Source organism: Vogesella sp. EB, assembly GCF_001037925.1.
Taxonomy (GTDB): Bacteria; Pseudomonadota; Gammaproteobacteria; order Burkholderiales; family Chromobacteriaceae; genus Vogesella; species Vogesella indigofera.
In genome coordinates this window covers 110779-224756 of the sequence record NZ_LFDT01000002.1, presented here as the reverse complement: position 1 = coordinate 224756, position 113978 = coordinate 110779, and the positions used below count along the sequence as shown (strand labels likewise).

The window sequence follows — 113978 nt, the reverse complement described above, 5'->3', positions numbered from 1 at the left end:
CGCAAATCCATCTTCATACCTCCAGGGTATAAAAAACATACTAAATCAGTGTTGGTCGCGGAAATTTTAGCCGTGTATTGTTGGTTTTGAAATTTCCAACACGAATTCTATACCGAAAAAACATGATCCGCTCAATAGAAACCATACTCGCAGACGTGCCCACCATACGCCCTCACAAGCTGTCGGTGGCCACGATGAGCACCCAAACGCTGGTCCTGATCCGCGTCCTTTGCGATGACGGCATCGAGGGTTGGGGGGAGGCGACCACCATCGGTGGCCTGAGCTACGGCGAGGAAAGCCCGGAAAGCATCAAGGCCAATATCGACACCCATATCGCACCGCAGATTGTCGGCATGGACGCGACCAGGGTGGCGCTGGTGATGGCCCGCATTCGCAAGACGATCCAGGGCAACCGCTTCGCCAAATGCGCGATCGAAACCGCGCTGCTGGATGCGCAGGCCAAGCGGCTGGGCATGCCGCTGAGCGAGTTGCTCGGCGGCCGGGTGCGCGACGCCTTGCCGGTGGCGTGGACGCTGGCCAGCGGCGATACCGCCCGCGACATTGCCGAGGCCGAGCAGATGCTGGCGCAGCGCCGGCACCGCATTTTCAAGCTGAAGATCGGCCTGCGCAGCGTGCAGGACGATGTGGCGCACGTGCTGGCGATCAAGAAGACACTGGGGGATGACGTCAGCGTGCGCGTCGACGTCAACCAGGCGTGGAGCGAGCTGGACGCGGTGTCCGGTATCGCGGCACTGGAGGACGGCGGCATCGACCTGATCGAGCAGCCGGTGCGCGCCGAACAGCGTGCGTCGCTGGCGCGGCTGGCCAGCCGTTTCAGCGTGCCGCTGATGGCCGACGAGGCCCTGCACGGCCCGCAGAGCGCCTTTGAGCTGGCCGCGTCGGCCGGCGCCGATGTGTTCGCGGTCAAGATCGCGCAGTCCGGCGGCCTGCTGCCGGCGCGGCTGGTCGGCGAGCTGGCGCAGCTGGCGGGCATAGGCCTGTACGGCGGCACCATGCTGGAAGGTGCCGTCGGCACCGCCGCCTCGGCGCACCTGTTTTCCACCTTTGCCTCGCTCAGCCACGGCACCGAGCTGTTCGGGCCGCTGCTGCTGACCGAGGAAATCCTGTGCGAACCGCTGCAGTACAAGGATTTCATGCTGCAGGTGCCGACCGGGCCGGGGCTGGGCATCCAGATCGACCGCGACAGGCTGGCCCGCCTGCGCCGCCAGTAACGCCGTCGTTGACCTTATCCCGAATCAGAAGAGGAGCAAACCATGCTGTTTCACGTACGAATGGACGTCAAGTTGCCTCACGACATGGCCGACAGCGTTGCGGCCAACCTGAAGCAAGTGGAGAAGGACAAGGCGCAGGCGCTGCAGCGCAGCGGCACCTGGCGCCATCTGTGGCGCATCGCCGGCCAGTACTCGAACGTCAGCATTTTTGACGTGGCGGATGTCGAGGAGCTGCACCAGCTGCTGTCCACGCTGCCACTGTTTCCGTACATGACCATCCAGGTCATGCCGCTGTGTCGTCATCCGTCTTCGGTGCATGACGACGACCGTTGAATGAACAAGGCCCGCAGAAGGCCTGAGCCGTAAACCCGCGTCAACCCGCAACCCCGAGTCACAACACAACAGCACTACAGAGGAGTACAAACATGAATCACGCAGAAATCGATGCCCTGGTAAAAAGCTTCATCGTCGATACCGCTACCGGCGACGTGAATCCACGGGTCCAGCAAGTGGTCGTGCGCCTGACCAGCGACCTGTTCAAGGCGATCGAGGATCTGGATCTCACCCCGAGCGAGATCTGGAAAGGTCTGGAGTACTTTGCCGAAGCCGGTGCCACCCACGAGCTGGGCCTCTTGGCGCCAGGTATCGGCCTGGAGCGTTTCATCGACATTCGCCAGGATGAGGCGGAGGCCCGCGCCGGCCTGAACGGCGGCACGCCGCGCACCATCGAAGGCCCGCTGTATGTGGCCGGCGCGCCGAAGAGCACCGGTTTTGCCCGTCTGGACGATGGCACCGAAGTCGAGCTGGGCGAAGTGCTGTTCATGCAGGGCACCGTTTACGGTGCCGACGGCAAGCCGCTGCCGGGCGCGCAGGTGGAGGTGTGGCACGCCAACCTGATGGGCAACTACTCCTTCTTCGACAAGAGCCAGTCCCATTTCAACCTGCGCCGCACCATCATCACCGACGAGCAGGGTCGCTACCAGTTCCGCAGCATCGTGCCGATGGGCTACGGCTGTCCGCCGGAAGGTACCACCCAGCGCCTGTTGAACCAGCTCGGCCGTCACGGCCGTCGCCCGGCGCACATCCACTTCTTCGTGTCGGCGGCGGAGCATCGCAAGCTGACCACCCAGATCAATATCGAGGGTGACGAATACTGCTGGGATGACTTCGCCTTCGCCAGTCGCGAAGGCCTGGTGCCGTCGGTGACCCGCATCAGCGATCCTGCCGAGCTGGACCAGAAACAGCTGAACAAGCCGTTCGCCGCCATCGATTTCGATTTCCACCTCTACGGTGAGACTGCCGTCGTACCGAGCAGCATCGTCGAGCGCCAGCGCGCCAGCGCCTGATCGATACCGGGCATCAAGCCACAGGGACGGATCACGCCAGGCGTGATCCATCTGACCAGACCGAGGAGTACGGAAATGATCCCCATCCATCCCGATGCCACGCCGAAGCTGCGGCAGCTGGACGACTACCTGATCGAGAACCCGCAGACCGGTGACTACCGCCTGCACCGCAGCGTCTTCACCGACGAGGCGCTGTTCGAACTCGAGATGAAGCACATCTTCGAAGGCAACTGGATCTATCTCGCGCACGAGAGCCAGATCCCGAACAACAACGATTACTACACCACCAATATGGGGCGCCAGCCGATCTTCATCGCGCGCAACCGCCAGGGTGAGCTGAACGCCTTCGTCAACGCCTGTACCCACCGCGGCGCGACGCTGTGCCGCCACAAGCGCGGCAACAAGGCGACCTATACCTGTCCGTTCCACGGCTGGACCTTCAACAACAGCGGCAAGCTGCTGAAGGTGAAAGATCCGGAAGACGCCGGCTACCCGGACTGCTTCAACAAGGAAGGCTCGCACGACCTGAAGAAGGTGGCGCGCTTCGAGAACTACCGCGGCTTCCTGTTCGGCAGCCTCAATGCGGACGTCAAGCCGCTGCAGGACTACCTCGGCGAGGCCACCAAGATCATCGACATGATCGTCGAGCAGTCGCCGGATGGGCTGGAAGTGCTGCGCGGCTCGTCCACCTACACCTTTGACGGCAACTGGAAGCTGACCGCCGAAAATGGCGCCGATGGTTACCACGTCTCGGCCGTGCACTGGAACTACGCCGCCACCACCAGCCACCGCAAGGAACAGAACGCGCGCGAAGACAACACCCGCGCGATGGATGCCGGCAAGTGGGGCAAGCAGGGCGGCGGCTTCTACGCCTTCGAGCACGGTCACATGCTGCTGTGGACACAGTGGGCGAACCCGGAAGACCGCCCGAACTTCGCGCGCCGCGACGAATACGCCGACAAGCTCGGCCCGGAGATGGCCGACTGGATGGTGCGCAACTCGCGCAACCTGTGCCTGTACCCGAACGTGTACCTGATGGACCAGTTCGGCTCGCAGATCCGCGTGGTGCGGCCGCTGTCGGTGGGCAAGTCCGAAGTGACCATCTACTGCATCGCACCCAAGGGCGAGCCGGCCGACGCCCGTGCACGCCGCATCCGCCAGTACGAGGACTTCTTCAACGCCAGCGGCATGGCCACGCCGGATGATCTGGAAGAGTTCCGCGCCTGCCAGCAAGGCTACGCCGGCCGTGCGGTGGAGTGGAACGACATGTGCCGGGGTTCGACGCACTGGGTGGAAGGGGCCGACGAAGCCGCGCGCAAGATCGGCCTGAAGCCGGTGCTCAGCGGGGTCAAGACCGAGGACGAGGGCCTGTACACGGTGCAGCACCGCTACTGGCTGGACGTGATGAAGAAAGCCGTTGCCGCGGAAGGGGGTCAGGCATGAGTACCGTGAACATGGAGCAGATCCGCACCTTTCTCTACCGCGAAAGCCGCCTGCTCGACGACGAGCAGTGGGATGACTGGCTGGCGTGCTACCACCCCGACGCCGAGTTCTGGATGCCCTCGTGGGACGACGACGACACCCTGGTCTCCGATCCGCAGCGCGAGATCTCGCTGATCTACTACCCGAATCGCCAGGGGCTGGAAGACCGCGTGTTCCGCATCAAGACCGAGCGCTCCAGCGCCACCATGCCGGACACCCGTACCAGCCACAACATCAGCAATATCGAGCTGGAGGCGCAGGACGGCGCACAGGTCACGGTGCGCTTCAACTGGCACACGCTGAGCCACCGTTACAAGACCGATTACAGCCACTTCGGCATGGCGCGCTACGTGATCGATTTTGCCGGGGACAGTCCGAAAATCCGCAACAAGTATGTGGTGCTGAAGAACGATTACATCCACCAGGTAATCGACATCTACCACATCTGATCCGCCAGGCAGGAATACACCATGAGTTACCAGATTGCACTTCAGTTTGAGGATGGCGTCACCCGTTTCATCAGCTGCAACGACAACGAGACGCTATCCGATGCCGCCTATCGCCAGAAGATCAACATCCCGCTGGATTGCCGTGATGGCGCCTGCGGCACCTGTCGCGGCCTGTGCGAGTCCGGCAGCTACGAGTTGCCGCCGTCCAGCTACATCGACGACGCGCTGACCGCAGAAGAGGCCGGCCAGGGCTATATCCTCGCCTGCCAGACGCGGCCGAAATCCGATTGCGTGATCCGGATCCCGGCCTCGTCACAGGCCTGCAAGACCGGCGTGACCACCTTTGACGGCACGCTGGCGGCGGTGGAGACCCTGTCCGATTCCACCATCGGCTTCGCCATCGAACTGGATGCTGCGGCCAACCTTGGTTTCCTGCCCGGCCAGTATGTGAAGGTCAACATCCCCGGCAGCGAGCTGTCGCGTGCCTACTCCTTCAGCTCGCCGCCTGGCGCCGCGCAGGCGGCCTTCGTGGTGCGCAATGTGCCGGGCGGCCGCATGAGCCAGTTCCTGAGCCACGACGCCCGCCCCGGCCAGCGCATCAGTTTCAGCGGCCCGTACGGCAGCTTCTATCTGCGCGAGGTGGTGCGTCCGGTGCTGTTCCTCGCCGGCGGCACCGGCATCGCGCCCTTCCTGTCGATGCTGGCGGTGCTGGCCGAATCCGGCAGCCCGCAGCCGCTGCGCATGGTGTTCGGCGTCACCAACGATGTCGATCTGGTGGCGCTGGAGCAGCTGGAGGCCGCCCATGTCCGCCTGCCGCAGTTCGAGTACCGCAGCTGCGTGGCGGCTGCCGACAGCGAACATCCACGCAAGGGTTACGTCACTGGGCACATCGACCCGGCGTGGCTCAATGGCGGCGATGTCGACATCTACCTGTGCGGCCCGGTGGCGATGGTCGATGCGGTGCGCCAGTGGCTGGCCGACTCGGGCATTACCCCGGCCAACTTCTACTACGAGAAATTCTCGGCCAGCAGCGAGGCGTGACGCGATGCGACAGCAACAACGTTTTGACGAAAAAGTAGTCATGGTGACCGGCGCGGCGCAGGGCATCGGCCGCGGCGTCGCCATCGGTGCGGCACAGGAGGGCGCCGCGCTGGTGCTGGTCGACCGCTCCGACTACGTGCACGAGGTGGCCGGCGAGATCAAGGCCGATGGCGGCCGCGCCATCGTGATCTCCGCCGATCTGGAAACCTACGCCGGCGCGCAGCAGGCGGTGACGGCGGCGCTGGACGAGTTCGGCCGCATCGACGTGCTGGTCAACAACGTCGGCGGCACCATCTGGGCCAAGCCGTACCAGGAGTACGACGAATCCCAGATCGAGGCCGAGATCCGTCGCTCGCTGTTCCCGACGCTGTGGTGCTGCCGTGCGGTGCTGCCGCCGATGATCGCGCGCCGGCAGGGGGTGATCGTGAACGTGTCGTCCATCGCCACCCGCGGCATCTACCGCATTCCGTACTCGGCGGCCAAGGGCGGCGTCAACGCGCTGACCGCCAGCCTCGCCTTCGAGCACGCCGGGGACGGCATCCGCGTCAATGCGGTGGCCACCGGCGGCACCGAGGCGCCGCCGCGCAAGGTGCCGCGCAACGCGGCGCCGATGAGCGCGCAGGAGGCCGGCTGGTATCAGGGCATCGTCGACCAGACCATCGCCTCCAGCCTGATGCACCGTTACGGCACGATCGCGGAGCAGGTGGCGGCGATCCTGTTCCTGGCGTCGGAGGAGTCCTCCTACATCACCGGCACGGTGTTGCCGGTCGGTGGTGGCGATCAGGGCTAGTTGTTTTTTTCGAGTTCCCCTTTCCTTGCTGCGCGTCTTTGGCCGTTCCCACGGCGAAGGGCGCGCCTTTTTTTGCCGGCAAGGTTGGCCGCAAGCGCGGGCGGGACAATGACAGAACGCAGCACTGCCGCGTGCGGCGGCGCAAGGCGTGAATATGGGAGGAGCGAAGATGTGGTTTAAGCAATGCACGACCCGCGGCTGCGGCGCGCTGACACGCCTGCGGCGGGACTGGTCGCTGTCAGCGGTCAGTGCCGGTTTTCTGGCGGTGCTGGTGTCCTACGCCGGGCCGCTGGTGATCTTTTTTCATGCGGCGGAAGTCGGGCATGTCGGCCGCGACATGGTGGCGTCGTGGGTGTGGGCGATTTCGATCGGCGCCGCGCTGTCCGGCATCTTGCTGAGCTGGACAACCAAGGTGCCGGTGATCACCGCCTGGTCTGCACCCGGCACCGCGCTGCTGGTGACGCTGTTCCCGGCGCTGCCACTGCCGCAGGTGGTGGGCGCCTACATCACCGCGGCGCTGATCCTCTTCCTGATCGGCTGGTCCGGCTACTTCGACCGCATCATGCAGCGGATTCCCCGCGGCATTGCGGCGGGGATGATGGCGGGCATCCTGTTCCAGTTCGGGGTGCAGGCGTTCAGCTCGGCGACGGCGGCGCCACTGCTGGGCATCAGCATGGTGCTGGCCTATCTGCTGTTCCGCCGCCTGTTGCCGCGCTACTGCATCGTGCTGGTGTTGCTGGTCGGCGTGCTGCTGTCGCTGGCGACCGGCACGCTGCATGGCGGCGGGGCGAGCTTCAGCCTGACGCGGCCGCAGTTCATCGCGCCGCAGTGGAGCATCGCGGCGACGCTGAGCCTGGCCATCCCGCTGGTCATCGTCAGCCTCACCGGACAGTTCCTGCCGGGGATGGCCATTCTGCGCGGTGCCGGCTATGCCATTGCGGCGCGGCCTATCCTGCTGGTCACCAGCGTGGCCTCGCTGCTGGTCGCCTGTTTGGGCGGGGTGACCATCGTGGTGGCCGCGATCACCGCGGCGCTGTGTACCGGCAAGGACGCGCACGAAGACCCGGACAAGCGCTATGTGGCGGGGATTGCCAATGGTGTGTTCTATCTGCTGGGCGGGCTGTTTTCGGGGGCGATCGTGCTGCTGTTCGCGGCGCTGTCCAAGGCGCTGGTCGCCATTCTGGCCGGGGTGGCGCTGATCGGCGCGATCACGGCCAACCTGCTGGCGGTGCTGCAGGACGAGGAGCAGCGCGAGGCGGCCATGATCACCTTCCTGGCGACCGCCTCCGGCATGAGCTACGCCGGACTGGGCGCCGCGTTCTGGGGCGTGCTGATCGGCAGCATCGCCAGCTATGTGCTGCGCAAGCCAAAGGCCGGCGGCCGCGTCAAGACGGGCACGGCTTGAGATTGAGATGGTAGACCAGGGCCGCGCCCGGGGCGGCATCGGTGGTGTCCAGCGACGCCATGGCCGCGCCGCGCCGCAGCTCGCCATCGAGGCTTAGGGTGATGCTGACATCAAGCCTCGCCGCCGCGCCGCAGCCGACCCGTTTCATTTGTCCGGCGCCGATGTTTTCCGTAAACAGGTAGTCGTTTTCATGCGGGCCTTTGATCTTGCGTTTGAAGGCGCGGCCGTGTGCGTTGTCGCGTGGCCCCAGGAAGTATTGCACGTCGAGTGCGGTTTCCTGTTTCGCCGCCAGTTTGGCAAAGCCGCGGTAGTCGACCCTGTAGACACCGATGGAATAACCGGCCGGTAAATTGAGCGGGGACGTGATGCGGCAGACTTTGCGTTGCGCGCCGCTCACGGCATTCGCGTTGTTGGCGACGGTGAACTGGTCAAACAAGATGCTCAGGGTGGTGCCATCAGGCGAGCTGATGACGGAGTAGCTGCCCGCGGGGCAACCGTTGCTTTCCTGGGCCTGTGCCGGCAGGCACAGCAGCCCGGCACAGGCGAGAAGACTACGCAGCAGCCAGGTCATGGTCGTTTCCTTTCATGAACCGGGCGGCGCCTGCTGCCAGGCACCGCCCGCGATGGGCTCAGCGGCAATTGCGCCACTGCAGGTGGTAGATGATCGAGGCATTGACGTCTTCGGAATCGATCGACGCCATGGCTTCCCTGTTGGAAACCGTGTTCACGCGCATGCTCGAGTTGGTGCGCAGGTTGACGTCCTCGCCACAACGCGACCAGATGATCGACTCGGCAGTCAGCGTGTTGCTGATCAGATAGTCTTCATCAATGGGACCGCGAAATCGCCGCTGGAAGGTCGGGCCACGGGTGCCGGCGAAGAAGTACTCGACGTTGAACTGCGAGGTCGCCGACTGCGGCAGGTGATTAAAGCCGCGGAAGTCGATTTTCAGGATCGACACGCTCAGTCCTTGCGGCACGTGCACGGGGATGGCGATGTTGCAGCTCTTGCGGTCAAAGCTTTTGCCGCTGCTTCCACCGACGCTGACCTGGTATTCGTCGAATAACAGACTCAAGGATTTGGCATCCGGACTCAGGGTGACATCGACCGTGCCGGCCGGACAGCCGGTCCCGCCGTAGCCTGGCTCGCCCAGCGCAATATCGTCGGCGTAAGCCGCCGTGCCGAGCAGCAGGGCGGTCATTAACAGAATGATTTTTTTCATGTTGCATCTCCTCGTATGACGAGTCCTGCTTGCGCAAGACGGCATGACCGGTGCGGCTTGGCGCGGAACGCGGTGCGTCACGCCTGATTGCCGTCGCTGGCCTTATCGCCGTTTGCCGCGTTGCCCCCGCGCGTACTGCCCTGGTCGGCGTTGGCGCCTGGGTTCATGCTGGCTTGGCTAGTTGCAGCTTGCGGCGCCGTGCTGTTGGCGTCTGTCTGCTGACGCACATAATCATCGACCGCCGTCGCCGCCGTGCCGCGCACGCAGGGGATGGGGTGCTGTAGCAGACGCCAGTAATGGATACGCGGGTGCCGTGCTGCGCACGCAGGGGATGGCCTGGGCAGCGGGCGCTGCCGGTGGGGCGGTTTGTGGCAGGGATTGTGGCCGGGGGCGCGCTGTGTGACAGCGGCGCCCCGTTTTTGTGGCGTGGGTGGCGGGTCGGGTTGGGAGGCGCCCGGCGCTTACACCGCGGGCGGCGCCACCGCGGCGGCTTGCAGGTGCTGCAGGATCACCTGCCCGCCGCACAGGATGTCATCGCTGATGGCGAGGGCGGCAGCCGGGCCGTCATGGGCGCGGATGGCGGCCAGCACCGGGTAGTGGAAGTCGAGCATGTCGTCGCCGCCGTCACCGTAGACGTCGGCAATCAGCGGCCCCATCTGCAGCCAGATGCGGTACAGGATGCCCTGCAGGAAGGGCATGCCGGCGATGTCGACCAGCGCGAAGTGAAAGCGCTGGTTCAGGTCGCAACCGCGGGCGGTATCGCCGTCGGCAATCGCCTGCTCGTTCTGCCGCACCAGCTCTTCCAGCTGCGCGATTTGCTCGGCGCTGGCATTTTGCGCCGCCATTTCTGCGGCCAACCCTTCCAGCTTGATGCGGATGGCGCGGATCTCCAGATAGCGCGCCACCGTCATGTGCGGCACGCGGATGTCGCGCGCCGATTTCATCGCCAGCGCCTGTTCCTGTACCAGCCGTAGGATGGCATCGCGCACCGGGGTAACGCTGGTGCCCAGCCGCGCCGCCAGCTCGCGGATCTTCAGGCGCTCGCCCGGCTTCAGCTTGCCCTGGATCAGGGCATTGCACAGCAGGTGGTAGACGGTGCTACCGAGGTTGTCGTGTTCCAGCGTGTCCAGCGCGTCGGTCATGGTGGGGCGTGCCGCAAGATTGAATGGCCCGATTCTAGCATCGGCATTAGCAAATATGATGCATCAAATAAACACAAGGTACGTGGCGCGCGGTGCGGCAAGGTTGGCCGCATGTCTAGTGCAGATGGATTTAGTGGGGGATGACTATCGCCTGGTCAATCCAATTGTCATGATATGATCTGCATCATCTTGCGGAGGATTCGACATGAAGAAGATGGTACTGGTGGCTAGCTTTATGGCGTTGGTGAGTGGGCTTGTTCAGGCAAATGAAGGGAAAGTGGAGTTCGGCTTCTTTGACACGGTGGTGAGTCAGGCGAAGAAATTCGAAGACGCTTTCCGGCAGAACGACCGTATTACCGGGGTCAACATTGATGGGCGATCGTTTGCACTTGGTGGTGAGTGGACTGTTCTGAATTCTTGGTCGTCAGTCCAAGACTACAAATCAGGCGACAAGAATGGATCATATGGGGTCTTGGTACTTGGCAGGATCAATAACAAAAAGTTAGAGGACACGCTCTATCTTAGTATCAGATTGCAGCCGCCGGTGATTGGCGAGTTCAAGACTGACATCAGCACCGTATGCGGCAGCAAGAACAACCCCGTGTTCGTTGAGGTTTCTCGGGCAGAAGACAAGTATCAGTCTTGCATGAAAATAATAATGGATTCGTATGTGGACAAGGGGTCTGATGCCGACCGGGTTGAACGTGCCGTCAAGGGGTATGCTGCCGCTTATGGACTCACGATTCAGCCAAATGGCGCAAAGATGTATAGCGTTGATATGTATGAATCCAAGAACGCGACCTCAATCTACGTTGACCGCTACGTGGCTAGCGACGGCTCCGACCTTGAGGAGCTGAAGCGATTCGCTCAGGACCTGCGCCACTCGATTCGCCGGTCATTCTTCGGAGAGTGAAGACCGGCCATCACTAGCAACAACCCGCTTCGGCGGGTTTTTTCATGCCGAGAGTCAAAAAATCGATGTGCTTGCAATTAAAAAATGCAACAAATATGATGCATCATAAATTGGGTGCCGCGATGTCACGGCACGCCAGCCAGCGCCGCACGGTCGGCATGGCCACCGGTCCGCCGCAACGGCCGCCACCACTGCAACCAGGAGTCTGCCATGCCGGATCAAAAGCGTTACATGCTGTTGACGGGGGCCAGCCGCGGCATCGGCCACGCCACCGTCAAGCTGTTTCAGGAGCACAACTGGCACATCTTTACCGTGTCGCGGCAGCCGTTCTCCGAGGACTGCCGCTGGCCGTCGGCGCGCGCCAGCCATGTGCAGGCCGATCTGGCCGACCTGTCCTGCCTCGATGCGCTGGTGGCCGAGGTGCGCAGCCGGCTGCCGGATGGCGAGCTGCACGCGCTGGTGAACAATGCCGGCATCTCGCCCAAGGGGCCCAACGGCGCGCGGTTGGGCATCCTGGACAGCGATATGGACACCTGGGGCCGGGTGCTGAACGTCAATCTGGTGTCCACCGCGCTGCTGGCGCGGGCGCTGTTTCCGGAGCTGAAAAAAGGGCAGGGCAGCATCGTCAACGTCACCTCCATCGCCGGTTCGCGCGTGCACCCGTTTGCCGGCGTCGCCTACGCCGCGTCCAAGGCTGGGCTGGCGGCGCTGACCCGCGAGCTGGCGCACGAGTTCGCGCCGCATGGCATCCGCGCCAATGCCATCGCCCCCGGCGAGATCGACACCGCCATCCTGTCGCCGGACACCGCCAAAATCGTCGAGCACGATGTGCCGATGCAGCGGCTGGGCACGCCGCACGAGGTGGCGGAGGCGATCTACTTCCTGTGTTCCAACCGTTCCTCGTATATCAACGGCTCGGAAATCCACATCAACGGAGGCCAGCATGTCTGACAGCATCGACCAGCTGTTTTCCACCATGGGCAGCGCCACCACGCCCGAGGCCGCCAGCCTGCTGCTGTGGCAGCACTACGGCCTGCGCGGCAACGCCAGCCCGCTCAACAGCGAGCGCGACCAGAACTTCCACATCCACGGCGACGACGGCCAGCAGTACGTGCTGAAGCTGACGCACCCGGCCGAGGCGCGCGGCGTCACCGATTTCCAGACCCGTGCGCTGCTGCATGCCGCCAGCCGCGACCCGGCACTACCGATCCCGCGGGTGATCCCGCGGCTGGATGGCGAGCCGTATGCGGCGATAACGCTGGCGGACGGCACGCAGCGGGTGCTGCGCCTGTTCAGCTACCTTGGCGGCCAACCTTTGCACCAGATCACGCGCAGTGCCGCCCAGCGCCGCGACCTGGGACAGACGCTGGCGCGGCTGGATCTGGCGCTCAGCGATTTTGAACACCCGTCCGCCGACCACGCGCTGCTGTGGGACATCCAGCACAGCGAGCGGCTGCAGCCGCTGCTGGCCGAACTGCCGCCGGGGCCGCAGACCGACACGCTGGCGGCGTTCGTCGCGCATTTCCGGCGCGAGATCCAGCCGGCGTTGGCCGGCCTGCGCCGGCAGGTGATCCACAACGACCTCAACCCCTACAACGTGCTGGTGGATGCGCAGGATCAGGTCACCACCAGTGGACTGATCGACTTTGGCGACATGGTGCAGGCGCCGCTGGTGTGTGAGCTGGCGGTGGCCTGTTCCTACCAGCTGTCCGGCAATGCCAACCCGCTGGATAGCGCCGCCGAGCTGATCGCCGGCTACCATGCGCTGTACCCGCTGCGGCGCGAGGAGGTCGAGCTACTGTACGAGCTGATCCTCACCCGGCTGTGCATGACGGTGACCATCACCGGCTGGCGCGCCAGCCGATATCCGGAAAACAAGACCTACATCCTGCGCAACAACGGCCTGAGCTGGGACGGCCTGCAACGGCTGCAAGCCGTCGGCCGCGAGCAGGCGCAGGTATTTTTGCTGCAGGTGTGCGGCATGAAAGGACAAGCATGAGCAGCAAGGACCAACGCATGGCCAATGCCTTCGACCCGGCCACCGCAGGCAGCCTGCCGGCGCGTGAGCAGGCGCTGATCCAGCGCCGGCAGCAGGTGCTGGGCCAGGCCTACCGGCTGTTCTATGAACAGCCGCTGCACGTGGTGCGCGGCGAGGGGGTGTGGCTGTACGATCCGGACGGCAACGCCTATCTGGACGTGTACAACAACGTCGCCTCGGTCGGGCACAGTCACCCGCGGGTGGTGGACGCCATCGCCCGCCAGGCGGCGACGCTGAACACCCACACCCGTTACCTCAACGACGTCATTCTCGACTACGCCGAGCGGCTGCTGGCGACGCTGCCGGGGGCCGTGAGCCAGGCGATGTTCACCTGCACCGGCAGCGAGGCCAACGATCTGGCGCTGCGGCTGGCGGCCAACTACAGCGGCGGTGCCGGCGTGATCGTCACTAGTCATGCCTATCACGGCGTTACCAGCAGCGTGGCGGAATGCTCGCCGGCCTTCGGCCACAACGTGCCGCTGGGCGTGCACGTGCGCACCGTGCCGGCGCCCGACGCTTACCGCTATCCGGACGAGGACGTGGGCGCACGCTTTACCCGCCACGTGGAGCAGGCCATCGCCGACCTGCAGCGGCACGGCATCCAGCCGGCGGCGTTGCTGGTGGATACGCTGTTTACCAGCGACGGCGTGTTTGCCGAGCCGGCAGGCTTTCTCGCCGGCGCGGTGGCGGCCATCCGCGCCGCCGGTGGGCTGTTCATCGCCGACGAAGTGCAGGCCGGCTTTGCCCGCAGCGGCAGCCACTTCTGGGGCTTCCAGCGCCACGGCATCACCCCGGACATCGTCACCATGGGCAAGCCGATGGGCAACGGCCACCCGATTGCCGGGCTGGCGGCACGGCCGGAGATCATCGACGCCTTCGGCCGCCAGGTGCGCTATTTCAATACCTTCGGCGGCAATCCGGTGTCCTGCGCCGCCGGCCTGGCGGTGCTGGACATCATCCGCGACGAGGGCCTGCAGCAGAATGCGCGCGACACCGGCGCCTACCTGAAGGCCGGCTTCGAAACGTTGGCCGCAAAGCATGAACTGATCGGCGATGTGCGCGCCGCCGGTTTTTTCCTGGGGGTGGAGCTGGTGAGCGACCGGCAGCGCAAGACCGCAGCCACGGCGGAAACCGCCCGCATCGTCAACGCGCTGCGCGAGCGCCGCATCCTGATCAGCGCCACCGGCCCTGCCGGCAACATTCTCAAGCTGCGGCCGCAGCTGCCGTTCTCGCGCGCCAACGCCGACCAGCTGCTGGGCACGCTGGACGAGGTGCTGGCCGGGCTGTAGCGCGGCTGACGCGGCGCCAGGGTGGTTCGGGGTTGCCGGCGGATGCCGCCGGGCTGTCCCGTCCGGCGGTGACAACGGTTTCAGCGCTGTAAAGCCAGCCGCCTCTGCGGTTGGTGGCGACTACGCTGGCGCTTGTCGTCATCGCCGCGCTGTTGTCGCTAACCTCGCTTGGCACCCGTTTCGGCTTCGTGTCCCCGCCAGTCCGCTTCGGTTTCGCTCCCGGTGCCAGGCGCAAAGCCGACAACGCCGCCGTTGATGGCTGGTTTGGCCAGTCCTTCGGGGGGATCGCGGTGTCCAGCGCCCCGGCCGATCGATTGGCCGTCGATGGTGCGCTCGCATCGATCAGCGGCGAGGCCACGGTGCCGCCCCGTTGCCGGTTCCGGCAAGGTGCATTCCATTAAAACGCCCCAGCGGGGGACAAACGTATTTGCTCACAGAATTTCGCGGACAGGAACTGGGCCAGCCGGTCAAGCAGTCGCGCCTGTGCTTTCACCACATCGCTCACCTGGCCACCGGTAACGGCCTCCCTGGCGTGGAACACCCCGGTCAGCAACGGCCGGTCCCGTCCCTTGGCAAGCAGGCGCCAGCCAGCCTCCAGCTCGGCCTCCTTGCCGGGGGCCAGCCGGAACACCCTCACATCAAGCAGGAGCGAAAAATCGGTCTGCGCCAAGCCGGGCTGCGGCCAAGCGTACACGGTGCCCAGGCCTGACTGGCGCGACAAATCCAGGGCCACCGCCTGCGCGAGCAGTCGCGGCAGGCTGGCGACCCAGCGCTGCTCCTCGGCCAACAGCAAACGGCCATCCGGCTGTTCCAGCACCAGCTGGGGATGGTCTACGCCAGCCGGCAAGGTCACCGGCCCCACCAGCAGACTGGCGCCGGAAGTCAGCTCGCCCGGAGCCGGTGCGATGGCGGCGAGGTCATGGAAGGTGGCTGGCACGGAGGCACAGCCCACCAGCATCAGTACCGCAAGGAGTGCGAAGCGGCATTTCATTGGGCGTCTCCTTGCTTGCCGCGAATCAGTGCTTCGGGATGACGGTCGAGATAGTCGACCAGGGCACGGACGCTGCGCGCGGTTTCGCTGACCTCAAGCGCGGCGTTGCGCATGTCCTGCTGTAGCGGCGAGTTGGCCTGCAGCACTTGCTGGGTGTCGTCCAGCGTCTTTTGCAGCTTGTCCAGTGTTTGCGTGGCCCGCGGCAGCATCTTGTCGTCGATGTTGCCCATCAGTTGGCGGGTGGCGGCCAGCATGGCGCGCAACTCGTGAACGGACTGGTCCAGTCCTGCGCTGATGGATTCCAGCGGCATCTTGTCCAGCTTGCGGGCGATGCGTTGCATCATGGCCTGCAGCTCTTCCAGATCGCCCGGGATGGTCGGCATCACGTCAATGTCCTGCTCGTGTCCCAGTTGTGCCGGCTTGGCGTCGCGGAAGAAGTCCAGCGCCACGAACAGCTGGCCGGTGATCAGGCTGCCGGAGCGCAATTGGGCGCGCAGGCCGTTTGTCACCATTTGCTTGAGCGACAGTTGCTGGCGAAGGCTGCGGTCCTTGTCGAGGTTGCTCGACATGGCCAGCAAGCGGCTGGGAAAGATGCGCACATCCACCAGCATGTTGAAATCCTTGCGCGCCTTGTCCTGTTCCAGGCCGATGGCCGTCACCTCGCCAATGACAATGCCACGGAAGTCCACCGGCGCACCCACGGAGAGGCCACGCACCGACTGCTGGAATTTGAGCCGTATCGGATACACCTCGTGATCCGCCGTGCGCATGGCCACATCGCGGGTTTCTGCCAGGCCGAATACCGCGTTTGCGGCGGCTGGCTGCGCGTTCTCGCCAGAGGAGGGCGACTCGAAGGCGATGCCTCCCAGCGCGATGGCCGTCAGAGACTGTGTGTTTACCTTCAGCCCGTTGGCGGAAATGGAAAGGTCTACACCGCTGGCGTGCCAGAAGCGGGTATCCGGCACCACGAAGCGGTCGTAGGGGGCGTTGATGAAGACGGTGAGGTCCAGCCCCTGCCCACTCTTGTCGAGGGCGTAGGCGACCACTTGTCCTACCGGAACCCGGCGGAAGTACACCGGCGCGCCGATGTCCAGCGAACCGAGATCGGCGGATTTCAGCACGAACTGCCTGCCCGGCAGGTCGCCGGTGATGATGGGAGGCACGTCCAGACCGGTGAAACGCTGGCTGCTGGTCTTGCTCCGCCCCGCATCCATGCCGATATAGGCGCCGGACAGCAGGGTGCCGAGACCGGACACGCTGCCGCCGGCGATGCGCGGCCGGACAATCCAGAAGCGACTGTCACTGGTGAGATAGGGCTCGGCTTCCTTGCTTATCTGCGCGGTGGCAATGATGCTCTTGCGGTCCTCGCTCACTTTTACCGAGGTCACCTCGCCGATGTCCACATCCCGGTACTTGATGCGCGTCTTGCCGGCCTCCAGGCCTTCGGCGTTGTGAAAAGCGATGGTAATGGTGGGGCCGCGCGACAGGATGGCTTGCACGGTCAGGTAGCCGCCTATCAGCGCGGCCACCACCGGGATCAGCCACACCAGCGAGGGTGACCAGCGCCGTCGTTCCTCCAGCCTGGCCTGCGGCAATTCCTGTTGCACCGGCTCGTCCGGCGCGTCGTCACGCTTGTCGATCATCATTTACCTCGATGGGATCCCAGATGAGCCTGGGGTCGAAACACATGGCGGACAGCATGGTGAGCACCACTACCGCGCCGAAGGCCATGGCGCCAGGGCCGGCCTTGATGCTGGCCAGCGACTGCAGCTGCACCAGCGACACCAGCAGCGCCACGACATAAATATCCAGCATCGACCACGGGCCGATGGCTTCCAGTAAGCGGTACAGTCGCGTGCGTTGTCGCGGCGCCCAGCGCGAGCGGCACTGTACGGTGACCAGCAACAGCAGCATGGCCAGAATCTTGAGCAGCGGCACCAGCACGCTGGCAATGAAGACCACCAGTGCCAGCGGCCAGGAGCCGCTTTGCCAGAGGAACACCACGCCGCTCATGATGGTGTCGCTCTGCGTACCGGACAGCATGACGGTTTCCATGATGGGCAGCAGATTGGCGGGCAGATAACAGATGATGGCCGCCAGCAGGAAGGCCCAGGCGTATTCCACGCTGCGCTTCTTGCGCGCCCTCACCTCGGCCCCGCAGCGTGGACAGACGGCCGCCGTGCCGAGACGCTCATTCACGCCCCGGCACAACAGGCCGCAAGCGTGACAATGCCACCAGCCGCGCGCGGCGGCGGAATTCAGCGGATAGCGCGGCATGCTTCGTATCGCTCCCACAGCAGGGCCGCGTCGAAGCGGCTGGCACTGGTGGCCAGCAGCACGATCAGCACGAAAAACGACCACAGCCCGATGCCGGGGTGCACCTGGGCCAGATGGGCCAACTTGACCAGCGACACCAGTACGCCGAGCAAGAATACTTCCACCATCCCCCAGGGGTGCAGCATCTGGATCGCGCGCATCACGCTGGGGAAGCCGCGCGGCACACGGCCCAGCGTCAATGGCAGCAATAGGTAGAGCAAGGCCAGCAACTCGATGCCCGGCAGCAGCACACCGGTGAACAGCACCAGCATGGCCACCGGCAGCATGTCCTGACGCATCAGCTGAGAGACGGTGCCCAGCAGCGTGGTGGCGGTGCGCACCCCGCCCACCTCCAGCCCCACCACGGGAAACACATTGGCCAGCGCGAAGACGAACAGGGTGGCCAACACCAGCGCCAGCGAGGTCTGCGGCTGATCACCCGGCGCGCGATGCAGCAGTGCGCCGCAGCGGCAGCAGACCACGTTTTGCGTGACGGCAACCGGCAGTACCTGCAGCAAGTCACATTCGTGGCAGGCGGTCTTGGCGTGATGATGCGTGCTGTTTTTACGATTCGACATCATTGGATGTTGGGCATTTTTTGAAAAGCAGGCACCAGATAAAAATCATTCAAATGAATGTCGCGGGTTGCTTATTTGACGAGAGTTCTTGTTGGTCTTTGTTCATGGAGTCAATCAGTAAATCCAGCGCCGCGCTCGAGACCTTGAAAATGCCATGGTAGGGTTGGGTTAATTCCAGTATCAGGAAATTTGTACTGGCAACGGCCAAGGACCCCATGGACAGCAGAAAAGCAGAAAACAAGCTGGCCTCACCTGTACAGCCATATAGAAAAAACAACAGGCATGCCCAGCCAAAAATGATGAATAGCAACAGTGACGGAACCTGGTTCGACAGGTTTCTGATGATATTGGATTGAGTGGTTACAAAATTACTGGAAAGTTGCCGGATGGCATTAATGTCATCTTGCGTTACGCCGGGCATGCTTTCCGCGATCTTGTTGATCTCGATCATGCCATCGATGTCGTCAGAAAGATTGGCATAGCCGACCTTTTTCCAGTGCGTGCCATTTTTTTCAGGCCAGTAGCGACAATGCAGGGCGATGACAATTTCCCTCAGGATGTGACGAGAGGCATTGTCCTTGGCTTGGAATCTCTTTAGCAGCAGATCGATATTGGCCAGGACGGTTACTAGTGAATTCAAGTCGGCCTGATGACCGTTAAAGGCATTGTAGGATGACGACACCAGCAAACCCAGAACGATAGCGAACAGCGTGCCAACCAGGCCCGATATGGAACGGGCCATGTCCATTGGAAAACTCATCTGGAACGGGATGAATTCATGAATGGACATGCCAAGAATCGCAAAACAAAGCACCATAAGGGCAACCAGGGCACAGCGGCTCAGCGTACTCATAGACACCCCATCTTATTTATCGTTACAGCCTGGCGGCTTCCTGGTGTGAAGTCCGGTAACCGGGGCATGGCCACCTTGTTGAACGAGTCGTTACGGTTTGCCCATTGTCCGTTCTTGTCCTCGTTACGCGTGCTTCGATCTCCGTTCCATACCAGACGATGGCAGGGGCGGACATTTCGCACCAAAGAGGGACGGCAAAGTCGGCACGCAGCGTGTCCGCTTGCCCCGTTACCCGTTAAATAACTATACCGTCTGGTAAAATTATGTTGGCAGAGCGGAACCACTGTCAAGGTCTAATGAAGCCAGGACGGGTGCAAGACTATGGCGTGGCAAGGCGGCGGGTTTGTGCCGCCTGTTGCCGGCAACGGCTGCGGCTTGCGACCGTCAGCAGATTCGTTCGGCGGCGACAACGGCTTCAGCCGCCGAGCAGCGCGATCACTTCCTCGTCTTCCACCTGCGGGAAGTGGCGGTAGAACTGGCCGACGGCTTGGAAGTAGGGCGGCGCGTGCAGGCAGACCACCTCGTCGGCCAGCGGGCGCACCAGCTCCAGCGCATCGGGCGAGGCCACCGGCACGGCACAGACCAGCCGCGCCGGCTTTTTGTGGCGCAGCGCGTGCAGTGCCGCCAGCATGGTGGCGCCGGTCGCCAGGCCGTCGTCGACCACGATCACCAGCCGGCCGGCGGGATCAAGCGGCGGCCGGATCGGGGTGTAGCTTTCCCGTCGCGCGTGGATGGTCGCCAGCTGCGTCTGTTTCTCGCGCTCGATGTAGTCCTGATCCGCGCCCATCGCCGCCGCGTAGGGCGCCAGGTAGGTCCAGCCGCTTTCGTCAATGGCACCGATGGCGGTTTCCGCATGGCGCGGCGCGCGCAGCTTGCGCACCAGCACGACATCGAAATCCCCGTCCAGCACGTCGGCGAGCAACCTGGCCATCGGCACCGCACCGCGCGGGATGGCCAGCAGCAGCGGGTGCTGGCCCCTGTAGGGCTGCAGCCGTGCGGCCAACTGGCGCGCGGCATCATCGCGGTCTGCAAACATGGCGTTTTCCGTCCGGGTCAGTGGGGCGATCGGGCTGCAAAAGCTCGATCTTGAAGTCGCTTTCAAACGGCGGCACATGGCACTCGATGATGTCCGGGGGCGCAATCTCCAGCCGGGTGCCGACCACGTCGGCGGCCAGCGGCAGACAGCGGCCGGCCCGCTCCACCAGCACGGCGACCCGGATGGCGGCGGGTTGCTTCTGCACCAGATAAGTCACCACCTTCAGGATGGAGTGCCCGCTGTAGAGCACGTCGTCGACCACCAGCAGGGTGTAGCCGGAGAGATCCAGCGCCGCGTGTTGCGCCTGCTCGGTAAGTTGTGTTTCCGGGTGCAGCAGGGTGAGGTCGTCGGCGTAGCGCTTGACCAGCAGGTCCAGCCGCAACGGCGGCGCCATGCCATGCACCGCCACCAGCCGCTCGGTGAGCAGGTCGGCCAGTGGCGCGCCACGGCGGCGGATGCCGATCACCGCCACGCGTTGCCGGCCGCGCAGCAAGCCGGCGCTCCGCGCGGCCATGGCATCGAGCAGATCCTTCAGTTGCGCCGCGTCAAACAGGCAGGTTCGTGAACCGGGTGTCATGGCGGGAGTCACCTCGCTGCAAGTTGGTGCCAGCGGCCGCATCGAAAGGTTGGCCGCAAGCGGGCGCGCGCGGCGTTTCCTGCTGCCTTTATCACAAGGCGGGCGTCATGCGCGCATGGCATCGCCCTTGTTGTTGCGGGCTGTCCTGTGTATAGCAAGCGGCCTGGCAGCGGGCAAGCCGGGGGCGGCGTGTCACGGAAGCCCCGGGTCAGATGCCCAGGACGGCATTGACCGGGATCGAGATGCGCGACTCGCTGCCGGCATGGGCTTCGGTGCCATGTTCCAGCCAGTTGGGGAACACCAGTAGCTGGCCGGCTTCCGGGGCAATGGAAATTTCGCTGCCGGCGTTGGGGCGCAAGCTGCCCTGCCACGGTGACAACAGCGCGCCGGGTCGCGGGTCACGCAGCACGATGGGCCCGCTGCCGGCGGGTACCTTCAGGTAGTAACAGGCGCTGAGCAGCGCACCGGCGTGATTGTGAAAAGTATTGTAGCCGCCAGCGTCGTGCACATTGGCCCAGGCTTTCAGCTGGTAGCGATGCAGTGGCGGGCCCATTTCGTTGAGGATGAAATCAAAAACGGTGCGCACCGCCTGTGCCAGCGGCAGAAAATGCGGGTCGTCAAACAGTGTCTGCGTACTGTTCCAGCCCATGCGGTTGGAGCGTCCCTCCGCAACCGGATTCTGCTGCCGCCACGATTCGATCTGTGCTGTCCATTGCGGCACGTGCTCGTTCAGGGTTGACAGGCTGACCGACCAGACCCGGGTCGGAAACAGCTCCATGTGGGCAAGATTGAGTTGCGGCATCGAGGTATTTTTCAAAGTTTGTTTATAAAGTGCGCTGCATACCGGCAGTGTTGCTGTGGTGGTCATGTGCAGGCAGTTTGTGCCCTTGGCGACGCAACGCCTGTATTGGCGGGCTGTCATCCCTGTTTTCGAGTATGGAAAACCACAGTAGGGATAATAAATTGCTCGATGTTATGACATTTTATTTTCAAGTTGTCTTTATGTAATCACAATGTCGCCACCTGTACCAGACTTAGGAATAGCCATGCCCACCCCATTCTCTGCCCGTCCTGCCTGCGGCCAACCTGCCAGCAAGCAAAAACCGCTGGTGCTGGCCACTGCCGCCGCCTGTTTTGCCTTGGCCGCCGGTTCGGCGCAAGCGGTCGGCTGCGCTACCTCCGTCACCACCGAGACAACCACGGCGGCGACGGTGTGTAGCAACCTGACCGTTAGCTCTGCCGGTGCCATCGATGTGAGCGGCAGCACTGCCGTTACGGTCAGCACTGGCAACGAGTTTTCTACCTCCATTGACAACAGTGGCCGCATCACCGGCAATACTGCGATTTATGTGCAGGATACCTCAGGTACTTACAGCACCCAGATCAACAACAACAGCAGCGGTATGATGGTGGGGCAGAACTATGCGGTGAACCGTGCAGGCAGCCCGGGGCAGAGCGTCAATATTTTTAACGAGGGCCAGATCGCTGGCTCCATCGTCGCCACCAACCTGACCAATGCTGGCGGTGGCGTGGTGACGCTCAAGAATGGCGCCGACAAGGACGACCTGCGCAATAGCGGTAGCGCCGGTTCAGCGCAGCTGAGCGGCACCTTCAGCCAGGAGTCCGGTGCCACGCTGCGGGTCGCCATTGTCTCCACCAGTGACGAGGGCAGCTACAGCTACCTGCAGGCGGCCAACGTTAACCTGAACGGCACGCTGGATGTGGACGTGAAAGCCAACAGCGGCCTGAGCCTGAGCTCGGGCCTCAACTCCTTCGGCATCATCCACGGGTCGAGCTCCCTCAACGGCACCTTCTCGCAGATCACCGACAACAGTGCGCTGTTCAACTTCGAGCAGCGGGTGCTCTCCAACACCCTGTATATCGATGCCGTGCGCGCACTGACGGTAGAGCAGGCGGCGCGTGACAACAGCAATACCCCGGGGCTGGGCGCGGCACAGGTGCTGGACTCCGGTGCCACCGGTCTGCAAGAAGTGGTCGATGCGCTGGGCCAGCTGGCTACGGCACAGGAAGTGTCCGACGCGGTGTCGCAGACCCTGCCGCTGCATACCGGTGCTTCCATCGCCGCGACGCAGGATGCGCTGTCCAGCGTCAACCAGATCGTGCAGGCACGTATCGAAGGCAGTACCGGCCTGTCGGCCGGTGACCAGGCGTTCAGCGACCGTTATGTGTGGGTAAAACCGTTCGGCTCCTGGGCGGAGCAGGAAAACCGTGACGGCGTGGCCGGCTATGATGCGCGCACCCGTGGTCTGACGCTCGGGGTCGACGGTGCCTTGTCGCCACAGCTGCGTCTGGGTGGCGCGCTGGCCTATGCCAATATCGATATCGACGGCAAGTCCACGGTCGCGAAGCAGAGCAGCGAAGTGGATGTCTATCAGCTGGTCGGCTACGGCAGCTACAGCCTGGACGAGCGCACCAACCTGAATTTCCAGGTGGACGTTGGCCAGGGCAACTCGCAGGGCGAGCGCCGGATCGCGTTCACCCAGTCCACGGCCTATTCCGACTATGACAGCTTCACCGCGCATGCCGGCCTGGGTATCGGTCGCAGCTATGCGCTGGATAGCAGTACCACGGTCATTCCGTCGCTGCGTGCCGACTACACCTGGATCAAGGATCAGGCCTACAGCGAAACCGGTGCCGGCGCACTGAACCTGCAGGTGCAAAGCCGTAAGTCGGACGCACTGGTACTGGCGCTGGAAGGCAAGCTGAACAAGGATCTTGGCAACGGCACCCAGCTGCAGGCCAACCTCGGCGTCGGTTACGATACCCTCAACGAGCGCTCGTCCATCGTGTCGGCCTTTGCTGGTGCGCCCAATGCGGCATTTGTCACCTACGGTGCAGAACCCAGCCCGTGGCAGGTGCGTGGCGGCTTCGGCCTGACCCACAAAACCGCCAGCGGCATGGAAATCACCGGCCGTTACGATGCGCTGTACAAGACCGACTTCCTGAACCAGACCGTGTCGGTCAAACTGCGCTGGATGTTCTAAGCCAGCCGGTTTTATGACTGACCATGGCAGTGGCGCGCGCCACTGCCATTTTTTATGCTTTTTTTCATGACCTACATACTCGAGTTGCAGCCTGCCCGTTCGCCGGTTTACCGCTACGGGCTGTCCCAGCCGGTTCAGACCCTCCGCTTCCGCTCTGCGGCGCTGGCGCCAGACGCCGACTGGCAGGCGGCCGACGCCTGGCTGGCGGCGACATTCCGGTTAGCGCTCACGCCCGCTGCCCTGGACCCCCTGTGGACGGCTGGCGAACAGTGCGTGGCGCAGTGGGCCTGGCGCGTGCTGCAGTTGGCCGCACAGCTGCAGCGGCTGGCACGCATCCCGGTATTCACGCCGGGGGTGATCACGCGGCTGCTGCCGGCGGTGGCGGATGGCTGGCAGGTAGAGGCGGCGATTGCGCAAGTGGCCTATTTTCCGGCGGCGGATGTCACACGCTGTTACGAGGCCGCCGCTATCGTGCTGAGCGGCTATCTGGCCAACCCCGGCCACTTTGCCGCGAGCGAAGTGTTGTACCGGCAACTGGAAGCGACGCTGATCGGGCCGTTGTGCCGGCACAATCCGACCGACGACACCACCTTGTCGCTGCTGGCCGCCGCCGCGGCGGCCAAACTGCCGTGGCAGCACCTGGGGCAGGGCGGCTACCAGATCGGCTGGGGCGGTCATGCGCGACGGCTGCAGCAGGGCGGGCTGGCGACGGATTCGATGCTCGGCATCCAGGTCAGCGGCAACAAGGTGCTGACCCGGCGCTGGCTGGCCAGTGCCGGCATGCCGGTGCCGGAGCAGCGGCTGGTGGCGACGGAGGCCGATGCGGTACAGGTATGGCGCGACATGGCGGCACCGCTGGTGTTCAAGCCGGCAAGCGGCGAGGGCGGGCAGGGGGTGAGCGTCGACGTGGCGAGCGAGGCCGACGCCCGCCAGGCCTTCCGGCTGGCGGCAACCGTGGCCGGCGAGGTGATTGTCGAGCGCCAGGTCGCCGGCGATACCCATCACCTGCAGGTGGTGGATGGCGAACTGCTGTTCGTGATGCGCCGCCGGCCGGCGGCGCTGGTCGCCGATGGCCGCCATGATCTCGCACACTGTCTGGCTGCGGAGAACCGCCGGCGACAGGAGGAGATGCTGTGGTGGCGCCTGCCACCGCTGCCGCAGGATCAGGTCGCGACCGCTTGCCTCGCCCGGCAGGGCCATGACTGGCACAGCATCCCGCCCGCCGGCACGTCGCTCTTCCTGCGCGACATCCCCAGCAATATCGACGGTGCAGAGGACGAGGATGTGACCCGGCTGGTACATCCGGACAACATCGCGCTGGCCTGTCGTGCCGCCCGCCGGCTGGGGCTGGCGATGGCCGGGGTGGACATCATTTCGCCTGATATCCGGCGCCCGTGGCATGAAAACGGCGCGGTAATCAACGAGGTCAATCATGCGCCGCAGCTGGGCGCCGGTACGCTATACCGGCGCTATCTGCCTGCCATGCTGCGGCAGCTGTGGCCCGCTGGCGGCCGCATCCCGGTCGAGGTCTATCTCGGCGCCGCGGCCGCACTGGCAACGGCACGCCAGCGGCAGGCGGCGTGGGCGGCGCAGGGCATCAGCTGCTTTATCTGCACGGACGAGTTCTGTCTCGATGCGCACGGCCAGCCGCTGGCGATGACGGGAGACGCGGCTCACCGGCTGCAGGCGCTGTTGCTGGAGCCGCGGGTGCAGGCCGTGCTGCTGGTGAGCAACGGCCGCTGGCTGGTGGCCGGGCTGCCGCTCGACCGCATTTCGCGGCTGGAGGTGGTGGCCGAGACCCCGTGCGGCCAAGCGCCGGTGGATGCCGGGCAATGGCTGGCGCTGCTGCAAGCGTATCTGCCACCCGCTGGAGAGGCGCAGCAATGACGATGACGACCTTGCCCTCCCTTGCTGACGGTACGGTCCGGCAGCCACAGCAGGTGTTGAGCATCCGCCTTGGCCCGCTGCCGGTCGACATGGACTGGCCATTGCTCGATGGCTGGCTGCACGCCTGGCTGGAGCAGCCGTTGGTCGAGCCAGCACTGCCGGATGCAGCGCATGATCCGGTCGAGGCGCAGCTGCAGCGCCTTGCCTGGCGCATTGCCGTCGCCACGCCGGCGCTGTTGCGCGCCTGCGGCATACCGCTGCTGGCCGACGGCAAGGTGCTGGCCATCACGCCGCCGCTGGATGGGGCGGCGACCTGGCAGTGTGATATCGCTTTTGCGCAACTGGATAGCGTACCGGCCGCGCTGCTGCTGCAGGCCTGTGACTGCTGTGTCCGCTGGCTGCAGGCGGTGGCATGGCAGGCGGCAGGCGGTGATCCGGTGGCGGCGTTTTTCCAGTCGCTGGTGCAGGGCACCCTGCCGCGGCTGCTGCCGCACGCCATAGCCGCGCCATCGGGCATGGCACTGCTGCAGGCTGCGGCCAACGCCGGCATCCCGTGGCGGCACGAGGGCAACGGCGTGTTCCAGCTGGGCTGGGGCGTGCATCTGCGGCACGCCTTCACCAGCCGGCTGGATAGCGATTCCTCGATCGGCATCCGCGCGGCGGGCAACAAGCAGCTGGCCGCGCAGTGGTTGCGGCAGGCGGGGCTGCCCACGGCTGTGCAGCGGCTGGCCGGCAACGGCGAGCAGGCCAGTGCCGCGGCGCAGGAGCTGGGCTGGCCGCTGGTGGTGAAACCGCTGGCGCGCGATCGTGGCGAAGGTGTCAGCACCGGGATCGGCAACCGCTCGCAGCTGCAGCTGGCGCTGGACAAGGCCGCGCATTTTGGCTGGCCGCTGCTGCTGGAGCAGCAGGCCCCCGGCGTCTGCCATCGCATTCTGGTGGTCGGAGGGCGGGTGATGTATGTGGTCAAGCGCCTGCCGGTGGCGGTGCAAGGCGATGGTGTGCACAGCGTCCAGGCGCTGATCGATGCGGCCAACTTGCAGCAGCTGGCCCTGCCGCCGTGGCGGCGCGCGCCGCCGTTGCGGGCCGATGACGACACCCGTGCCTGCCTGCGCGAGGCGGGGCTGCAGCTGACGTCGGTGCCGGCGGCGGGGGAGTGGATCGCATTGCGCGCGATCGAATCGTCGGCCGATGGCGGCCGCGACGAAGACATGCTGGCCGCCGCCCACCCGGACAATCTGGCGCTGGCGCTGCGTGCGGCGGCGCTGTTTGGCCTGGAGGTGGCCGGCATCGACATGATCACGCCTGACATCGGCCAGCCCTGGCATGCCAACGGCGCCATCATCAACGAGATCAATGCCGCGCCGGCGCTGGGCGCCAGCCAGAGTTCGCGCGACGCGATGCCGCGGCTGATGCAGCAGCTGTTCCCGACAGGGGGGCGTATCCCGGTCGAGCTGTTCGTCGGCGGTGCCATGGCCGAGGCGGCGGCACGGCAACGTCGCGACGAGCTGCAGCGTGCCGGGGTGGCGTGCTACTTCACCACCGCACAGCACAGCGAGGACGCCACCGGGCAGCGCCATCACCTGGCCTGCGACAGCCTGTACCAGCGCTGCCTGGCGCTCTTGAGCGACCGCAGCGTCGGCGCGCTGATGATCGCCGTCACGCCAGAGCAGTGGCGAGAAGAGGCGCTGCCGCTGGATCGGGTGGCGCGGGTATTGCAGTGTGCGGATGCCTGAGCCGTGAAGGTCACACACGGTTGGCGTTATCGGCACGCGGCTGTACTAAGAGCCGCTAACAAAACCCCTGATCCTGCGTTGCGCCTCCTTGTCGTACTACTTGTACTGCCTGCGTCGGCGCGCCTTGGCTCAGGTGCGCTGCGAGGTTTTGTTAGCGACTCTAAATCGCTGTTGCGGCCAACCTTGCTGATCATCCCTCACGCGAACGCGGCCGTCTCACGATCGCTGCACCAGGGTTGACAGCACGAAGCAGGTGTTGATGTTTTGCACGCCGGCGAGGGTGCTGATCTGGCTCCAGATCTGGTTGATGCGCTCGTGGGAGTCGGCCTCCAGCCGCACCATCAGGTCGATCTCGCCGCTGAGGATGGCGCACTCCACCACTTCCGGGATCTTGGCGAGCACGCTGGTGACATCGGCGCCGCGCATGCGGTCCTTGCGGTAGACCAGCATCACCGCGCGTACCGCGTGCGCGCTGGCGTTGCCGGCGCGGCGGATGGTGTAGCCGCTGATCACCTTTTGCCCTTCCAGGCGGTCGATGCGTTGCCGCACCGATTGCCGCGACAGGCCCAGCCGGGTGGCCAGCGTCGCCAGCGGAATGCGGGCGTCGGCAGTCAGCTCGTCGAGGATGTGCTGGTCGATGGCGTCGAGTTTCATGGTCGGTCAGCTCCGGAACGGGCGGCGGCGCCGCCCGCTAGGGGTCACAGTGTGGCAAGCGCCTGCAGTACGTCGCGCTTCAGGTCTTCGACATTCTCGATGCCGACCGAGTAGCGGACGAAGTTGAGCGGGATGTCGGCGGCCTGCATCTGCGCCGGGCTCATGGTGCCGGCCCACATCGCGGCGGTGTGGATGGCCAGCGAGTCGACGCCGCCGAGGTTGCCGGCGTTGTGCGGGATCTGCAGCGCGGCGACGAAGCGCTCGGCCTCGGCATAGCCGCCGCGCACGCCAAACGCCACCACGCCGCCGTAGCCCTGCATCTGCGTGCGCGCCAGTTCGTGCTGCGGGTGGCTCTCCAGCCCCGGGTAGTACACGCGCTCGACCTGCGGCTGCTGTTCCAGGAAGCGGGCCAGTGCCAGTGCATTGGCGTTGATGCGCTCGACGCGCATCGGCAGTGTGCGCAGGCCGCGCAGCAGCAGCCAGGCGTCCATCGGCGACAGCACCGCGCCCAGCGTGATGTGGGTGTGCCAGATTTCCTCGGCCAGCGCCTTGCTGGTGCAAATCACGCCGCCGCTCATGTCGTGGTGGCCGCCCAGGTATTTGGTGGCGCTGTGGATCACGATGTCCACGCCCAGCGCGTGCGGACGCTGGTTGATCGGCGAGGAGAAGGTGTTGTCGGCCACGGTCAGGATGCCGTGTGCGCGGGCCACGCGGGTGACGGCGGCGATGTCGGTCAGCATCAGCACCGGGTTGACCGGGCTTTCCAGCAGGATCAGCCGCGTGTTGGGGCGGATCGCCGCTTCGAAGGCGGCGGCGTCTTCCTGTTCTACCAGCGTCACCTCGATGCCGAAGCGCGGCAGCATGTCGTCCAGCAGCTTGCTGGTGCTCATGTAGTGCCGGCGCTGGCCGATGACGTGGTCGCCAGCCTTGACCAGCGCCAGCACCGTGGTGGCGATGGCGCCCATGCCGGAGGCGGTGACCAGTGCCGTCTCGGTGCCTTCCAGCTGCGCCATCACGGTTTTCACCCGTTCGTGCACCGGGTTGCCGTAGCGGGTGTAGTTGCGCGGGTGCTGCGGCTCGCTGGACATCGCGATGAACTCGGCGCTGTCCTCGGCCTTGAACACCGCCGAGTAGTGGATGGCCGGCGCGACGCCCTTTTCGCTGGTGACGTCGGCATCGGCATGGATCACCATGGTTTCCAGTTGATAGTCCATATTGTTCTCGCTGTGTTGGTTGCGCGCGGACACGGTCAGCGCGGTTGGTGTAGGTTCAGGCGCGCTTCGCCGTACTTGATCAGCAGCGACAGCACGGCGGCGATGACGATATAGAGCAGGCCGGCCAGCAGCAGCGCGTCGGTGGTGTAGGCCTCGATCGACAGCCGTCGCGCTACGCCGGTGAGGTCGAGCACGGTGATGGTGCTGGCCAGCGCGGTGGATTTCAGCTGCAGCACGATCTCGTTGCCCAGCGTCGGCGCGACGATGCCGATGGCACGCGGCACCACGATGTACCAGGTGACCATCAGCCGGCTCATGCCGAAGGCGGTGGCCGCCTCCTTTTCGCCGGCCGGCACGCCGAGAATGCCGCCGCGGATGTCTTCCGCCATGTACGCCGCCAGGTTCAGCGTCAGCGCCAAGAGCGCGCAGGAGAAGGCGTCGTCGAGCAGCAGCCACAGCACGGAATCGCGCACCCATTCAAACTGCGCCAGGCCGTAGTAGAGGATGAAGATCTGCACCAGCAGCGGCGTGCCGCGAAACGCGGACATGAACAGGCGGCAGGGCAGCGCGATCCAGCGCCGCGGCGAGGTGCGGGCCACCGCCAGCGGCACCGCCAGCGCGAAGCCGAGGACACAGGAGAACAGCAGCAACTGCAGCGAGATCCACAGTCCGTCGAGCAGCGCCGGCCACGATAGGCTCAGCAGCGAAGCAAGTTGATCCATGAGGGTTCCTTTCACGCCGGAGTGGCATAGCCGCGATTGGCGCGCTTTTCAAAGTAGGCAAACGCAGGGTTGGAGACGGCCAGCAGCAACAGGTAGACCACCGCCACCGCGGCGTAGAACACGAAGGGCTGCTTGGTGAATTGCGCGGCGATGCTGGCCTTGCGCAGCATGTCCTCCAGCCCGACGATCGACACCAGCGAGGTGTCCTTCAGCAGGTTCTGCCACATGTTGTTGAGGCTGGGCAGGCAGATGCGCCACGCTTGCGGCAGCTGCACGCACCAGAAGATCTGCCAGCGCGACAGGCCGTAGGAGCGTGCCGCCTCCAGCTGCCCCTTGGGCACCGCCAGGAAGGCGCCGCGGAACACCTCCGACGCGTAGGCGCCGAATACCAGCGCCAGCGCCACCACGCCGCCGGCAAACGGGCTGAGGCTCAGCGTGCCGGCGAAGTGGGTGTTGATCAGATTGGACAGGCCGAAGTAGCAGATCAGCAGGATCAGGAATTCGGGAATGCCGCGCAGGACGTTGCTGACCAGATAGGCGGCCTGCCGCAGCCAGCGCAGTGCCGACATCTTGGCAGCGGCGCCGGCCAGCCCCAGCAGCAGGCCGAAGCACAGCGAGGTGAACGCCAGTTCCAGGGTCAGGCCGGCGCCTTCCAGCAGCTGGGTGCTGTAGTCGAATAGTGCAGCCATGGAGAGTCTCCAGTGCGGGCCGCCGTGCTGGCGGCCCGGCGGGTGGGGTTATTGCGGCAGGATGCTGAACGGGAAGTAGCGCTTGTTGACGGTCTGGAAGTAGCCGTTCTGGTGCACGCCGAGAATGGCCAGGTCGAACTGCGCCTTGAGTTTGCTGTCGCCCTTGCGCACGGCAATGGCGGTGCCGGCGCCAAAGATGGCGTCATCGGTGATGGCCTGGCCGGCAAAGGCGAAGCCCGCCTGCTGGCCGCTCTTGGCCAGCCAGTCGTGGGCCACGGTGCTGTCGGCGAACACCGCCTGGATGCGACCGGATTCCAGATCCAGCCAGGCGGCGTCCAGCGACTGGTAGACCTTGACGTTGATGCCGCTGCTGCTCGTCGGCAGGCGGTTGCGGAAATAGCTTTCATGGGTGGAGGCGGTCTGCACGCCGACGGTCTTGCCGCGCAGCGTGGCCGGCTGGTGGCTGATGCCGCTGCCTTTCTTCGCTACCAGATGCACCGGCGCGGTGGTGAAGATGCGGCTGAAGTCCACCGACTTTTCCCGCTCCGCGGTACGCGACATCTGCGCCAGCACCGCATCGATCTGGCGGGCCTTCAGCGCCGGGATCAGCGCGTCGAAGTCCATGGTCACCCATTGACAGGTCACCTTCATCGCGGTGCACATCTTGTTGCCGATTTCGATCTCCATCCCCTGCAGCTTGCCGGAGGCGTCCTTGTATTCGAACGGGGCGTAGTCGGCGAGGGTGCCGATGCGGACCACCTGCTGCGCGTGGGCGGTGCTGATCAGGGTCAGGGCGGTGAGGGCGGAGAACACGAGCTTTTTCATGGCAATTTCCTTTGGGTGGGGGCGGCAATCACAGGATGCTGGACAGGAATTTCTGGAACCGTGGCGACTGCTGGCGGGTGAACACTTCGTCGGGGCAGCCGTCTTCCTCGATCTTGCCCTGGTGTACGAACACCACGCGGCTGGCGACTTCGCGCGCAAAGCCCATCTCGTGGGTGACCACCAGCATGGTGCGGCCGTCCTCGGCCAGCGCGCGCATCACCTTCAGCACCTCGCCCACCAGCTCCGGGTCCAGCGCCGAGGTCGGCTCGTCGAACAGCAGCACTTCCGGGTCGGTGGCCAGCGCGCGGGCAATGGCCACCCGCTGCTGCTGGCCGCCGGAGAGCTGGGCAGGGTAGGCGTGGCACTTGCCGGCCATGCCCACCTTTTCCAGCATCTCCAGCGCCTTGGCTTCGGCCTCCTGGCGGCCGAGGCCCAGCACCTTTTGCGGCACGAACATCACGTTCTGCAGCACCGTCATGTGCGCCCACAGATTGAACTGCTGGAACACCATCGCCAGTTTGCGGCGGATGCGGGTGATCTGCCGCGGGTCGGCCAGCGTCAGTCCGCCATCGCGCGTCGCCTTCATCTCCAGATGCTCGCCGTTGATGGTCAGGCGGCCGGCGTCCGGGGTTTCCAGCAGGTTGATACAGCGCAGCAGGGTGCTTTTGCCGGAGCCGCTGCTACCCAGGATCGAGATCACGTCGTGCTTGTGCGCGGTGAGCGAGATGCCTTTCAGGATCTCGACGCTGCCGAACGACTTGTGCAGGTCCTCGATGGCCAGCACCGGCGCTGGCGGCGAAAAAGCGGGATGGGCTAGGGATGTCATGGGTGATCCTCTCTTTCTCGATTTGTGGACGTCTTTTTTTGTGTGCAACTTCCGGCGGCGGCAGCGCCGCCGGCACGACGACTTGGAACCGCTTTCTAGTGCGCGCCCAGGCGCTTGCGTTTGAAACAGATCACCTTGGGCTGCGACATCTCGGCGATGGCGAAGCGCACCCCCTCGCGTCCCAGCGAGCCGTACTTGAAACCGCCGAACGGCATGCCGTCGAAGCGGAAGTCGGAGGAGTCGTTGATCATCACCCCGCCGGCCTGCAGCCGTTCCGCCACCCCCAGCGCCGTTTCCAGATGGCTGGTGAAGATGCCGGCCTGCAGGCTGCTGTCGCTATCGTTGGCCGCAGCCAGCGCGCTATCCAGATCGTCGAACGGGGCGACGATCACCACCGGCGCGAACACCTCCTCGCGCCAGACGCGGGCTGTGGTCGGCACGTCGGCGAGGATGGTCGGCGCGTACAGCGCACCCTGGCGCTGGTGGCCGCACAGCACGGTGGCACCCTCTGCGATCGCCTCGTCCACCCAGCTTTCGATGCGGCAGGCCTGCGCCTCGCTGATCATCGGCCCCATGTCGGTGGCTTCGTCCAGCGGGTCGCCCACCCGCATCGCGGCGGTCAGCTCGGTCAGGTAGCGGGTGAACAGCTCGTACACCGGGCGCGCAATCAGCAGGCGCTGGGTGCCGATGCAGTTCTGCCCGGCGGCCCAGAACGCGCCGGAGACACAGGATTCGGCGGCGTCGCGCAGGTCGCAGTCGGCCATCACGATCACCGGCGCGTTGCCGCCCAGGTCCATCGCCAGCTTCTTCAGCCCCGCCTCGCGGGTGATGGCTTCGCCGCTGACCGGGCCGCCGGTGAAGCTGACCATGCGGATCGCCTTGTCGCGCACCAGCGGCGCGGCCACCTCGCTGCCGCCGTGTACCAGCTGCAGCGCGTCGCGCGGCACGCCGGCCTGCCACAGGCACTCGGCCAGCCGCACCGCCGACAGCGGCGCCAGCAGCGACGGCTTGAGGATCACCGCATTGCCGGCGGCCAGCGCCGGACCCAGCTTGTGGGCGACCAGGTTGAGCGGGTCGTTGAACGGGGTGATGGCGAGGATCACGCCCAGCGGTTCGTGGGTGAAATAGCCGCTGCGGTCTTCGGCGCCGGCGTAGGCGTCGAACGGGATGATCTCGCCGCCGTGGCGCTTGGCCTCCTCCGCCGACAGCCGCAGCGTGTTGACGCAGCGCGCCACTTCCTTGCGCGCCTGGCGCAGCGCCTTGCCGGACTCCAGCACGATGGTGCGGGCAAACTCGGCGGCCTGCTGTTCGACCATGGTCGCGGCACGCTGCAACAACTCGGCGCGCTGGTGGCGCGGCAGCGCTGCGGCCAACGTTGCGCCGTGGCGGGCGCGGGTCACGACGGCCGGCAGCTCCTCGACCGCGGTCAGCTCGACGCTGCCGACCACGCTGCCGTCGAACGGCGACTGCACTTCGCAGTGCATGGCCTGGTGTTTGAGTGGCGCGTTCATGCTTGCACCTCCTGGCCGCGGGTCTGGCCGGCCAGCTCGATCAGGTCGGACAGCACGGCGAAGGCAGTTTCCACGCGCCCGGCGCCGGGGCCGCTGATGGTGACGCCGCCCAGCACGTCGGTGTCGAAGGTGATGGCGTTGGTGACGCCGCCGATCGCCGCCAGTGGGTGGCCGGCCGGCAGTTCGCGTGGCTCGACGCTGGCGCTGACGCTGCCGTCGGGGTGACGGGTGGCGGCGCCGACCAGTCGCCAGCTGCGTCCGGCGGCCTGCGCGGCTTGGATGTCGGCACTGGTGAGGCCGGTGATGCCGCGGCAGGCGACGTCGGCGCGGGTCAGCCCGGCCTGCCACAGCGTGTTGGCGAGGATCACCACTTTCAGCTGCACGTCGCCACCGCCGAGGTCGGCGCTGGGGTCGGCTTCGGCGTAGCCGAGTGCCTGCGCCTCGCGCACCGCGTCGTCGAAGTCGTGGCCCTGCGCCAGCCGCTCCAGCACGAAGTTGGAGGTGCCGTTGAGGATGCCGGCAAAGCCGTTGATCTCGCAGCCGCGCAGCGTGGTGCTGATCTGGCGCAGCACCGGCGTGCCGCTCATCACTGCACCCTCGTACTTGATGGCGGCGCCGTTGGCCGCAGCCAGCTGGGCAAGCGACTGCTGTGCCAGCGCGATCGGGCCCTTGTTGGTGGTGATCACGTGCTTGCCGTGGCTCAGTGCGGCACGGCAGTGCGACAGCGCCGGCTCGCCGGTGTGCGGGTCGGTGAAGGTGGCCTCGACCACCACGTCGACGTAGTCGGCGGTGACCAGCTCGAGGGTGGCGGCCAGGTCGATATGCTCGCTGATGCGGGTGGCGGGGTCGCGGCGCAGCGCGTCGGTGGCGAAGCCGCTGTCGGCGGTGGACAGCAGCGCGTCGAGATCGATGCCCTGCGGATTGCTGACCACGCCCAGGCGCAGGTCGGCCAGCGCGGTGATGCGGAAGTCGAGGCCGTTAAGCTTGCCTTGCTTGGCCTTGAGCAGGGCCACCAGGCCTTGGTTCACGCCGCCGAAACCAATCAGTGCCAATCGGAAAGTCATCGCTAGATCCCTTCGTGTTCGAGTGTGGAACTTCATGTTACGGCGGCAAAATGGCGCCAACAATCGACAAAATGAAGCTAAAAAAGATTATTTTGTTGCGATCTGGCTGCTATCGGCTGCGCTTTGCCCGTCGCCTTCCACCGGGATGAACAGCGAGGTTTTCAGGGTGTTGAGCACCACGTTGGTGGTGATGCGGCGGATCATCGGGTTGTTCTCCATCACCCGCGCCGTCAGGCGGTCGTAGGCCTCGACATCCTGCGCGGTGATGATGACGATCAGGTCGGCGGCGCCGGTCACGTAGTAGATCTGCTGGATGGCGTCGATCTGCTTCGCCCACTCGCGGAAGCGGTTGACGGTGTCGTAGTTGTCGCGCTCGATTTCCATGGCGGCGACAAAGCTCATCGGCCGCCCGACCAGCGCGCGGTCGAGCACGGCCACCTCGGCGGTGATGATCTTTTCCGCGCGCAGCCGCTTGAGGCGTTTCTGCACGGCGGAGGCGGACAGGCCGATGGCCTCGGCAATCACCTCTGCCTTGACCGAGCAGTCGCGCTGCATGATGGTGAGGATTTTCTGGTCGAACGAATCAAGCGTTGTGCTCATGGCGGGTACCGGAAAATTAGAGATAGAACGCGGTGGCCGTGTCGGCCCCCGCACAGCGGCGCACCTGGTCCAGCGCCTGGATCAGCGCGCGCTTGCGCTCGGCGTCGCCGCCGTCCAGGCGCACCACCGGCAGTTCGATGCGGTCAACGCCCGGCGGCAGCGGATAGGCCCGTTCCGAGCCTTGCTGGCGCTTGGCGATCAGCGCGCTGCCCTGCAGCGCCAGCAGCGTCATCTGCAGCGAGCAGGGGGTTGGCAGCGCCAGCGCGCCGGCCAGCGGCAGCAGCAGCGGGGGGATTTGTTGCAACAGCGGAATCTCGTACACCCCCGGCCACCAGGCGTGCGCGTGCGGCGGCCAGCAGCCGGTGGGCAGCACGGCGACCATTTCCACACTGCGGTCAGCGCGCAGCAGGGCATAGGCCTGCACCCGGCCGTCGGCGTCGGCAGCGGCGTGACAGCACAGGCCCGCCGGGTGCGGCACAGGCGGTGTCAGCGGGATGCCGGCCGGGCGCAATTGCTGCAGCAGTGCCAGCGCGTGCTGCCGCTGCGCGGCAGACAGCGGGTGACCGGCGACGCCGGGGGCCGGCAACAGCCGGCAGCGCCACTGCGGGCCGGGCGGCATCGCGACGCCGCCGTCGTGCAGCAACGGCAATTCGCCGGCAGAAAATGGTTCACGCATACGACCCCTCCCGTCTTGCTGCCGCCCCGGACCCGGGCTGTGGCAGCGACACCTTGACTGTCATTATGCAGAGAGCGATCGCGGCGAAAGCGCAATGTGATGCGCTTTTGTTACGCAGACGCGCAAATTTTCCGGTTTATGTTCCGTCTGGCTGCGTTGATGACGGCGGCAAACGTTGGCCGCGACAAAACAAAACCCGCACCGGGACGGGTGCGGGTTGCGGGGTTCAGGCCTGGTGCCGGTGGGGCTTACTTGAACGGGTAGATGTCGTTGCTGAAGTACTTGTCCTGGATCTTCTTGTAGGTGCCGTCCTTCAGGATTTTCTTCAATGCCACGTTGATCTTGGCCAGCAGTTCCTTGTTGCCTTTCTGTACCGCAATGCCGCAGCCCTGGTAGTACTTCGGATCGTTGAACACCGGGCCGACAAAGGCGTAGCCCTTGCCCTTGCCGGTTTTCAGGAAGTCTTCCTCACCGACGGTGGACTCCAGGAATACCGCGTCCAGACGCTGACTGGACAGGTCGAGGAAGGCGTCGGTGATCTTGCCGTAGACCTTGATCTGCGCGCCTTTCGGCTTCAGCTTGTCGTTGGCTTCCTGTTGCTGCACGGCGCTGCGCAGCACGCCGATGTTCTTGCCCTTGTACCAGGCGTCGTTGATCTGGGTGCCTTCCTTGGCCAGCAGGCGGCCGGGCACGTTGAAGTACATGTCGCTGAAATCGACGATCTTGGCGCGTTCCGCGGTGATGCTCATCGAGGCGATGGCGACTTCAAACTTCTTGGCCTGCAGCGCCGGCACGATGCCGTCGAAGTCCATCGCCTTCAGTTCGCACTGCAGCTTGGCCTCGGTACAGATGGCGCGGGCGATGTCCGGGTCGAAGCCGGTGATGCTGCCGTCGGCGGCCTGTTTCGAGAACGGCGGGTAGCTGACATCGGTGACGATGCGGATGGTTTGGGCTTGGGCCAGCAGTGGCAGCGAGCAGATGGCGGTCAGCGCCAGCAGGTGTTTGTAGTTCATGTTGTCTCCGTTTTCCTTTGTCGTTGCGGTGTGTGTCGCACTCCGCGGCTGTTTCTATCTTAATCGCGGACGCGTGCCAACCGTGCGTCAATTGTGTATACATTTGTGCGGCTTTTTTGCCAGTGCGACATGAAAAATCCGGCGGCGGCGCATTTCTGGCGCTTGACTGCCATCAATGCCGCGCTGGCGCGGGTGGCTACAATGGCCGCTGACCCGTCGCCATCCGGCGCGACACCGGGCCGGGACGGCTTCCCGGCACCACGCCCGCACCCCGCCATGGCCAAGAAATTCCCGCTGCACCCCAAGCACCCGGAGCGCATCTGCTGGGGCTGCGACAAGTACTGTCCGGCCAGCTCCTTGCAGTGTGGCAACGGTTCCGGCCGCACCCAGCACCCGGCCGAGATGCTCGGCGACGACTGGTATCTGTGGGGCGACTGGGGCATCACCCCGGACGACGATGCGGCGCAGCCGGCGCCCGCCACGCCGCCTGTCGCCAGCGGCAGCTGAACGCCGTCGCGGGCAAAGGTTGGCCGCAAGCCAGCGCCGGCCCGTGCCCATCGCGACCGCGGCCAGGCGCGGCCGCACCGCCCGCCACTTGCGTACAGGTGACATCGCTGTACAGAAGCGGCACCGTCACCGCTAGTCCTTTCCAGTAAGAAAAAATTTTATCTCATTGATAAGGCTGGACAATTTTTCGTGTCTGGTCGATTGTTGCGCCGCATCAAGCGCGCCGCCGGCCGTTGTGGGGCGCGGGGATTGCTGAAATGATGCGTACGCAACAGGCTGGGTGCGTCCGTTCGCGCCGCCGGCGCCGCTAAATGCCGTCACCGCGCCAGCGTGTCCCCCCGCCGTGCGCGTTGCCTGTCATCCCTATTCATCCGCTGCCATCGGCAGCGTCAGCCGCCAAGGAGTGAAGCATGTTCCTGCCCGTCATTGCCGCCCGGCAACAGCCCGTCCCGCCGTTCGCGGGGGCAGGCCGATGACGGCGCCGCTGCAGCTGGCGGTGCTGCTGCTGCCGCCGTGTTCGCCGTTCGGCATCGGCTGCTTTGCCGAACCGTTCCTGCAGGCCAACCGCCTGGCCGGCAAGACGCTGTACCAGTTGCGCTTCTATAGCTGGAACGGCCAGCCGCTGCCGATGGCCGGCGGCATGCGCTACCCGGTGAGCGGTGCGCTGCGCGATGCCGAAGCCTGCGACCAGCTGTTCGTGCTCAGCGAGGGCGTGCTGCCGTTCAGCGATGCCGCGCTGTGCTGCCATGCGCTGGCGCTGCTGGCGTCCCGCGTGTCGCTGCTGGGCGGGGTGCACTGCGGTGCCTGGTGGCTGGCCAGTGCCGGGCTGCTCGACGGCTACCACGCCACCATCCACTGGCCGGAACAGCCGGCCTTTGCCGAGCGCTTTCGCAGTGTGGTGGCGTCGCAGCACGTGTACGAGCTGGATCGCGGCCGCTTCACCTGTGCCGGCGGCCTGGCGCAGATCGACGGCACGCTGGCGCTGATCGGGCGCCAGCACGGCGTCGAGCTGGTGGAGTCCATCGCCGCGGTGCTGTGCGCCGAGCGTGTGCGCGGCAGCGACGAACGCCAGCGCGTGCCGCTGCTGGCGCGGGTCGGCGAGAAGCATCCCAAGCTCACCGAGGCGGTGATGCTGATGGAAGCCAATATCGAGGAACCGCTGACCACCGACGAGCTGGCGCGGCTCACCAACCAGTCGCGGCGCCAGCTGGCGCGCCTGTTCAAGCAATACCTCGACGACTCGCCGTCGCGCTACTACCTGCAGCTGCGGCTGGAGCGCGCGCGGCAGCTGCTGCGCAACACCGGCAAGTCGGTGGTGCAGATCGGCTTGCTGTGCGGCTTTTCTTCCGGGCCGCACTTTTCCACCGTGTACCGCACCCATTTCGGCATCTCGCCGCGCGAGGAGCGCTTCCCCGGCGACAGCGACCTCGCCGACGAGGGCTGAGCCGCCGCCTGCGGCCAACGTTGGCCGCAGGCGACCCCGCTGGCCCGAACAGTTCGTCGCCCGGATAAGCGCAGCGCCTCCGGGAACATCGGAACCCCTCCCGGATGCGCCTGTGGCTGATCCGGACGACTTGCTGACACGCGATGCTGCCAACCTTGCCCACTGCTGGCCCAAACAGAAAGCTGCGTGTCTTGATTCTGGACGGAAAGTTTGACGCACCTGCCTAGAATGGCTCCATCTCAACGCCAGATGAAGGATTCCCAGATGTCCGCTCCTGTTACCCGCCAAACCTTTGATGAAGTGATGGTTCCCAACTACGCCCCGGCCGCGTTCGTTCCGGTCAAGGGTGAAGGCTCCCGCCTGTGGGACCAGCAGGGCAAGGAATACATCGATTTCGCCAGCGGCATCGCCGTAACCAGCCTGGGCCATCTGCATCCGGAACTGACCAAGGTCTTGCACGAGCAGGTCGACCGCCTGTGGCACCTGTCCAATACCTTCACCAACGAGCCGGCACTGCGCCTGGCGCGCCGCCTGACCGAAACCACCTTTGCCGAGAAGGTGTTCTTCTGCAACTCCGGCGCCGAAGCCAACGAAGCCGCGCTGAAGCTGGCGCGTCGCTACGCCTTCGACCATTTCGGCGGCAGCAAGACCGGCATCGTGTCCTGCAAGCAGGCCTTCCACGGCCGCACCCTGTTCACCGTGTCGGTGGGCGGCCAGCCGAAGTACACCGAAGGCTTCGCCCCGCTGCCGGGTGACCTGAACCACATCGAATTCAACAATCTGGAAGCCGCCGAGGCCGCCATCAACGCCGGCACCTGCGCCGTGATCGTGGAGCCGGTACAGGGTGAAGGCGGCGTGCTGCCGGCCACCAAGGCCTACCTGCAGAAGCTGCGCGAGCTGTGCGACAAGCACAACGCGCTGCTGATTTTCGACGAAGTGCAGATCGGTGTCGGCCGCTCCGGCGCGCTGTACGCCTACCAGGCCTACGGCGTGACCCCGGACATCCTGACCAGCGCCAAGGCACTGGGCAACGGCTTCCCGGTCGCCGCGATGCTGACCAGCAACAAGGTTGCCGCCTCCTTCGTGGTCGGCACCCACGGCTCCACCTACGGCGGCAACCCGCTGGCTTGCTGCGTGGCCGACAAGGTGCTGGAACTGATCGACACCCCTGAAGTACTGGACGGCGTCAGCAAGCGTCACCAGCTGCTGAAGGACGGCCTGGCCGCCATCAACGCCAAGCACGGCGTGTTCAAGGAAGTGCGCGGCATGGGCCTCTTGATCGGTGCCGAGCTGCAGGGCGCGTTCCACAACAAGGCCAAGGACATCGTCAACGCCGCCGCCAAGCACGGCCTGATGGTACTGGTGGCCGGCACCAACGTGCTGCGCATCGTGCCGTCGCTGGTGATTCCGGAAGCCGACCTGCAGGAAGGCCTGGCGCGTCTGGATGCCACCATCGCCGAACTGGTGACCAAGGCGGAAACCGCCAAACAGGCGCAACCGGCCTAATGCCATACATGGCGGCGACCAAGTATCGCCGCCGTTTTTCCCTACAGAGGAAGAAGTCATGCTCCTAGTCCGTCCGAGCAAGCTGTCCGACCTGCCGCAGATTGAACGCATGGCGCGTTCCGACGGTCCGGTACTGCACTCCCTGCCGCCCGACCGCGATCGCCTGCAGCAGCGGGTGGATGATTCCGTGCATTCGCTGCGCGCTGACGTCGATTGCCCCGGCGAGGAAAGCTATCTGTTCGTGCTGGAAGACACCGCCACCGGCCAGCTGCACGGCACCGCCGGCATCATGGCGGTCGCCGGCTTTTCCGAGCCGTTCTACGCCTTTCGCAACGAAGTGCTGGTGCACGCCTCGCGCGAGCTGAAAGTGAACCACCGCGTGCACGCGCTGGTGACCTCGCACGAGCTGACCGGCCGCACCCGCCTCACCGGCTTCTACTTCGACGAAGCCGCGCTCGGTCGCGGCATGGCCGCGCCGCAGCTGCTGTCGCGCGCGCGCATGATGTTCATCGCCCAGCACCGCGAACGCTTCAACAACGAGATCTTCTCGGTGCTGCCTGGCGTCACCGACGACAACGGGCGCTCGCCGTTCTGGGACGCCGTCGGCTTCAAGTTCTTCCGTCGCGACTTTGCCGAGATGGAACTGGCTTCCGGTGGCCGCAGCCGCACCTTCATCGCCGAGATGATGCAGGTCGATCCGCTGTACGTGCCGCTGATCGCCGAAGAAGCGCAGCGCGTGATGGGCGAGCCGCACAGCGGCGCGCGCACCAACTACCGCTGCCACTTGGCCGAAGGCCTGGAGCCGGATCATTTCGTCGACCTGTTCGACGCCGGCCCGGTGCTGACCGCGCAGCTGGACGTGTGCCGCTCGGTGCGTTACAGCCGCCTGCACACCGCCCGCCGCGGCGTGGTCAGCGGTGCCACTGTGCCGTATCTGGTCAGCAACACGCTGACCGCCGAATTCCGTTGCCTGCTGGTGGATCTGCCGCCGCTGCAGGGCGACGAAGTCACGCTGCCGACCGCGGTAGCCGACGCGCTTGAGATCGTGGATGGCGACGCCGTGCGTTGCGTTCCGTTGCAGACCGAAGGGGGCCGCTGATGATCGTATTGAGAATGTGCCGGCCGGACGACGTCGACGCGCTGGTGATGCTGGGCCACAAGGCCGGCCCCGGCCTGACCACGCTGAAGCCGGACCCGGTCGCGCAGGGCGCGCGCCTTGAGCGCGTGCAGCGCACCATCGCCGGCGAACTGCCACTGGCCGAGCAGGGCTATCTGTTCGTGCTGGAAGACACGGCCAGCGGCAAGGTGGTGGGGGTGTGCGGCATCGAGGTCGCCGTCGGTCTCGACCAGGCGTTCTGGACCTACCGCATGGACACCTTCGTGCACGCCAGCCGCGAGCTGGGGCTGTGGACGCGCATGGACAAGCTGCACATGTCGCACGGCCTGACCGGCTATTCCGAGCTGTGCACGCTGTTCCTCGACCCGGATTTCCGCGTCAACGGCAACGGCTCGCTGCTGTCCAAGGCGCGCTTCATGTTCATCGGCCAGTTCCGCGAACGCTTTGCCGAGCGCATCTGCGCCGAAATGCGCGGCTACTTCGACGAAAACGGCGAATCGCCATTCTGGAAGGCGCTGGGCGCGCACTTCTACCGCATCGACTTTCACGAGGCCGACCGCCTGGTGGCGCTGGGCAAGAAGTCCTTCCTCGCCGAGCTGATGCCGCGCTACCCGGTGTACATCGACTTCCTGCCGCAGGACGCCCGCGACTGCATCGGCAAGGTGCACAAGGAAACCGAACCGGCGCGCCGCATGCTGGAAGTGGAAGGCCTGCGCCTGGAACAGCACGTGGACATCTTCGAAGGCGGCCCGGTGCTGGAAGCCCGCATCGACGACCTGCGCGTGATGCGCGACAGCCGGCTGTGCCAGGTGGAAATCGTGGCCGAAACCGCCGCCGACGCGCCGCGCCAGCTGGTGGCCAACGGCGAGCTGGCCGACTTCCGCGTGATCCTGGCTGCGGCCAACGTCAGCGATGGCGTGGTGCATCTCGGTGCCGAACAGGCGCGTGCGCTGCAGGTGAAAGCCGGCGACCGTGTGCGCGTGATGCCGCAGAACCCGGCCAAGTAAACCGAACACTTATTGCCGGCAGCACACGCTGCCGGTTGACCAACACAACCGGGTGCCTCGAAAAGCTAGCGTTTTCGAGGTGTCCAGACAGGATATACAGCAATGAGCCAACTCTTCATCGACGGCGCCTGGACCAGCGGTCGCGGCGCATCCTTCGTCTCGCTCAACCCGGCCAACGGCCAGCCGGTATGGGAAGGCCACGCCGCCTCTGCCGCCGACATCGGCGCCGCCTTTGCCGCCGCGCGCCGCGCGTTTGACGACTGGCGCTGCCGCTCGCTGGACGAGCGCATCGCGCTGGTACGCCGCTTTGCCGAAGTGCTGGGCGAGCACAAGGAAGAGATGGCCCGCGCCATCGGCGTGGAAACCGGCAAGCCGCTGTGGGAGTCGCGCCAGGAAGTGGCGGCGATGGTGGGCAAGATCGACATCTCCATCCGCGCCTACAACGAGCGCACCGGTGAAAAGCGCGGCGAGCTGGCCGGCGACGCCACCGTGCTGCGCCACCGTCCGCACGGCGTGCTGGCGGTGTACGGCCCGTACAACTTCCCCGGCCACCTGCCGAACGGCCACATCGTGCCAGCGCTGATCGCCGGCAACACCATCCTGTTCAAGCCATCGGAACTGACCCCGCTGGTGGCCGAGCTCACCGTCAAGCTGTGGGAAAAGGCCGGCGCGCCGGCTGGCGTGATCAACCTGCTGCAGGGCGAGCGCGATACCGGCATCGCCTTGGCGCAACACCCGATGCTGGACGGCCTGCTGTTCACCGGCAGCTCCGCCACCGGCGTGGCGCTGCACAAGCAGTTCGCCGGCCGCCCGGGCTTCATGCTGGCGCTGGAAATGGGCGGCAACAACCCGATGGTGGTGGCGGAAGTCGACAATCTGGACGGCGCCGTGCATCACGCCATCCAGTCGTCCTTCCTGTCGGCCGGCCAGCGCTGCACCTGCGCGCGCCGCCTGCTGGTGCCGCACGGCGAGTTCGGCGACCGTTTCATCGCCCGCTTTGCCGAAGTGGCCGCCAAGCTCACCGTCGGCGACTACGATGCCGAGCAGCAGCCGTTCATGGGCGCCATGGTGTCGCTGAAGGCGGCACAGGGCATGCTGGCGGCACAGGACAAGCTGCTGGCCATGGGCGCCAAGTCCATCCTGGCCATGCGCCAGCTGCAGGACGGCAAGGCCTTCGTGACCCCGGCCATCCTGGATGTGACCGCCATCGCCGGCCAGCTGCCGGACGAGGAGTACTTCGGCCCGCTGAGCCAGATCATCCGCTACCACGACTTCGACGAAGCGCTGCAGATCGCCAACCGTACCCAGTACGGCCTGTCCGCCGCGCTGCTGGCCGACGACGCGGCGCTGTGGCAGCGCTTCAACCGGGACATCCGCGCCGGCGTGGTGAACTGGAACAAGCCGACCAACGGCGCCTCCTCCGCCGCTCCGTTCGGTGGTACCGGCCTGTCCGGCAACCATCGCCCGGGCGCGTTCTACGCTGCCGACTACTGCGCCTACCCGATGGCATCGGTCGAGGCGGGCGAGCTGACGCTGCCGGCGCAGCTGTCGCCGGGCATGACTTTCTGAGGGTGTTGTTTCTGCTCATTGACAGCCCGCTTCGGCGGGCTTTTTTCATGCTGCGGCCAACGTTGTGCGGCCGACAAGGTTGGCCGCACGTGCCCAGATCCTGTTCAAAGTCTCGCGCGTTCACGCGAGACAAGGCGAAAACGACTGAGGACGCGGTGTTTGGCTGGACATGAACAAGCCTGCCGAAGGCATTTTCAACGCGGTATCGCCCCGTGAGAACCGCCGCAGCAGACATTGAACAGGCTCTCAGGACTTGCCACGCAGGTAGTCGGCGACCGCCGCCGGCGGCAAGGGGCGCGCCTCGAGAAAGCCCTGCATCTCGTCGCAGCCGTTGGCCAGCAGCCAGGCCTGCTGCGCCGGGGTTTCCACGCCCTCGGCCACGGTGTTGCAGGCCAGCTGTTGCGCCAGGGTGATGATGGTGCGCGCCACCGCGCGGCCTTCCTCGCGGTCGAGATTGCGCACGAAGGCGAGGTCGATCTTCAGCACCGACACCGGCAGCTGCTGCAGGTAGGCGAGCGAGGAGTAGCCGGTGCCGAAGTCGTCGAGCGCGAGGTGCAGCCCCAGCCCACGCAGCTGCTGCAGCACCGGCAGCGCCCATTGCAGGTTTTCCATCGCCGCGGTCTCGGTGATTTCCAGCTCCAGCTGTGCCGGTGCCACGCCGTGGCGCTGGCAGCTTTGCAGCAGCCAGTCCTGCAGCCCGGCATCGCCGAGCTGGCGCGGCGACAGGTTGATCGCCATGCGGCCAGCCTGGTAGCCGTCGCGCTGCCAGGCGGCACGCTGCGCGATGGCCTGATCCAGCGTCCAGCGCCCGAGGCGGAGGATGAAGCCGGTTTCTTCCGCCACCGGGATGAACTCGCCGGGGCTGATGGCGCCCTCGGCCGCCTGCCAGCGCAGCAGCGCCTCGAAGCCGGCGACGCTGCCGTCGCGCAGCCGCACCCGAGGCTGGTACACCATGGAAAATTGTTGCTGCTGCAGCGCCAGCGCCATCTGGCCGGCCAGCTGCAGCCAGCGTCGGGTACGTGCCGGTTCGCAGTCGCTGAACGCCACCACCGGCGTGCTGATGCTGCGCTTGGCGGCGGTCATCGCCATTTCGGCGTGCTGCAGCAGCTGGCTGGCCTGATCGCCGTCCTCCGGATAGCGGCAGTAGCCGGCACGGGCGCCGGCCTGAAGCTCGATGCCGCCGGGCAGCACGAACGGTGCGGCAAAGGCTTCCAGCAGTTGCTGCGCGCGCGGCAGCGGCTGGCGCTGGCCCGGCATCAGCACCGCGAAGCTGTCGCCCTGCAGCCGCGTCAGCTGCTCGTCGGGGTGCAGCAGGCCTTGCAGGCGCTGGCTGCTGGCCACCAGCAGCGCATCGCCGCTGTCGTGGCCGAACACCTGGTTGATGCGCCCCAGCGCGTCGATATTGCACAGCAGCAGCGCGCCGTGCGGGCACTGCTGCAGGCTGGCATCCAGCTGCTGGATGGTGGCATGGCGGTTGGGCAGTCCGGTCAGTTCGTCGTTGAGCGCCAGCCATTGCAGTTGCGAGGTCTGCTGCACCTGCACGCTGATGTCGCTGACAAAGGCCAGCACATAGGCGTGCTGGCCCCAGTGCAGCGGTGCCAGCTCGACGCTGGCGTGAAACTGGCTGCCGTCGCAGCGCTCGGCGGTCACCTGCTGGCGTTCGCTCATGCGGCGCACGCTGGCCGCGGCGTGGTAGCCGCTGCGGTGCTGGCGGTGTGCGCCGCGCAGTGCGCTGGGCACCAGCTGGTCGATGTGGCCGCCGTCGAGCGCGCCCGGCGCGGCATGGAACAGCTGTTCCGCCGCCGGATTGCTGCTGACGATGCGGCCGTCCTGATCCACCACCAGAATGCCCAGCGGTGCGCCGGAAACCAGCGCGTGCAGGCGGTTGCGCGCGTCCTCGTGCGCGGTCTTTTCCACGGCCAGTTGCTGGTAGGGTTGCAGCAGGCGGGTTTCGATCACCCCGCGCAGGAAGAAGCCCTGGCCGATGACCTTGAACACGTGGCCGAGGCCGTTGGCGACATCGTCCACCAGCTGGTAGAAGCAGAAAAACAGCTCGCCGAAGGCCAGCACCAGCAGGCCGGCGGTCAGCCACTGCCCGGCGAAGATGGACTGCTGCGCGCGGTGCACGCGAAAGGCCAGCAGCAGGTAGCCGCCCACCAGCAGCCACTCCAGCGCGATTTTCAGCGCGGTCAGGCCGCTACCGGGCTGGTACAGCACCGGCAGCCTGCCGTACAGGCCGACGCCGAGCAGCGCCACCAGCGCGCCGTACAGCCACAGCAGCGGAATGGCGCGTCGCTGTTGCGGGGGCGGCAGCAGCATGCACAGGATCGCCAGCGCCACCATCGCGCGCGCGCCCAGCCACAGCACGATGGCCTTTTGCGGGGTGTTGGTGGTGACGAAGGCCGGCAGCAGCGCGTAGGACACGGTGTGCAGGGTGTCCAGTGCCGCGATCACCGCGAAGCCGACCGCCAGCACCCGTAGCGGGCGGCTGCTGTCGGTGCGGAACCAGGCCATCACCGCCACCAGCAGGCTCATGGCGATGGACAGGATTTCCAGCATGGTGTGAATGGCGGCATAGCCGGGCAGGCGTGCCCAGCCCGGCGACACCAGTTGCAACAGCAGCATCAGCGAGATCAGGAAGCACAGCAGCAGCGCCAGCGGCAGCGGGGTCGCGGTGTTGGCAGACGGCGTACTGGCGGGCCAGGACAGAGATAGCATGCGGGCGGGCTTTCGGCTGGGGTCGCAAAATGATGATTCAGCATAGCCACCCGGTGCCGGCGGCGGCAAATTATCACTTTACCTTAAGTCATGCTTGCCATGCTGCTACGGCATGCTGGAACTTGATCTGACCCCACTGCCAGTGTGGCAATGCCGACAACGGCCGCAGCAGCCGTCCACCTGCGCCAGCAGCCATGTGCGAAAAGACGCACCTTGTCGACGTCGGGGTGGGGTAGAACCGTAGCCCGGATAAGCCACAGGCGCATCCGGGTAGGCGGTGTCTGATTTTCCCGGATGCGCTGCGTATATCCGGGCGACGAGAGCGCCACCTGTGCCCGCCGCCATCTGCGGAACACGTGCACCTTGTGGACGCCGGGGCGGGGTGGGCGTGTCTATAGTGTGATCAAGCTAACCGCAACAACAGGCGGACTACGCTGCAAGACGGCGGGCGCCGTTTTGGCACAAGCTGGAGACACGATCATGCCCAATACGCCGGAACCCGGATTGCTGCAGCTGTTGTATCTCTATTTCATCCCGTACTGGCTGTTTCGCGATGTCAGCCACGGCGATCAGATGCTGCGCGAGCAGAACTATCGCTATAACCGCGAGCAGCGCAAATACCTGCCCGGTTATCTGCTGAAGTGGGCGATCCTGTGTACGGTGCTGCTGGCCAGCCACCAGCTGGCCAGGGAGCTGATGGTGCTGGTGCCGGACTGGGACCACCTGTTCCGCATCTGGACACTGTTTTCCGGCATCAGCTTCGCGGTCGGCGTGGCGTTGATGTCCAACATCATGGTGGCCTGGAGCTTCCTGACCTTCATCCCCTGAGGTCTGCCCGTGCGGCGCAAGGTTGGCCGCATGGCCGTGTGCGCTTGCGGCCAAGTTTTTATGCGGCCTCGGGTTGCCTCGGGTCGCCCGGATAAGCCGCAGGCGCATCCGGGGAGTCGGTGCCTGATTTTCCCGGATGCGCTGCGCTTATCCGGGCTACGGGTTTATCCGGTTCACGAGTTTATCCGGGCGATGAGAGCGCCGCCTCCTCCTGTGCCGCCTGTGCCAGCAGCCAGTCGCGGAACACGCGCACCTTGTAGACGTCGGTGCGGGTGGCCGGGTGCACCAGATAGTAGGCGTGCTGGCTGCGCACCGGCTGGTCCAGCGCCAGCTGCAGCCGGCCGCTGGCCAGTTCCTCCGCCACCAGAAACTGCGGCAGCACCGCGATGCCGAGGCCGGAGATGGCGGCCTGGATCACCATGAAGAAGTGCTCGAAGCGCGGGCCGGACAGCAGGCTGGCCTGATGGGTGTCCATGTCCTGCAGCCCGGCGGCGGACAGCCAGTCGTTCCACGCCTGCGGCCGGGTGGTGTGCTGCAGCAGGGTGTAGTCCAGCAGCTCGCGCACATCACGCAGCGGTTTTTTCAGCAGGCCGGGCGCGCACACCGGCACGATGTCCTCGCCCATCAGCCGGTGGCAGATCGCCCCCGGCCACAGCGCCGGACCGAAGTGGATCGCCACGTCGGCCTCCACCTTGTCGAAATCGAACGGCCGCACCTGGGTCACCAGATTGAGCTGGATGTCCGGGTAGCGCGCGCTGAAATCCACCAGTCGCGGCACCAGCCAGCGCGAGCCGAAGGTGGGCAGCATCGCCACCGTCAGCACGCCGCCCTCGCCGCGATAGGCCATCAGCTGCAACGTGGCGGCCTCGGCGCGATCGAGCACGTCCTGCACCGCGGCGGCATAGGCCTCGCCGGCCACGGTCAGCACCAGCCGTTGTTTGACGCGCTCGAACAAGGGGCGGCCGATGAAGTCTTCCAGGCCCCGAATCTGGCGGCTGACCGCGCTTTGCGTCAGGTTCAGTTCTTCGGCGGCGCGGGTAAAGCTCAGGTGGCGCACGGCAGCTTCGAAACACTGCAGGGCCATCAGCGAGGGGAGGGTGCGGCGCATGGCGAGTTCATGAGTTTACGGAATGAAGTCAGCAGAATACATCGCTTGAGCGCGACAGGGAAAGCCGTGACACTTTGCTTCATCAACGCCGCAGCAAAGATCACCGACAGATCGCCGGCCATATCGCACACTCAGGGAAGGGTATTCACAAATGACACAAACTCAAGCGTCCGCCGCCAACAGCCAACTGCACAAACTGCTGGTACAGGTAGCCGGTGAAAAAGCCGCCGCCGAGCTGTTCACCATGATCAAGGTCGAAGACGTACTGCTGGCCGAGCCGGCCGGCGCCAGCGTATCGCGCCTGGTACTGGCGCAGGCGATGAACATGCTGCTGTTCGCGAAGAACCTGGAAGCGGTACCGGAAGGCAAGCGCTACGTGGCCGACAAGCTGGCCGCCGGTGGCCAGGTGGTGTTCGACCACGGCGCGCTGCGCACCGTGGCCGCGGCCAACACCGGCGCGCTGCCGCAGGGCGAGCTGGCGTTCAAGCGCGTGCTGGAGCCGCTGGGCTTTGCCGTCGCCGACGTGTACCCGCTGCCGCGCCTGAAGATGACCGGCCGCGCCTACTGTCATCAGGATGCACCGGAACAGGTGGCGCAGTTCTTCGTGTCCGAGCTGCACGTGGACCAGTTCTCGCCGGCCTTCCAGGCGGCGGTAGACAACGTGGTATCCACCTCGCGCGATCCGTTGTCCACCGCCGACAAGGCGCTGCTGGCCACGCTGTCCGACAACCGCGAACTGCCGTTCGCCGATGCAGCCAGCCTGCTGCCCAAGCTGGTGGGCTGCTTTGATGTGCAGCACGCCACCCCGACACTGGCCGACTACCACACCCTGCTGCAGGAATCCGCCGAAATGGCGTGGATCTCCACCGAGGGCAATGCCTTTAACCACGCCACCGACCACGTGGCTGACGTGTTCGCCACCGCCGACGAGCTGCGCGCCAAGGGCCAGCCGATCAAGGACAAGGTGGAAGTGTCTGCTAGCGGCCGCGTGCGCCAGACCGCGTTCAAGGCGGCACAGGTTGAGCGCGAGTTCATCGACGCCGACGGCCAGCGCGTCAGCCGCATCGTACCGGGCTCGTTCTACGAATTCATCACCCGCGACCGTTACACCGACGAAGCGGGCAACGACAAGCTGGATCTGCGCTTCGACAGCTCCAACGCGCAGGGCATCTTCAAGATGACCGCCGCCGCTTGCTGAGCGCAGTCCGATCTCTCTGGGTAACGGCTCCTAGTTGCCTGCTTGACCTGCCCTGCGTACCGGGGCAGGTCTTTTTCCGGCCTGCGGCCAATCTTTAGCCTGAACACACACATGATTCCCCGTCTGCATACCACCCCCACCAGCGACACGCTGTACCTCGACTTCTCGGCTGAACTGGCCGTGCGCGGCTTTGCCGGCGAGATCAGCCACGCTTATGCCGACCGGACCGTGCTGTCCACCGATAACTCCATCTACCAGGTGCTGCCGCAGCTGGTGGTGTTCCCGCGCGATAACGACGACGTAATCCGCATCGCCCGCCTGGCCGGCGAGCCGCGCTTCCAGGGGCTGAGCCTGAACGCCCGTGGCGGCGGCACCGGCACCAACGGCCAGTCGCTGGGCGAGGGCGTGATCGTGGATATCTCGCGCCACATGAACCGCATCCTGGAAATCAACGCCGCAGAGCGCTGGGTGCGGGTACAGGGCGGCGTGGTGAAAGACCAGCTCAATGCCGCGCTGAAGGCGCACGGGCTGTTCTTTGCGCCGGAGCTGTCCACCTCCAACCGGGCCACCATCGGCGGCATGATCAACACCGACGCCAGCGGCCAGGGCTCCTGCCTGTACGGCAAGACCCGCGACCACGTGCTGGAACTGGACACCGTGCTGCTGGACGGCACGCTGTGGCACTCCGCTCCGCTCCCCGAGGCCGAGTTTGCCGCCATCAGCCGCCGCGACGACCGCGTTGGCGCGGTGCATCGCCTGCTGGACGATATCCAGCGCGACGACGCGGCTCTGATCGCCGACAAGTTTCCCAAGCTCAACCGTTGCCTGACCGGCTACGACCTGGCGCATATCCGCGACGAGGCTGGCCGCTTCAACCTCAACAACATCCTGTGCGGTTCGGAAGGCACGCTGGGCTTCATTGTCGAGGCTCGCCTGAACGTGCTGCCGATCCCGCGTGCCAGCGCGCTGGTGAATGTGCGTTACACCAGTTTCGATGCCGCGCTGCGCGACGCGCCGGCGCTGATGCAGCTGGGTGCCGCTTCCATCGAAACGGTGGATTCCACGGTACTGAACCTGGCGCGGCAGGACATCGTGTGGCACGGCGTGCGCGAATTTTTTCCGGACGATGCCACCCCGGCGCAGGGCATCAACCTGGTGGAATTCCTCGCCGACAGCGATGCCGCACTGGAAGCCACGCTGGCGAATATCGGTGCGCAGCTGAGCGCCGAGGGCGACAGCCATGGCCGCCAGGGCCACACCGTGGCGCGCGGCGCCGCCGTTGGCCGCATCTGGGGCATGCGCAAGAAATCGGTGGGCCTGCTGGGCAACGTCAACGACAGCCGCCGGCCGATTCCGTTTGTGGAAGACACCGCGGTGCCACCGGAAAACCTGGCCGATTACATCGCCGAATTCCGCGCGCTGCTGGACAGCCACGGCGTGCGCTACGGCATGTTCGGCCATGTGGATGCCGGCGTGCTGCACGTGCGCCCGGCCATCGACATGAAAGACCCGGCGCAGGAAGGCCTGGTGCGCAGCATCACCGACGGCGTGGTGGCACTCACCCGGAAATACCACGGCCTGCTGTGGGGCGAGCACGGCAAGGGCGTGCGCTCCGAGTACGCGCCGGCCTTCTTCGGCCCGCTGTACCCGCGGCTGCAGCAGATCAAGGCGGCGTTCGACCCGTACAACCAGCTCAACCCGGGCAAGATCGCCGCGCCAACACCAGACGGCTTGTGGAAGGTGGACGGCGTCACCACCCGTGGTCAGCTGGACCGCACCATCCCCATCGCCGTGCGCCAGCACTACGACGAGGCGCTGCACTGCAACGGCAACGGCGCCTGCTACAACTTCGACCCCGACGACGCCATGTGCCCGTCGTGGAAGGGCACCCGCGAGCGGCGCCACTCGCCGAAAGGCCGCGCCTCGCTGCTGCGTGAATGGCTGCGCCAGCTGGCAGCGCAGGGCAGCGACCCGCTGAGCGCCAGCCGTGCGCTGCGCGCGCGCGGCTTTGTCGCCGGCCTGCCGGCGCGCATCGCCAACACCCTGGGCCAGCGCCGTGGCGAGGCCGACTTCTCGCACGAAGTGAAAGAGGCGATGGACGGCTGCCTGGCGTGCAAATCCTGTGTCGGCCAGTGCCCGGTGAAAGTGGACGTGCCAAGCTTCCGCGCCAAGTTCCTGGAGCTGTACTACGGCCGATACTTGCGCCCGCTCAAGGACTACCTGATCGGCGGGCTGGAACATACGCTGCCGCTGGCAGCACGCCTGCCGTGGCTGTACAACGGCGTGATCGGCAGCAAGGTTGGCCGCATGCTGCTGCGCCGGCTCAACCTGGTGGAAAGCCCGCTGTTGTCCGGCATCAACCTGCAAGCCGAGCTGGCACGCCGCGGCGTGGCGGTGGCCAGTGCACAGGCGCTGGCGGCCTTGTCGGCGGCGGAGCGCGCCCGCGCGGTGATCGTGGTGCAGGACGCGTTTACCAGCTACTTCGAAACCCCGCTGGTGCTGGACGTGTGCGCGCTGCTGCAGCGGCTGGGCTTTGTGCCGCTGCTGGCGCCGTTCCGCGCCAACGGCAAGCCGCTGCACGTGCATGGCTTCCTCGCCCGCTTCGAAAAAGTGGCTGCGGCCAACGTGGCCAGCCTGCAACAGCTGGCGGCCAGCGGCCTGCCGCTGGTGGGCATCGACCCGTCGATGACGCTGACTTACCGCAGCGAATACGCCAAGCTGGCATTGCCGGGCGAGTTGCCCAAGGTGCAGCTGCTGCAGGAATGGCTGGCCAGCCGACTGGCCGAGCTGCCGGCCGACGCGCGAGCTGCCCAAAGTGATGATATCGGGCGCGCAAGCTACACCCTGCTGCCGCACTGCACCGAGAAGACCAACGCCCCGGCGGCGGCGGGCGACTGGCAAAAGGTGTTCGCCGCCTGCGGCCTGAACCTGGCCACCCGCGCCAGCGGCTGCTGCGGCATGGCCGGCACCTTCGGCCACGAGGCCGACAAGCGCGCGCTGTCGGAAACCATCTATCGTCAGAGCTGGCAAGGCATTGTGGCCGGCCAGCGTGACGACAGCCCGCTGCTGGCTACCGGCTATTCCTGCCGCTGCCAGGTGGCGCTGATGGACGACGTGGCACTGCCGCACCCGGCCAGTGCGTTGTTGAGGGCTTTGACGCCGGCTGCCTGACCATAGGTTCTGCCAGCGCCGTTGTACTGCATTTTGTCGGGAGCATGGCTCCCGGCCGTGACTGTTTTGCGGTGGGCCGAAGCGGCCTGCCAGGCGGGCGCCTAGAAAATTTTCGAATCGCCAGACGCGTGGCTGCTAAGGTTGGCCGCGCGAGGACAACTCACCACCGACAAGGGGGTAATGCATGAACAGCAAGTTGGCAGGGCATCTGCTGGTGGAGTGCCTGGTGGCACAGGGTGTGGACATCGCCTTTGGCGTACCGGGCGAAAGCTACCTGGCGGTACTGGACGGCTTCTATCGCAGCCGCGAGCAGATCCGCTTCGTGGCCTGCCGTAACGAAGGCGGCGCCGCCTTCATGGCCGAGGCGCACGGCAAGCTCACGCGCCGCCCCGGCGTGTGCCTGGTCACGCGTGGCCCCGGTGCCACCAATGCCAGCATCGGCGTGCATACCGCGTTCCAGGATTCCACCCCCATGGTGCTGCTGGTGGGCGACGTGGGCAGCGATTGTCGCGACCGCGAAGCGTTCCAGGAGATGGACTACAGCGTGTACTTCGGCCCGTCCACCAAGGGCATGGCCAAGCGCGTGGAGCGCATCGACGACGCCAACCGCATCCCGGAATACATCAGCCGCGCCTTCGCCACCGCCATGAACGGTCGTCCCGGCCCGGTGGTGCTGGTGTTGCCGGAAGACATGCTGGTGCAGCCGGTGGCCGACAGCCTGGCGCCGCTGCCGCGGGTGGAGGCGGTGACCCCGTTCCCGGACCCGGCTGGCATCGCCGCGCTGCAACGCCTGCTGGAGCAGGCCGAGCGCCCGCTGCTGATCGCTGGCGGCAGCGGCTGGGACGCCGCAGGCGCCGCCGCGCTGCAAGCCTTTGCCGAGCGCTGGCAGCTGCCGGTGGGTAATGCCTTCCGCTTCCAGGACACCTTCGACAACCATCACCCGCTGTATGCCGGCGACGTCGGCATCGGCATCAACCCGGCGCTGGCGGCCAACATCCGCAACAGCGACCTGATCATCGCCATCGGCGCTCGGCTGGGCGAGATGACCACCGGCGGCTACACCCTGCTGCAGGCGCCGCGCAGCCAGCAGCAACTGGTGCACATCCTGCCGCAGGGCGACGAGCTGGACCGCGTGTACCAGGCCGACGTGGCGATCCAGTCCGGCGTCAATGCCGCCGCGCAGGCACTGGCCGCACTGCCCACGCCGTCCGCCGCCCCGCGCTGGCAGGCCTGGAGCCGGCAGCTGAACGCCGACTACCGCGCCAACCTGGTGCCGCAGCGTCTGGCCGGGCTGAGCGAAGGCATCAGCGGCGACATCGACCTGCCGCGCGTGATCGCCAGCCTGCAGCGCCAGCTGCCGGCCGACGCGGTCATCACCAACGGCGCCGGCAACTTCGCCAGCTGGATCCACCGCTACTTCCAGTACCACGGCGTGGTGAAAGGCCACAAAACCCAGCTGGCACCCACCAACGGCGCCATGGGCTACGGCGTGCCGGCCGGCATTGCTGCCAACCTCGCCACCGGCCGCACCGCCTTCACCATCGCCGGCGACGGCGACTTCCTGATGAACGGCCAGGAACTGGCTACCGCGCTGCAGCACGGCGGCAAATCCATCATCCTGCTGCTCAACAACGGCGTGTACGGCACCATCCGCATGCACCAGGAGCGCGAGTACCCCAACCGCATCAGCGGCACCCAGCTGGGCAACCCGGACTTCTGCCAGCTGGCCAGCGCCTACGGCTACGCCGCCGAGCGCATCGCCAGCAACGACGAGTTCGACGCTGCGCTGGAACGGGCACTGGCGCGCCCGAACGGCACTCTGCTGGAAATCCGCCTGTCGCCGGACATCATCAGCACCCGCGCCACGCTTACCACCATTACGGCAGCGGCACTGGCGCGCGACTGAGCTTTGCCAGACGTGAGGAAACCGGCCTGCGGGCCGGTTTTTTGTTGTGGCGCAAGGGAAGGTGGCACAAGAACGGGGCTGCTTGCCGGACTATCGGCTATGGTGAAGTTGTTCCGGCGGCCAACCCTGGCCGCCACACTCACCGAGGAAGCCATCATGCCGCTTTCCATGTACCAGGCCGCGATACCGCCGTTGTTGCGCGGGCTGGCCAATCTGTCCGCCATCCTCGACAAGGCGTTGCTGAATGCCGAAAGCCGCCATGTCGACGCCGCCGTCTTGCTGCAGGCGCGGCTGGCGCCGGACATGTTTCCACTGATTCGCCAGGTGCAGATTGCGGCGGATACCGCCAAGGGCTGCGGCGCACGGTTGGCCGGGGTGGAGGTCCCCAGTTATCCGGATACCGAAACCGGTTTCGACGAGTTGCAGCAGCGTATCGCCAGGACCGTGCTGTTTCTGCAGGGTCTGCAAGCGGCACAGTTCGACGGCAGCGAAGCGCGCGACATCGTGATGAAGTTTCCCAACCAGACGCTGAATTTCACCGGCCAGGACTACCTGCAGTATTTCGTGCTGCCCAACTTCTACTTCCACCTCACCACCGCCTACGACATCCTGCGTCACAACGGCGTGCCGCTGGGCAAGGGTGATTACCTGGGCGGCGGCTAAGAACCTGTTCAATGTCTGCTGCGATTGATTTCAATGGGGCGATACGGCGTTGAAAACGACTTCGGAATGCTCATTTACCCCATGTAAACTCCGCTTCCTCAGTCGTTTTCGCCTTGTCTCGCGTGAGCGCGCGAGACTTTGAACAGGTTCTAAGAGCCGCTAACCAAACCCCTGATCCTGCGTTGCGCCTCCTTGCCGTACGACTTGTACTGTTTGCGTCGGCGCGCCTTGGCTCAGGTGCGCTACGAGGTTTTGTTAGCGGCGCTAAGCGGCTGCTGCAAGCGGCATCTCGCCGCCGCCACGCCCGGTGCCGTTACAACGCAACGCGCTGCTGGTGTTCCGGCACCGTCGCGTGCCAGTGCAGCTCCAGGCTGATACGGCGGCGCAGCGCGTCGGCGGCGGCCGGTTCGCCGTGGATCACGAACACCTGTTGCGGCGCGGCGCTGAAGCCTGTCAGCCACTGCATGATCTCGTTGCTGTCGGCGTGGGCGGACAGGTGTTCCAGCGCCACCACTTCGGCATTGATCGGCACGTCCTGGCCGTGGATGCGCACCGAGTCGGCGCCGGCCACGATCAGTGCGCCGCGGGTGCCGCCAGCCTGGAAGCCGGAAAACAGCAGCGTGTTGCGCGGATTGGGCGCGAACGCCTTCAGGTGGTGCAGCACCCGGCCGCCGGTGGCCATGCCGCTGGCGGCGATGATGATAGCCGGCTCTTTGGTCTGGTTCAGGCGCTTGGATTCGTCGACCGAACGCACGATGTGGGCGACGCGGCACATGCCTTCGCACTCGCTTTCCGACAGCTTGTGCTGGTGGCGGAACTGCTGGTACAGCGCGGTGACGTCGCTGGCCATCGGGCTGTTGATGTACACCGGCAGTTTTTGCGGGATGCGGCCGCTCTGTTTCAGCTGGTAGATGTAGTACATCAGCAGCTGGGCGCGGGCGACGGCAAAGGACGGGATCACGGTGATGCCGTGGCGACCAACGGTGCGGTTGATGACCTCGGCCAGCACATCGGCTACCGCGGTGGCGGGGTGGCTGCGGTCGCCGTAGGTGGATTCCACCAGCAGGTAGTCGGCGTGCTGGATCGGCTGCGGCGGCAGCATGATCGGGTCGTGCTGGCGGCCGAGGTCGCCGGAGCAGACCAGGGTCTTGCCTTCGGCCTCGATGGTGACGGTGGCGGCGCCGAGGATGTGGCCGGCCGGGCGTAGCAGCAGCTGGATATCGGGGAAGATTTCGCGGCGCTGGTTGAACGGCAGCGGCCGCAGGTAGGCCAGCGCGCGTTCGGCGTCGGCCTCGGTGTATAGCGGCAGTGCCGGCTGGTGCTTGGAGTAGCCGCGGCGGTTGGCGTATTCGGCTTCTTCTTCCAGCAGGTAGCCACTGTCGGGCAGCAGGATCGCCGCCAGCTCGCAGCTGGCTTCGGTGGCGTACACCGGGCCGCGAAAGCCGTCGCGCACCAGCGCCGGCAGGTAGCCGCTGTGGTCGAGGTGGGCGTGGCTGAGCACCACCGCGTCGAGATCGGCCGGGGCGAACGGCAGCCCGGCCCAGTTGCGCAGCCGCAGCTGCTTGTAGCCCTGAAACAGGCCGCAATCGAGCAGGATCTTGCGGCCGCCGCATTCCAGCAGGTACTTGCTGCCGGTGACGGTGCCGGCGGCGCCGAGAAAGGTGAGGTGCATGAGCGTTTCCTGTGCCGCTGGGGCGCTGGTGGCAGGGCGTCGCGCAGTGGGGGCGGCGCGGCAGTTCACTCTTATATATAGTGAGTCGCCGCGCGGGCGGTGGTGCCGATTTGCGATGGCCTGCACCGCTTGGCCATTTCAGGTCAGGTAGATGGCGTGCGGTGGTGCTGCCGGCCGCGATGAGGCGTAAAACCAAAAAAGGTTGGCCGCAGCGCGGACGCTGCGGCCAACCTTGTCATGCTGCGGATGCCGTGGCTCAGATGCGGAAGCGCGCCACCATGTCATGCAGGTGGTTGGACAGCTGGTGCAGCTCGTCCACGGTGCGGGTGGCGTTCTGCACCGCCTGGTCGGTTTCGATCGCCATGTGGTTGGCGGTCTCCGCCGCGCGCGCCATATCGGTGGTGGCGATCGACTGCTCGCGGGTGGCGTCGGCGATATCGCGGATGGTCAGTACCACACGCGCCACCTCGTCCTCGATACCGGCCATCTGCCCGGCGACCTGGCGCGAGGCGCTGACCCCGTGGCGGACCGATTCCCGGGTGTGTTCCATATTGCCCAGCGCCGATTCCACGTCGTGGTGGGTGGCGTCGATCAGCTCGCCGATCTCCACCGTGGCCTTGGCGGTGCGCTCGGCCAGCTTGCGCACCTCGTCGGCGACCACCGCGAAGCCGCGTCCGGTCTCGCCGGCGCGTGCCGCCTCGATCGCCGCGTTCAGCGCCAGGAGGTTGGTCTGGTCGGCGATGTCCTTGATCACGTTGATGATCTGGTCCATCTGCGCCGAACGCTGCCCCAGGCCGCCCAGGGTGGTGGCCAGCTGGCCGACCTGGCCGGCGATGCGCTCGATGCCGCCGGCCAGCTCGCCCACCGCCTGCGCCGACTGGCGCGAGGTCTGCCCGGTCAGCACCACCACCTCTTCCGCCGAGGTGGCATTGCTGGCGATGTGGTTGATGCTGACGGTGATCTGTTCGATGGTGGCGGCGGTGGCGCTGGAGGCGTCGGCCTGCTGCTGCGAATCGCTGGCCAGCTGGCGGGTGATGCCGTTCAGCGCGTCGATGCCGCCGTTGAGCGACACCGAGTGCTCGCGCACTTCCAGGAACATCTGCCGCAGGCTGCCGATGAAGCGGTTGAACGCCTCGGCGGTCTGGCCAATCTCGTCCTGCTTGTCCACCACCAGCTGGTGGGTCAGGTCGCCGTCGCCGCTGGCGACATCCAGCAACGCATCGCGCAGCCGCACCAGGCTGGCCAGCAGGCGGGTGAGGGCGAAGTTGGCCAGCACGATGCCGGCTACCGCCACCACCAACCCGGCCAGCACCAGCGTCAGCAGCAGCTGGTTCAGCGGGGCCAGCATCACGTCCTTCTCTACCACCGTGCCCAGCACCCAGTCGCTGCCGGCGATACTGGCTACCTCGGCGTAGTGGCTGCGGCCGTCGATCTCCACTTCATGCAGCGTCGGGCTGTTGCCGGCGGCGCTGACCAGCGCGGCGTCAAAGCCCGGCATCACCTCTGCCACCGGCTTGAGGGTGGAGTCGGCCGCCGGGTGGCTGACGATCTTGCCGTCGCGCGTGACCAGGAAGGCGTAACCGTCACCGCGCAGCTTGATTGACTTCACCACGGTGGTGAGACCGTCCAGCGAGATGTCACCGCCGGCCACGCCGAGCTGCGCACCGTCGCGCATGATCGGGCTGGCGACAGTCACGCCCAGCTTTTGCGAGCTGGTGAACACATAAGGGGCGGTGATGGCGACCCCTTTTTGTGTGCTGGCCAGCTGGTACCACGGCCGCGCGGTCGGGTCGTAGCCGTCGGCCGCCAGCTTGTCAGGCGTGTGGTAGCGCATCGCCTTGTCGGCGTAGCCGGCAAAGGTCTGATCGAAACCACCGGCGTCCTTGCCCTGTTGCAGGAACGGGTACGGCGCGCTGGCATCGACATCGCCGAGGCGGTTGGCCGTCGCCTGGATGGCGTCGCGGCGCTGGGCCAGCCAGCGGCCGAGTGCCTCGCTGTTGCCGGCGATGGCGGCGTCCAGCTCCTGCTGCACGCCGTGGATGATCTCGCTGCGCATGCGCTGGTAGGCAAGGGCGGACAGCACCGCGATGGCAATCGCCAGCAGGATGGCGACAAAAAACAGGAGTCGCTGTTTTAACGACATGGCATTCCTCGTAATAACGGGGCAACGCGGCGACTCTGCTGGCCGCCTGGCGTTGCCGGGGTCGGGTGGGGTGTGTTGGGGGTGCCGCGTTCGCACTTTATTTTATGAATCTTTGTGATAAATCAGCGCGCGCGATGATAACAATCTATAACAGCTGCCGCCAGCCTGAAGTGCGGCATCGCGGCACGCGACAGTATTGCAACACGGCTTGTCAGTTTGATGACGGTAGCGCCGTACGTGCCAAGGTTGGCCGCAAGGCGCAGCGCCAGTGCCGGCGCGGCTTTTAGCCATATCCGGGCAATGGCCGGCCATCTCGATAAGTCACGCTAGCGAGTTGCGTCGCCGCCGGCCCGGACATAACGCCTGCAATTTTTTGTAAATAAGAAATTTGTACAATACAATAGCTATACAAAAGTACGATAACCCGTTCGTCACCACGAGAAAACGCCATGTTCAATACCCGGCTCAAACAGCAGATCGGCGAGCTGCAACAGCAGCTGCGCACCCAGCAGGCGATTGCCAGCGCGCTGGAGCGTTCCTTTGCCAGCGTCCATTTCGATGCGGAGCGCAGGGTGGTGGCGGCCAACCAGAACTTTCTGGACACGCTGGGTTACCGCCAGCTCGGCGATATCCTCGGCCAGCCGCACAGCCTGTTCTGCGCCAGCGACGATGTCGCCAGCCGTGACTACGCGCAGTTCTGGGCGCGGTTGCAGCGCGGCGAGCCGTTCCAGGGCAAGGTGCAGCGCGTTACCGCCGCAGGCGGGGTGGTGTGGCTGGAGGCGACCTACAGTCCGGTTGTCGACGCCGCCGGCCACATCAGCGGCTATGTGAAGTTTGCGACCGACATCACCGCCCGCGTGCGCGAAGCGGCGCACAACCGCTCGGTGCTGCAGGCGCTGGATCGTGCGATGGCGACCATCGAATTCAGCCCCGACGGCCGCATCGTCGGTGCCAACGACAACTTCCTGCGCACCATGGGTTACCGCCTGGAGCAGCTGCGCGGCCAGCATCACCGCCTGCTGTGCGAGCGCGAGTTCGGTGACAGCGCCGAGTACGAGCAGCTGTGGCAGCGCCTGCGCCGCGGCGAGTTCTTTGCCGGCCAGATCCGGCGCCGCCACCACGACGGCCGCACGGTGTGGCTGGAGGCTAGCTACAACCCGGTGCTGGACGAAAACCAGCAGGTGGTCAGCGTGATCAAGTTCGCCACCGACATCAGCGCCCGCGTCGAGCAGGTGCAGCAGGAGCGCGACAGCGCCCAGTTTGCCTACAGCTCGTCACGGCAGACGCTGGACTGGTCGGACAGCGGCGTGGCCGGCATCAGCCAGAGCGTGGACGAGATCCGGCAGATGGCCGGCAGCATCGAGGCGGCCAGCCACACGGTGCAGCAGCTGGGCGCGCGCTCGCTGCAGATCACCTCCATCGTGCAGACCATCAAGGACATCGCCGACCAGACCAACCTCTTGGCGCTGAACGCGGCGATCGAGGCGGCGCGTGCCGGCGAGACCGGGCGCGGCTTCGCGGTGGTGGCCGACGAGGTGCGCAAGCTGGCGGAGCGCACCACCGCGTCGACCACCGAAATTGCCGCCATGGTCGGCGACATCCAGCAACAGACCGGCAGCGCGGTGCAAAGCATGGCGCAGATCCTGCAACAGGCGCAGCACAGCGTGACGCTGACGCAGCGCGCCGGCAGCACCATCGCGCAGATCCGCGACGGCGCCCACGCGGTGGTGGAAGCCATCGGCCGCTTTACCCACCTCAAGTCCTGAGCCGGCGCCGCTCGGCGGCCAGGTGGCTGGCGCTCAGTCGAGCTGCGGCGTGCGCTGTAGCCGGCCGGTATCAAAGCCCTGCTGCCGCAGCCGCGCCAGCAGCGCGGCGTAGGCGGCCGGCGTCACGCTGCGGCTGCGCGCCAGCACCCACAGGTAGTCACGCTTCGGCTCGCTGACGGCGACCAGCTGGTAGTCCTCGTCCAGATCGATCACCCAGTAATCCCCCCACACCCACGGCAACCATGACAGCCAGGCCGGCGCGAAGCGCACCTGCAGCTTTGGCGAGCTGGCACCGCCGATTTGCCGCGCGCTGCCGCTGGCGCTGCTGATGTCGCCATTGGCCAGCCGGCAGCGATTGTCCACCGTCACCGTGCCGTCCGCCTGCAGCCGGTAACGGGCGCTGGCATTGGCGACGCACTTTTGCTGAAACCAGTTGGGAAAGCGGGCGATCTCGTACCAGGTGCCCATGTAGCGCGGCACATCCAGCGCGGCAATGGTTTGGAGGCGGCCGTCGCCGGCAATGCCCGCCGGCTGCGGGCTGGCGCAGGCCGGCAGGGTGGCGAGGCACAGCAGGGCGGCAACAAGGGTCTTTTTCATGAGCGGATTCCCGGCGGGCTGGCCAGCCGCGAGACCGATGCTGGGCGCGGCAATGGCGTGATAAAGAAAATAAAACTATCTGAAAAAAACATTCAATTGGAATTAGCTATCGCAATCCGGCATGATCCATCCGTCGACAACGACTCACCCATTCAAGGAGCGAAGCATGTCCATCATCAACAGCCAGATCAAACCGTTTGCCAGCAAAGCCTTCCACAACGGCCAGTTTATCGACGTGACTGACCAGACGCTGCTGGGCAAGTGGTCGGTGGTGTTCTTCTACCCGGCCGACTTCACCTTCGTGTGCCCGACCGAACTGGGCGACCTGGCTGACCTGTATCCGCAGTTCCGTGATATGGGCGTGGAAATCTACTCGGTGTCCACCGACACCCACTTTACCCACAAAGCGTGGCACGACACCTCCGACACCATCAAGAAGATCCAGTATCCGATGCTGGCCGACCCGACGCACCTGATCTCGCGCAACTTCGGTGTGCTGATCGAGGAAGCCGGCCTGGCCGATCGCGGCACCTTCGTGATCGATCCGGAAGGCAAGATCCAGATCGTGGAAATCAGCGCCGGCGGCGTGGGCCGCGATGCCTCCGAGCTGCTGCGCAAGATCAAGGCGGCCCAGTACGTGGCGGCGCACCCGGGTGAAGTGTGCCCGGCCAAGTGGAAAGAAGGCGATGCCACGCTGGCACCGTCGCTGGACCTGGTAGGCAAGATCTAAGCAAAGCTGCTGCGTGCCCGTGATTGCGGCTTGGGCGCTGCTCGGCATCCTCATGTACTCAACGTACATTCCGGTGCCTGCGCTGCGGCCGCACCGCACTGACGGGCACTCGTGACGCTTTGCTGCGTTTCCGCCGCCCTTCGGCCCGATAGCTTTGTCGGCGGCGCGGCGCGGGGGCTTGCCGTACTACATGTACTGTCTGCGCCCCCGCTTGCTTGCCTTCGCGCTCACGGGTCGAATCATCGACGGAAACCAGGTGGCAGCCCCACACAAAGAAGTACCCGACATTCATTGCCGGGTGCCCCGGAAAACGGCCTTGCGGCCAACCTTAGCGCCACGAACAACACCTCGCAGAGAACCTGAGCCAAGGCGCGCCGACGCAGACAGTACACGTCGTGCGGCAAGGAGGCGCAACGCAGGATCAGGGGGGTTGTTAGCGGCTCGTAGAGGCCACTTTCCCGGGTACCCGTATACCAAGGAGCACACCATGCTGGACAACAATATCAAGACGCAACTGCAAGCTTACCTGACCAACCTGCAGCACCCGATCGAGCTGGTGGCCTCGCTGGGCAACGGCCCGAAAGACGAGGAAGTACGCGGCCTGATCGCCGAGATCGCCGCGCTGTCCGACAAGGTCAGCGCCCGCTTTGACGGTAATGATGCGCGCAAGCCGTCGTTCACTGTTGGCCGCAACGGCGAGGCCGCCAGCCGTGTGCAGTTTGCCGGCGTGCCGATGGGCCACGAGTTCACCTCGCTGGTGCTGGCGCTGCTGCAGGTAGGCGGTCATCCGTCCAAGGCCGGCCAGGACCTGATCCAGCAGGTGAAAGACCTGAGCGGTGAATACACGTTCGAGACCTATATCTCGCTGTCGTGCCAGAACTGCCCGGATGTGGTGCAGGCACTGAACCTGATGGCGGTGCTCAACCCCGGCATCCGCCACACCATGATCGACGGCGCGCTGTTCCAGGACGAAGTGACTACCCGCCAGATCATGTCGGTGCCCACCGTGTACCTGAATGGTGAAGTGTTCGGCCAGGGCCGCATGGGGCTGGAAGAAATCGTCGCCAAGCTGGACACCGGCGCCGCCGCCCGCGATGCGGCCAACATCGACCGGAAAGACGCCTTCGACGTACTGGTGGTCGGCGGTGGCCCGGCCGGTGCCGCGGCGGCCATCTACACTGCGCGCAAGGGCATCCGCACCGGCGTGGTGGCGGAGCGTTTCGGCGGCCAGGTGCTGGACACCATGAGCATCGAGAACTTCATCTCGATGAAAGAGACCGAAGGCCCGAAACTGGCGATGGCGCTGGAACAGCACGTCAAGGAGTACGACGTGGACGTGATGAACCTGCAGCGCGCCAGCAAGCTGGTGGCCGCCAGCGAAAGTGCCAGCGGCCTCACCGAAATCCAGTTGCAAAGCGGTGCTGTGCTGCGCGCCAAAACGGTGATCATCGCCACCGGTGCGCGCTGGCGCGAGATGAACGTGCCGGGCGAACAGGCCTACCGCAACAAGGGCGTGGCCTACTGCCCGCACTGCGACGGCCCGCTGTTCAAGGGCAAGCGCGTGGCGGTGATCGGCGGCGGCAACTCCGGGGTGGAAGCGGCCATCGATCTGGCCGGTATCGTGTCGCACGTGACGCTGCTGGAGTTCGGCGATGCGATGCGTGCCGACGCGGTGCTGCAGAACAAATTGCGTAGCCTGCCCAATGTGACGGTCATCCTGCAGGCGCAGACGACCGAAGTCACCGGCGACGGCAGCAAGGTCAACGGTCTGGCCTACCTCGACCGCGTCAGCGGCGACGCCCGCCACATCGCGCTGGAAGGCATCTTCGTGCAGATCGGCCTGCTGCCGAACACCGACTGGCTGCGCGGCAGCGTGGAGCTGTCCAGCCGTGGCGAGATCCTGGTGGGCCGCCATCAGGACACCACCGTGCCCGGCGTGTTCGCCGCCGGTGACGTGACCGACGTGCCATACAAGCAGATCATCATCGCCATGGGCGAGGGCGCCAAGGCCGCGCTCGGCGCCTTCGATCACCTGATCCGCAGCGGCGTGTCCGCCGACTGAGCCAAAGGTTGGTGCCGCAGCTTGCGGCCAACCTTGGCATCCCAGATGCAAGCCCCGTATCGGATGATGCGGGGCTTTTTGTCGTGTGCCGGCGCTCGTACCGCGGCCTATACTGCATTGCGCACCCCGCGTGCGGCTGGCCAGCCGCCGCGGCGGTCAGCTCGTGGCGCCCGCCGCTAGTCACAACTGTCTTTTTCGTCGTTCCGCGTGGTGATTTCTGCCGCAAAAATGCTGATCAATACTGATTTTCCTGCCAGCTTTCCTGATGTTATATTTTCAACAGTTGCTTGAATCTGTTTTTACTGTAACCTACGATGAAGCGTAGCAAACCCAGCCGGCATCAGAGAGGAGGGCTTTCATCACGGTCTGGGATTGTCAGGACGAGGTGTAGTACCGATAGAGCTTTGGCGGTGGTGCCGGCGCTTGCTGGCGCAATCGCCTCCATGCAAGAAGCCATGCGGTGTGAACGTTATCGGCACGTGCCATGAGGTGGGAATCACGCGTGCGATTCCTTGGCAGGAACCGCCTCTACATTGCGATCTAATGGAGGCACAAAATGTTCTCATTAACCAAGCTAAGAAAGGCGCTGTCCGCCTTCGCCCTGTGCTGTCTGGGCGTCATGGGCATGGGCATCACGCCGTTCGCCTTAGCAGATAACCCGGCAACCTATTTCCAACTTGACGGCGACATGAAGGGCGGCACCCAAGAGAAGCCGGACTGGAGTGATGTCTTTGACAGCAATCTCCCTGCTGTCGGCGCCACCCCGAAAGCGTCGCTGCCTAGCGGCTTCAGTTCGCCAACCTTCGTCGTTGACTTTTTTCCGGCCACCAGCAACGACAACAGCCTGTTCGCTACCGGGAGTAAGGATACCCTGAACATCACCCCGGGCTGGCAGTGCAAGAAGACCAACAACGTCAATGACAAGACTGATATCAACAATGCCTACGCGGTTGCCTACATCAATCCAAACAATCACCTGATTGTCTACTTTGCTCTGGATGTGGCCTCCAATGACGGTACCAAGGATGTCGGTTTCTGGTTCCTCAAGGACCCGGATGTCAGCTGCCCTGCCGGTAGCGGCACAACCTCATTCGTCGGCAATCACACCGATGGCGACGTATTGATCGTGTCCGAATTTACCAATGGTGGCCGCGTCAGCGAGATCAAGGCCTACCGCTGGAACGGCGGCGCGAATGGTTCGCTTGGCACGTCACCGATCGCCTCTGGTGGCGAGTGCAACGGCGATGCTTTTAACGTTTGTGCCAGGGTCAACACTGCCGTGCTCAACGGCGATGGCGCCAATGCCGATGTGCCTTGGCTGGTAAAAAGCAAGACCTCCAATCCTAGCGGCCCTGCCTACACCAGCAGCAAGGATCTGGATATCGGCATGTTCTTCGAAGGCGGCATTGACCTGACTGCGGTCGGTATCTCCGGATGCTTCAACCGCTATCTGGCCGATACCCGTTCGTCGACCTCGCTCGGTGCCACCATCTTCGACTTTGCGCTGGGTGATTTCTCCAACTGCAGTATTGGCGCGGCCAAGGCGTGCACCCAGGCAACCGTGAATAGCGACTTTGCCACCTTTACCAGTCCGTTTACGGCCACGGTCACCAACTCCAGCCCAACCGGAACCGTCTATGACGTAACCATTAACGAGAGCTTCAACTTTGCCAATACCGGCGAAACCAGCTGCACCATCACCAGCAACACTGGCGATCAGAATGTCAACGGCACCGAACTCATTACCGGCACGCCGGTGAAAGTGGCCAGCAGCCTGGCTCCGGGAGCGAGCGTAACCGTCGGCATTTCGTGTGTCGGCAGCCTGAACAGCTTCCAAAATGCTATCCATGCTGCGGCCGGTTCTGCACCAGGGCAGAGCGATATCACGAAGGATGCGGTGGTCAGTGCCGTCAGCGCGAGCGCTTGCCAGGCGACAGTGACGGCGGATCTGGATATCACCAAGGTCTGCAAAGGGATGCAGCTGGTGGCCGGTACCAATGGTCTGCTGGCGCTGCAAACCGATGTCAGAGTCGAGGTGACCAATCCGAGCACTTCCAACCAGTCGGTGACCATCACGACTCCGGTTGATACCAAGGTCAGCACGCTGAACCAGGTTGATTGCATCACTGGCCTGGCCAAGTCGGATCTGGTACTGGCACCAAACGAGACTGCCTGCTTCCTGGGTAGTTACAACCCGACCAATGCCGATCTGGTCAATCCGCCGTCCAGCGCCGCGTTCACCGATGGCGTGAGTGTAACGGGCGAGGGCAGCATCAATGGCACCTTCACCGCAGGTCCGGTGAATGCCACCTGCTACCTGTGCGATACCGACCTTGATGGTATTCCGGATGTCACTGATACCAGTGACTGACCGGCCGGGACTGCAGTAAACAAACCGCCTTTCCTGAGCATTGGGAAAAGCCAGGGCGATGGGTCGCAAGACCCATCGCCCTTTTCATCTGGCGTCGGCACCACGGGCGCCGTCCCCTGCGCTTACTTGCTGCGTCCCTTGGCCCTGGTCGTGGTGGTCGTGCTGCTGCCGATCACGTAGCTTGACGCGCCGCTGCCACTGTATGCGGTGGCACTGCTGTTGCTGGCCTTGGCTCCGATGCTGTAGCTCCCGGCCAGCGCCGAGCCTGGCGAGGTGACCGTCAGGGTGGTCGATGCGCTGCTGCCGGCGGCGAGGCTCAGGCTGGCGTTTTTCCAGCTGCCGCTCCAGCCGCTGGGCAGGCTGCCTTGCAGGCTGAAACTGGCGGCGCTGCAGCTACTGCTGTCGTTATTGGTGACCGCGACGGTGTAGGTCACCGCGGTGCCGGCTACGACCGTGCTGCCTGGCGACGACATCACCAGCGACGGGTTGGCGCGGGTGCAGGTGCTCTTGGCAAACGTGACATCCACGCCGATGCCGCTGCTGTTGGCCCAGGTCGGGGTGATGGTCACGCCTGCGCTGGTGTCGGTATAGCTTTGTCCGATCACCAGGGCCGGGTCGGCCAGATCGGCGGTGGCAGAGTAGGACAAGCTGCCCGGCGTCATGTCCAGTGCGTAGCTGCTCGACGCGGCACCATCCGTGCCGGTGCGTACCCACACCCCCGCAAAGATATTGCCCGGCTGATAAATGCTGTTGGTGCTGAAGTAGTAGTCAACCCCGATCGGTTGGCGGTACTCAAGGTAATACCAGGTCTTGGCGCCGGTGACCGGGTCGGTACTCTTGAGAATCTTCAGCCCCTTGGCGTTGCTGCCGCTCGTCTCGATCGGCTCGATCACATAGCTGCCGCTGTTCTGCACCGTGGTAATGGCAGGAGAGGCGCTGTAGTTCAACCAGCCCAGCCTTTCCTTCTGGAAGGCATTCAGATGCCCCGTTTGCCATCCCATGATATCGACGCGGTCGCCATACTCGACATAGGTGCAGCTGTTGCCGGTGGCGCTGACATCGCAGTCCAGGCCGTGCGAATGCCACAAGCCGAGAGCGTGGCCCAGCTCGTGCCCGACCACACTGAGCGACATGGTGCCGTTGATGAAGGACTGCGAGGGAACGCTGCCCACCGAGGACAGGCCGCCCCAGCTGCAGCTGCTGGTATTGGGAAACGCATACACAACGCGGGCATAGCCGGAGAGATCAACCCCGGCGGCACTGGCCGCCGCCTTGGCGGCGCTGGCGATGTTGTCGCTGTTGCAGGTATCGGTGCTGTTGAGCGGCAGCGTGTACCAGCCGAATACCTTGCCGCTGAACGAGGTCTGCTGGTAAGAGTTTTCCAGGTAGAAATTGTTGACGGAGCCGCTGGCGCTGCCGAACACGAAGCTGTGCCACTGCTCAGGCGTCCAGGGCTTGTTGGCAGGCTGATCCTGGAAGTTGACCAGCAGCACCGCCGTACTTTGCACCCCCAGGGCATTGATCCCCGTCGCCGGTGCCGCCAGGTACTGGTAGCTGGTGTCGCCACCGGTTTCCAGCATCAGGCTGTTGCCGCTCAGCGTGCCCTGTACCCGTACCTTGCTGCCCGGCTCATGCTGAGGCTGTTTTGTCTTGAATTTAAGCTCGTAGCGTTGCCCCGCTTCGGTCTTCAGGAACTGCCGCGAGTGGCTCTTCTTGTTCTTGAAGTCATCTTCGGTCCACAGCTCCAGCTCGCCTTCAAGCTGGATTGGCTTGGCGGCCACGCTGGCTGGCAGGGCCGGTGTTGTCTTGCCTGACGCCAGGGTGATACCTGGTGCCGCAAGCAGCAGAAGCAGCAAGCAGGCGCCCGGCAACATCGTCGGCAGGCCGAAACGTTGGCCGCAGGCACGCATTGCGCGTTGAAGCATGACATTCCTCTCATCATCAAAAGAAAAGCCCATCCCCCGCAACTGCCTACACCACTCATGACCATACTCGTAGAAGGCACATTTTCTGAAAACAGACTAAATGTTTTCATTGATGCAGTTTTATTAGTATCAGCGTCTGCTTGAAAGTGTTTTGTTGCGTGTGTGCAGCTGTGCACCGGTTAACTGCGGCTCCGGGCGGCGGGTGATGAATATTCCGAGAATTTACTTAATATTGAAGAGCGAACTATACACAAGAAACTGGTAATGGCAATATTGCCAAAAATCAATCGATGAAATATATAAATGTGATTGTTTTTATTGTTGTTTTTTGATTTTGTCATGATGGATTGTTTATTTTATATTAAACAAAATGATATTAATCATTCCGATATTTTATTGATTCAAACTGCTGTTTTTTAATTCATAAGCAATATACATTGCTTGGTGGCAATAAATAACCCGGAATAGATTAAAAGTAAACTTGGAAGGGTGATGCCAGGACGACAGCGCCGCACGCCGGCGCGCAGCGTGCATGCGGCGGGGCAGGAGGCGGGATCGGAACGGGGCAGGGAATGTGGCGCGGCGGCAGCGGGTCTGCGGCCAACGTTGGCGGTGCGGAGAAGGAAATGCGGGTGCGCGCGCGCCAAGCCGCTTGGCCGTGCGGTGGCGACGGCGCTGCCAACGCCGCGCCGGCACATCGTGCCGGCGGGAGGTGTGGCGCGCCGGACTAGCCGCTGTTGCGGCTAGCCGGTACCAGACGGCAGTCGTGCTGTGGGGCTTGTCGGCGAGGCCGGTTCAGGGCGTGGTGTTGCCCAGCAGCTGCTCTATTCGTGCCGCCGGTATCGCCCCGGCAACGCGCTCGTTATTGGCGAAGATCAGCGTCGGCGTGCCGGTAATGCGGTGGGTGCGCGCCAGTTTGGCCAGATTGGTGATCGGGGTGTCGCACTCGCCGCTGCCCTCCGGCACGGTGTTGTCGTGCACCGACGCCAGCCAGGCCTTGGCGCGGTCCGGTGCGCACCAGATCTTGCGCGACTTCAGCGTGGCACCGGGGTGCAGCTGTTCGATGGGGTACAGGAACACGTAGATGGTGACATCGTTGACCTTCTGCAGCTCGCGTTCCAGCTGCTTGCAGAACGGGCAATCCGGGTCCTCGAATACGGCGACCTGGCGCTTGCCGTTGCCCCTGACGATCTTGATCGCCTGCTCGAAAGGCAGCTTGTTGAAGCTGATCTCGGACAGCACTTTCATGCGCTCGGCGCTCAGGCTTTGCCGGGTCTGGGCATTGATCAGATTGCCCTGGATCGCGTAGCTGACCTTTTCATCGACATAGAATAACTGGCCGATGGCATAAACCTCGTACAAGCCGGTCAGCGCCTCCTTTTTCACCGAGGACACCTCTGCGCCGGGGAAGCGTTCTTCGAATGAGCGTTTCACCGATTGCTCGTCCGCCACCGCCAGTGCCGACAGCAAGGCGGTAATCAGCAGTGAACTGCGCAGCAGCATTCTCATGATGAATCTCCCGATGGCCGATAAATGCAGAAAAGATCAATCCGATATAGTTCAGATTGGGTTTTGCTGCCGACTATTCATCATCCGTAATGGGCAGATTCATGTTTTATGGTGATTGTTTGTCATGGCGGGTTTTTATCGGGATCACCGCAATGCGCTGGCACGGCGGTCGCGCGGCCATCCCCGGTCACCGCTCGGTCAATGATGTTCGCCGTGCAGTGGTGGCCGGTTGCAGTGCCGGCTTGCGGCCAACCTTGTCGCCGCGGCGAGCCGCGGTGGCCTGGCCGGCAGCTGGTAAAGCGTGGTGCTGATGCCGGCATGGTGATCATTATTTTTAATCGAATGGTATTTCAATAGTAATACTGCTTGAGCGTCATGTTGCCGTGCTCATTCACCTTGGCGCACCGTTTGCCGGTCAAGCCTTCGCCACGCTGGCAAGGCGTCATGACGCTGCTTCAAGTTTTTAACATGTCATGAAATTTAAAATCAGCGCGCGGGTTTTTGCTGAATGGCGCCGTACAAGACGGTGCAATCCGCCGCGCTGCCTGGCCGTGGCGTGCACCTTGCCGGTGCTGCCGCTGGCACCGCTACGGGGCAGACCAGGCTTGGCGCGGCGCGGTATCGGCGGGTTGTGCCGAGTGGTGGCGGCGGCCATTGCCTGCCGGATGGGGGGCGGCCTCACCTGCTGCGGACATGGCTGAAATGCACTCTGCGGCGGGTGTTAAATATTGGTTATTTTCTTTGTAGAAAACTTTATTGCTTATTGCGTGTTGTTGGTATTTTTAACATCAATAAATTATTTGATTTTCATGAGCTGGCCACTAAGATCAATTTGAGTTTGCAGCAATGCGGTGGTGGCGGTCCGGGCCGGGGAGGCGGCGGATTGGCGATTGCGGCTGATTACAAAGCGATCATAAGGGGAAGTGAGCCATGGGAAGCCGTCAGTCAATTGCGCGTTTGCTGCGCCTGAATCTGGGTGACACCACGCGGCAGATACTGGACCAGGCCGTCGATGCCGTGGTCAGTATTGATGACAATAACAATATTACCTATTTCAACCCCGCCGCCGAACGGCTGTGGGGCTACAGCGCGCTGGAGGTGCTGGGCCAGAACGTGAAGCTGCTGGTGCCGCAGCTGATCCGCCACGATCACGACCGGCTGGTGAACGCCAACCGCGAAACCGGCGTCGACAAGATCGTCGGCAGCAGCCGCGAGGTGCTGATCGAGCGCAAGGACGGCGGCAAGGTGTGGGGCAGCCTGTCGCTGTCCAAGGTGCAGCAGGGCAAGTCGATCACCTATACCGCCTTTGTGCGCGACATCACCACCGAACACACGGCGCGCGAAAGCATCCGGCAGACGCTGGAGCAGGCGCTGGACGCGGTGGTCAGCATCGACGAGCACAACCTGATCACCTTTTTCAATGCCGCGGCCGAGCGGCTGTGGGGCTACGCGCGCAGCGAGGTGCTGGGGCAGAACATCAAGATGCTGGTGCCCAAGGACATCCAGGGCAGCCACGATGGCTACGTCAACGCCAACCGCCACACCGGCCAGGACAAGATCGTCGGCACCAGCCGCGACGTGCCGGTCTTCCGCAAGGACGGCACCCAGCTGTGGGGCAACCTGTCGCTGTCCAAGGTGGAGATCGAGGGCCGCATCACCTACACCGCCTTCGTCAAGGACATCACCAAGGAGCGCCAGGTGCGCGAGGCGCTGAACCAGACGCTGGAGCAGGCGCTGGACGCGGTGGTCAGCATCGATCCGGACAACAACGTCACCTTCTTCAACGCGGCGGCGGAGCGGCTGTGGGGCTACGAGCGGCGGGAGGTGATCGGCCACAACGTGAAGATGCTGGTGCCGCAGATGATCCAGTCGCAGCACGACGAGCTGGTCAACGCCAACCGCCGCACCGGCGTCGACAAGATCGTCGGCACCAGCCGCGAGGTCTGCATCGAGCGCAAGGACGGCAGCAAGGTGTGGGGCAGCCTGTCGCTGTCGCGGGTGCGCTGCGGCGATCGCATCAGCTACACCGCCTTCGTCAAGGACGTGACCCGCGAGCGCGAGGCGCGCGAGATGATGAACCAGACGCTGGAGCAGGCGCTGGATGCGGTGGTCTGCATCGACGAGCACAACCTGATCACCTTTTTCAACGCGGCGGCGGAGCGGCTGTGGGGCTACGAGCGCCGCGAGGTGATCGGCCACAACGTGAAAATGCTGGTGCCGCAGGCGATCCAGAGCAATCACGACCATCTGGTCAACGCCAACCGCAGCAGCGGCCAGGACAAGATCGTCGGCACCAGCCGCGAGGTCAGCATAGAGCGCAAGGACGGCAGCAAGGTGTGGGGCATGCTGTCGCTGTCCAAGATCCGGCTGGAAGGGCGCATTGCCTACACCGCGTTCGTGAAGAACGTGCAGGGCGAGCACGAGAGCCGCGACACCACCGACGGCGCGATGAACGCGGTGCTGGCCTCCAGCAACCAGATCGGCCAGATCGTGTCGGTGATCGACGAGATCGCGGCGCAGACCAATCTGCTGTCGCTGAACGCGGCGATCGAGGCGGCGCGGGCCGGCGAGGCCGGGCGCGGCTTTGCCGTGGTGGCGGACGAGGTGCGCAAGCTGGCCTCGCGCTCGTCGTCCTCGGCCAAGGAGATCAACGGCCTGGTGGATGAAACCAAGCAGCGCATCAGCGAGCTGGCCAATTCGCTGCAACGGCTGTCCGGCTAGCGCGCAGCGGCTGTTTCCGGTCCTGCACGCCGACCGTCTGCCGACGGTCGGCGTTGTCATTGGCGCGCCGCGCACCGCCGACGATTTTGCTGCCGCAGCGGGATCCGGCCGCACAGGGCCACGCGCCCGTGCGCCGCTGGCGCGCTTGCCAGGGCGACAGACACGCCCGGTATCGGGTCCGCCCGTAGCCCGCACTCGCGCGCCTGACAAGTGCCGGCGGTCGCGGCATGATGGTGGCGGGCCGCAGCATGCTTGCGGCCAACCTTTGGAGCCGCCATGTCCTTGCTTGCCACCGCCCGGCGCTGGGCGCATCAACTCAAGCGCGATGTCGTCACCGTCTACTTTGCCGCGCGCCATCCGGCCACGCCGCGCTGGCTGCGGCTGCTGGCCTTACTGGTGGCCGCCTACGCGCTGAGCCCGATCGACCTGATCCCCGATTTCGTGCCGCTGCTCGGTTATGTCGATGACTTGCTGCTGCTGCCGCTGGGTTTGCTGCTGGTGCTGCGCTGCCTGCCGCCGGCGGTGCTGGTCGCCTGTCGCGAACAGGCGGCACAGCTGCTGACGCGGCCACGCAGCCGCCGCGCGGCGGTGGTGATCGTCGGCCTGTGGCTGGGCAGCGCGCTGGCGCTGGCGTGGTATTGCTGGCCGCGCTGAGCGCCTTGGCGCCGCTTCACCCCCGGTGGCGACTCGATCCCAATGGCGCGATACGGCGTCAAGTACCAGTCAGGCATGTGCCGTTAGCACTGCTAAACACCGCTGCCGCGGCCGTTGTCGCCTTGTCTCGCGTGCGCTGGTGAGGCGGTGAGCACGCTGCTTACAGCAGCATTTTCAGCGCCAGCCCGAGCACGGCGCAGCCGGCGATGACGTGGATCACGTTGCGCTTGAAGCGGAACAGTGCCACCGCCGCCAGCAGCGCAATCAGCAGCGACGGCCAGTCGAGGCCGCCAGCAAAGCCGTGCGGCCACAGCACGTGGTAGCCGAAGAACAGCGCCAGATTGAGGATCACGCCGACCACGGCGGCGGTGATGGCGGTCAGCGGCGCGGTGAACTTGAGGTCGCCATGGGTGGCTTCCACCAGCGGCCCGCCGGCGAGGATGAACAGGAAGGAGGGCAGGAAGGTGAACCAGGTCACCACGCCGGCGGCGACAGCCCCGGCAGCAAACAGAGCCTCCGGCCCGAACAGCGCCTGGCCGTAGGCGCCGACAAAACCGACAAAGGCCACCACCATGATCAGCGGCCCCGGCGTGGTTTCGCCCAGCGCCAGGCCGTCGATCATCTGCGTCGCCGTCAGCCAGCCGAAGTGTTCCACCGCCCCCTGGTAGACATAGGGCAGCACCGCGTAGGCGCCGCCGAAGGTCAGCAGCGCCGCCTTGCTGAAGAACCAGCCCATCTGCGGCAGCGTGTGCGGCCAACCATAAGTCAGCGTCAGCAGCACCATCGGCAGCAGCCACAGCAGCGCACCCACCGCCAGCACCAGTCCCAGCCGGCGCCAGCAAAAGCGCGCGTGCGGTGGTGACGGCGTGTCGTCGTCGATCAGCGCGGCGCCGAACGACTGGCCGGCGGCAGCGTGTCCCCCCGCGCCGTGGAAGGCGGCCGGTACCAGACGGCCGCCGACATGGCCGGCCAGCGCGGCCGCGGCCACGATCAGCGGGAACGGCAGCCGTAGCACGAAGATGGCGACAAAGGATGCCGCCGCGATGCCCCACAGCAGCCGGTGGCGCAGCGCACGCAGGCCGATGCGGTGCGCGGCCTGCAGCACGATGGCGGTGACCGCCGGCTTGATGCCGTAGAACAGGCCGGCCACCAGCGGCACCTCGCCAAAGGCGACGTACAGCCACGACAGCAGGATCAGCAGCAACAGCGACGGCAGCACGAACAGGGTGCCGGCGATGATGCCGCCCACGCTGCGGTGCATCAGCCAGCCGATGTAGGTGGCCAGCTGCTGCGCCTCCGGGCCGGGCAGCAGCATGCAGTAGTTCAGCGCGTGCAGGAAACGGCGCTCGGACAGCCAGCGCCGCTTCTCCACCAGCTCCTGGTGCATGATGGCGATCTGCCCGGCCGGGCCGCCAAAGCTGATCAGCCCCAGCTTGAGCCAGAAACGGAAGGCCTGCCACAGGCTGACGGGGGCGGGGGGCTCGCTCACGGCGAGCTTGGCGGTGGCGGTGTCGGGTGGTGTCATGGCGGTGGATGGTCGAGGGTGACAGGTGCGGGCGCTCGCCCGGGCTTTCGGCAATGCGGCTTGCGGCCAACGTTGGCCGCATAGCGCTGCCGGTCGGCGGTACTGCACGGATGGCGCAGGCGGTTTTTGGCAACGGCCTGCCAGCTTAGCGCGTTTGGCGCCGCCCCGAAACGCTGCCGTCCGCCGCTGGCCAGCGCGCCCGTGCCGGCGATGGGCGAAGGCGGCGCCATTATCTATGCTGTATAAAAGCCACGCCCGGGCGCGGCCGGCTGCATCGCCGGCCACCGCTTCGGGTAACATGCCGCAAGGTAGGCGGCTGGCCGGTGCGCGGGTACTGGCGCGCCGCCGCCGCGACCGTTGCACCTGTCCCCCTCGCCGGTGTGCCGAAGCGGCGTCAATCAAGGATCAATGTGGCATGACAGGTCATCCCCGTAATCGTTTTATCCTGCTGTCGATCGCCAGCTACGTCGTGTGCGGGCTGTTGTGGATCCTGTTGTCCGACCACCTGTTGCTGCTGTTTGCCGATGCCGACGCGCTGACCCGGTTGTCGACCGCCAAGGGCGTGTTCTTCGTCATCGCCACCGCGGCATTGTTCTTTTTCCTGCTGCGCGCGGTGCCGCCGCTTGATGCGACGCAGCGCGAATCGCTGCTCGGCAGCCTGACGCTCAGCATCGACCGTGAGCGGCGGCCGCACTGGCTGCTGTATGTGTTCGCGGTGGTGATCACCGCCGCGGTCATGCTGCTGCGCCTCAACATCCCGGTCGATTTCGCCGTGCGGCCGATGCTGATCCTGTTCATGCTGCCGATCGTGCTGTGCGCGCTGCTCGGCGGCCTCGGGCCGGGGCTGTTTGCCACCGCGCTCGCCGCGCTGGCCACCGATCTGGCGGCCGAGCCGCACTTCCACAGCGCGGCCTCATCGCCCTACGTGCAGCTGCAATGGGCGTCGCTGGTGCTCAACGGCATCGGCGTCAGCCTGCTCAGCGCCTTGCTGCGCCAGTCGCTGGCCAAGCAGGAGGTCAACCGCCGCCTGCTGGATGCGGTGGTGTCCGGCACCACCGACGCGGTGTTCGTCAAGGACGAGCAGGGCCGCTACCTGCTGGTCAATGCCGCCGCCGCCGCCTTTGTCGGCAAGCCGGTGCGCGACATCCTCGGCCGCGACGACCGTGAGGTGTTCGATGCCGCCTCGGCGCAGGCGCTGATGAGCAAGGACCGCGAGGTGATGGCCGCCGGCGCGGTGCAGACCGCCGAAGAGCGGCTGACGCTGCCGGACGGCAAGGCGATGGTGTTCCTGGTCACCAAGGGGCCGATGTTCGATGGCAACGGCCGCATCAACGGCCTGTTCGGCATCTCGCGCGACATTACCGAGCGCAAGCGCATCGACGACGAGCTGCGCTATGTGCTGAACGAGGCCAGCGATGCGATCTGGGTGACCGCGGCCGACGGCCGCTTCCTGTTTGCCAACCCGGCCGCCTGCCGCCTGAGCGGCCACCCGCTGCCACTGCTGGAGCAGCTGCACTTTGTCGAGATCCTGGCAGCCGAGAGCCAGGCCGAGCTGCCGGCGCACCTGCAGCAGCTGCAGGCCGCCGCCTTCCTGCGCCGCGAATGGCAGCTGCGCCATGCCGACGGCCATCAGCTCACCGTCGAGCTGACCACCGGCCGCATGCAGGATGGCCGCTACATGATCTTCGGCCGCGACCTCACCGAGAAAATGCGCGCCGAGCTGGCGCTGCAGGAGCGCGAGCAGCAGCTGGCGCGGGTGATCGACGGCTCCGACCAGGGCTACTGGGACTGGAACCTGCAAACCAATGCGTTCGAGGTCAGCGCGCGCTGGGAAACCATGCTCGGCTACACGCCGGGGGAAATGGTGATCACCGTCGAGCGCTGGCCGGATTACGTGCATCCGGAAGACCTGCCGCGGGCGATCGACTCCATCCAGCGCCATCTGTCCGGCGCGGCGCCCAGCCACGAGGTGGAAATCCGCTGCCTGTGCAAATCCGGCGCCTGGCGCTGGATGCTGTCGCGCGGCCGCATCGTGTCGTGGGACGCGCACGGCCTGCCGCTGATGATGTCCGGCACCCATACCGACATCACCGAGCGCAAGCTGTTCGAGCTGGCGCTGAAAGAGGCGGCGGTGGTGTTCGACAGCAGCTACGAGGGCATCATGGTGGTCAACCCGGCCGGGCGGATCACCAAGGTCAACGCCGCCTTCTCGCGCATTACCGGCTACCGCGCGGACGAGGCGGTCGGCCAGTCGCCGAAGCTGCTGTCGTCCGGCCAGCACGACGCCGCCTTTTACCGCGAGATGTGGGATTCGGTGCGGCAGCATGATTTCTGGCGCGGCGAAATCTGGAACCGGCGCCGGAACGGTGACTGCTATCCCGAGCTGCTGTCGATCTCGGTGGTGCGCGACGAGCTGGGCCAGGTGCGCCACTACGTTGGCATCTTCTCCGACATCAGCCAGCTGAAGGCGCACGAGGCCGAGCTGGAGCGCATCGCCCACTTCGACCCGCTGACCGGCCTGCCGAACCGGCGCCTGCTGTCGGACAGGCTGGGGCAGGCGATCCGGCACACCGCGCGCAGCGGCAAATCCTGCGCCGTGTGCTTCCTCGACCTTGACGGCTTCAAGGCGATCAACGACCAGTACGGCCATGCCGCCGGCGACCAGCTGCTGATCGGCGTCACCGACAACCTGAAGGCGGTGCTGCGCGCCGACGACACCCTGGCGCGGCTGGGCGGCGACGAATTCGTGGTGCTGCTGGTGGACGTGGCCGGTACGGAGGAGTGCGCGCTGGTGCTGGAGCGACTGCTGGCGGCGATCCAGCAGGAAGTCTGCCTTGGCGATGCGGTGGTGCGCGCCTCGGCCAGCATCGGCGTCAGCCTGTATCCGCAGGACAATGCCGACGCCGATACCCTGCTGCGCCATGCCGACCAGGCGATGTACCTGGCCAAGGATGCCGGCAAGAACCGCTACCAGATGTTCGACCCGGAAAGCGACCGCAAGGCGCAGGCGCACCGCAAGGAGCTGGAGCTGCTGCGCCACGCGCTGGACAACGGCGAGTTCGTGCTCTACTACCAGCCGAAGGTGGATCTGGAGAATGGCGACATCATCGGCGCCGAGGCGCTGATCCGCTGGCGCCACCCCGAGCGCGGCCTGCTGGCGCCGGACGCATTCCTGCCGCTGCTGCACGGCAGCGAGCTGGAGAACGCGGTCGACGAGTGGGTGATCAACACCGCGCTGGCGCAGGCGTCGGCGTGGCACGACGCCGGGCTGGTGATGCGCGTCAGCGTCAATGTCAGCGCCGGCTACCTGCTGGCGCCGACCTTCTATGCCGATCTGGCACGCGCGCTGCACCGCCACGGCAATGTGCCGCCGGCGCACCTGGAGCTGGAGGTGCTGGAGACGGCGGCCATCGCCGACATGGAGCAGGCGGTCGCCATCCTGCAGCGCTGCCGCCAGCTGGGCGTGCACTTTGCGCTGGATGACTTCGGCACCGGCTATTCGTCGCTGACCTATCTGCGCAAGCTGCCGGTCGACACCCTCAAGATCGACCAGAGCTTCGTGCGCGACATGCTCACCGATGCCGACGATCTGGGCATCGTCGAGGGCGTGATCCAGCTGGCGACGGTGTTCGAGCGGCAGGTGATCGCCGAAGGGGTGGAAACGCTGCAGCACGGCGCGGTGCTGCGCCGGCTCGGCTGCCGGCTGGTGCAGGGCTACGGCATTGCGCGGCCGCTGGCCGCCGACGCCTTCCCGCACTGGTGCCGGCAGTGGCAGAGCGATGCCGCCTGGCGCGCACTCACCGAGGCCTCCTGAGCGCCTGTTCACAGTCGCGTGCAGTCACGCCAGACCAGGAAAAACGACTTAGGAAGCAGCTGTTAGCCGGGTATAAACAAGCATGCCGAAGGCGCTGTATCGCCCCATTGTCATCCGTCGCCGCAGACATTGAACCGCTTTTGAGCGCCGGCGTAGGTCGCCGGCGCATTGTCCATCCCAATTTTCCGGGTTGATTACGCCATGCCGAGATTTGCCTTTGCCCCGCCGCATCCCCGCCTCGCCCTGCGCGTGGCGCTCAGCCACCACGTCGCCAACGGCCTGTCGGCGGCACTGGGGCTGCTGCTGATCTCCGCCGCGGTGCACCTGTGGCTGGGCGCCCTGGCCGCGGCGGCGGCCTCGGTCGGCGTGGTGGTGTGCATTCCGCCGGACCAGCCGGCGCCGCGGCGCGGCAAGCTGCGGCAACTGCTGCCGGCGGCGCTGCTCGGCCTGCCGCTGTTCCTCGGCACGCGCTTGCTGCACGGCGATGCGCTGCAGCTGGGCTTGCTGCTGCTGCCGGCCACCTTCATCGCCTTTCTCGCCGCCGCGTGGGGCAAGCGCGGCATTCCGCTGTCGGTGTCGATCATGTTCGCGATGCTGTTCGCGATGGCGATGCCGGCGCACGACGGCACCGCGCCGGTGCTGGCCAGCAGCCTGCACTTCGCGCTCGGCGCCGGCCTGTACCTGCTGTGGGCGACGCTGGCCAATGCCTTGCTGAATGGCCGCTACCGGGTGGTGCTGCTGGCCGACACCCTGCTGGCGCTGGCGGAGCTGATGCGGCTGCAGGCGCAGCAATTCCTGCCGCCGGACAGCGACGAGCGGCGCCGGGCGCCGTTGATCGGCCGCCTGCTGCGCGAGCAGGCGGCGCTGACCGACCAGCTGCAGAGCGCGCGCAACATCCTGCTGGAGTCGCCGCGCACGCCACGGCGGCAGCAGCTGGCGGCGATGCTGCTGCAGGTGCTGGAAATGCGCGACCACCTGCTGGCCTGCGAGCTGGATCTGGACGCACTGAAATCCCGCCCCGGCCACGCGCCGGTGCTGGGCGTGCTGCACGAGGTGCTGCAAACGTTGGCCGCAGACATCGCGCAGCTGGCCGACAAGCTGCTGTACGGGCGCACGCCGTCGCCGGTTGCCAGCCTGCGGCCGCTGCTGGCCACGCTGCACTGGGCGGAAGCGGAAGCGGCCGCCGAGTCGCAGGCGCCGTCGGCGGCGATGCTGGCGCGCGGGCTGGCCAACCGTGTCGGCAACATCAACGACGAGGTGGTGCGGCTGGTGGCGCTGGCGCGCGGCGAGCAGGCGCCGGATCTGACCGGGGTACGCGCCAGCTGGCAACTGTTCGTCAGCCCCACCGCGTGGTCGTGGCGGCCGTTCGTCGGGCTGTGGCGCTGGGATGCGCCGCCGCTGCGCCACGCCATTCGCGCCGCGCTGGCGGTCGGCGCCGCCTACGCGCTGGCGCAGGTGCTGCCGTGGGTGGCGCACGATTACTGGATCCTGCTGACCATCGTGGTGGTGCTGCGCGGCAGCCTGGCGCAGACGCTGGAACGGCGTAACAGCCGTGTCGCCGGCACCCTGCTCGGTTGCGTGATCGCCGGCGCACTGCTGGCGCTGCAGCCGTCGTCGTGGCTGTTGCTGCTGGCGGTCACGCTCGCACAGGCTTTCGCCCACGCCTTTGCCGTGCGCCGCTATCTGGTGACGGCGGTGGCCGCCACCGTGCTCGGCCTGTTGCAGGCCCACATGCTGCATGCCGGCGCCAGCCCGGTGTTCGGCGTGCCGGAGCGCATTGCCGACACCCTGCTCGGTGTCGCCATCGCCTGGGCGTGCAGCTATGTGCTGCCGTCGTGGGAGCGGCACCAGATCCCGGCGCTGGTGGCGCGTACCCTCAGCGCGCAGGCACGCCATGCCTGCGTGGCGCTGGGGCTGGGCCAGTTGCAGGCGATCGACAACGAGCCGGAGCTGGCCTGGCGTCTGGCGCGGCGCGAGGCCTACGACAGCCTGTCGGCGCTGGTGCAGGCGACGCAGCGCTCGCTGGCGGAGCCGCGCGCGGTGCGGCCGCCGCTGGCGCCGCTGGGCTTGCTGCTGGCGCACAGTTACCAGCTGCTGGCACAGCTGACGGCGGTGAAGAGCATGCTGCTGTTGCGTCGCGACCGTCTGCAGCCGGAGCAGATCCGCCAGCCGCTGCAGCAGGCGGCGCTGTCCATCGACAGCACGCTGCAGCACGCCGGCGGCGCGGCGGTCGCGGCGGCGGAAGCGGCACCGGGGCCGGTGCTGCTGCCCGATCCGTTCGAGAGCGATCTCAGCCCGTGGCTGCTGCGCCGGCTGGAGCTGGCGACCCGCCTCGCCGGCCAGCTGCGGCAGGATGCCGATCAGGTGCTGGCGCCGGCAACCCCGACACCGGCAAGCCAGGCTGCGGCCGAATAAGGCTGAACAAGGCTGAACTGGCGGTCGCTTTCAGCCCCGCCAGGCGGCGACGCGTTTGCTGCCTTCCAGCAGCAGCAGGGTGGCGCAGCCGAGGGCAAATGCCGCCAGCCACAGCCCCGGCGCCGGCGGCACGAAGCCGAAGGCGCCGGCCAACGCCGGGATGCTGGTGATCAGCAGCAGGCTGAGCAGGGTGCCGCCCAGCACCCACGCCGCCACCGCCGACAGGCCCCCGAACAGTGCCTGCCAGCCGCTTTGTGCCGAGCGGTTGGGCAGGATCAGCAGCGCATTGGCGCTGACCAGCACGATGAAGGTCAGCGCCCGCGCGGTGGCGTCGTCGAGCGCCGCCGCCAGGCTGGCGGCGTAGGCGACGCCGCAGCTGAGCAGCACCAGCGCACCCTGCGCCAGCGCCAGAAGCAGTTGCGGCCGCGACAGCAGCGTTTCGCCGGCGCGGCGCGGCGGCTGCTGCATCTGCTGCGGCCGTTCCGGCTCGGCCTCGAACACGATGGAGCAGGCCGGGTCGATCACCAGTTCCAGAAAGGCGATGTGGATCGGCGCCAGGATCAGCGGCATGCCGAACAGCAGCGGCAGCATCGACAGCCCGATGATCGGCACGTGCACCGCCAGCGTGTAGCTCATCGCCTGGCGCAGGTTGGCGAAGATGCGCCGCCCGAGGCGGATCGCGGTCACGATGGCGGTGAAGTCGTCGTCCAGCAGCACCAGCGCGGCGGCCTCGCGCGCCACGTCGGTGCCGCGCTTGCCCATCGCGATGCCGATGTGCGCCGCCTTCAGCGCCGGCGCGTCGTTGACGCCGTCGCCGGTCATCGCCACCACCTCGCCGGCGGCCTTCAGCGCGTTGACGATGGCCAGCTTTTGCTGCGGCGTGACCCGTGCGAACACGTTGATGCCGGCCAGTTGCCGGCCAAGGTTGGCCGCATCGTCGCCCAGCGCCGCAAGCTCGCTGCCGGTCAGCGTGCCGCGGCTGGCGATGCCGGCCTGGCGGGCGATGGCGCGCGCGGTGTGCGGGTGATCGCCGGTGATCATCAGCACGCGGATGCCGGCCTGCTGGCACTCGCGGATGGCGGCGGGCACCTCCGGGCGCAGCGGATCGGCAAAGCCGACCAGGCCGAGCAGCTCGAAGTCGAAGTCATGCTGCAGCGACGGCCACTCCTGGTGCGGACTGTGGCGTGCCTTGGCGATGCCCAGCACGCGCAGGCCGCGATCGGCCAGCGTCGCCGCGTCCGCGATCAGGCGCGCGCGCGCCGCGTCCGGCAGGTGGCACAGCTCGGCAATCGCCTCCGGTGCGCCCTTGGTGGCGACCACGTCGTCGTCGTCGTCGCCGTCCTGCCGCCACAGGTGCGACATCGCCAGCAGCGCCGGCGACAGCTCGTACTCGCGCGCCAGCGACCACGCCGGGTGCAGGTGTTCGGTATCGGCCAGATAGGTGCGCGCATAGTGGTGGAAGGCCTGTTCCATCGGGTCGTGCGGTTCGATCTCGCTGGCCAGCACCGCGTATTCCAGCAGCTCGTGATAGGCCTCAGGCAGCTCGCCGCCGGGTAGCTGGCCGGTGTCCAGCAGCTGGCCGTCCACCGCCAGCGCCGCCAGCGCCATGCGGTTCTGCGTCAGGGTGCCGGTCTTGTCGACACACAGCACCGTGGTTTCCCCCAGCGTCTCGATGGCGTTCAGGCGCCGGGTCAGCACCTGGTGGCTGGCGATGCGGCGCGCGCCCAGCGCCAGGAACACGATCATGATCACCGGGAATTCCTGCGGCAGGATGCCCATCGCCAGCGTGATGCCGGCCAAGAGCGCGTCCAGCCAGCTGTCGCGCAGCAGCCAGTACAGCAGCGCCAGCAGCAGGCACAGGCCGACGCCCAAGAGCGCCAGCTGCCGCGTCAGCCGCGCGATCTCGTCGCGCAGTGGCGAGGCTTCGACGGCGATGGTGGTCAGCGATTTGCCGATGCGGCCCAGCTCGGTGTGCTGGCCGGTGGCGCACACCTGCAGCAGCCCCTGGCCGCGCACCACCAGCGTGCCGGCGTAGGCCGGCTCGCGCTGGCCGAATTTGGCCACCGGCTCCGATTCGCCGCTGAGCATGGATTCGTCGGTGGCCAGCTCGTGCGCCTGCAGCACCACACCGTCGGCCGGAATGCGGTCGCCCTCGCTGAGGATCAGGATGTCGTCGCGCACCACCTCGCGTCCGGCGATGCGCTGCGCCTCGCCGTCGCGGATCACCAGTGCGCGAGGGCTGGACAGGTCGCGCAGCGCCTCCAGCGCGTTCTCGGTGCGCCGCTCCTGCACGATGGTGACCGTCATGATGATGGCGACGAAACCGAGCAGGATCAGCGCCTCGTGCGCGTCACCCATCGCCAGATAGATGGCACCGGCGCCAAGCAGCAGCAGGAACATCGGTTCGCGCACCACCTCGCCGGCGATGGCGGCCAGGCTGCGGCGCTGCTCGGTGCCCAGCTCGTTGGCGCCTTCGGCGGCCAGCCGGGCGCGGGCCACGCTGTGGCTGAGTCCGCGGGGAGGGGCTTCGCTCATGACGGCTCCGGCAGGGGAAACAGGGCAGGGGTGCGTATAGCGGTTATAGCAGTCGGCACCGCGACTGGCGGTAGGGAGAGGCGTTCGCTTTTGGCGGATGGCGCCGGCGGATGGCTTACCGCTGGCGTGGGGAATGCAGGGAATGCAGGGAATGCAAGGAGTACAAAGCGTGCAGGAAACGGCTCAGTCGCCGGGCAGCGTCTCGCGCGGCAGTTGCAGCCGCTGGCGCAGGCGCTCAAACACGCCTTCGCGCTGCAGCTGGCGGAACAGGCGGGCATAACGGCGGCTTAGTTGCGGCGCGGTGCCGGGGCTGAACGCGAGGTATAGCGGGTTGGACAGTGCCGGCAGCGGTAGCACCGGCTGCAGCAGGCGCGGGTCCAGGCCCAGTTCGCGTGTCCGCCAGGCCAGCACCAGATGATTGGAGAACGGCAGCAGGTCGATGCGGCCGGCGTACAGCTTGCGGATATTGGACAGGTCGTCGCTGCTTTGCTGCAGGTTGCGCTCGTAGGCAAAGCCCTGTTGCAGCAGGTAGTCCGCCTTCATGTCCCGCGCGGTCACGCCCAGCTGCCAGCGCTGGGCTTCTTGCAGCGTGGCGGGGTTGACTTCGGGGCGGTCGGCCAGGCGCCACAGTCTGGCGTCACCGCTGGCGATGCGGCCGATCCAGCCGTAGCGCGCTTCGCGTTGCGGCGTGCGGCCAAGGCAGAAAATCAGCAGCCCGGGCGTGGTTTCCGCCATCTGGTAGGCGCGCGGCCACGGCAGGAACTGCACCGCCAGCGTATCGCCGTTGCGCGCTGCCAGCGCTTGCGCCGCTTCCAGCGCCAGCCCCCACGGTGCCGGCTGCTCGCTCTGGAACGGTGGAAATTCGGTGGTGACGGCGTGGATGACGGCCGCCGTGGCCGGGGTGGACAGCAACAGCAGGCACAGCAACAGCGATAACAGCGGGCGCGGCATCATGATGCCCTGATGATTTTTTGACAAACGGCAGCATGAACGCAAGCCGGGCAATCTTCAAGCATTCCAGCATGGCGCAGCGCAGCGTAAGTCCCTAAAATGGGGCGGTTATCCCCACAGCCGCTACGCTGGAGAACACATCAATGGCTATCATCCGTCAGGAAGACTTTATCCAGAGCATCGCCGATGCTTTTCAGTACATCAGTTGCTATCACCCCAAGGATTACATTGACGCGCTGTACAAGGCGTATCAGCACGAGGAAAGCCCTGCCGCCAAGGACGCGATGGCGCAGATCCTGATCAACAGCCGCATGTGTGCCGAAGGCCGCCGCCCGATCTGCCAGGATACCGGTATCGCCGTGGTGTTCCTGAAGGTTGGCATGAAGGTGCAGTGGGACAGCACCCTGTCGGTACAGGAAATGGTCAACGAAGGCGTGCGTCGCGCCTACAACAACCCGGACAACAAGCTGCGCGCCTCGGTGCTGCTGGATCCGGCCGGCCTGCGCAAGAACTCCAAGGACAACACCCCGGCGGTGGTGCACTTCGAGATCGTCGAAGGCGACGGCGTGGAAGTGATCTGCGCCGCCAAGGGTGGCGGCTCGGAGAACAAGTCCAAGTTCTACGCGCTGAACCCGTCCGACAGCATCGTGGACTGGGTGATCAAGACCGTGCCGACCATGGGCGCCGGCTGGTGTCCGCCGGGCATCCTCGGTATCGGCATCGGTGGTACGCCGGAAAAGGCGATGCTGCTGGCGAAAGAGTCGCTGATGGACCACGTCGACATCCACGAGCTGAAGGCGAAAGCCGCCAGCGGCGCGGAACTGACCAAGGTCGAAGCGCTGCGTCTGGAAATCTTCGAGAAGGTCAACGCGCTGGGTATCGGCGCGCAGGGCCTGGGTGGCCTGACCACGGTGCTGGACGTGAAGATCCTCGACTACCCGACCCACGCGGCATCGCTGCCGGTGGCGATGATCCCGAACTGCGCCGCCACCCGCCACATCCACTTCCATCTCGATGGCAGCGGCCCGGCACACCTGGAAACGCCGAAGCTGGAAGACTGGCCGGAAATCACCTACGACACCAGCAACGGCAAGCGTGTCGATCTGAACAACATCACCCCGGAAGAAGTGGCCAGCTGGCAGCCGGGCGACGTGCTGCTGCTCAACGGCAAGATCCTGACCGGCCGTGACGCCGCGCACAAGCGCATGATCGACATGCTGAACAAGGGCGAGAAGCTGCCGGTGGACTTCACCAACCGCTTCATCTACTACGTCGGCCCGGTGGACCCGGTGCGTGACGAAGTGGTCGGCCCGGCCGGCCCGACCACCGCCACCCGCATGGACAAGTTCACCCGCCAGATGCTGGAGCAGACCGGCCTCTTGGGCATGATCGGCAAGGCTGAGCGCGGCCCGGCGGCGATCGACGCGATCCGCGACAACAAGGCGGTGTACCTGATGGCGGTCGGCGGTTCGGCCTACCTGGTGTCCAAGGCGATCAAGGCGTCCAAGGTGGTCGGCTTCGAGGATCTGGGCATGGAAGCGATCTACGAGTTCGACGTGCAGGACATGCCGGTGACCGTGGCCGTGGACTCCTGTGGCACTTCGGTGCACAACACCGGTCCGGCCGAATGGCGCGTCAAGATCGGCAAGATTCCGGTCAGCGCTGCCTGATGGCGACGCGCTCCTGTTAGCCAAGCTGTTTCGGCCGCGGTCGGCAGGAAGGCAAACCGGCACCCCCGCTTGCGATGCAGGCGGGGGTGTCTTTTTTGGTGTGCAGCAATCAGCTCATGGTGCGCTCCAGTGGACTGACTACTCCGCGTCCACCCCGATTCAGAACATGGGTGTAGATCATCGCGGTTTGCACATCCTTGTGCCCTAACAGCTCCTGCACCGTGCGGATATCTTGGTGCTTGAGGCGGATGCGGTTGCGCACCTGATTGAGCAGCTTGGGAGGAGGTATGGACATGACGTATTTCCCGAAAATTTATTTCTTATTCTTTTGTCATTGATCATTCTATGGCAAGCTGTCCAGCATGATTGTTACCATGTATTTTGGATGGTGACGTAAATAAATACGTCTTTTGAGACGTCTAATACAAAGTTAGGCCTTCCTCTAATGCACAAAATCCTTACCCCCCACATCAAAGGCATGCAAAAAATATTCCTCACGCTTTCATTTGCATTGGCTTCCGTATCGCTCTTTGCGGGTACCGCTGAGAAAATCTGTCCGCTTCCAATCGGTTTGCAAACATCAACTAGTGTCTCGAAAGAAGCCATAAATGCCAAAAAAATGGGCATATCAAAATCTGCGCTTCAATTAAAAATCCCCAAAGCAACGCCCGATAACGAATGGCTTACCTCGTTGATGCGCGAAATAGTTGATGAGGTATATGACTACCCGACATTACGACCAGAAGTTTATGCGGCATACCGCTTCGAAGGTTGCTTCGTCAAACAACAGCATCAAGATCAGGCGGCCTATCTTGACTTCGCAAAAGCACATCTCCTACTACAAGAGTGCGAGTTAATTCCTGAGGAAGGCGCTAGGCCACCTTGCGCAATGAGGGTGGTACACAAGATTTCAGGTATACCTGAATAACTTAACAAGCGGTTCAAATCGTTCGCTTCGCTCTCTGGGACGGCGTGCCGCCGCCCAATTCACGGCATCATGAATCGCCTCATTGCCAAATAGCTTATCGCCTTGGGGTGGGTTGGCCCCACTTGGCAAGAGAGCAAATACTGGAGTGCAAGTGTCTATGCCAGCATCGCACATAAGCCGCAGGCTGCGGCCAACGTTGGCCGCAGACAAGAAAACCGCCTGTCCCCGTTATGGGGGCAGGCGGTTTTTCATGGGTTTGCCGGCGGCTTAGCGCGTGGCGTACACCCACTGCTTGCCCTTGGCGTCAAACGCCATCACCTGGTAGGGCTGCTTGACGCCGGTTTCCATGCCGGGGCTGCCCTGTGGCATGCCGGCCACCGCCAGGCCGCGAATGGCCGGTTTCTCGCGCAGTACTTTCTGCACCAGGTCGGCCGGCACGTGGCCCTCGAACACGTAGCCGCCGATGCTGGCGGTGTGGCAGGAGCGCAGCTTGTCCGGCACCTGCAGCTTGTCCTTGATCGCGGCCATGTCGCTGCGGTTTTCGCTGTGCAGCGGCAATTGCTGGCTGGCCATGTGCTCGGCCCACTTGCTGCAACAGCCGCAGTTGGGGTCCTTGAACAGGGTGGCGACCGGTGCGGCCAGCACCGGCAGGGAAAGCGCCAGCAGGGTGCCGGCGCGGAACAGGGATCGGATCAGCATGGGGAGCCTCGTCGGGAATAGGGGGGCAGGTGGCCAGTGACAGACCCTGGCCGACGTCACTGGTTCCCGTCGTGCTCAGGCGATCAGGCGGTCAGCTGCACGCTGCTGCCGTTATTGCTGTCGTCGTCGCTGCTGTAGGCGCGCAGCATCGCCATCAGCCGCATCATGATGCGACCATCCTGCTCGCTGTCGGCACTGGCCACGCCGCTGTCCTCGCTGCTGGTACCGCTGCTGCTGCGTTGCGCCTCTTCGTAGGCGATGCTTTCCGCGAAGCTGACCTTGCCGTCCTGGTTGCTGTCGGCGCTGTCGAAGTTTTCCGCCAGCGCGGCAAAGCGGGCCGCAGCGACGTTGTCGCCGGCCTCGCTGGCGTCGGCGGCCATCGCCGACAACTGTTCCTGTTCCAGCCCGGCGTCGTCCTCGCCGCCGGCGGGCGGTGGCGGCATACCCTGCATGCCGCCGGCCATCATCATGCCGCCCATGCCCTGGCTGCGCATGGCGTTGAACTGGCTGTCCAGCTCTTCCGCCAGCTGTTTCAGGCGTGTGCTCAGCTCGCTCTTGCTGACCTTGCCGTCGCTGTCGGTATCCAGCGCCGCGAACACGTCCTCGTTGTCCGAGCCAAAATCGCTGGCTTCGAGATAACCCTGGTTGTCGGTATCCAGCTTGCTGAAGATCTCGCTGGCCATCTGCTCGCCGTCCGGGCGTTTCATCGCGCGCGGACCGCCACCCATGCCACTCATGCCGGGCAGGTAGCTGCTGCCGACACTGCTGATTGCGCTGCTCATTGTCATGCTCCTCGTCTCGCCTGCGGAATCCCCGCCGGCCATGCGGCGCTGCTGCGGGTGATGACAATTTATAGGCAGTGTGTCAACGGCATTTATCCGCTTTGTATCAAAGCTGATACAAAGCGCCGTGCGCGTCGCGCGGCAGGGTCAGGCGCGCGATCAGGCCGCCCTGCGGCGCATTGTGCAGCGTCAGCGTGCCGCCCATGCGCCGCGCCGCGTCGCGGGCGATGGCGAGGCCGAGGCCGACGCCGCCGGTGTGGCGGTTGCGCGATTCTTCCAGCCGCACGAAGGGCTCGAATACCGAGCTCATGCGGTTTTCCGGAATGCCGGGGCCGTGGTCGCGGATCTCGATGCCCACCGTATCGCCGGTTTGCTGCAGGTGGATGTCGGCGCGCTCGCCGTAGCGCAGCGCGTTTTCCAGCAGGTTGTCGAGGCAGCGGCGCAGGCTGCCCGGCAACGTCAGCAGGCTGTCGGCGTGGCCGTCGACGCTGACGTGGTGGCCCTGTTCCTGCGCGTCTTCGGCCAGCACCTGCAACAGCGCGGTGATGTCCAGCATCTGCCAGCTTTCCTGCTGCGATTCGTCGCGCAGGTAGGCCAGCGTCGCGTCCAGCATCGCGGTCATGTCGTCGATGTCCTTGCCCAGCCTGGCCTGCAGCGCGGTGTCGTCCAGCTGCGCGCTGCGCAGGCGGATGCGGGTCAGCGGCGTGCGCAGGTCGTGCGATACCGCGGCCAGGAAACGGCTGCGCTCCGCCATCTGCTGGCGCAGCTTGTCCTGCATGCGGTTGAACAGCCGCGCCGCCTGCCGCGTTTCCTGCGGCCCGCTTTCCTCGATTGGCGGTGCCTCCAGATTGTCGCCCAGCCGCGCCGCGGCCTGGGTCAGCTGCTGAATGGGGCGCGCCAGCCGTCGTGCGCCGTACCAGGCCAGCAGGCCGATGATTGCCAGCGTCACCAGCTGTGCCAGCCAGAACGGTGCCGGAAAGCGGTTGCGATTGTCCGGTGGCGGTGGCTGTCGCGCGGCGTCGCCGGGCGCCAGGGTTGGCCGCAGACTGGTGCCGGGGGCAGCACGCTCCAGTGGCGGGCGTGGCGGCGGCTCGTCACGCGAAAAGTGTGGTCCGAAAAACAGCAGCAGGCTGGTCATCACCAGATGGGTAGTCAGCAGCGCCGCCACCACCAGCCCGAACAGGCGGGTGAAGACGGTATCGGGAATCAGGCGTTTCATTGGCGTACCTTGCAGTCAAACAGGTAACCCTCGCCGCGCACCGTTTTCAGCAGGCGCGGCGCTTTCGGGTCGTCGCCCAGCTTCTGGCGCAGGCGTGATACCAGCAGGTCGATGCTGCGGTCGAAGGCCTCCACCGTGCGTCCGCGCGCCGCATCCAGCAGCTGCTCACGGCTGAGGATGCGCTGCGGCCGTTCCAGAAAGGTGCACAGCAGGCGGTATTCGGCGTTCGACAGCGGCACCAGCAGCTGCTGCGGGGTGGTGAGTTCGCGTTTCAGGTGGCTCAGCATCCAGCCGTCGAAGTGCACGTCCTGCTGCGGATTAGCACTGCCGCCGGCGGCACTGCGCAGGCTGCGGCGCAGCACGGTGTGGATGCGCGCCACCAGCTCGCGCGGGTCGAACGGCTTCACCACGTAGTCGTCGGCGCCCAGCTCCAGCCCCACCACGCGGTCGGTGGCCTCGCCGCGCGCGGTGAGCATGATGATCGGCAGCTCGCCCTCGCTGCGAATCTGGCGGCACAGCGCCAGGCCGTCCTCGCCGGGCAGCATCAGGTCCAGGATCACCAGGTCGAAGCGCTGTTCGGCCAGCGCCGCGCGCATCGCCACGCCGTCGCCGACGCAGGTGCAGTGCATGGCGTAGGCCTGCAGGTACTGGCCGAGCAGGCTGCGGATCTCCGGATCATCGTCAACAATCAACAGGCGGGTGGCGGGGCTGGTCATGCGGGCTTCCGTTTCGGTTCGGTGGTGAGCAGCCGTGATTATGGCTGATCCTGCGGCGCCGCCGGCGCGGCAAGTTCGCTGTTCATGTGCGCCAGCAGGCATTGCCGTACCAGACTGGCCTGTTGCACGTCGAGACTGTCGAGGAAGGCGAGCCACGCCGCGGGCAGGGCGCCCGCGCTGTCGCTGGCCGTCACGCTGGCGCGCAGCGCCGCCGACAGGCTGCTGCTGCCGTCTTCCAGCTGCCGGCGCAGGGTCAGCTGCGCCTGTTGCCGCGTCTGGCGGCGGGTGGCCTGCTCGCTGAGTTCGGCGATGTCGGCCTTCAGCCACAGTGCCTGCTGTCTGGCGTCCAGTTGCAGATAGGGCAGCAGCGGCTCCAGCTGGCCGGCGAGGCTAGGTCGCGGGTGGTGGGCGCCGCTCTGGTGGGGCGGCGGAGCGGCCGGCGGCAGCTGCGCCAGCGCGCCGTGCAGCACGGTCAGGCAGAGCAGGGTGGCGAGCAGGCGCGGCAGGGCAGTGCGTTGCATCATGGCTTCCTTTGCGTAGGGACGGGGACAGGGGACGGGGGCATCCCCACAGCCTGCAGTGTCCGCCGCCGCCGTGTCGGTGCGTTGTCGGCTTTGTATCGGGGCTGACACAGTCGCGCCGCCTTGGTGTAGTGATGGTTCGGTGATGGCGCAATCGGTCCGCAGGCGGTCGGCTTTGCGCCTCGCGGCCAACGTTGGCCGCAGCCACAATGGCGTTGTTCCCCTGCCACTACCAAGGAAGCTGCCATGTCCCGTTCCGCCCTGCTTGTGATTGATGTCCAGGATTCCTTCCTGCAACGCCCGTACTGGGATGCCGCCGCCTTGCCCGCGTTTCGGGACAAGCTGCTGGCGCTGATCGCCGGCGCCCGTGCGCGCGGCCTACCGGTGGTGCATGTGCTGCACGAGGAGGGTGACGGCCCGTTCGGTGCCGCCTCCGGCCTGGTGCGGCCGATGGCGTGGCTGCCGGACGGCGCCGATGTGACCTTTACCAAGCACGTGCACAACGCGTTTACCGATACCGGCCTGCAGGCGTGGCTGGCGGCGCGCGGCATCGACCGCCTGATCGTCAGCGGCATCCGCAGCGAGCAGTGCTGCGAAACCACCACCCGCGTCGGCAGCGATCTCGGCTTTGCCGTCGATTACGTGTCGGAGGCGACGCTGACCTTTGCGATGACCCATCCCGTCAGCGGCCGGGTCTACAGCCCGGAGGACATCATCGCCCGCACCGAGCTGGTGCTGGCCGGCCGCTTTGCCGAAATCCACAGCGTCGACAGCGTGCTGGCACGGCTGGACGCGGAGGAGGCCTGCCATGCTTGAGCTGCGCCCCGGCTGCGAGGCCTGCGATACCGACTTGCCCGGCGACAGCGAGCAGGCGCTGATCTGCAGTTTCGAGTGCACCTTCTGCCACGACTGCGCGGCAAAGCTGCACCAGCTGTGCCCCAATTGCGGCGGCGAGCTGCTGCCGCGGCCGCGGCGGGTGGGCGCGAAACTGGCGGCCAACCCGGCCAGCAGCCAGCGCGTGGTCAAGCCGCGCCAGCTGTAGCCGTGCAATCGTGAACACACTGTTGCTGTTGCCACTGGCATCGGTGGCGTAAGGTAACAGACTGGGTTCACCCGCCCGGCCGCCGCGGTGGCCGGGCACAACTTCGCAGGAGCAAAGGCCATGAACTGGCAAGACCGACTGATCGCCCTCGCCATCGTCGCGGTGTGGGGCTTCAATTTCGTGGTGATCAAGTGGGGCGTGGCCGGCGTGCCGCCCTTCCTGCTCGGCGCGCTGCGCTTTGCCGCGGCGGCGGGCATCGGCCTCTTGTTCGTGCGCCGCCCCAACATCCCGTGGCGCTGGCTGGCGCTGTATGGCCTGACCATGGGGCTGGGACAGTTTGCCTGCCTGTTTTCGGCGATGAAACTGGGCATGCCGGCCGGCCTCGCCTCCATCGTGCTGCAGTCGTCCGCCTTCTTCACCCTGCTGATCGGCATGGCCTGGCTGCGCGAGCGCTTCAGCGGCTGGCAGCTGGGCGGGCTGGTCGTCGGCGGCTGCGGCCTGTACCTGATCGGCGGCCTCGGCGCCGCCGGCCTGCCGCTGGCCGGCTTTGTGCTGACCCTGTGCGCCGCCGCCTGCTGGGCGTTTTCCAATGTGGTGGTGCGTCGCATCGTCGGCGCCGGCTACCAGCCGGACATGCTGGGGCTGGTGGTGTGGGGTAGCCTGGCACCGATCGTGCCGTTCTTCGCGCTGTCGGCCATGTTCGAGTCGAGCAGTATCGACTGGGCACAGGTGGTCAGCGGCAAGAGCCTGTTCGCCATCGGCTATCTGGCGCTGATCGCCACCCTGTTCGGCTACGGCCAGTGGAGCAAGCTGCTGTCGCGCCATGCGGCCAACGTGGTGGCGCCGTATTCGCTGTTGGTGCCGCTGGTGGGGGTGTTGTCCTCGGCGCTGGTGCTGGGCGAGCGCCTCAGCTTCTGGCAGCTGGCCGGCGGCGTGGTGCTGGTGTCCGGACTGGCCATCAATATGTTCGGTCCGCGGCTGCTGGCCTTGCTGCGCAAACCGCAGCCGGCGTAAGGTTGGCCGCATGGCAAACGACCTCACCCTGCGTCCGCCCGGTGCGGACGATTTTGCCGCCTGGCTACCGCTATGGGACGGCTATAACGCCTTTTACGGCCGCCACGGCGCCAGCGCGCTGCCGCCCGGCATCAGCCGGCTCACTTGGCAGCGCTTTCTCGATCCGGCCGAGCCGGTCCATGCGCTACTGGCCTGGCAGGGCGGGCAACTGCTGGGTCTGGCGCACTATATCTTTCACCGCAACACGCTGATGCTGCACCACGCCTGCTACCTGCAGGACCTGTTTACCGTGCCCGAAGCACGGGGCAGGGGCGTGGCCCGCCAGCTGATTGCCGCCGTGGCCGACGCGGCGCGGCAGGCCGGCAGTCCCAGCCTGTACTGGCATACGCATCACACCAACCATGCCGCGCGCCAGTTGTATGACCGCGTGGCGCGCGATACCGGTTTTGTGGTGTATCGCCAGACTTTTTAACTCCCGACAGGACGCGATATGAAACTGTACCGACTGCTGACCGGCCCCGACGACGCCGCCTTCTGCCACCGCGTCAGCGAGGCGCTCAACCGCGGCTGGCACCTGCACGGCAACCCGGCGCTGACCTTCAACGGCGAGCGCGTGATCGCGGCACAGGCGATCGTGAAAGAGGTCGACGGCGAGTATGCGCCGGAGATCCGGCTGGGGGAGTTGTGAGTATCGGAAATTGGCAACAAGGGGAAAAAGTGGCAGTGAATGTTGCTCAGAGCTATTTTCGGGAAACAGTAAAGCCAACTGTTGACGAGTTTCTGCATGACCCCTTCAGTGTCAGAAGAGCCAGATTGGCTGCAATCGTTCTTTACCATTTGGTGGACTACTTGAAGGCTCAGGCAAATCAAGGTTGGGGGGTAACAAAGATTGCCGAGGCCATTGCGGTGAAGTGCCCAGATTTCTTGTTAGTCAGGGATGTTTGTGATGCAAGTAAACACTGCATTCTCACTAATGAAACGCGTGGGAATAAATCGCCGCGGGTACTGGAGCATTCTGATCAGCTGGATGCAACTAGCCATGATGGATTATTCAGTGCCCCATTTGGGTCCGGTTTTTTTGCCGAAGCGAGTTATGTCTGGATCAAACTTGATGATGGCAGTTGGCGCAACTTCGTTGATGTCGTAAGTAACGTCATCTCGTTTTTTGATATTTTTGATTTTGATGAGGTTCAGGTTCTTTCGTGATCGACATCATCTTCCTGCTCACACCGCGCTATCTGGCGCTGGATTTCGTCGGCCCGGCCGAGGCGCTGCGCATGGCCATCGACGAGGGCGCGCCGTTTCGCCTGCACGTCGCCGGGCCGGAGCCGGAGTGCGTCAGCTCGCTGGGGCTCATGTCGCTGATTGCGCCGTTGCCGCAGGCACTGGTCGATGGCAGCCTGGTGATCCTGTGCGGTACGGTGGACGAGGATGCCGACTACGCCACGCCGGCGGCGCAGCGGCTGATCGACTGGCTGCAGCAGCACATCACGCCGCAGGTGAGCCTGGCGACGGTGTGCTCCGGCGCGCTGTTGGCCGGCATGGCCGGGCTGCTCGACGGCCGCGCCTGCACCACGCACCACAGCCTTACCGCCAAGCTGGCGGCGCTGGCGCCGAAGGCGCGGGTGCTGGACAACCGCGTGTTTGTCGAGGACGGCCACATCGCCACCTCGGCCGGCATCACCACCGGCATGGATCTGGCGCTGGCGCTGATCGAGCGCCATGCCGGCGCCGACATCGCCGCTCGCGTGGCGCGGCGCATGGTGCTGTACAGCCGCCGCGCCGGCGACGATCCGCAGCTGTCGCCGTGGCTGGCGTTCCGCAATCACCTGCACCCGGCGGTGCACCGCGCGCAGGACCTGATCGCGCGCGATCCGGCGCTGCGCTGGCCGGTGGAGACGCTGGCCGAGCGCGTCCATCTCAGTCCGCGTCATCTGACGCGGCTGTTCCGCGAGCAGGCCGGCGTCGGCATCGTCGAATACCAGCAGCGGCTGCGGGTGGCGGTGGTGCGCCAGCTGTTGCAGCAGGGCGTGGCGGTGGAACGCGCCGCCGAAGGCGCCGGTTTTGCCTCGGCGCGCGACATGCGGCGGGTGTGGCACAAGTTCGAAAGCGTCAATCCCGGCCAGCTGGCCTGAGCGCGGGGAGGGCTGGCGCTAGCGCCAGTTGAAGTTCAGGCTGCGCGAGCCGTTCCGGCCCAGCTGTACATTGCGCTGCTGGCGCATGCCCATATAGCTGGCGTCCACCCGGTAGCTGCCGGCCGGCAGGTCGGCATACAGCAGTGGCCCGACCTGTTGCAGCGACAGCACCGGCTGTCCCTTGCTGGTGCGGATGTCGACATCGACGCCGACCACATACTGGCCGCCTCCTTCGGAAAAGGTCAGGTGCAGGCTGTAGCCGGCACTCTGTTTGATGGCCTGCGATTCGTCCTGGCCGACGCCGCCACTGAGATAGGCGATGCCGTTCTGTTGCTGTATTTGCAGATTGGCGGCCTGCAGCGTGGCAGGCATGGCGTCTTCTGCGTGCAGTGCCAGCGGGGCCAGCCCGAGCAGCAAGCCCAGCATCAGCGCTGAATACTGTTGTGAGTGGATGGTGTTCATGATCAAGCCTCCTTGCGGGCGGGGCGCCCGCTAATGCCGCCGTCGCGCGGCGCTGGCGTTGCCAGTCGTTTGCCTGCGTGCGCAGGCCGCTAGCGGTGGCGATGGGGTGTGCGGCCAGCGCCAACTCGGAGAGGGGCGCGTTCAGGCTCGCAATTGAGTACAAGAGTGCGACACGCGGGGTGTCATGTCGGTGCGGTGGCGCACATGTATTGTGGCGTCTGGCCGCATCCGCCCCTTGGGCGGCCAAGGTTGGCCGCAATGGCCGTCAACCTGCCGCGGTTGACGCTGGTGTGGTGCCGGCAATCCTGCAGCCGGCACGATAACCCCGTACAATCCGGCCATTGTTTTTGCGGTATACCTCATGATAGCCACACCCAAACCAACCGGCAAAGCCGGTCTGCACCCGCGCAACGCGCATCGCCAGCGCTATGACTTCCCGGCGCTGATCGCCAGTCTGCCGGAGCTGGCTGCCTTTGTGCGCCCCAACGACTACGGCGACGACAGCGTCGACTTCGCCGATCCGGCGGCGGTCAAGGCGCTGAACCGCGCGCTGCTGGCGCACTACTACGGCATTGGCTTCTGGGATCTGCCGCCGGGCTACCTGTGCCCGCCGATCCCGGGCCGTGCCGACTACATCCATCATCTTGCCGACCTGCTCGCCGCCTGCAATGGCGGCACCGTGCCGCCGCGCGTCAACGTGCTTGACGTCGGCGTCGGCGCCAACTGCGTGTACCCGATTATCGGCCGCAGCGTGTACGGCTGGCGCTTCGTCGGCAGCGACATCGATCCGGTGTCGCTGAAAGCGGCGAAGGCGATCGCCGATTTCAACCCGGTGCTGTCCGGCGCGCTGACGCTGCGGCTGCAGGCGGACGCGGGCAAGGTGTTTGCCGGCGTCATCCAGCGCAAGGACCGTTTCGACGTCACGCTGTGCAACCCGCCGTTCCACGCCTCGGCGGAAGAGGCCGAGGCGGTGTCGCGGCGCAAGGTGAGCAACCTCACCGGCGAGGTGCCGGACAAGCCGGTGCTGAATTTCGGTGGCCAGCATGCCGAGCTGTGGTGCGACGGCGGCGAAGTCACCTTCCTGCGCACCATGGCGCAGGAGAGCCGCGAGTTTGCCGAACAGTGCTGCTGGTTCACCTCGCTGGTGTCGCGTGAGGCGCACCTGCACGAGCTGTACCGCCAGCTGCGCAAGCTGGGCGCGAAGCAGGTCAAGACCGTCAACATGGCGCAGGGACAGAAGATCAGCCGTTTCGTGGCGTGGACCTTCCTCGACAACGCGGCGATAGCCGAGTGGCGCGAGGAGCGCTGGCAGGGCTGAGGCCTGGCCGCGGTCAGCTAGACATGAAAAACCCCGCCGGTGCTGCCGGGCGGGGTTTTTTCTTGCTTGCGTTCAGCGCGGCTCAGTCCGGCTTGGCGGCCTGTTGCGCGGCGGCTTCTGCGGCGGCGGCGCGCAGCTTGTCCTTCTTGCTCGGGCGCTTGCCCTTGATGCCGCCGTTGTCGTCGGCTGCGGCCAACCTTGGCGAGGGTTCGTCAACCGGCACGAAGCCGGCCAGCTGCTCGCGCGGCAGTTTCAGCTGCAGCCGCTTCTCGATCAGGCGGAAGTGGGCGCGGCTGTCGGCGTCGATCAGGCTGATGGCGAGGCCGCTTTCGCCGGCGCGGCCGGTGCGGCCGATGCGGTGGGTGTAGTCCTGCGGCGAGCGCGGCAGGTCGTAGTTGATCACCACCGGCAGCGCCGGGATGTCGATGCCGCGCGCGGCGAGGTCGGTGGCGACGATCACCTGCAGCGTGCCGTCCTTCAGGTTTTCCAGCACCCGTTCGCGGCGGCCTTGTGCTAGCTCGCCGAACAGCGCGGCGGCGCGGATGCCCTCGCGCTGCAGCGTCTGCGCCAGCTCGGCGGCGCCCTGTTTGCTGGCGACGAAGACCAGCATGCGCGCGCCCTCCTGCTCGGCGATCAGCCGGCACAGCAGCGCGGTACGCTGACGGCTATCGACCTCGATCGCGCGCTGGCGGATGTCCGGCGCCTGTTCCGCGATGTGGATGCGCTGCGCGTCGGTGAGCAGCTTTGTCGCCAGCTGCTGCACGTTGGCCGCAAAGGTGGCGGAGAACAGCAGCGTCTGGCGCTGTAGCGGCAGCGCGGCCAGCACCTGTTCCAGCTCGTCGGCAAAGCCCTGTTCCAGCAGGCGGTCGGCCTCGTCCAGCACCAGGGTGCGCACCTGATCCAGGCGCAGCGCGTTGTTGGCCAGCAGCTCCAGCAGCCGGCCCGGGGTGGCGACGATGATGTCGGCACCGCCACGCAGCGCCATCAGCTGCGGATTGAGCGACACCCCGCCGTAGACGGTGACGATCTTCGGCGGCGGCAGGTGGCGGGCCAGTTGTTGCAGCACGCTGCCGACCTGTTGCGCCAGCTCGCGCGTCGGCAGCAGTACCAGCAGCGTCGGCTGCTTGCCGTCATGGCGGTCGTGCTGCCAGCGCTGCAACAGCGGCAGGCAGTAGGCGGCGGTCTTGCCGGAGCCGGTGCGGGCGGTGGCCAGCAGGTCGCGGCCGTGCAGGATCGCCGGGATCGCCTCGCGCTGGATGGCGGTGGCGGTGTGGAAGCCCTGTTCGTCCAGCGCGTGCAGCAGCGCCGGGTCAAGGCCGAGGGTGGAAAAGGGCATGGGCGGGCGCGGGGCGTGAATTCGTGAAGGCGGCAGTCTACGGCTTTTGGGCGCGCGGCACTATGGCGATGCACGCCGGCCCGCTGCGTGGTGGGGGATAGACGGGGGGCGGGCAGCCGATTGACGCCAGCGTCATTCCCTTGGATGATTCAATCGCTTGTTTTAATGATGGCGCAGACCATCATCCGCGACACACGAGGAATCATGACAAACCGCGAACACGATCTGTGGGTGCCGGTCACCGCCACCGACACGCTATACCTGAAGCGCATCCGCCATCCGGAAAAGGACGGCGCGCCGGTGCTGCTGCTGCACGGGGTGATGGCCAACGGCCGCATCTTCTATTCCGACAATGGCAAGGGGCTGGCGCACTATCTGGCGCGCCACGGCTACGACGTGTTCGTCGCCGACCTGCGCGGTCGCGGCCGCAGCACGCCGCGCATCGGCCGCGGCGCGCGTCACGGCCAGACCGAAACCATCACCGAAGACCTGCCGGCGCTGCAGGCGGCGATCCGCCAGCTGAAGGGCGAGGTGGCGGTGCACTGGATGGCGCACTCCTGGGGCGGCGTGCACATGAGCAGCTGCCTGTTGCGCCAGCCGCAGCTGATCGCGCAGGTGGCCAGCCTGGTCTACTTCGGCAGCAAGCGCAGCGTGCAGGTGCGCAATCTCAACAAGCTGCTGGAAGTCGATCTGCTGTGGAACATCGTCGGCCGCGTGCTGTGCCGCTGCGTCGGTTACCTGCCGGCGCGCCGTCTCGGCCTCGGCGCCGACGATGAAACCGACAAGAGCCACCGTCAGAGCAAGCTCTGGGCACAGAATCGGCCGTGGCTGGACAGCGACGACCGCTTCGACTACCGCCAAGCGGCGCAGACGCTGCAACTGCCGCCGGCGCTGTACTTCGCCGCGCAGAACGATCCCTGTCGTGGCCACCCGGCCGACGTGAAGCGCTTTCGCGACGAAAGCGGCGCGCACCTGTCGCGGCTGCGGCTGCTGGCACGCCACAGCGGCCATCGCCACGACTACAACCACGTCAGCCTGCTGACCCACCCCGACGCGGTGCGCGATCATTTCCCGCTGGTGCTGGAATGGCTGGCCGGGCGCTACGGCATGGTGCAGGAAAACTACTGAGCACGGCTTGCGGCCAACGTTGGCCGCAAACCGGCGCCGATGCCGGGCGGGAAACTGCGACGGGCTTGACCTGGCGCATTCGCCGCCGGCGGCCGGCTGTGGTAGAAAGCGGGCTGTGTTTATCCTTGCGACCGTTTCCGGCCATGTCCCAACTGCAATTCGACCTCGACCACGTCATCGACACCCTCGCCAGCGAGGGCTGGGTGGTGATCCCGCACGCGCTGTCCGCCGCCATGACCGCCAACCTGCGCACCGCCTGCCTCGACGTGTGGCAGCAGGGCTTGTTCCACGAGGCCGCCACCGGCCGCGCCGACGGCCAGGCGCGCCGTGCCGAGATCCGCTCCGACTCGGTGCTGTGGCTGGACCAGGTGGCGGCGCTGCCGGCGGTGCAGGCCTACAACGCGGCGATGGACGACATCATGCAGGCGGTCAATCGCGGCCTGTACCTCGGCCTCGTCGAGCTGGAGTCGCACTTCGCGGTGTATCCGGAAGGCGCGTTCTACAAGAAGCATCTCGACCGCTTCCAGGACGACGACGCGCGCACGCTGACCACGGTGTTTTATCTGAACGAGGCCTGGCCGCAGCAGGCCGGCGGCCAGATCCGCCTGTATCTGGATGCCGACTGCCGCGAGTTCATCGACGTCGAGCCGGAAGCCGGCACGCTGGTACTGTTCCTGTCCGACCGTTTCTGGCACGAGGTGCTGCCGGCACGGCAGCAGCGGCTGTCGGTCACCGGCTGGTACCGCCGCCGCGGCGGCAACATGCCGTGGTGAGCGGCTGCTTCGCCACTTCGCCAAAAGCACAGCGCCCTGCGGGGCGCTTTTTTTGCGGCCAACGTTGGCCGCCATGTTGGCGGCCGGCGCGCCCGGGCCGCGGGCCGGCCGATGACGCCGTTTTAACGGGTGGCGCGCGCCCGGCGGCGCGGCCTGGCGGCGGTGCCATTTGGTGAATTGTGACGCTGTGCAAGCGCCGGCAGCGTTGCCGGTCCGTGCTAGAATCAGCAGCGATCACCAAAAAATAGGCAAGGGATAAAGCGATGTCTGGCAATAGCATGGGCCTGCTGTTTACTGTTACTTCATTCGGCGAAAGCCACGGGCCGGGAATCGGCTGCATTGTTGACGGCTGCCCTCCGGGCATGACCCTGTCCGAAGCCGACATCCAGGCCGAGCTGGACCGCCGCAAACCCGGCACCAGCCGCCACGTCACCCAGCGCCGCGAGCCGGACACCGTCGAGATCCTGTCCGGCGTGTACGAGGGCAAGACCACCGGCACGCCGATCGCGCTGTTGATCCGCAACACCGACCAGCGCAGCAAGGACTACGGCAATATCGCCGACACCTTCCGCCCCGGCCACGCCGACTACACCTACTGGCACAAGTACGGCATCCGCGACCCGCGTGGTGGCGGCCGTTCCTCGGCGCGCGAGACCGCGGTGCGGGTCGCCGCCGGCGCCATCGCCAAGAAATGGCTGCATGAACAATACGGCATCGTGATCCGCGGCCACATGACGCAGATTGGCGACATCGAGATCCCGTTCCAGAGCTGGGACGAGGTCGGCAACAACCCGTTCTTCGCCGCCGACGCCAGCAAGGTCGACGCGCTGGAAGCGTACATGGACAGCATCCGCAAGAGCCTGGATTCGGTCGGCGCACGCCTGCGCGTGGTGGCCGACAATGTGCCTGTGGGCTGGGGCGAGCCGGTGTACGACCGCCTCGACGCCGACATCGCCTACGCGATGATGAACATCAACGCGGTGAAGGGCGTCGAGATCGGCGCCGGCTTCGGCTGCGTCACCCAGCGTGGCAGCGAACACGGCGACGAGCTGACGCCGGAAGGCTTTGCCAGCAACCACGCCGGCGGCATCCTCGGTGGTATTTCCACCGGCCAGCAGATCGAAGTGTCGATGGCGATCAAGCCGACGTCGTCGATCGCGCAGCCGCGCCGCTCCATCAACAAGGCCGGCGAGGCGATCATGGTCGAGACCCACGGCCGCCACGACCCCTGCGTCGGCATCCGCGCCACGCCGATCGCCGAGGCGATGCTGGCACTGGTGCTGATCGACCACGCGCTGCGCCACCGCGCGCAGTGCGGCGATGTGCGGGTCGATACCCCGCGCATTCCCGGCCGCATCGGCTAAGCGCTCTTCCATCCAAGAGGCAGCGTCAGGCTGCCCGTCGTTCGCACACAATAGGGTTTGCCATGTTCAAAAGTCTGTTTGGCAGCTTGACCGGCAAGGGACAAGCACAGGAAGCCAAGGAAAGCCGCGAGGTGAAAACCGCCGCCGCCAGCACGCCGGCCGCGGAGAGTGGCGACAATATCGTGTTGCCGCACACGCTGGGCTTTGTCACCCACCAGCCGCTGCACGACCTGCAGCAGCGGGTGGTGGCCTACGAGTTCATGGTGCGCGATACCGTCAAGCGCCGCGAGTCGTCGGCCGGGCAGTGGCTGCAGTTCGACCGGCTGATGATCAGCACGCTGATCAACATGGACGTGTTCCGGCTGCTGAATTCGCGCCGTGCGCTGGTGCACGTGTCGACGCTGTCGCTGCAGGACGCGTCGCTGGAGGCTTTCCCCAGCGACCGCGTCTATTTCGTGCTCAACCCGGCGATCGACGATCCGGTCAGCAACAGCACCATCGCGCTGATCGACCAGCATCGCGCGCAGGGGCGCCGCTTTGCGCTGGAGCCGTCGCTGTTCGACCGCCGCGTGCTGCCGGAGGCGCTGCAGGACGAGCTGTTCTCCCGCATCGACCTGCTGATCCTCGACTTCAGCGGCGCCGCCGACGAGGTGCTGGCGCCGTTCATGGACCAGATGCTGGCGCGTTATCCCGCCGCGCGCTGGTATGCGCGCAATATCAGCTCCAGCGAGGATTTCGATGTCTGTGTCAAGACGCCGGGCGCCGCCAAGCGCTTCGTGCTGTTCCAGGGCGCGTTCCTGACCGCGGTGCGCTCGCAGTCCGCCGGCAAGGCCGACGCCAGCCAGATGCGGGTGCTGGAAATCATGCGCCTGCTGCGTGCCGGGGCGGAAACGCAGGAGATCGACGCCCAGTTCAAGCTGGATTCGGTGCTGCTGTTCAAGCTGCTGCGCTTCATCAACTCGCCGGCCAACGGTCTGTCGCGCAAGGTGATGTCGATCGAGGAGTCGCTGCTGCTGCTGGGACGCGAATCGCTGTTCAAGTGGTTGACGCTGCTGCTGTTCACCTCACGCAAGGACGACGGCCGCTCGGTGGCGCTGCTGGAGCGCTCGCTGTTCCGCGCCCGCTTCATGGAGACGCTGGGCAAGCTGGGCGGCAACAACCGCCTGGAGTGCGAGCACCTGTTCCTGTCCGGCATGTTCTCGCTGCTGGACGCGCTGATGCACGTGGAGATGGCCAGCGCGCTGTCGCCGCTGGACCTGCCGCCGACGGTGGCCGATGCGCTGCTCAACCAGCGCGGCATGTTCGCACCGTATCTGGCGCTGGCCATTTCTGCGGAGCAGGACAACGCCGACCGCATCGTGGCGCTGGCCGAGCTGCTGAAGCTGGAGCCGGCCGACGTCAACAAGGCGCACATCGACGCCATGGTGTGGGCGCAGGAAATCCTGGTGCAGTCGGAATAAACCGGCAGCCGCTGCCGTCAGGCACCGGCCACCAACAAAAAAACCCCCTGTTTTGTAACAGGGGGTTTTTTGCGGCCAACGCTGGGGGGCTTAACCGCCGACGTTGTAGTTCGGTGCTTCCTTGGTGATCTGTACGTCGTGCACGTGCGATTCGCGCATGCCGGCGGAAGTGATCTCCACAAAGCCGGCCTTGTCGTGCATTTCGTCGATGGTCTTGCAACCCAGGTAGCCCATCGAGGAGCGCAGGCCGCCCACCAGCTGGTGGATCACCTGGGCGATCGGGCCCTTGTAGGCGACACGGCCTTCGATGCCTTCCGGCACGAACTTGTCGGCGTTGCTGTTGCCGTCCTGGAAGTAGCGGTCGGCGGAACCCTGGCTCATCGCGCCCAGGCTGCCCATGCCACGGTAGGACTTGTAGGAACGGCCCTGATACAGCTCGACTTCGCCCGGGGCTTCTTCGGTGCCGGCGAACATGCCGCCCAGCATCACGGCGTTGCCGCCGGCGGCCAGCGCCTTGGAGATGTCACCGGAGAAGCGGATGCCGCCGTCGGCGATCATCGGCACGCCGGTGCCTTTCAGCGCTTCGGACACGTTGTGGATGGCGGTCAGCTGCGGTACGCCGACACCGGCCACGATACGGGTGGTGCAGATCGAGCCTGGGCCGATGCCCACTTTCACGCCGTCGGCGCCAGCGGCCACCAGTGCGCGGGCAGCGTCGGCGGTGGCGATGTTGCCACCGATCACGTCCACCTGCGGGAAGGTGTCCTTCACCCACTTCACGCGGTCCAGTACGCCCTGGCTGTGGCCGTGGGCGGTATCGACCACGATCACGTCGACGCCGGCGGCCACCAGTGCTGCCACGCGGTCGGCGGTGTCGCCACCGGTGCCGACTGCCGCGCCGACGCGCAGGCGACCCTGGCTGTCCTTGTTGGCGTTCGGGTGTTCGCTGGTCTTGATGATGTCCTTGACGGTAATCAGACCCTTCAGCTCGAAGGCGTCGTTGATCACCAGTACCCGCTCCAGGCGATGCTTGTGCATCAGCTCGCGCGCTTCATCGATGCTGCCGCCTTCCTTCACCGTCACCAGACGCTCGCGCGGGGTCATGATGGAGGCCACCGGCTGGTCGAGACGGGTCTCGAAACGCAGGTCACGGTTGGTGACGATACCCACTACCTTGCCATCCTGAACCACGGGCAGACCGGAGATCTTGTGCTGACGGGTCAGCAACACCAGGTCGCGTACCAGCATGTCCGGGGCGATGGTGATCGGGTCCTTGACCACGCCGCTTTCGTAACGCTTCACCTTGGACACTTCCAGCGCTTGCTGCTCGGCGGTCATGTTCTTGTGAATGATGCCGATGCCGCCTTCCTGGGCCATCGCAATCGCCAGACGCGATTCGGTGACGGTATCCATTGCAGCGGAGACCAGGGGCAGATTCAGGCTGATGTTACGGGTGAGGCGAGTGGACAGGGCAACGTCACGTGGCAGAACGGCGGAGTGGGCCGGCACGAGGAGAACGTCGTCGAAAGTGTAGGCCTTCTCGATGATGCGCATCTTGCTTTCCTTTAGCGGCAAAAACGCATTATACCGATCCCGCGCACGCAGTGCAAAAGGCAGTGGCGAATGAGGTGCGCGCCGGTGGCGGGTACGGTCGCAACAAAGCTGTCTGCCATGGCGGGCGCACGCTAGAATGGCGATTCATGGTAAGGCGGGAGGCGAGAGGTGATGAAGGCTGTTTACAGGGTGTTTCTGGGGGCACTGCTGCTGGCAACGGCGGCGCAGGCACAGGTCTATCGCTGGGTGGACGGCAATGGCCGCACCGTGTTTTCTGACCAGCCGCCACCGCAGGGTCGCAAGTCGGAAACGGTGAAGCTGCGCCCGCTGCCGGCCACGGCGGCCAGCCCGGCCTCGGCACCGGCCAGCGACGGCGGCCTGCCGCAGCAGGTGAAGCAGCTCAACGACCGCATCGACGAGCACAACCGCAAGATCAAGCAGGAAAACTGCAGCACCGCGCGTAGCCATCTGGCCAAACTGGAAAGCCTGAACCAGCCCAAGGCGACCACCAAGGCCGCGCCGCAGTCGGAGGCGACGCTGAGCGCCGCCATCGCCGCCGCGCGCGATCACGTCAGGACCTGGTGTGGCAACTAAATTGCCGGCCTTCGACGCCAAGGCCTTCCTGGCCAATCTGCCGAGCCTGCCGGGGGTGTACCGCATGCTCGATGCCGCCGGCAACGTGCTGTATGTCGGCAAGGCCATCGACCTGAAGAAGCGCGTCAGCTCCTACTTCCAGAAGAGCGACCACAGCCCGCGCATTCAGCTGATGGTGCGCCAGATCGCCGCCATCGACACCACCGTGGTGCGCAGCGAGGCCGAAGCGCTGATCCTGGAAAACAACCTGATCAAGGCGCTGACCCCCAAGTACAACATCCTGTTTCGCGACGACAAGTCCTATCCCTACCTGATGGTGTCCGGGCACGCCTTCCCGCAGCTGGCCTATTTCCGCGGCGAACCGAAAAAGCCGCACCAGTACTTCGGCCCCTATCCCAACGGCTACGCGGTGCGCGAAAGCATCCAGGTGCTGCAGAAGGTGTTCCGCCTGCGCACCTGCGAGGACAGTGTGTTCGCCAACCGCTCGCGCCCCTGTCTGCTGTTCCAGATCAAGCGCTGCTCGGCGCCGTGCACCGGCGAGATCAGCAGCGAAGCCTACCGTGCCGACGTGCAGAGCGCGGTCACCTTCCTGCAGGGCAAGCACAACGAGCTGATCGACCTGCTCACCGCGCGCATGTTGGCTGCATCGGAGGCGATGCATTTCGAGCAGGCCGCCGAATTGCGCGACCAGATCCAGGCGCTGGCGCGGGTGCAGGAAAAGCAGTTCATTTCCAGCAATACCAGCCAGCTCGACGCCGACGTGATCGCCATCGCCAGCGACGGCGGCGTGGTGTGCGTCAACCTGGTGATGATCCGCGGTGGCCGCCATCTCGGTGACAAGAGCCTGTTCCCGCTCAACGCCGCCGACAGCCTTGCGGCCAACCTCGAGGCCTTCCTCGCCCAGCATTACCTCGGCGCACCGCTGCCGGCGGCCATCATCCACAACGAAACGGTGGCGCCGGAGCTGCAGCAGCTGCTGGTCGAGCAAGCGCAGAAGCGGCTGGTCTTCATCGGCAACCCGATCGGCGAACGCCGCGTGTGGCTGGAGATGGCACAGAAGAACGCGCAGCTGGCGATCAGCCAGCGCCTGGCCAGTGCCGCCAGCCAGAACGCCCGCCTCGCGGCGCTGGCGCAGCTGATGGAAGTGGAGGAGGTGGCGCGGCTGGAGTGCTTCGACATCAGCCACACCATGGGCGAGGCCACCGTGGCCTCGTGCGTGGTGTACGACCGTGGCGGCATGCAGCCGTCGGAATACCGCCGCTTCAATATCGAGACCGCCGCCGCCGGGGACGACTACGGCGCCATGCGCGAGGCGCTGACCCGGCGCTACAGCAAACTGGCGGCCGGCGAGGGCAGGCTGCCCGACGTGCTGCTGATCGACGGCGGCAAGGGCCAGGTCGGCGTGGCGCTGGAAGTGCTGGCCGAGGTCGGCGTCGACGTGCCGATTGTCGGTGTCGCCAAGGGTGAAAGCCGCAAACCGGGGCTGGAAACGTTGATCGTTCCCCATCTGCAAAAGACGCTACAATTGCCGCGCGATCACGCCGCGCTGCACCTGATCCAGACCGTGCGCGACGAGGCGCACCGTTTCGCCATCACCGGCCACCGCGCGCGCCGCGCCAAGGCGCGCACCAGTTCGACGCTGGAGGACATCGCCGGCGTCGGCCCGACACGGCGCCAGCGGCTGCTGACCCGTTTCGGCGGCCTGCGCGGCGTGGTGGCGGCAAGCATCGACGATCTGGCGCAAGTAGACGGCATCAGCCGCGCGCTGGCAGAAAAAATTTACCAAGCCCTGCACTGAATAAAGACACCCGGATAATGCCCTTCAACCTGCCGATTTTCCTGACCTGGCTGCGCGTCGCCCTGATCCCCGTCTGCGTGGCCGTGTTCTTTCTCCCCGACAGCGTGCTGCTGTCCCACCATCGCAATAGCCTCGGCGCCTTCATCTTTGCACTGGCTGCGGCCACCGACTGGCTGGACGGCTACCTGGCGCGTCGCCTGGGGCAGACCTCGGCCTTTGGCGCCTTTCTGGACCCGGTGGCCGACAAGCTGATCGTGGCGGCGGCGCTGATCCTGCTGGTGGAGCTGGGGCGCACCGAGGGCTGGATGGCGATGATCATCATCGGGCGCGAGATCGCGATTTCGGCCTTGCGCGAGTGGATGGCGGCGCAGGGCAGCCGCGGTAGTGTGGCGGTGGCCTATATCGGCAAGCTGAAAACGGCGGCGCAGATGATCGCCATTCTGTTGTTGTTGTACGCCGGCCCGGTATTGCCGGCCATCGACACCCTGATCCTCGGAAATATTTTCATGGTGGTCGCCATTATTTTGACTTTGTGGTCAATGGTTTACTACCTGAAGATGGCCGCCACGCAGTTTTCCGGCAAAAAAATCGAGCTGTGAGAGGTTGACAATAATTTTTTGGTCATTATAATTCGCAGCTCTCGACAACGCAGTAACACAGCGACGACGAGAAGTGATGCGGGAATAGCTCAGTTGGTAGAGCGCAACCTTGCCAAGGTTGAGGTCGCGAGTTCGAGCCTCGTTTCCCGCTCCACACCGGTTTTACAGATGTACAGCAGTACCATGCGACGCGGGAATAGCTCAGTTGGTAGAGCGCAACCTTGCCAAGGTTGAGGTCGCGAGTTCGAGCCTCGTTTCCCGCTCCACCCGGTTTTACAGATGTACAGCAGTATCATGCGACGCGGGAATAGCTCAGTTGGTAGAGCGCAACCTTGCCAAGGTTGAGGTCGCGAGTTCGAGCCTCGTTTCCCGCTCCATACAATTTACGGCATCAGGCAGTACCCCTGCGGGAATAGCTCAGTTGGTAGAGCGCAACCTTGCCAAGGTTGAGGTCGCGAGTTCGAGCCTCGTTTCCCGCTCCAGATTCAGATGATTCGCCACAGCGAGCATCAAATGCTTACGGCGCGATAGCAAAGCGGTTATGCCCCGGATTGCAAATCCGGTCAGTCCAGTTCGACTCTGGATCGCGCCTCCAGACAAACCCCCAGCAAACCAAGTTTGCTGGGGGTTTTGTTTTGTTCGTCTTGCCTGTTGCGATACCCGTCCCGCAGAACTGCCCGCCGGCGCCGATTGCCGTGCCCGGCGATGTTGCCTAAGCTGGGAACATCTCCATGTCGCGGCCAACCTTTGCCATGAACATTCCCGTTACCGATTGTCTGTCCCTGTTGCACCGCTGCAGCTCGCTGGCGCTGGCGACGCAGTCGCAGGCGCTGCCGGGCTACCCGTTTGTCACCGTGTTGCCGTTTGCGCTGGATGCGGCGCACCGGCCGTGGCTGCTGATGAGCGAGCTGGCCGAACACTGCCGCAATGTGCGCGCCGATGGCCGCGTCAGCGTGCTGTTGCAACAGGGCGGTGCCGACGTGCTGCAAGGAGAGCGCATGACGCTGGTGGGCGATCTGCAGGCGATGCCGCCGGACGCGGACACCCTGGCGCGGCTGCTGCGCTATTGCCCGACGTTCGCCGATTACCTGGCGCTGGGCGATTTCCATTTTTTCTGCCTGCAGCCCAAGCGCCTGCGCTTTATCGGCGGCTTCGGCCGTATGGGCTGGGTCGACGCCAGCGACTGGGCCGCGTTGCCGCAACTGGCAGCGGCGCAGGAACAGGCACTGCTGGCGGCCCTGCAGCCGGCGGACGCCACGCTGCAGCTGCTGGGGCTGGATGTCTGCGGGCTGGACGTGCTGCGCGACGGCGTGCGGCAGCGACTGGACTTCGCCGCGCCGGCAAACGAGGCGACATTGCTGACGACGGCGCAGGCGCGGCTGGCTACAGCCGCTTAGGCGGCCCTTGCCAACAGGCGGTCGTGGCGGGCAAGCTCCTGCGCAAGACCGCCGCGGTGGCGTATTGCTGCCGCCGTTCGAGTACAGCGTAATGCCGGCGCCTGCTCCGGCCTCGTTTGTTGTCTCGGGCAGGAGATAGCGCACAGGCTGCTGTGCCAGCAGCAGACAAGCCCCCTGTGTTCAACGGTGGGCGGCCAGCTGCATGGCCGCGACAGATTGCAAAGCGAGCGCCGCTGACGCCACTCTGAGCGGATCTCCCTTCCTATCCTGCCTGCCCAGCCTGGCAACGGTCGCGCACCGAGCGCCGGCCGCATCTCCACACCCCATCACGGTGCAGATCGGGCTGCGGCCAACCTTGCGTTGGCCCCGCGCGCCAGACTGTGCGCCGTACCAGCCCCCGTGCCCGTCCAAGGGCAAGATCCAGCTCCAGCACCGCAGCTGGCAAGGTTGTTTACCGGCCTTGTCGCGCTCATGCGGCAGCGTGTCGCCGGCCATGGCGAGGTGGCAATCCAGTCCGAAATGCTGCCGTTTGGCCGAGGGTGGAACAGTTTTTGTGGTGAGCTGTGCCAAAAATCGAATGTTTTTGATCGATTGTATGCAAATTTATGTTTGTCGTCACAGCTATGCCAAAAGCGTGCATGGCTGAATTTGTGGCTGCCATTGACCGCCTTGGGCAACATTATTTGCCGAAATGAATAATCGGAGACGTTTTCTGTAGTGGCGCCGCTGGTGTCGGGCAAGCGGCGTAAAGACAGGCGCCGATCGGCGTATTTGCCGGCTCCGGTGCTTGCGGTAACATCCCGCCCCTTGTTTGTCACGGTACTGTGCTCGCCCCCGGCAGCGGGCGACAGCAGCGCTGGCAAACCCTGGACAAATCAGACGATCTGCCGCCAGCCGGATTGCCGCCTTGAATAACGACAGGCAGCCGCTGCGGCCAACATTAGGGACAAGGAATACATGGGCTTGATGCGCAAGAAAAGCGTTCAGGGCATGCTGGAGTTCGCGCAGACCTCACAAGGGCTGCGCAAGGAACTGACGGCGTTTGACCTGACCATGCTGGGGATTGGTGCCATTATCGGCACCGGGATTTTCGTGCTGACCGGCACCGGTGCCACCGTGGCCGGGCCGGGGCTGGTGCTGTCGTTCGTGATCGGCGCGCTGGCCTGCGGTTTTGCCGCGCTGTGCTACGCGGAATTTGCGGCGATGCTGCCGATTTCCGGCTCGACCTATACCTACGCCTACGCCACGCTGGGCGAGCTGGTGGCGTGGATCATCGGCTGGGACCTGATGCTGGAGTACCTGCTGGCGTCGTCGGCGGTGTCGGTGGGCTGGTCCGGCTACTTCCAGAGCCTGCTGGCCGGCTTCGGCATCACCCTGCCAGAGGCGCTGACGGCGGCCGCCGGTGCGGTGCCGGGCAAGGACACGCTGTTCAACCTGCCGGCGTTCTGCATCGCGATGATCATCACCGGCTTGCTGGCGTTTGGCATCAAGGAATCCAAGCGCATCAACAATATCGTGGTGATGATCAAGGTCGCCGTGGTGGTGCTGTTCATCGTCATCGGCATGTGGCACGTGAAGCCGGTGAACTGGTCGCCGGCGCTGCCCTACGGTTTTGATGGCGTGTTCCACGGTGCCGCCATCGTGTTCTTCAGCTTCCTCGGCTTCGATGCGGTGACCTGCGCGGCGGAAGAGGTGAAGGACCCGGCACGCGACATTCCGCGCGGGGTGATCTGGTCGCTGGCGATCTGCTCGCTGCTGTACGTGATCGTGTCCGCGATCATGACCGGCATCGTGCCGTACGCGCAGTTTGCCGGCATCGACCATCCGGTGTCGCTGGCGCTGCAGGTGGCGAAGCTGGACTGGTTTGCCGGTTTTGTCGATCTGGGCGCCATCCTCGGCATGATGACGGTGATCCTGGTGATGACCTACGGCCAGACCCGTATCCTGCTGGCGATGTCGCGCGACGGCCTGCTGCCTAAGGTGTTCTCCGACATCAATCCGAAATACGGCACCCCGTACAAGGCGACGTGGATGGTCGGCACGGTGATCGCGCTGATCGCCGGTTTCGTGCCGCTGCACACGCTGGCGGAGCTGGTCAACATCGGCACCCTGGCCGCGTTCTCGCTGATCGCGCTGGCGGTGATCGTGCTGCGCAAGCGCGAGCCGGACCTGCCGCGCAAGTTCTACTGCCCGGCGGTACCGTATGTGCCGGCGCTGGCGATCCTGTTCTGCGTGTTCCTGATGACGCAGCTGTCGGCGCTGACCTGGGTGTTCTTTGTCGGCTGGCTGCTGATCGGCCTCGGCGTGTACTTCGGCTATTCGCGACGCAATTCGCTGCTGCACAAGCCACGCTGATCCGCTGTCAGCGGTGCTAAATGGATGCGGCCAACCTTGGGTTCAAGGTTGGCCGCATTGCTTTGTGCTGGGTGGCCGTGCCGGCGGCACACATTGCCGCGGTGTTTGAAACGGGTGTTTAATAGTTGGCCGCCGCGCCCGGTGCGCGGCCACACCATAACAACACACCATCACCGCACACGAGGATTCCCCATGCTTCACGGCCAGCCCCGCAAGGTCGCCATCGTCGGCGCCAACCGCATTCCCTTTGCCCGCTCCGGCACCGCCTACGCCCAGCTCTCCAACCACACCATGCTCACCGACACCCTGCGCGGGCTGGTGGACAAATACGGCCTGCACGGCAAGGTGCTGGGCGAAGTGGTCGGCGGCGCGGTGATGAAGCACGCCCGCGACTGGAACCTGGTGCGCGAGTGCGTGCTGTCATCCGGCCTGCACCCGGCCACCCCGGCTTACGACGTGCAGCAGGCCTGCGGCACCGGGCTCGAAGCGGCCATCCTCGTCGCCAACAAGATTGCGCTCGGCCAGATCGACGTCGGCATCGCCTGCGGCAGCGACACCACCTCGGACGCGCCGGTGGCGGTGCACCGCGGCCTGCAGCGCGCGCTGATGGACCTCAACGCCGCCAAGGGCAGCGGCGCCAAGCTCCGGCACCTGCTGCGTGCACTGAAGCCGGCGCACCTGCTACCGGAGCTGCCGGCCAACACCGAGCCGCGCACCGGCAAATCCATGGGCCAGCACGCCGAAATCACCGCCCAGCGCTACGGCATCAGCCGCCAGGCGCAGGACGAACTGGCGCTGGCCAGCCACCAAAGGTTGGCCGCCGCCTACGAGCGCGGTTTTTTCGACGATCTGGTGATGCCGTACCACGGCCTGCAGCGCGACAACAACCTGCGCCCGGACAGTACGCTGCAGAAAATGGCGACACTGGCGCCGGCCTTCGAGCGGGGCAATGGCAGCATCACCGCCGCCAACGCCTCGCCGCTCACCGATGGCGCCTCGGCCGTGCTGCTGGCCAGCGAGGCGTGGGCGGCGGCCAACAATCTGCCGGTACTGGCCTGGCTCGACGCCGGCGAAGTCGCGGCGGTGGACTTTGTCGACGAGCGCGAAGGGCTGCTGATGGCGCCGGCGTATGCCATTCCGCGCCTGCTGCAAAAGCATGGCCTCAGCCTGCAGGACTTTGATTTCTACGAAATCCATGAAGCCTTCGCCGCGGTGGTGCTGTGCACGCTGGCCGCATGGGAATCGGACGATTTCTGCCGTGACCGCCTCGGCCTGCCGGCGGCGCTGGGCAGCATCGACCGCAGCAAGCTCAACGTCAACGGCAGCTCCATCGCCGCCGGCCACCCGTTTGCCGCCACCGGCGGCCGCGTGGTGGCGACGCTGGCCAAACTGCTGGCGGAAAAGGGCAGCGGCCGCGGCCTGATCTCGATCTGCGCCGCCGGCGGCCAGGGCGTCACCGCCATCCTGTCACGCTGAGCAAGGCGGCCAGGCTTGGCCGCAGATTGCCGCCGGCAGCGCTTATGCGCTAGAATCAGCGCCCTGTCTGTGCCCCTGTGGTGAAATTGGTAGACACAAGGGACTTAAAATCCCTCGGCGCAAGCTGTACCGGTTCGATTCCGGTCGGGGGCACCACACCGACTTCCAAGGAAGTCCAAGACAGAACAGAAACCCGCTAGCTACAAGGCTTTGCGGGTTTTTTGTTGTCCAGTAGCGTGCAGCAACGTCCAGTAACATCCAGCTTTTTTGTGTATAGATTTGTGTATAGAACTATTGCCGGCCTAAAATCTATACACACCAGCCGTCCCCAGCACCTTTTCCCATTCATACTCTGGTGACAAAAATGTGTGTATGCCCTGCCACGCTGG

At 65.5% G+C, this 113978-nt stretch carries 97 protein-coding genes, 6 tRNA genes and 1 pseudogene (1 of these 104 running past the window's edge); 62 read left to right on the top strand and 42 right to left on the bottom strand.

The window, feature by feature from the left end:
• Positions 1-11 carry the beginning of a LysR family transcriptional regulator gene (locus ACG97_RS02510; RefSeq protein ID WP_047965806.1) on the bottom strand. Its footprint begins 895 nt before the window's first position, so only the first 11 of its 906 coding nucleotides appear in the window; it begins with the start codon at positions 9-11; its stop codon lies off the left edge, out of view.
• Between the two features lie 111 nt (positions 12-122).
• Here ACG97_RS02510 and ACG97_RS02505 point away from each other — a divergent pair, with 111 nt between their 5' ends.
• From ACG97_RS02505 to ACG97_RS02470, 8 genes are all read left to right on the top strand, one after another.
• Entirely contained in the window at positions 123-1232 is a 1110-nt protein-coding gene (locus ACG97_RS02505; RefSeq protein ID WP_047965728.1) for a muconate/chloromuconate family cycloisomerase, read from the top strand.
• Positions 1233-1274: 42 nt separating this feature from the next.
• Positions 1275-1565, top strand: coding sequence for a muconolactone Delta-isomerase (gene catC / locus ACG97_RS02500; protein WP_047965727.1), 291 nt, complete (start codon positions 1275-1277; stop codon positions 1563-1565).
• A 92-nt stretch (positions 1566-1657) separates the two neighbouring features.
• Positions 1658-2578, top strand: coding sequence for a catechol 1,2-dioxygenase (gene catA, locus ACG97_RS02495; protein WP_047965726.1), 921 nt, complete (start codon positions 1658-1660; stop codon positions 2576-2578).
• Positions 2579-2653: 75 nt separating this feature from the next.
• Entirely contained in the window at positions 2654-4021 is a 1368-nt protein-coding gene (benA, locus tag ACG97_RS02490; RefSeq protein WP_047965725.1) for a benzoate 1,2-dioxygenase large subunit, read from the top strand.
• Entirely contained in the window at positions 4018-4509 is a 492-nt protein-coding gene (benB, locus tag ACG97_RS02485; protein ID WP_047965724.1) for a benzoate 1,2-dioxygenase small subunit, read from the top strand. Before benA ends, benB begins: the two co-directional genes overlap by 4 nt.
• A gap of 21 nt (positions 4510-4530) precedes the next feature.
• Entirely contained in the window at positions 4531-5550 is a 1020-nt protein-coding gene (gene benC / locus ACG97_RS02480; RefSeq protein ID WP_047965723.1) for a benzoate 1,2-dioxygenase electron transfer component BenC, read from the top strand.
• Between the two features lie 4 nt (positions 5551-5554).
• Positions 5555-6340, top strand: a complete 786-nt coding sequence (locus ACG97_RS02475) for a 1,6-dihydroxycyclohexa-2,4-diene-1-carboxylate dehydrogenase (protein WP_047965722.1) — start codon at positions 5555-5557, stop codon at positions 6338-6340.
• A 169-nt stretch (positions 6341-6509) separates the two neighbouring features.
• Positions 6510-7745, top strand: coding sequence for a benzoate/H(+) symporter BenE family transporter (locus ACG97_RS02470; RefSeq protein WP_047965721.1), 1236 nt, complete (start codon positions 6510-6512; stop codon positions 7743-7745).
• Here ACG97_RS02470 and ACG97_RS02465 read toward each other — a convergent pair.
• The 3 genes from ACG97_RS02465 to ACG97_RS02450 all read right to left on the bottom strand — a co-directional run bounded on the left by ACG97_RS02465 (position 7726) and on the right by ACG97_RS02450 (position 10107).
• Positions 7726-8316, bottom strand: coding sequence for a DUF4360 domain-containing protein (locus tag ACG97_RS02465; protein ID WP_047965720.1), 591 nt, complete (start codon positions 8314-8316; stop codon positions 7726-7728). The two genes, ACG97_RS02470 and ACG97_RS02465, sit on opposite strands and share 20 nt — an antisense overlap.
• 58 nt (positions 8317-8374) lie before the next feature.
• Complete coding sequence (locus tag ACG97_RS02460) at positions 8375-8965, bottom strand: DUF4360 domain-containing protein (protein WP_047965719.1); 591 nt, start codon at positions 8963-8965, stop codon at positions 8375-8377.
• A 461-nt stretch (positions 8966-9426) separates the two neighbouring features.
• The gene (locus ACG97_RS02450; RefSeq protein ID WP_047965717.1) at positions 9427-10107 is read right to left on the bottom strand and encodes a GntR family transcriptional regulator; all 681 of its coding nucleotides are present in this window, start codon (positions 10105-10107) and stop codon (positions 9427-9429) included.
• Between the two features lie 205 nt (positions 10108-10312).
• Here ACG97_RS02450 and ACG97_RS02445 point away from each other — a divergent pair, with 205 nt between their 5' ends.
• The 5 genes from ACG97_RS02445 (at position 10313) to ACG97_RS02425 (ending at position 14748) form a co-directional block, all read left to right on the top strand.
• The gene (locus ACG97_RS02445) at positions 10313-11020 is read left to right on the top strand and encodes a hypothetical protein (RefSeq protein WP_047965716.1); all 708 of its coding nucleotides are present in this window, start codon (positions 10313-10315) and stop codon (positions 11018-11020) included.
• Between the two features lie 210 nt (positions 11021-11230).
• On the top strand, positions 11231-11971 hold the full coding sequence (locus ACG97_RS02440; protein ID WP_202902686.1) for an SDR family NAD(P)-dependent oxidoreductase: 741 nt from the start codon (positions 11231-11233) through the stop codon (positions 11969-11971).
• Positions 11964-13019, top strand: a complete 1056-nt coding sequence (locus ACG97_RS02435) for a phosphotransferase (RefSeq protein WP_053068035.1) — start codon at positions 11964-11966, stop codon at positions 13017-13019. Before ACG97_RS02440 ends, ACG97_RS02435 begins: the two co-directional genes overlap by 8 nt.
• Positions 13016-14347: an aspartate aminotransferase family protein gene (locus ACG97_RS02430; protein WP_082133621.1), complete on the top strand. Its 1332-nt coding sequence runs from the start codon at positions 13016-13018 to the stop codon at positions 14345-14347. Before ACG97_RS02435 ends, ACG97_RS02430 begins: the two co-directional genes overlap by 4 nt.
• Before the next feature lie 113 nt (positions 14348-14460).
• Complete coding sequence (locus ACG97_RS02425) at positions 14461-14748, top strand: hypothetical protein (protein ID WP_156167882.1); 288 nt, start codon at positions 14461-14463, stop codon at positions 14746-14748.
• Here ACG97_RS02425 and ACG97_RS16825 read toward each other — a convergent pair.
• The 8 genes from ACG97_RS16825 to ACG97_RS02385 all read right to left on the bottom strand — a co-directional run bounded on the left by ACG97_RS16825 (position 14745) and on the right by ACG97_RS02385 (position 21500).
• Positions 14745-15338 carry a membrane integrity-associated transporter subunit PqiC gene (locus ACG97_RS16825; RefSeq protein WP_053068034.1) on the bottom strand — a complete coding sequence of 198 codons (594 nt, stop codon included), beginning with the start codon at positions 15336-15338 and terminating at the stop codon, positions 14745-14747. The genes ACG97_RS02425 and ACG97_RS16825 overlap by 4 nt on opposite strands.
• Positions 15335-16984 carry an intermembrane transport protein PqiB gene (locus ACG97_RS02415; protein ID WP_238377237.1) on the bottom strand — a complete coding sequence of 550 codons (1650 nt, stop codon included), beginning with the start codon at positions 16982-16984 and terminating at the stop codon, positions 15335-15337. The genes ACG97_RS16825 and ACG97_RS02415 overlap by 4 nt, the downstream gene beginning before the upstream one ends.
• Positions 16965-17462, bottom strand: coding sequence for a paraquat-inducible protein A (locus tag ACG97_RS02410; protein ID WP_238377236.1), 498 nt, complete (start codon positions 17460-17462; stop codon positions 16965-16967). The genes ACG97_RS02415 and ACG97_RS02410 overlap by 20 nt, the downstream gene beginning before the upstream one ends.
• A gap of 134 nt (positions 17463-17596) precedes the next feature.
• On the bottom strand, positions 17597-18172 hold the full coding sequence (locus tag ACG97_RS02405) for a paraquat-inducible protein A (RefSeq protein WP_202902685.1): 576 nt from the start codon (positions 18170-18172) through the stop codon (positions 17597-17599).
• Between the two features lie 109 nt (positions 18173-18281).
• Positions 18282-19085, bottom strand: coding sequence for a DUF4239 domain-containing protein (locus ACG97_RS02400; RefSeq protein ID WP_156167878.1), 804 nt, complete (start codon positions 19083-19085; stop codon positions 18282-18284).
• A gap of 415 nt (positions 19086-19500) precedes the next feature.
• Positions 19501-20121 carry a phosphoribosyltransferase gene (locus ACG97_RS02395; RefSeq protein WP_047965712.1) on the bottom strand — a complete coding sequence of 207 codons (621 nt, stop codon included), beginning with the start codon at positions 20119-20121 and terminating at the stop codon, positions 19501-19503.
• The gene (locus tag ACG97_RS02390) at positions 20102-20698 is read right to left on the bottom strand and encodes a phosphoribosyltransferase family protein (protein ID WP_047965711.1); all 597 of its coding nucleotides are present in this window, start codon (positions 20696-20698) and stop codon (positions 20102-20104) included. Before ACG97_RS02390 ends, ACG97_RS02395 begins: the two co-directional genes overlap by 20 nt.
• A 208-nt stretch (positions 20699-20906) precedes the next feature.
• Positions 20907-21500 carry a TIGR02466 family protein gene (locus ACG97_RS02385; RefSeq protein ID WP_162198992.1) on the bottom strand — a complete coding sequence of 198 codons (594 nt, stop codon included), beginning with the start codon at positions 21498-21500 and terminating at the stop codon, positions 20907-20909.
• Positions 21501-21744: 244 nt separating this feature from the next.
• Between ACG97_RS02385 and ACG97_RS02380 the strand changes: the two genes are divergently transcribed.
• The 3 genes from ACG97_RS02380 (at position 21745) to ACG97_RS02370 (ending at position 27323) form a co-directional block, all read left to right on the top strand.
• Positions 21745-23703 (top strand): autotransporter outer membrane beta-barrel domain-containing protein, encoded by a 1959-nt coding sequence (locus ACG97_RS02380; protein WP_162198991.1) that lies wholly within the window; start codon positions 21745-21747, stop codon positions 23701-23703.
• A gap of 66 nt (positions 23704-23769) precedes the next feature.
• The gene (locus tag ACG97_RS02375) at positions 23770-25590 is read left to right on the top strand and encodes a hypothetical protein (protein WP_156167875.1); all 1821 of its coding nucleotides are present in this window, start codon (positions 23770-23772) and stop codon (positions 25588-25590) included.
• 2 nt (positions 25591-25592) lie between these two features.
• On the top strand, positions 25593-27323 hold the full coding sequence (locus tag ACG97_RS02370; RefSeq protein WP_156167872.1) for a hypothetical protein: 1731 nt from the start codon (positions 25593-25595) through the stop codon (positions 27321-27323).
• Positions 27324-27539: 216 nt separating this feature from the next.
• Here the strand turns inward: ACG97_RS02370 and ACG97_RS02365 are convergent, their stop codons facing one another.
• The 11 genes from ACG97_RS02365 to ACG97_RS02315 form a co-directional block, all read right to left on the bottom strand.
• Positions 27540-27977: an Lrp/AsnC family transcriptional regulator gene (locus ACG97_RS02365; RefSeq protein ID WP_047965706.1), complete on the bottom strand. Its 438-nt coding sequence runs from the start codon at positions 27975-27977 to the stop codon at positions 27540-27542.
• A gap of 44 nt (positions 27978-28021) precedes the next feature.
• Positions 28022-29191: a PLP-dependent aspartate aminotransferase family protein gene (locus ACG97_RS02360; protein WP_047965799.1), complete on the bottom strand. Its 1170-nt coding sequence runs from the start codon at positions 29189-29191 to the stop codon at positions 28022-28024.
• Positions 29192-29226: 35 nt separating this feature from the next.
• Positions 29227-29913 carry an ABC transporter permease gene (locus tag ACG97_RS02355; protein WP_047965705.1) on the bottom strand — a complete coding sequence of 229 codons (687 nt, stop codon included), beginning with the start codon at positions 29911-29913 and terminating at the stop codon, positions 29227-29229.
• Between the two features lie 11 nt (positions 29914-29924).
• Complete coding sequence (locus tag ACG97_RS02350; RefSeq protein WP_047965704.1) at positions 29925-30602, bottom strand: ABC transporter permease; 678 nt, start codon at positions 30600-30602, stop codon at positions 29925-29927.
• Between the two features lie 48 nt (positions 30603-30650).
• Entirely contained in the window at positions 30651-31427 is a 777-nt protein-coding gene (locus tag ACG97_RS02345) for a transporter substrate-binding domain-containing protein (protein WP_047965703.1), read from the bottom strand.
• Positions 31428-31455: 28 nt separating this feature from the next.
• Positions 31456-32253 carry an ABC transporter ATP-binding protein gene (locus tag ACG97_RS02340; RefSeq protein WP_047965702.1) on the bottom strand — a complete coding sequence of 266 codons (798 nt, stop codon included), beginning with the start codon at positions 32251-32253 and terminating at the stop codon, positions 31456-31458.
• Positions 32254-32348: 95 nt separating this feature from the next.
• Positions 32349-33764 carry an aldehyde dehydrogenase family protein gene (locus ACG97_RS02335; protein WP_047965701.1) on the bottom strand — a complete coding sequence of 472 codons (1416 nt, stop codon included), beginning with the start codon at positions 33762-33764 and terminating at the stop codon, positions 32349-32351.
• Positions 33761-34828 carry a homoserine dehydrogenase gene (locus tag ACG97_RS02330; RefSeq protein ID WP_047965700.1) on the bottom strand — a complete coding sequence of 356 codons (1068 nt, stop codon included), beginning with the start codon at positions 34826-34828 and terminating at the stop codon, positions 33761-33763. Before ACG97_RS02330 ends, ACG97_RS02335 begins: the two co-directional genes overlap by 4 nt.
• An 87-nt stretch (positions 34829-34915) precedes the next feature.
• Positions 34916-35428 (bottom strand): Lrp/AsnC family transcriptional regulator, encoded by a 513-nt coding sequence (locus ACG97_RS02325; RefSeq protein ID WP_047965699.1) that lies wholly within the window; start codon positions 35426-35428, stop codon positions 34916-34918.
• Positions 35429-35444: 16 nt separating this feature from the next.
• Positions 35445-36104, bottom strand: a complete 660-nt coding sequence (locus ACG97_RS02320) for a hypothetical protein (RefSeq protein ID WP_156167869.1) — start codon at positions 36102-36104, stop codon at positions 35445-35447.
• Between the two features lie 248 nt (positions 36105-36352).
• The gene (locus ACG97_RS02315) at positions 36353-37117 is read right to left on the bottom strand and encodes a transporter substrate-binding domain-containing protein (RefSeq protein WP_047965698.1); all 765 of its coding nucleotides are present in this window, start codon (positions 37115-37117) and stop codon (positions 36353-36355) included.
• A gap of 276 nt (positions 37118-37393) precedes the next feature.
• On the opposite strand from ACG97_RS02315, the gene ACG97_RS02310 reads away from it, so the two are divergent.
• From ACG97_RS02310 to astD, 6 genes are all read left to right on the top strand, one after another.
• Positions 37394-37624, top strand: coding sequence for a DUF3079 domain-containing protein (locus ACG97_RS02310; RefSeq protein ID WP_047965797.1), 231 nt, complete (start codon positions 37394-37396; stop codon positions 37622-37624).
• A gap of 472 nt (positions 37625-38096) precedes the next feature.
• Positions 38097-39068, top strand: coding sequence for a GlxA family transcriptional regulator (locus tag ACG97_RS02305; protein ID WP_047965697.1), 972 nt, complete (start codon positions 38097-38099; stop codon positions 39066-39068).
• 264 nt (positions 39069-39332) lie between these two features.
• The gene (locus ACG97_RS02300; RefSeq protein ID WP_047965796.1) at positions 39333-40574 is read left to right on the top strand and encodes an aspartate aminotransferase family protein; all 1242 of its coding nucleotides are present in this window, start codon (positions 39333-39335) and stop codon (positions 40572-40574) included.
• Between the two features lie 58 nt (positions 40575-40632).
• The gene (locus ACG97_RS02295; RefSeq protein WP_047965696.1) at positions 40633-41673 is read left to right on the top strand and encodes an arginine N-succinyltransferase; all 1041 of its coding nucleotides are present in this window, start codon (positions 40633-40635) and stop codon (positions 41671-41673) included.
• Positions 41673-42698, top strand: a complete 1026-nt coding sequence (gene astA / locus ACG97_RS02290; RefSeq protein WP_047965695.1) for an arginine N-succinyltransferase — start codon at positions 41673-41675, stop codon at positions 42696-42698. The genes ACG97_RS02295 and astA overlap by 1 nt, the downstream gene beginning before the upstream one ends.
• A gap of 102 nt (positions 42699-42800) precedes the next feature.
• Positions 42801-44267, top strand: coding sequence for a succinylglutamate-semialdehyde dehydrogenase (gene astD / locus ACG97_RS02285; protein ID WP_047965694.1), 1467 nt, complete (start codon positions 42801-42803; stop codon positions 44265-44267).
• A 246-nt stretch (positions 44268-44513) separates the two neighbouring features.
• On the opposite strand, the gene ACG97_RS02280 is transcribed toward astD, so the two are convergent.
• Positions 44514-46985 (bottom strand): bifunctional diguanylate cyclase/phosphodiesterase, encoded by a 2472-nt coding sequence (locus ACG97_RS02280; protein WP_047965693.1) that lies wholly within the window; start codon positions 46983-46985, stop codon positions 44514-44516.
• Positions 46986-47465: 480 nt separating this feature from the next.
• Between ACG97_RS02280 and ACG97_RS02275 the strand changes: the two genes are divergently transcribed.
• A complete protein-coding gene (locus ACG97_RS02275) occupies positions 47466-47813 on the top strand; it encodes a hypothetical protein (RefSeq protein ID WP_047965692.1) in 348 nt (115 codons plus the stop codon).
• 181 nt (positions 47814-47994) lie between these two features.
• On the opposite strand, the gene gcvA is transcribed toward ACG97_RS02275, so the two are convergent.
• Complete coding sequence (gcvA, locus tag ACG97_RS02270; RefSeq protein ID WP_047965691.1) at positions 47995-48921, bottom strand: transcriptional regulator GcvA; 927 nt, start codon at positions 48919-48921, stop codon at positions 47995-47997.
• Between the two features lie 151 nt (positions 48922-49072).
• Between gcvA and ACG97_RS02265 the strand changes: the two genes are divergently transcribed.
• The 4 genes from ACG97_RS02265 to ACG97_RS02250 all read left to right on the top strand — a co-directional run bounded on the left by ACG97_RS02265 (position 49073) and on the right by ACG97_RS02250 (position 55859).
• The gene (locus ACG97_RS02265) at positions 49073-50119 is read left to right on the top strand and encodes a DUF1338 domain-containing protein (RefSeq protein ID WP_047965690.1); all 1047 of its coding nucleotides are present in this window, start codon (positions 49073-49075) and stop codon (positions 50117-50119) included.
• A gap of 111 nt (positions 50120-50230) precedes the next feature.
• The gene (locus ACG97_RS02260; protein WP_047965689.1) at positions 50231-53290 is read left to right on the top strand and encodes an FAD-binding and (Fe-S)-binding domain-containing protein; all 3060 of its coding nucleotides are present in this window, start codon (positions 50231-50233) and stop codon (positions 53288-53290) included.
• A 184-nt stretch (positions 53291-53474) separates the two neighbouring features.
• A complete protein-coding gene (locus ACG97_RS02255; RefSeq protein ID WP_047965688.1) occupies positions 53475-55196 on the top strand; it encodes a thiamine pyrophosphate-binding protein in 1722 nt (573 codons plus the stop codon).
• 99 nt (positions 55197-55295) lie between these two features.
• Positions 55296-55859, top strand: coding sequence for a DUF1993 family protein (locus ACG97_RS02250; RefSeq protein WP_238377235.1), 564 nt, complete (start codon positions 55296-55298; stop codon positions 55857-55859).
• 313 nt (positions 55860-56172) lie between these two features.
• On the opposite strand, the gene ACG97_RS02245 is transcribed toward ACG97_RS02250, so the two are convergent.
• Positions 56173-57531 carry an MBL fold metallo-hydrolase RNA specificity domain-containing protein gene (locus ACG97_RS02245; RefSeq protein ID WP_047965687.1) on the bottom strand — a complete coding sequence of 453 codons (1359 nt, stop codon included), beginning with the start codon at positions 57529-57531 and terminating at the stop codon, positions 56173-56175.
• Positions 57532-57787: 256 nt separating this feature from the next.
• Complete coding sequence (locus ACG97_RS02240; RefSeq protein ID WP_047965686.1) at positions 57788-59674, bottom strand: methyl-accepting chemotaxis protein; 1887 nt, start codon at positions 59672-59674, stop codon at positions 57788-57790.
• 449 nt (positions 59675-60123) lie between these two features.
• Here ACG97_RS02240 and ACG97_RS18175 point away from each other — a divergent pair, with 449 nt between their 5' ends.
• Positions 60124-61440 carry a methyl-accepting chemotaxis protein gene (locus ACG97_RS18175; protein WP_047965685.1) on the top strand — a complete coding sequence of 439 codons (1317 nt, stop codon included), beginning with the start codon at positions 60124-60126 and terminating at the stop codon, positions 61438-61440.
• A gap of 33 nt (positions 61441-61473) precedes the next feature.
• Here the strand turns inward: ACG97_RS18175 and ACG97_RS02230 are convergent, their stop codons facing one another.
• Positions 61474-62037 carry a lipocalin family protein gene (locus ACG97_RS02230; protein ID WP_047965684.1) on the bottom strand — a complete coding sequence of 188 codons (564 nt, stop codon included), beginning with the start codon at positions 62035-62037 and terminating at the stop codon, positions 61474-61476.
• A 166-nt stretch (positions 62038-62203) separates the two neighbouring features.
• Between ACG97_RS02230 and ahpC the strand changes: the two genes are divergently transcribed.
• The 3 genes from ahpC (at position 62204) to ACG97_RS02215 (ending at position 67200) form a co-directional block, all read left to right on the top strand.
• Entirely contained in the window at positions 62204-62767 is a 564-nt protein-coding gene (gene ahpC / locus ACG97_RS02225; RefSeq protein ID WP_047965683.1) for an alkyl hydroperoxide reductase subunit C, read from the top strand.
• Between the two features lie 487 nt (positions 62768-63254).
• The gene (ahpF, locus tag ACG97_RS02220; protein ID WP_047965682.1) at positions 63255-64829 is read left to right on the top strand and encodes an alkyl hydroperoxide reductase subunit F; all 1575 of its coding nucleotides are present in this window, start codon (positions 63255-63257) and stop codon (positions 64827-64829) included.
• A 556-nt stretch (positions 64830-65385) separates the two neighbouring features.
• A complete protein-coding gene (locus ACG97_RS02215; RefSeq protein ID WP_238377234.1) occupies positions 65386-67200 on the top strand; it encodes a hypothetical protein in 1815 nt (604 codons plus the stop codon).
• 122 nt (positions 67201-67322) lie between these two features.
• Here ACG97_RS02215 and ACG97_RS02210 read toward each other — a convergent pair whose 3' ends face one another.
• Together ACG97_RS02210 and ACG97_RS02205 are read right to left on the bottom strand one after the other, a co-directional pair.
• Positions 67323-69125, bottom strand: coding sequence for an NEW3 domain-containing protein (locus ACG97_RS02210; RefSeq protein ID WP_047965680.1), 1803 nt, complete (start codon positions 69123-69125; stop codon positions 67323-67325).
• Positions 69126-69920: 795 nt separating this feature from the next.
• Positions 69921-70634 (bottom strand): DsbC family protein, encoded by a 714-nt coding sequence (locus ACG97_RS02205; RefSeq protein ID WP_238377233.1) that lies wholly within the window; start codon positions 70632-70634, stop codon positions 69921-69923.
• Between the two features lie 508 nt (positions 70635-71142).
• On the opposite strand from ACG97_RS02205, the gene ACG97_RS17470 reads away from it, so the two are divergent.
• From ACG97_RS17470 to ACG97_RS02195, 3 genes are all read left to right on the top strand, one after another.
• Positions 71143-71604, top strand: a complete 462-nt coding sequence (locus ACG97_RS17470) for a hypothetical protein (protein ID WP_156167866.1) — start codon at positions 71143-71145, stop codon at positions 71602-71604.
• A complete protein-coding gene (locus ACG97_RS02200) occupies positions 71565-73355 on the top strand; it encodes a PAS domain S-box protein (RefSeq protein WP_047965678.1) in 1791 nt (596 codons plus the stop codon). Before ACG97_RS17470 ends, ACG97_RS02200 begins: the two co-directional genes overlap by 40 nt.
• Before the next feature lie 276 nt (positions 73356-73631).
• Positions 73632-74009 (top strand): YkvA family protein, encoded by a 378-nt coding sequence (locus ACG97_RS02195; protein WP_047965677.1) that lies wholly within the window; start codon positions 73632-73634, stop codon positions 74007-74009.
• Between the two features lie 160 nt (positions 74010-74169).
• On the opposite strand, the gene chrA is transcribed toward ACG97_RS02195, so the two are convergent.
• Complete coding sequence (chrA, locus tag ACG97_RS02190) at positions 74170-75534, bottom strand: chromate efflux transporter (RefSeq protein WP_047965676.1); 1365 nt, start codon at positions 75532-75534, stop codon at positions 74170-74172.
• Positions 75535-75949: 415 nt separating this feature from the next.
• Here chrA and ACG97_RS02185 point away from each other — a divergent pair, with 415 nt between their 5' ends.
• On the top strand, positions 75950-79348 hold the full coding sequence (locus tag ACG97_RS02185) for an EAL domain-containing protein (RefSeq protein WP_053068031.1): 3399 nt from the start codon (positions 75950-75952) through the stop codon (positions 79346-79348).
• A 201-nt stretch (positions 79349-79549) separates the two neighbouring features.
• Complete coding sequence (locus ACG97_RS02180) at positions 79550-81763, top strand: FUSC family membrane protein (protein WP_047965675.1); 2214 nt, start codon at positions 79550-79552, stop codon at positions 81761-81763.
• A gap of 30 nt (positions 81764-81793) precedes the next feature.
• Here the strand turns inward: ACG97_RS02180 and ACG97_RS02175 are convergent, their stop codons facing one another.
• On the bottom strand, positions 81794-84298 hold the full coding sequence (locus ACG97_RS02175) for a cation-translocating P-type ATPase (protein WP_047965674.1): 2505 nt from the start codon (positions 84296-84298) through the stop codon (positions 81794-81796).
• Positions 84299-84481: 183 nt separating this feature from the next.
• Complete coding sequence (locus ACG97_RS02170; RefSeq protein ID WP_047965673.1) at positions 84482-85252, bottom strand: transporter substrate-binding domain-containing protein; 771 nt, start codon at positions 85250-85252, stop codon at positions 84482-84484.
• 140 nt (positions 85253-85392) lie between these two features.
• Between ACG97_RS02170 and ACG97_RS02165 the strand changes: the two genes are divergently transcribed.
• Complete coding sequence (locus ACG97_RS02165; RefSeq protein ID WP_047965672.1) at positions 85393-86919, top strand: fumarate hydratase; 1527 nt, start codon at positions 85393-85395, stop codon at positions 86917-86919.
• 109 nt (positions 86920-87028) lie between these two features.
• Here ACG97_RS02165 and ACG97_RS02160 read toward each other — a convergent pair.
• A pseudogene (locus tag ACG97_RS02160) lies at positions 87029-87151 on the bottom strand (tyrosine-type recombinase/integrase); the annotation flags it as partial.
• Positions 87152-87364: 213 nt separating this feature from the next.
• On the opposite strand from ACG97_RS02160, the gene ACG97_RS17465 reads away from it, so the two are divergent.
• Positions 87365-87847, top strand: a complete 483-nt coding sequence (locus ACG97_RS17465; protein ID WP_156167862.1) for a hypothetical protein — start codon at positions 87365-87367, stop codon at positions 87845-87847.
• A gap of 267 nt (positions 87848-88114) precedes the next feature.
• Here the strand turns inward: ACG97_RS17465 and ACG97_RS02155 are convergent, their stop codons facing one another.
• The 5 genes from ACG97_RS02155 to ACG97_RS02135 form a co-directional block, all read right to left on the bottom strand.
• Positions 88115-88546, bottom strand: a complete 432-nt coding sequence (locus ACG97_RS02155) for a DUF411 domain-containing protein (RefSeq protein WP_047965670.1) — start codon at positions 88544-88546, stop codon at positions 88115-88117.
• Between the two features lie 83 nt (positions 88547-88629).
• On the bottom strand, positions 88630-89328 hold the full coding sequence (locus ACG97_RS02150) for an EF-hand domain-containing protein (RefSeq protein WP_047965669.1): 699 nt from the start codon (positions 89326-89328) through the stop codon (positions 88630-88632).
• Positions 89329-89434: 106 nt separating this feature from the next.
• Entirely contained in the window at positions 89435-90547 is a 1113-nt protein-coding gene (locus ACG97_RS02145; RefSeq protein WP_047965668.1) for an ATP-binding protein, read from the bottom strand.
• Positions 90544-91263 (bottom strand): response regulator, encoded by a 720-nt coding sequence (locus ACG97_RS02140; RefSeq protein WP_047965667.1) that lies wholly within the window; start codon positions 91261-91263, stop codon positions 90544-90546. The genes ACG97_RS02145 and ACG97_RS02140 overlap by 4 nt, the downstream gene beginning before the upstream one ends.
• 38 nt (positions 91264-91301) lie before the next feature.
• Positions 91302-91787 (bottom strand): hypothetical protein, encoded by a 486-nt coding sequence (locus ACG97_RS02135; protein WP_047965666.1) that lies wholly within the window; start codon positions 91785-91787, stop codon positions 91302-91304.
• Positions 91788-92030: 243 nt separating this feature from the next.
• Between ACG97_RS02135 and ACG97_RS02130 the strand changes: the two genes are divergently transcribed.
• The 7 genes from ACG97_RS02130 to ACG97_RS02105 all read left to right on the top strand — a co-directional run bounded on the left by ACG97_RS02130 (position 92031) and on the right by ACG97_RS02105 (position 95975).
• Entirely contained in the window at positions 92031-92600 is a 570-nt protein-coding gene (locus ACG97_RS02130; protein ID WP_047965665.1) for an isochorismatase family protein, read from the top strand.
• On the top strand, positions 92593-92826 hold the full coding sequence (locus ACG97_RS02125; RefSeq protein WP_047965664.1) for a DUF1272 domain-containing protein: 234 nt from the start codon (positions 92593-92595) through the stop codon (positions 92824-92826). Before ACG97_RS02130 ends, ACG97_RS02125 begins: the two co-directional genes overlap by 8 nt.
• A gap of 120 nt (positions 92827-92946) precedes the next feature.
• Entirely contained in the window at positions 92947-93840 is an 894-nt protein-coding gene (locus ACG97_RS02120) for an EamA family transporter (protein ID WP_047965663.1), read from the top strand.
• Positions 93841-93850: 10 nt separating this feature from the next.
• Positions 93851-94312: a GNAT family N-acetyltransferase gene (locus tag ACG97_RS02115; protein ID WP_047965662.1), complete on the top strand. Its 462-nt coding sequence runs from the start codon at positions 93851-93853 to the stop codon at positions 94310-94312.
• Between the two features lie 18 nt (positions 94313-94330).
• On the top strand, positions 94331-94528 hold the full coding sequence (locus ACG97_RS02110; RefSeq protein ID WP_047965661.1) for a DUF1737 domain-containing protein: 198 nt from the start codon (positions 94331-94333) through the stop codon (positions 94526-94528).
• The gene (locus ACG97_RS17460) at positions 94525-95046 is read left to right on the top strand and encodes a hypothetical protein (protein WP_156167859.1); all 522 of its coding nucleotides are present in this window, start codon (positions 94525-94527) and stop codon (positions 95044-95046) included. Before ACG97_RS02110 ends, ACG97_RS17460 begins: the two co-directional genes overlap by 4 nt.
• Positions 95043-95975 (top strand): GlxA family transcriptional regulator, encoded by a 933-nt coding sequence (locus ACG97_RS02105; RefSeq protein WP_047965660.1) that lies wholly within the window; start codon positions 95043-95045, stop codon positions 95973-95975. The genes ACG97_RS17460 and ACG97_RS02105 overlap by 4 nt, the downstream gene beginning before the upstream one ends.
• An 18-nt stretch (positions 95976-95993) precedes the next feature.
• Here ACG97_RS02105 and ACG97_RS02100 read toward each other — a convergent pair whose 3' ends face one another.
• Positions 95994-96437: a hypothetical protein gene (locus ACG97_RS02100; RefSeq protein ID WP_047965659.1), complete on the bottom strand. Its 444-nt coding sequence runs from the start codon at positions 96435-96437 to the stop codon at positions 95994-95996.
• Between the two features lie 361 nt (positions 96438-96798).
• On the opposite strand from ACG97_RS02100, the gene rlmF reads away from it, so the two are divergent.
• Positions 96799-97755, top strand: a complete 957-nt coding sequence (gene rlmF, locus ACG97_RS02095) for a 23S rRNA (adenine(1618)-N(6))-methyltransferase RlmF (RefSeq protein WP_047965658.1) — start codon at positions 96799-96801, stop codon at positions 97753-97755.
• A gap of 82 nt (positions 97756-97837) precedes the next feature.
• Here rlmF and ACG97_RS02090 read toward each other — a convergent pair whose 3' ends face one another.
• Positions 97838-99091 carry a DEAD/DEAH box helicase gene (locus ACG97_RS02090; RefSeq protein WP_047965657.1) on the bottom strand — a complete coding sequence of 418 codons (1254 nt, stop codon included), beginning with the start codon at positions 99089-99091 and terminating at the stop codon, positions 97838-97840.
• Between the two features lie 204 nt (positions 99092-99295).
• On the opposite strand from ACG97_RS02090, the gene ACG97_RS02085 reads away from it, so the two are divergent.
• The 4 genes from ACG97_RS02085 to ACG97_RS02070 all read left to right on the top strand — a co-directional run bounded on the left by ACG97_RS02085 (position 99296) and on the right by ACG97_RS02070 (position 103816).
• Positions 99296-100219, top strand: coding sequence for an alpha/beta fold hydrolase (locus ACG97_RS02085; protein ID WP_047965793.1), 924 nt, complete (start codon positions 99296-99298; stop codon positions 100217-100219).
• 143 nt (positions 100220-100362) lie between these two features.
• Complete coding sequence (locus ACG97_RS02080) at positions 100363-100992, top strand: 2OG-Fe(II) oxygenase (RefSeq protein ID WP_047965656.1); 630 nt, start codon at positions 100363-100365, stop codon at positions 100990-100992.
• A 263-nt stretch (positions 100993-101255) separates the two neighbouring features.
• Entirely contained in the window at positions 101256-102356 is a 1101-nt protein-coding gene (gene aroC / locus ACG97_RS02075; protein WP_047965655.1) for a chorismate synthase, read from the top strand.
• A 62-nt stretch (positions 102357-102418) separates the two neighbouring features.
• The gene (locus tag ACG97_RS02070) at positions 102419-103816 is read left to right on the top strand and encodes an EAL and HDOD domain-containing protein (RefSeq protein ID WP_047965654.1); all 1398 of its coding nucleotides are present in this window, start codon (positions 102419-102421) and stop codon (positions 103814-103816) included.
• Between the two features lie 90 nt (positions 103817-103906).
• On the opposite strand, the gene guaB is transcribed toward ACG97_RS02070, so the two are convergent.
• Complete coding sequence (gene guaB, locus ACG97_RS02065) at positions 103907-105370, bottom strand: IMP dehydrogenase (RefSeq protein ID WP_047965792.1); 1464 nt, start codon at positions 105368-105370, stop codon at positions 103907-103909.
• A 171-nt stretch (positions 105371-105541) separates the two neighbouring features.
• On the opposite strand from guaB, the gene ACG97_RS02060 reads away from it, so the two are divergent.
• From ACG97_RS02060 to ACG97_RS02000, 12 genes are all read left to right on the top strand, one after another.
• Positions 105542-105964, top strand: coding sequence for a DUF4124 domain-containing protein (locus ACG97_RS02060; protein WP_082133616.1), 423 nt, complete (start codon positions 105542-105544; stop codon positions 105962-105964).
• Complete coding sequence (uvrC, locus tag ACG97_RS02055) at positions 105954-107762, top strand: excinuclease ABC subunit UvrC (RefSeq protein ID WP_238377232.1); 1809 nt, start codon at positions 105954-105956, stop codon at positions 107760-107762. The genes ACG97_RS02060 and uvrC overlap by 11 nt, the downstream gene beginning before the upstream one ends.
• A gap of 17 nt (positions 107763-107779) precedes the next feature.
• The gene (gene pgsA, locus ACG97_RS02050; protein ID WP_047965652.1) at positions 107780-108361 is read left to right on the top strand and encodes a CDP-diacylglycerol--glycerol-3-phosphate 3-phosphatidyltransferase; all 582 of its coding nucleotides are present in this window, start codon (positions 107780-107782) and stop codon (positions 108359-108361) included.
• 78 nt (positions 108362-108439) lie between these two features.
• A tRNA-Gly gene (locus ACG97_RS02045) sits at positions 108440-108515 on the top strand.
• 36 nt (positions 108516-108551) lie between these two features.
• Positions 108552-108627, top strand: a tRNA-Gly gene (locus ACG97_RS02040).
• Between the two features lie 35 nt (positions 108628-108662).
• Positions 108663-108738: transfer RNA gene (locus tag ACG97_RS02035), tRNA-Gly, on the top strand.
• Between the two features lie 29 nt (positions 108739-108767).
• Positions 108768-108843: transfer RNA gene (locus ACG97_RS02030), tRNA-Gly, on the top strand.
• A 39-nt stretch (positions 108844-108882) separates the two neighbouring features.
• Positions 108883-108956, top strand: a tRNA-Cys gene (locus tag ACG97_RS02025).
• A gap of 136 nt (positions 108957-109092) precedes the next feature.
• A complete protein-coding gene (locus ACG97_RS02020; RefSeq protein WP_202902684.1) occupies positions 109093-109758 on the top strand; it encodes a HugZ family protein in 666 nt (221 codons plus the stop codon).
• A 966-nt stretch (positions 109759-110724) separates the two neighbouring features.
• Positions 110725-112113, top strand: a complete 1389-nt coding sequence (locus ACG97_RS02010; RefSeq protein ID WP_272767981.1) for an amino acid permease — start codon at positions 110725-110727, stop codon at positions 112111-112113.
• Between the two features lie 192 nt (positions 112114-112305).
• Positions 112306-113589, top strand: a complete 1284-nt coding sequence (locus ACG97_RS02005) for an acetyl-CoA C-acetyltransferase (RefSeq protein WP_047965648.1) — start codon at positions 112306-112308, stop codon at positions 113587-113589.
• Positions 113590-113660: 71 nt separating this feature from the next.
• Positions 113661-113745 (top strand) — tRNA-Leu (locus tag ACG97_RS02000).
• Positions 113746-113978 lie beyond the last annotated feature (233 nt).

Excerpts from the sequence above, each read along its gene's own strand:
- ACG97_RS02505 (WP_047965728.1), top strand. The coding sequence starts at position 123 with ATGATCCGCTCAATAGAAACCATACTCGCAGACGTGCCCACCATACGC.
- catC (WP_047965727.1), top strand. The coding sequence starts at position 1,275 with ATGCTGTTTCACGTACGAATGGACGTCAAGTTGCCTCACGACATGGCC.
- catA (WP_047965726.1), top strand. The coding sequence starts at position 1,658 with ATGAATCACGCAGAAATCGATGCCCTGGTAAAAAGCTTCATCGTCGAT.
- benA (WP_047965725.1), top strand. The coding sequence starts at position 2,654 with ATGATCCCCATCCATCCCGATGCCACGCCGAAGCTGCGGCAGCTGGAC.
- benB (WP_047965724.1), top strand. The coding sequence starts at position 4,018 with ATGAGTACCGTGAACATGGAGCAGATCCGCACCTTTCTCTACCGCGAA.
- benC (WP_047965723.1), top strand. The coding sequence starts at position 4,531 with ATGAGTTACCAGATTGCACTTCAGTTTGAGGATGGCGTCACCCGTTTC.
- ACG97_RS02475 (WP_047965722.1), top strand. The coding sequence starts at position 5,555 with ATGCGACAGCAACAACGTTTTGACGAAAAAGTAGTCATGGTGACCGGC.
- ACG97_RS02470 (WP_047965721.1), top strand. The coding sequence starts at position 6,510 with ATGTGGTTTAAGCAATGCACGACCCGCGGCTGCGGCGCGCTGACACGC.
- ACG97_RS02465 (WP_047965720.1), bottom strand. The coding sequence starts at position 8,316 with ATGACCTGGCTGCTGCGTAGTCTTCTCGCCTGTGCCGGGCTGCTGTGC.
- ACG97_RS02460 (WP_047965719.1), bottom strand. The coding sequence starts at position 8,965 with ATGAAAAAAATCATTCTGTTAATGACCGCCCTGCTGCTCGGCACGGCG.
- ACG97_RS02450 (WP_047965717.1), bottom strand. The coding sequence starts at position 10,107 with ATGACCGACGCGCTGGACACGCTGGAACACGACAACCTCGGTAGCACC.
- ACG97_RS02445 (WP_047965716.1), top strand. The coding sequence starts at position 10,313 with ATGAAGAAGATGGTACTGGTGGCTAGCTTTATGGCGTTGGTGAGTGGG.
- ACG97_RS02440 (WP_202902686.1), top strand. The coding sequence starts at position 11,231 with ATGCCGGATCAAAAGCGTTACATGCTGTTGACGGGGGCCAGCCGCGGC.
- ACG97_RS02435 (WP_053068035.1), top strand. The coding sequence starts at position 11,964 with ATGTCTGACAGCATCGACCAGCTGTTTTCCACCATGGGCAGCGCCACC.
- ACG97_RS02430 (WP_082133621.1), top strand. The coding sequence starts at position 13,016 with ATGAGCAGCAAGGACCAACGCATGGCCAATGCCTTCGACCCGGCCACC.
- ACG97_RS16825 (WP_053068034.1), bottom strand. The coding sequence starts at position 15,338 with ATGAAATGCCGCTTCGCACTCCTTGCGGTACTGATGCTGGTGGGCTGT.
- ACG97_RS02415 (WP_238377237.1), bottom strand. The coding sequence starts at position 16,984 with ATGATGATCGACAAGCGTGACGACGCGCCGGACGAGCCGGTGCAACAG.
- ACG97_RS02400 (WP_156167878.1), bottom strand. The coding sequence starts at position 19,085 with ATGAGTACGCTGAGCCGCTGTGCCCTGGTTGCCCTTATGGTGCTTTGT.
- ACG97_RS02395 (WP_047965712.1), bottom strand. The coding sequence starts at position 20,121 with ATGTTTGCAGACCGCGATGATGCCGCGCGCCAGTTGGCCGCACGGCTG.
- ACG97_RS02390 (WP_047965711.1), bottom strand. The coding sequence starts at position 20,698 with ATGACACCCGGTTCACGAACCTGCCTGTTTGACGCGGCGCAACTGAAG.
- ACG97_RS02385 (WP_162198992.1), bottom strand. The coding sequence starts at position 21,500 with ATGCCGCAACTCAATCTTGCCCACATGGAGCTGTTTCCGACCCGGGTC.
- ACG97_RS02380 (WP_162198991.1), top strand. The coding sequence starts at position 21,745 with ATGCCCACCCCATTCTCTGCCCGTCCTGCCTGCGGCCAACCTGCCAGC.
- ACG97_RS02375 (WP_156167875.1), top strand. The coding sequence starts at position 23,770 with ATGACCTACATACTCGAGTTGCAGCCTGCCCGTTCGCCGGTTTACCGC.
- ACG97_RS02370 (WP_156167872.1), top strand. The coding sequence starts at position 25,593 with ATGACGACCTTGCCCTCCCTTGCTGACGGTACGGTCCGGCAGCCACAG.
- ACG97_RS02365 (WP_047965706.1), bottom strand. The coding sequence starts at position 27,977 with ATGAAACTCGACGCCATCGACCAGCACATCCTCGACGAGCTGACTGCC.
- ACG97_RS02360 (WP_047965799.1), bottom strand. The coding sequence starts at position 29,191 with ATGGACTATCAACTGGAAACCATGGTGATCCATGCCGATGCCGACGTC.
- ACG97_RS02355 (WP_047965705.1), bottom strand. The coding sequence starts at position 29,913 with ATGGATCAACTTGCTTCGCTGCTGAGCCTATCGTGGCCGGCGCTGCTC.
- ACG97_RS02350 (WP_047965704.1), bottom strand. The coding sequence starts at position 30,602 with ATGGCTGCACTATTCGACTACAGCACCCAGCTGCTGGAAGGCGCCGGC.
- ACG97_RS02345 (WP_047965703.1), bottom strand. The coding sequence starts at position 31,427 with ATGAAAAAGCTCGTGTTCTCCGCCCTCACCGCCCTGACCCTGATCAGC.
- ACG97_RS02340 (WP_047965702.1), bottom strand. The coding sequence starts at position 32,253 with ATGACATCCCTAGCCCATCCCGCTTTTTCGCCGCCAGCGCCGGTGCTG.
- ACG97_RS02335 (WP_047965701.1), bottom strand. The coding sequence starts at position 33,764 with ATGAACGCGCCACTCAAACACCAGGCCATGCACTGCGAAGTGCAGTCG.
- ACG97_RS02330 (WP_047965700.1), bottom strand. The coding sequence starts at position 34,828 with ATGACTTTCCGATTGGCACTGATTGGTTTCGGCGGCGTGAACCAAGGC.
- ACG97_RS02325 (WP_047965699.1), bottom strand. The coding sequence starts at position 35,428 with ATGAGCACAACGCTTGATTCGTTCGACCAGAAAATCCTCACCATCATG.
- ACG97_RS02320 (WP_156167869.1), bottom strand. The coding sequence starts at position 36,104 with ATGCGTGAACCATTTTCTGCCGGCGAATTGCCGTTGCTGCACGACGGC.
- ACG97_RS02315 (WP_047965698.1), bottom strand. The coding sequence starts at position 37,117 with ATGAACTACAAACACCTGCTGGCGCTGACCGCCATCTGCTCGCTGCCA.
- ACG97_RS02310 (WP_047965797.1), top strand. The coding sequence starts at position 37,394 with ATGGCCAAGAAATTCCCGCTGCACCCCAAGCACCCGGAGCGCATCTGC.
- ACG97_RS02305 (WP_047965697.1), top strand. The coding sequence starts at position 38,097 with ATGACGGCGCCGCTGCAGCTGGCGGTGCTGCTGCTGCCGCCGTGTTCG.
- ACG97_RS02300 (WP_047965796.1), top strand. The coding sequence starts at position 39,333 with ATGTCCGCTCCTGTTACCCGCCAAACCTTTGATGAAGTGATGGTTCCC.
- ACG97_RS02295 (WP_047965696.1), top strand. The coding sequence starts at position 40,633 with ATGCTCCTAGTCCGTCCGAGCAAGCTGTCCGACCTGCCGCAGATTGAA.
- astA (WP_047965695.1), top strand. The coding sequence starts at position 41,673 with ATGATCGTATTGAGAATGTGCCGGCCGGACGACGTCGACGCGCTGGTG.
- astD (WP_047965694.1), top strand. The coding sequence starts at position 42,801 with ATGAGCCAACTCTTCATCGACGGCGCCTGGACCAGCGGTCGCGGCGCA.
- ACG97_RS02280 (WP_047965693.1), bottom strand. The coding sequence starts at position 46,985 with ATGCTATCTCTGTCCTGGCCCGCCAGTACGCCGTCTGCCAACACCGCG.
- ACG97_RS02275 (WP_047965692.1), top strand. The coding sequence starts at position 47,466 with ATGCCCAATACGCCGGAACCCGGATTGCTGCAGCTGTTGTATCTCTAT.
- gcvA (WP_047965691.1), bottom strand. The coding sequence starts at position 48,921 with ATGCGCCGCACCCTCCCCTCGCTGATGGCCCTGCAGTGTTTCGAAGCT.
- ACG97_RS02265 (WP_047965690.1), top strand. The coding sequence starts at position 49,073 with ATGACACAAACTCAAGCGTCCGCCGCCAACAGCCAACTGCACAAACTG.
- ACG97_RS02260 (WP_047965689.1), top strand. The coding sequence starts at position 50,231 with ATGATTCCCCGTCTGCATACCACCCCCACCAGCGACACGCTGTACCTC.
- ACG97_RS02255 (WP_047965688.1), top strand. The coding sequence starts at position 53,475 with ATGAACAGCAAGTTGGCAGGGCATCTGCTGGTGGAGTGCCTGGTGGCA.
- ACG97_RS02250 (WP_238377235.1), top strand. The coding sequence starts at position 55,296 with ATGGTGAAGTTGTTCCGGCGGCCAACCCTGGCCGCCACACTCACCGAG.
- ACG97_RS02245 (WP_047965687.1), bottom strand. The coding sequence starts at position 57,531 with ATGCACCTCACCTTTCTCGGCGCCGCCGGCACCGTCACCGGCAGCAAG.
- ACG97_RS02240 (WP_047965686.1), bottom strand. The coding sequence starts at position 59,674 with ATGTCGTTAAAACAGCGACTCCTGTTTTTTGTCGCCATCCTGCTGGCG.
- ACG97_RS18175 (WP_047965685.1), top strand. The coding sequence starts at position 60,124 with ATGTTCAATACCCGGCTCAAACAGCAGATCGGCGAGCTGCAACAGCAG.
- ACG97_RS02230 (WP_047965684.1), bottom strand. The coding sequence starts at position 62,037 with ATGAAAAAGACCCTTGTTGCCGCCCTGCTGTGCCTCGCCACCCTGCCG.
- ahpC (WP_047965683.1), top strand. The coding sequence starts at position 62,204 with ATGTCCATCATCAACAGCCAGATCAAACCGTTTGCCAGCAAAGCCTTC.
- ahpF (WP_047965682.1), top strand. The coding sequence starts at position 63,255 with ATGCTGGACAACAATATCAAGACGCAACTGCAAGCTTACCTGACCAAC.
- ACG97_RS02215 (WP_238377234.1), top strand. The coding sequence starts at position 65,386 with ATGTTCTCATTAACCAAGCTAAGAAAGGCGCTGTCCGCCTTCGCCCTG.
- ACG97_RS02210 (WP_047965680.1), bottom strand. The coding sequence starts at position 69,125 with ATGCTTCAACGCGCAATGCGTGCCTGCGGCCAACGTTTCGGCCTGCCG.
- ACG97_RS02205 (WP_238377233.1), bottom strand. The coding sequence starts at position 70,634 with ATGAGAATGCTGCTGCGCAGTTCACTGCTGATTACCGCCTTGCTGTCG.
- ACG97_RS17470 (WP_156167866.1), top strand. The coding sequence starts at position 71,143 with ATGGCGCCGTACAAGACGGTGCAATCCGCCGCGCTGCCTGGCCGTGGC.
- ACG97_RS02200 (WP_047965678.1), top strand. The coding sequence starts at position 71,565 with ATGGGAAGCCGTCAGTCAATTGCGCGTTTGCTGCGCCTGAATCTGGGT.
- ACG97_RS02195 (WP_047965677.1), top strand. The coding sequence starts at position 73,632 with ATGTCCTTGCTTGCCACCGCCCGGCGCTGGGCGCATCAACTCAAGCGC.
- chrA (WP_047965676.1), bottom strand. The coding sequence starts at position 75,534 with ATGACACCACCCGACACCGCCACCGCCAAGCTCGCCGTGAGCGAGCCC.
- ACG97_RS02185 (WP_053068031.1), top strand. The coding sequence starts at position 75,950 with ATGACAGGTCATCCCCGTAATCGTTTTATCCTGCTGTCGATCGCCAGC.
- ACG97_RS02180 (WP_047965675.1), top strand. The coding sequence starts at position 79,550 with ATGCCGAGATTTGCCTTTGCCCCGCCGCATCCCCGCCTCGCCCTGCGC.
- ACG97_RS02175 (WP_047965674.1), bottom strand. The coding sequence starts at position 84,298 with ATGAGCGAAGCCCCTCCCCGCGGACTCAGCCACAGCGTGGCCCGCGCC.
- ACG97_RS02170 (WP_047965673.1), bottom strand. The coding sequence starts at position 85,252 with ATGATGCCGCGCCCGCTGTTATCGCTGTTGCTGTGCCTGCTGTTGCTG.
- ACG97_RS02165 (WP_047965672.1), top strand. The coding sequence starts at position 85,393 with ATGGCTATCATCCGTCAGGAAGACTTTATCCAGAGCATCGCCGATGCT.
- ACG97_RS17465 (WP_156167862.1), top strand. The coding sequence starts at position 87,365 with ATGCACAAAATCCTTACCCCCCACATCAAAGGCATGCAAAAAATATTC.
- ACG97_RS02155 (WP_047965670.1), bottom strand. The coding sequence starts at position 88,546 with ATGCTGATCCGATCCCTGTTCCGCGCCGGCACCCTGCTGGCGCTTTCC.
- ACG97_RS02150 (WP_047965669.1), bottom strand. The coding sequence starts at position 89,328 with ATGAGCAGCGCAATCAGCAGTGTCGGCAGCAGCTACCTGCCCGGCATG.
- ACG97_RS02145 (WP_047965668.1), bottom strand. The coding sequence starts at position 90,547 with ATGAAACGCCTGATTCCCGATACCGTCTTCACCCGCCTGTTCGGGCTG.
- ACG97_RS02140 (WP_047965667.1), bottom strand. The coding sequence starts at position 91,263 with ATGACCAGCCCCGCCACCCGCCTGTTGATTGTTGACGATGATCCGGAG.
- ACG97_RS02135 (WP_047965666.1), bottom strand. The coding sequence starts at position 91,787 with ATGATGCAACGCACTGCCCTGCCGCGCCTGCTCGCCACCCTGCTCTGC.
- ACG97_RS02130 (WP_047965665.1), top strand. The coding sequence starts at position 92,031 with ATGTCCCGTTCCGCCCTGCTTGTGATTGATGTCCAGGATTCCTTCCTG.
- ACG97_RS02125 (WP_047965664.1), top strand. The coding sequence starts at position 92,593 with ATGCTTGAGCTGCGCCCCGGCTGCGAGGCCTGCGATACCGACTTGCCC.
- ACG97_RS02120 (WP_047965663.1), top strand. The coding sequence starts at position 92,947 with ATGAACTGGCAAGACCGACTGATCGCCCTCGCCATCGTCGCGGTGTGG.
- ACG97_RS02115 (WP_047965662.1), top strand. The coding sequence starts at position 93,851 with ATGGCAAACGACCTCACCCTGCGTCCGCCCGGTGCGGACGATTTTGCC.
- ACG97_RS02110 (WP_047965661.1), top strand. The coding sequence starts at position 94,331 with ATGAAACTGTACCGACTGCTGACCGGCCCCGACGACGCCGCCTTCTGC.
- ACG97_RS02100 (WP_047965659.1), bottom strand. The coding sequence starts at position 96,437 with ATGAACACCATCCACTCACAACAGTATTCAGCGCTGATGCTGGGCTTG.
- rlmF (WP_047965658.1), top strand. The coding sequence starts at position 96,799 with ATGATAGCCACACCCAAACCAACCGGCAAAGCCGGTCTGCACCCGCGC.
- ACG97_RS02090 (WP_047965657.1), bottom strand. The coding sequence starts at position 99,091 with ATGCCCTTTTCCACCCTCGGCCTTGACCCGGCGCTGCTGCACGCGCTG.
- ACG97_RS02085 (WP_047965793.1), top strand. The coding sequence starts at position 99,296 with ATGACAAACCGCGAACACGATCTGTGGGTGCCGGTCACCGCCACCGAC.
- ACG97_RS02080 (WP_047965656.1), top strand. The coding sequence starts at position 100,363 with ATGTCCCAACTGCAATTCGACCTCGACCACGTCATCGACACCCTCGCC.
- aroC (WP_047965655.1), top strand. The coding sequence starts at position 101,256 with ATGTCTGGCAATAGCATGGGCCTGCTGTTTACTGTTACTTCATTCGGC.
- ACG97_RS02070 (WP_047965654.1), top strand. The coding sequence starts at position 102,419 with ATGTTCAAAAGTCTGTTTGGCAGCTTGACCGGCAAGGGACAAGCACAG.
- guaB (WP_047965792.1), bottom strand. The coding sequence starts at position 105,370 with ATGCGCATCATCGAGAAGGCCTACACTTTCGACGACGTTCTCCTCGTG.
- ACG97_RS02060 (WP_082133616.1), top strand. The coding sequence starts at position 105,542 with ATGAAGGCTGTTTACAGGGTGTTTCTGGGGGCACTGCTGCTGGCAACG.
- pgsA (WP_047965652.1), top strand. The coding sequence starts at position 107,780 with ATGCCCTTCAACCTGCCGATTTTCCTGACCTGGCTGCGCGTCGCCCTG.
- ACG97_RS02020 (WP_202902684.1), top strand. The coding sequence starts at position 109,093 with ATGTCGCGGCCAACCTTTGCCATGAACATTCCCGTTACCGATTGTCTG.
- ACG97_RS02010 (WP_272767981.1), top strand. The coding sequence starts at position 110,725 with ATGCGCAAGAAAAGCGTTCAGGGCATGCTGGAGTTCGCGCAGACCTCA.
- ACG97_RS02005 (WP_047965648.1), top strand. The coding sequence starts at position 112,306 with ATGCTTCACGGCCAGCCCCGCAAGGTCGCCATCGTCGGCGCCAACCGC.